This window comes from Aromatoleum evansii (assembly GCF_012910805.1).
In the GTDB taxonomy this organism is placed as follows: Bacteria; Pseudomonadota; Gammaproteobacteria; order Burkholderiales; family Rhodocyclaceae; genus Aromatoleum; species Aromatoleum evansii.
The window spans coordinates 1-111,839 of sequence record NZ_WTVK01000012.1 but is presented as its reverse complement, the minus strand read 5'-3'; the positions used below and the strand labels follow the sequence as shown (position 1 = coordinate 111,839).

The following is a 111,839-nucleotide window of genomic DNA, read 5'->3' as shown; positions in this document are numbered from 1 at the left end:
CAATGCGCGGTAGTTCGACGGTGCAGCCCAGGGCGTCGCACGCCTTCACCAGCGCGGGTCGCAGGGATGGCCATTCCCGCGCGACATCGGTGCGGAACAGATACAGCAACTGTGCCGCGAGCATGCCGCTCAGCAGCCCGACGGCAAGGCCCGTGAGCGCCCGGCGGGCAGGCGGGGGAGCCGGCGCTGCGTAGTCGGCAAAATCGTCAGCGGAATCCGTCGTTGTGTCGGCGGGTGCAGGCGGGGATTCCTCGGCAGCGAAATCCTCTTTGGGGCGTGCTGGCGTCGGGGTTCCCGGTTCGATCCGGTCTGGTGACGCGAAACTGCCCAGCAGGGTGTCCGGAGGCGCTTCCGCGGCGGGATCCGTCTCCTCCCGAAGATCGGTATCGCGCCAGAACGGGTCTCTGTCATGGGGGGCGGGCGCGCGGGAGGCTTCCTCGGTCGGGTGTTCGGGTTCGGGCTGCGGCCTGTCAGGTTCGGTCGGAGCAGGCGTGCGTTCCTCGGGTTCCTGTCGCGGCTCGTTTGCATCGCGCTGCGCCGCACGCTGCGGGACGAGCGCGTCGGGCAGTTCGAAGTCGAGCTGGTCCGAGAGCGTGTCGGTCGCCTTGTCTTCCAGCACGAAGAAGCGATCGGAGCGGTCCGGTGCCGGTTCGGGCGACCTGGGAGAGGCAGGAGGGACGATCTCCTCGATCAGGTTGTCCAGCGCGTCGAACGGCACCAGGCAGCTGCCACAGCGCACCTGCCCGTGGTGTGCGCGCAGCTGCTCGCTCCGCACCCGGAATACCGTGTGGCAGGCCGGGCAGCGGGCGAGCATCAGGCGATGCCGGCCCCGGTGGCGGGCCGGGAGCCTTCCAGTCGCGCCCAGCCCTCGTGTGTCGCGCCGACGCGCAGTGCGATGAAGGGGGCGTAGGCGGCGATGACCTGATCGGTCTGGGTGTCGAGCACGCCCGACAGCGCGATGCGTCCGCCGGGCGCCACGCGTGTGGACAGCAGCGGCGCGAGCACGCACAGCGGGTTGGTCAGGATGTTGGCGACGACGACGTCGAACTGCGCATCGAGCGCGTCGCGCGAGTGTTGCAGGCGCATCGTCGCGTCATTGCGCTCGGCATTGTCGCGCGCGGCTTCGAGTGCCTTGTCGTCGATATCGACGCCCAGCACGTCGGCGGCGCCCAGCTTCGCCGCAGCGATGCCGAGGATGCCCGAGCCGCAGCCGTAATCGAGCACGCTGGCGCCGGGTGCGACCGCATCGCACAGCCATTCGAGGCACAGGCGCGTGGTCGGATGCGAACCGGTGCCGAAGGCCATGCCGGGGTCGAGCTCGATGTTGATCGCGTCCGGATCGGGTGCGGTATGCCAGGACGGCACGATCCACATCCGGTCGGTGATGCGGATCGGGTCGAACTGGCTTTGCGTCAGCTGCACCCAGTTCTGCTCCGCGACTTCTTCCAGGGTGAAGGGCGGTACCGCGTCGAAGCCCGCGTCGGCGGCTGCCTGTGCCAGGGCGACCGTGAGGTCGGCGTCGGCGCTGAACAGCGCGATCACGCGGCTGTGGTCCCACAGGCCCACCGGGTGATGGCCCGGCTCGCCGAACTGCGGCTTTTCCGCGTCGGTGCCGGCGTCGGCGTCCTCGATGCTGATGGACAGCGCGCCAGCCTCCATCAGCGCCTCGGACAGCGCCTCGGCCTTCTTCGCCTCGGCCTGCAGGGTCACGGAAATCCACATGCGCGGCGGCTCCGGCTCGTCAGCTCTTCTTCACTTCGTTGCGGTCGGCCAGCTTGTGCTCCAGGTAGTGGATGCTGGTGCCGCCTTCGATGAAGCGCGCGTCAAGCATCAGTTCCTGGTGCAGCGGCACGTTCGTCTTGATGCCCTCGACGACCATCTCCGACAGCGCGATGCGCATGCGGCGGATCGCCTGCTCGCGCGTGTCGCCGTAGGCGATCAGCTTGCCGATCATCGAGTCGTAGTGCGGCGGGATCGTGTAGCCGTTGTAGACGTGCGAGTCGACGCGGATGCCCGGGCCGCCCGGCGTGTGCCAGTTGGTGATCTTGCCGGGGCAGGGGGTGAACTTGAACGGATCCTCGGCATTGATCCGGCACTCGATGGAATGGCCGCGGAAGACGATGTCCTTCTGGCCGAACCACAGCTTCTCGTTGGCCGCGATGCGGATCTGGGCCTGCACGATGTCGATGCCGGTGATCAGCTCGGTGACGGGGTGTTCGACCTGCACGCGCGTGTTCATCTCGATGAAGTAGAACTCGCCGTTCTCGTACAGGAACTCGAAGGTGCCGGCGCCGCGGTAGCCGATCTTGCGGCAGGCTTCGGCGCAGCGCTCGCCGACCTTGGCGATGGCCTTGCGGTCGATGCCGGGGGCGGGGGCTTCCTCGATGACCTTCTGGTGGCGGCGCTGCATCGAGCAGTCGCGCTCGCCCAGGTACACGGCATTGCCGTGCTCGTCGGCGAGCACCTGGATCTCGACATGGCGCGGGTTCTCGAGGAACTTCTCCATGTACACGACGGGATTGCCGAACGCCGCCTGCGCCTCGGCACGGGTCGTCTGCACGGCATTGAGCAGGGCCGCCTCGGTGTGCACGACACGCATGCCGCGCCCGCCGCCGCCGCCTGCCGCCTTGATGATGACGGGGTAGCCGACGGCGCGTGCGATCTTGACGATCTCCTTCGGTTCTTCCGGCAGTGCGCCGTCGGAGCCGGGCACGCAGGGGACGCCGGCCGCTTTCATCGCGTCCTTGGCGCTGACCTTGTCGCCCATCAGGCGGATCGTTTCCGCGCGCGGGCCGATGAAGGCGAAACCGGATTGCTCCACCCGTTCGGCGAAGTCGGCGTTCTCCGACAGGAAGCCGTAGCCCGGGTGGATCGCCTCGGCGTCGGTGACTTCAGCTGCCGAGATGATGGCCGGGACGTTGAGGTAGCTCTGCGCCGAAGCGGCGGGGCCGATGCACACCGACTCGTCGGCGAGCTTCACGTACTTGGCCTCGGTGTCCGCGACCGAGTGTACGGCGACGGTGCGGATGCCGAGCTCGCGGCAGGCCCGCAGCACCCTCAGGGCTATTTCGCCGCGGTTCGCGATCAGGATTTTTTCGAACATGGCGTGCCGATCAGGCGATGACGAACAGCGGCTGGCCGTATTCGACCGGCTGGCCGTTCTCGACCAGGATCGCCTTGATGGTGCCGGCGAATTCCGACTCGATCTCGTTCATGAGCTTCATCGCCTCGATGATGCACAGGCGGTCGCCGACCGCGACGTTCTGGCCGACGTCCGCGAGCGGCTTCGCGCCCGGCGCGGTCGCGCGGTAGAAGGTGCCGACCATCGGCGACTTGACGACGTTGCCGTCGGGCAGCGCATCGGCGACCGGCGCGACGACCACATTGGTGGTCGGAGCCGCGGCCAGCGCCGCCATCGGTGCCGCCGGCATGTAGGCAGGCGCGGAGGGGGCGGCGATGTGCTTGGCGATGCGTACCTTTTCTTCGCCCTCGGTGACCTCCAGTTCGGAAATGCCCGATTCCTGGACGAGGTCGATCAGTTTCTTCAGCTTGCGCAGATCCATGCTGTTCTCCGGACAATGCGGCGCCCTGGGGCCGCCAGAGGGGTTTTGTGTTTAGTCTTTCCGCAGTTGCGTGAGGGCGAATTCGAGTGCGGCCATGTAGCCGTACGCGCCCAGTCCGCAGATCACGCCGATTGCGCGATCGGAAAAATAGGAGTGATGCCGGAACGGTTCCCGTGTGTGGATGTTCGACAGATGAACTTCCACGTAGGGAATCGCCACCGCGGCCAGTGCGTCGCGCAGGGCGACGCTGGTGTGCGTGTAGCCGGCCGGGTTGATGATGATGTAGTCCACCGCTTCCGCCGCCGCTGCCTGGATGCGGTCGATGAGCTGGCCTTCGTGGTTGCTCTGGAAGGACTCGACGACGACCCCGGCGGCGCGTGCGCGTGCATCCATCGCGGAATGGATGTCGGCCAGCGTGGTGCGGCCGTAGACATCAGGTTCGCGAGTGCCGAGGAGGTTCAGGTTGGGGCCGTGCAGAACCAGAACGCGGGTCTGCGGAGGCGGCGGAGCCTCGGTGGTTTTGCTGCGTTTTGAGCGCGTCATGACGGCAAGTTTGCCGCAGATCGCTGCACTTTGTCCAGTGAAAGCGCATCGCGCGGCTCACTGCGAAGCGAGGAGTGCGCGAATTTTGCCCTCAAGTTCCGCTTCGTTCAAGGTGCCCAGCTTCACGAAATCCAGTTCTCCCCGCCGGTCGAAGATCGCGGTGAATGGAAGCGCCTGGGACGTGTTTCCCAGCGCGCTCGTGATGGCCAGCGTCTGCAGCGGGGCGATCAGGAGTGGGTAGGGGACCTTGTGCTCCTCGGCGAATCTGCGCACGTTGTCGGGTTGGTCGATGCCGATGCCGACGAATTGTACCGGCGCCTCGGCAAAACGCCGGCTGACGGCTGCGAAGTCCGGGATCTCGCGCAGGCAGGGTGGGCACCAGGTCGCCCAGAAATTGACCACCAGCACCTTGTCGCGCCATTGCGACAGCGCCTGGGGCTGGCCGCTGCTGTCGGGCAGGTTCAGCGCGAGGATGGGGGCTCCGGCCTCCCGTGCGACCTGGGGCGTCGCCGGGGTCGAGGGGGATGAGGCGCGCTGGGCGAACTGGCCGGCGAGCCCTGCCGCTGCCGCGACGGCGAGGATCAGGGTGTTGCGGACGACTGGCTTCATGTTGCCGCCGGTTCAGCGCACCGGCTCGGGTTCGCTGCGGTCCTGCGCGAGCAGCGCTTCGACCGCCGGCAGGCGTGCCCGCTCGGCGTGCCGCCGGTTCGAGCGTTCCGAGTCGGCCGGATAGATCGAGAGGCGGATCGGCACCTGTTCCCAGTCGAAGCTGAGGATGGCCTCGGGCGCATGCGGCGCGGGGCGGCGCGGTTCGCGGTGTTCGTAGGCGATGTCCTGGTTGAGGAAGAAGATCTCCACTTCCTTGGCGCTTTCCGGGAAGAGCTCGATATCGACCTCGGTGTAGCGGCCCGCGGTGCCGTCGAGGGCGCCGCCGGTGAGGTAGGGGCGAAACTCGTCCAGCAGGCGCATCACGCCGACCGCCGCGCGACGCATCTCGAGCAGGCGTTCGGCCTGCTCCTCGTCCTGATACAGCGATTGCCAGGCGCGCAGTTCGGCTTCGATCTCGGCGTTGTTGGGCAGCGAATCGGTGTCCGAGGCGCCAAGCTGGCGGGCGGCCTTGCGCTTGGCGAAGCCGAAGTCGGAGATGCCGTCTTCGGCCATCATGCGGGCCGCTGCGGCGGCGATTTCACGCCTCAGGCTTGCGGAGCGGGATGGGGGCGCGCGGAAAGTCATGGTCGCGAGTCCGGCTGAGGGTCCGTGTAGAATGCGCACCATTCTACACGGACCGGTTTCAGCCACATTGCAGCGGTCCGTCAGTCCCGGAGTTTCGATGCACATCCACATCCTTGGAATCTGCGGCACCTTCATGGGCGGCGTGGCGCTGCTTGCGCGCGCCGCGGGGCACACCGTCACCGGCTGCGACGCCAACGTCTATCCGCCGATGAGCACCCAGCTCGAGGCCCAGGGCATCGGCCTGACCGAAGGCTACGATGCGTCGCAGATCGATCTCGCGCCCGACGTGTTCGTCGTCGGTAATGCCATCTCGCGCGGCAATCCGTTGCTGGAGGCCATCCTCGAGCGTGGGCTGCCGTATGTCTCCGGGCCGCAATGGCTGGCCGAGCATGTGCTGCAGGGGCGTTGGGTGCTGGCCGTCGCGGGTACGCACGGCAAGACCACGACGACCTCCATGCTCGCGTGGATGCTGGAGGATGCGGGGTTGAATCCCGGCTTCCTGGTCGGCGGCGTGCCGGGCAACTTCGGCGTGTCGGCGCGCCTCACCGATTCGCCCTTCTTCGTCATCGAGGCGGACGAGTACGACACGGCGTTCTGCGACAAACGCTCGAAGTTCGTGCATTACCGTCCGCGCACGGCGATCCTCAACAACCTCGAGTTCGATCACGCGGACATCTTTGCCGACCTCGCGGCGATCGAGACCCAGTTTCATCATCTTGTGCGCACGATTCCCGCATCCGGACGCATCGTCGCGAATGCCGGCGAAGAGAGCCTGAAGCGGGTGCTCGCGCGCGGCTGCTGGTCGGAGCTGGAATGGTTCGGCGACGCGGCGCAGTGGGCGGTCGAGCCGGGCGTGGAGGAGGCCGAGGCGGTGTTCCGGCTGCGCGGCGAGGAGTTGGGGCGCGTCGCGATGCCGATGTCGGGCAGCCATAATCGCAGCAACGCCCTGGCGGCCATCGCCGCGGCGCGCCATGTCGGCGTGACGCCGGTGCAGGCCATCGCGAGCCTCGCGCGCTTCGAGGGGATCAAGCGCCGCATGGAAGTGCGCGGCCGGGTGGAAGGCATCACCGTCTATGACGATTTCGCCCACCATCCGACGGCGATCGCCCTGACAGTCGAGGGGCTGCGCAAGCGCGAGCCGCAGGGGCGCATCCTCGCGGTACTCGAGCCGCGTTCGAACACGATGAAGCTGGGTGTGATGAAGAGTCGCCTGCCGGAAAGCCTGGGGCTGGCCGATCGCGTCTTCTGTTACGCGAACGGTCTGGGCTGGGATGCGAGCGAAGCGCTCGCGCCGCTGGGCGAGCGGGCCGGCGCCTTCGATTCTCTGGAAGAGCTGGTCGCGGCGGTGGTTGCCGAGGCCCGCCCGGGCGATCACGTACTGGTGATGAGCAATGGCGGTTTCGGCGGCGTGCACGACAAGCTGCTGGCAGCGTTGCACTCCCGCCGGGGCGGGTGATGGACGGCGTTGCTGTGGGAGCGGCTTTAGCCGCGAATCAGGCATTTCCGCCTGGTTTGGCGCCCATTCGCGGCTAAAGCCGCTCCCACAGCGAAGGGCAAACGCCCGTTCCGGAACTCAGTCCTTCTTGCCTTCGAGCTGGCGGGCTTGCTGGTCGGTGATGTACTCGAACACCTTGACGACCTTGCGCACACCGTCGGTGCGCCGGGCTACTTCGGTTGCGGCGTCCGCCTCGCGGCGCGTCACGATGCCGAGCAGGAATACCGTACCCGCCTCGGTGACGACCTTGACGTGGTTGGCGCTGAACTGCGCCGAATCGACGAAGCGTGCCTTGACCTTCGACGTGAGCAGCGAGTCGTTGCCGCGCGAGGTCAGCGACGAGGTGCCGGCGACCTGAATCTCATTGACGATACCCTTGACGTTGGCGATGCCGCTCGCCACCCGCTCTGCCTCGGCGCGATGCGCCTCGGTGGGGGCTTCGCCGGTCAGCAGCACGTTGCGGTTGAAGGACGTCACGTTGATATGCACGGCGTCGCCGAGGCGGTCCTTCAGGGCGCTCGAGGTGCGCCATTCGATGCCTTCGTCCTCGACGTAGGCGCCCGAGGTGCGGCGGTCGGCCACCATGGCGGCCCCTGCACCGACCCCGCCCGCGACTAGCGGGAAGCAGCCCTGCAGCAGCGGCAGCGTCGCCGCGGCGCCCAGGCCGAGAAGCAGGGTGCGCCGGCTGGCTTGGAGGGTCTTGTTGGTCATCAGTCTTCAACTCCGAGTAACAGACAATCGATGCCGTCGCACAGGCAGTGCAGGACGAGCAGATGAACTTCCTGGATGCGTGCCGTGCGGTCGGCGGGTACGCACAGGTGGATGTCGCCGTCGCCGAGCATTTCCCCCATCCTGCCGCCACCCTTGCCGGTCAGCGCGATGACGCGCATCTCGCGTTCGTGGGCGGCCTCGATCGCGGCGATGACGTTGGGGGAGTTGCCGCTGGTCGAGATCGCCAGCAGCACGTCGCCCGGCTGTCCCAGCGCGCGCACCTGCTTGGAGAACACCTGGTTGTAGTCGTAGTCGTTGGCGATCGAGGTGAGTGTCGAGGTGTCGGTCGTCAGTGCCACGGCGGCGAGCGGCGGGCGCTCCATCTCGAAGCGGTTGACCAGCTCGGCGGCGAAATGTTGCGCATCGGCAGCCGAACCGCCGTTGCCGCACGCGAGGATCTTGCCGTTGTTGAGCAGGCTGCCGGTCATGATCTCCACGGCTCCTGCGATCGGGGCCGCCAGCGCCTCCAGCGCGTCGAGCTTGGTGCGGGCGCTGTCTTCGAATTGTCGGGAGATGCGGTGAATCAGATCCATGAGGGGCTCGGGTCGCTTCTGTCGGGGGCAAAAGTCTAGCACGAGGCGGACTCCGGCCCCGCCGTGGCCGCCTATCCACTCGCAGGTGGCAATATTGTTGTGGGAGCCGCTTCAGCCGCGAATCGGCCATGCAGCATTTGATACTGCCATTCGCGGCTGAAGCCGCTCCCACACAAAGCCCTGCCCTGGCCGTGCGCGCAAGTGTGCCGTGCCGGGCGTCGCAGCGGCGGGTTTCCTTACAGACGCTTACCATGCGTCGGCGTCGAACGCGCCGCGCAACCACTCCACCGACGCTTCGTCGAGCGCGCTCATCAGCACCGCGTCGAAGCGGCAGGGGCTTTGTGCGAAGCGCCGACCGGCGCCCGCGAGCCACCAGCGTGCCGCCAGCACGACGCGCCGGCGCTTTGTCGCGGTGATGCTCGCTGCGGCGCCGCCGAAGCCGGGATTGCTGCGCAGGCGCACCTCGACGAATACCACGGTGCCGCGGTCCAGGCACACGAGATCCACTTCGCCGCCGCGGCAACGCACGTTGCGGGCGAGCGGAGTGAGGCCGCGGCGGGCGAGGAATCGCTCGGCCAGTTCCTCGCCGGCCTTGCCGCGTGCTTGCGTGCGAGGCGCCGGCCGCCCGACAATGCCTTCCCTTTTGCTGCGCTCCCCGATGTCCATGTCGACCAGTCCGTCTCCGCTTTCAAGTACGCCGTCATTGTATGTGGTGGCTACGCCGCTCGGGAATCTCCAGGACATCAGCATCCGTGCGCAGGCTGTGCTGAGCGAGGTCGGTGCCATTGCCGCCGAGGACACGCGCCACAGCCAGCGTCTGCTCGATGCGTTGGGGATTCGTTCCCGCCTCTTCCCTCTGCATGAACACAACGAGCAGGCCGCCGTCGGCCAGGTGATCCGGATGCTGGAGGCGGGGCAGCACGTGGCGCTGATCAGCGATGCCGGCACGCCGGCCATCTCGGATCCCGGTGCGCGGGCGGTCGCGCGGGTGCGGGAGGCGGGCTTCCCCGTGGTGCCCGTGCCCGGCCCTTGTGCGGCAGTCGCGGCGCTGTCCGCGTCCGGATTCGTTGACGACGGCTTCCGCTTCGTCGGCTTCCTGCCGGCCAAGCAGGCCGCGCGCCGCGCGCGCATCGAGGAATTGCGCGCGCAGGAGGTGCCGCTGGTGTTCTACGAATCGCCGCACCGCATCGCCGAATCGGTCGAAGACCTCGCGGCGGTGCTGGAGTCCTCGCGCGACATCGTCATCGCGCGCGAAATCACGAAGATCTACGAGCAGATCGCGCGCATGCCGTTGGGCGAGGCGCCGGCGTGGCTGGCCTCCGATCCGAACCGTTGTCGCGGTGAGTTCGTGCTGATCGTGTCCGGGGCTCCCGCGGTGGAGGGGTTGCCGCCGGATGCCGAGCGAACCCTCGCGCTGTTACTGGAGGAACTGCCGGTCAAGAGCGCGGCGCGGCTTGCGGCGGACATCACCGGAGCGCCGCGCAAGTTGCTGTACGCGCGAGCGCTGGAGCTGAAGGGCAGTTGAGCCTGCATATATAATCGGCGCGAGCGATTGGCGCGACCCGAGGCGCCTGCATCCCGACCCTGGAGCCCCATGCACACCTTATCCCTCATCCGCCCCGACGACTGGCACCTGCACGTGCGTGACGGCGCAGCGCTTGCGGCCGTCGTGCCGCACACGGCGCAGCGTTTCGGTCGCGCGCTCATCATGCCCAACCTGCGCCCGCCCGTGACGACGACGGCGCAGGCCCTGGAATACCGCGAGCGCATCCGCGCGGCCGTGCCGGCCGGCATCGATTTCGAGCCGCTGATGAGCCTCTATCTCACCGACAACATGGCGCCGGACGAGATCGACCGCGCCAAGGCGAGCGGCGCGGTGGTGGCGGCGAAACTCTACCCGGCGGGCGCGACGACCAATTCCGATGCGGGAGTCACCGCGATCGAGAAGGTCTGGCCGGTGCTGGAGCGCATGGAGCGCGTCGGGATGGTGCTGTGCGTGCATGGCGAGGTGACGCAGGGCGACGTGGATGTCTTCGATCGCGAGCAGGTGTTCATCGAGCGCGTACTCGCCCCGCTGACGCAGCGCTTCCCCGGGCTGCGCGTCGTGTTCGAGCACATCACCACCGCCGATGCCGCCGATTTCGTGAAGGCGGCGGGCGACACGGTCGGCGCGACGATCACGGCGCACCACCTGCTGCTCAACCGCAACGCGATCTTCGCCGGCGGCATCCGTCCGCATCATTACTGCCTGCCCGTGCTCAAGCGCGAAACCCATCGGCGCGCGCTGGTCGAGGCGGCGACCTCCGGCAGCGCGAAGTTCTTCCTCGGCACCGACTCGGCGCCGCATGCGCGCTCGACGAAGGAGGCCGGCTGCGGCTGTGCGGGCTGCTACACCGCGCATGCGGGAATCGAGCTGTACGCCGAGGTCTTCGAGCAGGCCGGTGCGCTCGACCGCCTCGAGGCGTTCGCGAGCCTCAACGGCCCGGCGTTCTATGGCCTGCCGCCCAACTCCGACCGCATCACGCTGGCAAAGCAGGTGTGGGAGGTTCCGGCCGCGTACGAATATCTGGCTGGCGATCCGCTGGTACCCCTGCGTGCCGGCGAGACCGTCGCCTGGCGTCTGCTCTGATCGGGAGACTGTATGCCGAGAGCCCGGACAAAAGCAATTGCCGCGCTGGCGATGTTGCCCATGCTTGCGGCGTGCGAGAACAGCGCCACCGCCTTCATGATCGAGGGTAGCCAGCATGCCCTGATCCTGGTGCGCGAAAAGCCCTATTTCTGGCAGGGCACCGTCAACCAGGCGGTGATCGCGTCGCGTCTGCCGCACTGCCAGAAGCGCGTTCCGATCCACCCGGACGGAACCGAACTGACACCGATGGAAGTGTTCGAGGCCGGCGAGCGCCTGTGGGCGCTCCATCAGGGCAAGCGCTGGTACCTCGTCGGGACCGACAAGTGCCAGGTGCAGGACTGGGACAACGCCGCCGGCGCGGCGCCGGGGGCGTCGCTCGGCACTTTCCGCTTCAAGGACGGCGTGGCGACCTTCATTCCCGCGGGCGGGTGAGCGCGCGTCGCGTATAATCGGCAGCGGGAAGTTCGCCAGGCAATCGCTGCGCACCTCGTGTGCGTGGAGGAAAGTCCGGGCCCCGCAGAGCAGGATGCCGGCTAACGGCCGGGCGCCGCGAGGCGACGGAAAGTGCAACAGAAAGCAAACCGCCGATGGCCTGTTCGCAGGCACAGGTAAGGGTGAAATGGTGGGGTAAGAGCCCACCGCAGGACTGGTGACAGGACTGGCACGGTAAACCCCATCCGGGGCAAGGCCAAATAGGGGAGCAATGGCGTGGCTCGCGCTGCTCCCGGGTAGGCTGCTAGAGAGTCGTGGCAACACGGCCCCCAGAGGAATGATTGCCCGGCGGCTGCGGCGAAGGTCGCGGTCGTTCGACAAAACCCGGCTTATCGGCGAACTTCCCTTTTTCCGCCGAGCCGTTTTCCCCACTTCGGTGTGCGTTTTCCCACACTTCCCCACTTCGGGCTCGTTCTGCGCCCGAATCTTCATATCTTTCTCATGAAGTTGCGCTATCTGCCTTGATTTTTCAGGGTTTATGGCAGCGCTTTGCTCGTCCATAAGTCATTGTGTAGCAACGGAAAACTCCCTGGGGTCGGCTTGACCCTCCATTTCCTTTACTCTAAAGTGGGGGCTGGTGGTAAAAAGTGGGTCAAGGTGGCATATGCATGCCGCCTCGGCGGGCAAAATCAGGGGGTGGAATGTTCCAGGGAGCCGCTGCGCTCAGTCTCGATGCCAAGGGTCGCGTTGCGATCCCTGCGCGGCATCGTGACGCCCTCGTTCCCGACGGGGCCCCGCTGGTGGTCACCGCTCATCCCCACAAGTGCCTGCTGGTTTATCCGCAAGCTGTCTGGGAGCCGATCCGCGCGCAGGTTGCGGCGATGCCTGGCCTCGACCCCGCCGCTGCGGCCCTCAAGCGTCTGCTGATCGGTTTCGCCCAGGAGGAAGAGCTCGATGGCGCGGGGCGCGTGCTGATCGCCCCCTCGTCGCGTCAGTGGGCCGGACTGGACAAGCAGGTATGGCTGGTCGGACAGGGAACCCACTTCGAGTTGTGGTCGGATGCCGGATGGCAGAAGCAGCAGGAGGCGATGCTTGCGCTCTCCGGTGCCGCGCTGCCGGCAGGATTCGAGAGCCTCGCGCTGTGAACCTGCCCTCCCGGCACGTTACCGTGCTCCTGTCCGAAGCTGTCGATGCGTTGGCGATCCGGCCCGACGGCGTCTATGTGGATGGCACCTTCGGTCGCGGTGGTCACAGCCGGGCAATCCTCGCGGCGCTCGGGCCGCAGGGGCGGCTCATTGCCTTCGATCGTGATCCCTCGGCGATCGCGGCCGGTCGCCAGATCGCTGATCGCCGCCTGGCCCTCGTTCATGCGCCTTTCAGCTCATTTGCCGGCGAGCTCGACGATCTCGGCGTGAGCCGGGTCGATGGCGTGCTACTCGATCTTGGCGTGTCCTCTCCGCAGCTCGACGAGCCGGAGCGGGGCATGAGTTTTCGGTTCGATGCGCCGCTCGACATGCGCATGGACACGAGCCGCGGGCAGACCGTGGCGCAATGGCTGGCAGCGGCGTCTGTCGCGCAAATCACGGAGGTGCTCAGGGATTATGGGGAAGAACGGTTTGCTTATGCGATTGCAAAGGCGATTGCTGCTGCTCGGACAGGGGGGGTTGTTGCAACCACTCGACAGCTTGCCGAGATCGTGGAAAAGGCGGTCCGCACACGCGAGCCGGGGCAGCACCCGGCGACCCGCAGTTTCCAGGCTCTACGGATTTTCATCAATCAGGAGCTCGAAGAGCTTTCGCTGATCCTGCCGGATGCGGTCGAGCGGCTGAAGCCGGGCGGGCGGCTCGCCGTCATCAGCTTTCATTCGCTCGAGGATCGCATCGTCAAGCGCTTCATGCGTGACGAGTCGCGTCCGCCGCAGTTGCCCTCGCGCCTGCCGGTGCGCGCCGCGGACCTGCCGAAGCCGCGTCTGGCGCTGGTCGGCAAGGCCGTGCGTCCGGGCGAGGCGGAGGTCGCGGCGAATCCGCGCGCCCGCAGCGCCGTGATGCGCGTGGCCGAGCGCACGGAGGCGCAGGCATGATCCGCACCGATGCCTTCCTCGTGGCGGTGGCGGTGGCGAGCGCGCTGGGCGTGGTCGCGTCGCAGCACCAGGCCCGCAAGCTGTTCTCGGAGCTCGAGCGCGAGCAGGCGCGCGCTCACGGCCTCGAAGTGGAGTGGGACCAGTTGCAGCTCGAGCAGAGCACTTGGGCCGCGCACGCGCGTGTCGAGAAGATTGCCCGCGAGCGCATCGGGATGCGTGCGCCGGTGCCGGGCCAGGTCTTTTCGATCGAGGGGGTCAAATGAGCAAGCAGCGGACGGTGACCTTCAATCACAACCCACTGCTGCGGCACGGCCTGCCGACCTGGCGCCCGCGCGTGGTGATGTTGGGCCTCATGGCGTGCTCGCTGGCGCTGATCGGGCGCGCGATGTACCTGCAGGGGGTAAATAACGAATTCCTGCAGGCCAAGGGCGAGTCGCGTTACGCGCGGGTGCTCGAGGTGCCGGCGACGCGCGGACGCGTCACGGACCGCCACGGCGACATGCTGGCGGTGAGCACTCCGGTGCGTTCGATCTGGGCGATCCCGACCGACGTGAATCTGACCCCGCCGGACGCGCGCAAGCTCGCGGGCCTGCTGGAAATGGACGTGCAGGAGCTCAATCGCCGTCTCGCAGCCGGTCGCGATTTCGTCTACCTGAAACGTCAGTTGTCGCCCGAGACTGCGCAGCAGATCGCCGACCTGAAGCTCGCCGGCATCCATCAGCAGCAGGAATATCGCCGCTACTACCCTGGCGGCGAGGTGATGGCCCACGTGCTGGGCTTTACCGGTGTCGACGACAAGGGGCAGGAAGGCGTCGAGCTCGCGTTCGACGGCACCCTTGCCGGCAAGCCGGGCGCGCGGCGCGTGATCCGCGACCGCCGCGGGCAGATCATCGAGGACGTCGAAGCCATCCGGGCGCCGCGCGACGGGCAGGATCTCGCGCTCTCGATCGACGCCAAGATCCAGTACCTCGCCTATTCGGCGCTGCGTCAGGCGATGCAGACGCACAAGGCGAAGGCCGGTGCGTCGGTGGTGCTCGATGCACGCACCGGCGAGGTCCTCGCGCTGGTCAATGCGCCCACCTACAACCCGAACAATCGCTCGAACCTCAGCGGGGCCCAGCTGCGCAACCGCGTCCTCACCGACGTGTACGAGCCGGGCTCGATCATGAAGCCCTTCATCGTCGGCCTCGCGCTGGATCGCGGGAAGGTGCAGCCCGGCACGATCATCGATACTTCGGCGGGGCGGATGACGATCGGGCGCGCGACGATCTCCGATTCGCACCGCAACGGCCCGCTGACCGTCGCGCAGGTGATCCAGAAGTCGTCCAACATCGGCACCGTCAAGGTCGCGATGCATTTCTCGCCCGACGAGATGTGGCGGCTTTACGACGATCTGGGCTTCGGCAAGCCGCTCAATCTCGGCTTTCCCGGCGAGGCGGGCGGCCGCTTGCGTCCCGCGAAGACGTGGAAGCCGATCGAGCAGGCCACGATGTCCTACGGCCACGGGGTCTCGGTGACCCTCATCCAGATGGCGCACGCCTATCTCGCGTTCGCGCGCGACGGCGAACTGGTGCCCTTGTCGCTGACCCGCCTGGATGCGCCGCCCGTCGGCGGCAAACGTATCTTCTCGACTGCGACGGCGCGTGAGATGCGCGGCATGCTCGAGCTGGCGTCCGGCCCCGGCGGTACGGCGCCCAAGGCGCAGGTCGCCGGCTACCGCGTGGCAGGCAAGACCGGCACGGCGATCAAGCTGGAAGGCGCGCACTACACGAATAAATATGTTTCGTCCTATGTCGGACTCGCCCCCGTCTCCGATCCGCGGCTTATCGTTGCCGTGATGATCGACGAACCCTCTGCAGGACAGTATTACGGCGGTGCAGTCGCGGCGCCGGTGTTTGCCCAGATTACCGAAGGAGCGCTGCGTGCGCTCGGCGTGGCGCCGGACGCACCCTTGGTGCCGCTGCAACTCGCCCAGAAGCAGGGGGTGGTCGTGCCCGCGCGGGAGAACATGTGAGCCTCGCACTCGCATCCGCGATTCTTGAGCGCCTTCAAGGGGCCGGTGTCGTGCCCGCCGGTATCAGCGCCGATTCGCGCCGCGTCGGCGCCGGCGATGTCTTCGCGGCCTGGCCGGGGCTGGCCTCGGATGGCCGCAAGTTCATCGGTGCCGCCGTCGAGCGCGGCGCTGCCGCGGTGCTGTGGGACGACCGCGGCGGATTCCGCGTGGAAGGCTTGCCGGTCCCGGCGATTCCCGTCGCGGAACTGCGCCGTCTCGGAGGCTATCTCGCCCACCTGATCCATGCCTGTCCGTCCGACAGGCAGTGGGTCGTCGGGGTCACCGGCACCAACGGCAAGACGACCGTCACCCAGTGGCTGGCCGCGGCCCTTGCCCGGTTCGGCGAAAAGTGCGGCGTGATCGGGACCTTGGGGAACGGTTTCCCGGGGCAGCTCGCCGATACGTTGAACACGACGCCCGATGCGCTCGAGGTTCATCGCGTCCTGCGCGACTTCCTGACGGCGGGCGGGAGTGCGGCGACGATGGAGGTGTCGTCGATCGGCCTCGACCAGGAGCGCGTCAATGCGGTGGCCTTCGACGTGGCCGTGTTCACGAACCTGAGCCGCGACCATCTCGACTATCACGGCACGATGGAAGCGTATGGCGCAGCGAAGGCCCGGCTGTTCGACCAGCCCGGCCTGGGCAGCGCGGTGATCAATCTGGACGACGCTTTCGGACTGGGGCAGGCGCGACGTCTGGCGGTTGCCGGGCTGCCGGTGATCGGTTTTACCCAGACTGCGGCGGCGCCGGTGCATGGCGTGCGCCTGCTGAGCGCCCAGGATGTCAGCATGTCGGCATCGGGTCTGCGCTTCACCATGGCCTTTGAGGGCGTGCGACGCGAGCTGGATGTGCGCATGGTGGCGCCGTTCAACGTGTCGAACCTGCTGGCGGTTGCCGGGGCGCTGCTCGCGCGCGGCTTGCCGCTGGACGAGATCGCGCATGCGATCGCGCACCTGACTCCGCCGCAGGGGCGCATGCAGCTCGTGGGCGGCTTCGCCGAGCCGCTCGTCGTCGTCGATTATGCGCACACGCCGGACGCACTGGCGAAAGTGCTCGAGTCCGTGCGCGCGACCGTGGCGACGCGTGGCGGGCGCCTCGTGTGCGTGTTCGGTTGCGGCGGCGACCGCGACCCCGGCAAGCGTCCGCTGATGGGCGAGGTCGCACGGCAGCGCGCAGACCGCGTGATCGTCACCAGCGATAACCCGCGCTCGGAGGATCCGGCGAAGATCATCGACGCCATCATGCAGGGCGCCGGCCCGCAGGCCGAGCGCGTCATCGATCGGGCGCAGGCGATCCGCGTGGCCGTCGGCGAGGCCGGCTCCAATGACGTGGTCGTGCTCGCCGGCAAGGGACATGAACCCTATCAGGAGATCCTGGGCGTGCGCTTGCCGTTCTCGGACGTCGAGCAGGCGCACATCGCCCTGCGCGAGTGGAATCTGACCAAGGGGACGGGCGCATGCTGAGCCTCATGGAAGCAGCAACGATCGCGGGCTTCCGCGCAGTGGGCGACGCCACCTTTTCGTGCGTGGGCACCGATAGCCGCCGCATCCGCTCCGGCCAGCTGTTCGTCGCCCTGCGCGGCGAGAATTTCGACGGGCATGACTTCGTCGAGCAGGCGGTGGCGGGAGGCGCCGCGGCGGCCTTGGTCGATGAGGCATGGCAGCGCGAGCATGAGGACATCGGGTTTCCCCGTCTCGTCGTCGGCGACACCCGTCTTGCGCTAGGCGCGCTGGCGGCGCACTGGCGCGGGCGCTTCGACATCCCGTTGATCGGGGTGACCGGCAGCAACGGCAAGACCACGGTCAAGGAGATGTGCGCCGCGATCATGCGCACCCAGGCGCGACTGGATGGCCACGCGCCGGACTGTGTCCTCGCGACGACCGGCAATCTCAACAACGACATCGGGCTGCCGCTGACCCTGCTCGAGCTGCGCGCACATCATCGTGCGGCGGTGATCGAGATGGGCATGAACCATCCGGGCGAGATCGGCTACTTGACCGCCCTTGCGCGGCCGAGCGTGGCGATCGTCACGAACGCTCAGCGGGCCCATCTGCAGGGCATGGGGTCGCTCGCGGAGATCGCCAGGGAGAAGGGGGCCATCTACGGCGGTTTGGGGGATACGGGCGTCGCCGTCGTGAACGCCGACGACTCCCATTGTGCGCTGTGGCGGGAGCTCAATCGCGGCCGCAGCGTCGTCACCTTCGCCATCGACCATGATGCCGACGTGAAGGCGCAGGCCGACCTTCACGGCCTCGGCGCCCGCCTGACGCTGAATGCCCGCGAGGGCAGGGCGACCTTCGACCTGCCGGTTCCCGGCGAACACAACGTGCGCAATGCGGCGGGTGCCGCAGCGGCGTGCCTTGCCGCCGGTGCGTCGCTGGCGGCAGTCGCCGAGGGCCTGTCCGGGTTCAGTGGTGCGCCGGGGCGCCTGCAGCGGCGCGCCGGCCTGAACGGTGCGCTGATCATCGACGACACCTACAACGCGAATCCCGATTCGGTCCGCGCCGCGATCGACGTGCTGGCCTCGACGGCCGGCCACACGGTGCTGGTGCTGGGCGACATGGGCGAAGTCGGCACGACCAGCGCGCAACTGCATGACGAGGTCGGCGGCTACGCCAAGAGCAAGGGTGTGGACGAGCTCTACGCACTGGGAGAAATGAGCGCAGTCGCGGCGCACAACTTCGGCGACGGAGGGCGGAAGTTCGCTACCGCCGAGGCTTTGCTCGCGGCGCTGGCGCCGCGCCTCGACGCAAGCACGGTGGTGCTGGTGAAGGGGTCCCGCTTCATGCGGATGGAGCGGGTGGCGAACGGACTTGCGGCGGTGCACAATGGCGCCCCCTCACAGGAGTCTCATTAGTCCATGCTGCTCGAACTTGCCCTCTGGCTGGGTCAGGATATCCGCACCTTCAACGTGTTCGGCTACATCACGCTGCGCACGGTCCTTGCTGCGCTCACCGCGCTGATCATCTCCTTCGTCTTCGGCCCTTCGCTGATCCGCTGGCTCGCCGCCAAGAAGATCGGCCAGGCCGTGCGCGACGACGGCCCGAAATCCCATCTCACCAAGGCCGGCACGCCCACCATGGGCGGCGCGCTGATCCTCATCGCTATCGCGGTCACCACCTTGCTGTGGGGTGATCTGCGCAACCAGTACGTGTGGGTGGTGCTGCTCGTCACCCTCGGCTTCGGCGCGGTTGGCTGGGTGGATGACTGGCGCAAGGTCGTGCACCGCGATCCGAAGGGCTTGCCGAGCCGCTGGAAGTACCTGTGGACCTCGCTGATCGCACTGGCTGCGGCACTGTTCCTCGGGCTGACGGCGCACGAACCGGCGCAGACCGAACTGATCGTGCCCTTCTTCAAGGCGGTGTCCTACCCGCTGGGGATCTACGGCTTCATCGCGCTTTCGTACTTCGTCATCAACGGCACCAGCCACGCGGTGAACCTCACCGACGGCCTCGACGGCCTCGCGATCATGCCGACGGTGATGGTGGCCGGCGCACTCGCGATCTTCGCCTACGTCGCCGGTCATGCCGGTTTCTCGAAATATCTCGGCGTGCCCTACATCAATGGCGCGGGCGAACTCGCCGTGTTCCTGGGCGCGCTGTGCGGCGCGGGCCTCGGTTTCCTGTGGTTCAACGCCTACCCGGCGGAAGTCTTCATGGGCGACGTCGGTGCGCTCGCGCTGGGGGCCGCGCTCGGAACCGTCGCCGTGGTCGTGCGCCAGGAAATCGTGCTCTTCATCATGGGCGGCCTCTTCGTCGCCGAGACGATGTCGGTGATGGCGCAGGTGCTGTACTTCAAGTACAGCGGCGGCAAGCGCATCTTCCGCATGGCGCCCCTGCATCACCACTACGAGCTGGGCGGCTGGAAGGAAACCCAGGTCGTGGTGCGCTTCTGGATCATCACGATCATGCTCGTGCTGTTCGGCCTTTCGACCCTGAAACTGAGATGAGCGCCGCATCCGACAAGCTCGTACTGGTACTTGGCCTCGGCGAGTCCGGCCTTGCGATGGCGCAATGGTGCGCACGGCAAGGTGCGCGCGTGCGCGTCGCGGACAGCCGCAGCGAGCCGCCGGGCCTCTCCGTGCTCAGGGCGAGCGTGCCGGCGGCCGAGGTCGTGCTCGGTGGATTTGCGGACAGCCTCCTCGACGACGTCGCCCGGATCGCGCTCAGCCCCGGCATCGATGCGCGTACCCCGGTGCTTGCCGAGGCGCGTCGTCGCGGCATCGAGATCGTCGGCGAGATGACCCTGCTGGCGGAGGCCCTTGCGGGGCCGCAGCGTGCCCGTACCCGCATCCTTGCGATCACCGGCACGAATGGCAAGACCACCACCACCGCCCTCACCGCGGTGCTGTGCCGGGCGGCCGGACTGGACGCGGTCGCCGCGGGGAACATCAGCCCCGCAGCGCTGACGGTGCTCATGGAACGGCTCGATCGCGGCGCCGCACTCCCCGAATGCTGGGTGCTGGAGCTGTCGAGCTTCCAGCTCGAAACCACCTCCGGCCTGAATGCCGAAGGCGCGACGGTGCTGAATGTCACGGACGATCACCTCGACCGCCACGGCGACCTCGACAGCTATGCGGCGGTCAAGGCACGCATCTTCGAGGGGGACGGTGTCCAGGTGCTCAACCGCCAGGACCTACGGGTGATGGCCATGGCGCAGGCGGGGCGGCGTGTCGTCTCCTTCGGGACGGATGCCCCCACGGGCGCCGACGATTACGGCATCGTCGCCGATGCCGACGGAACCACATGGCTCGCATGTGGCGAAACGCGTCTGCTGCGCATCGCCGAACTGCCGATCGCCGGTGCGCACAACGCGGCGAACGCGATGGCGGCGCTGGCGCTTGCCCGCGCGATCGATCTCCCCCGTGCCGCGCTGATCGAGGGGCTGAAAGCCTTCCGCGGCTTGCCGCACCGCGTCGAGCCCGTAGCGCGGCGTACCGACGGCGTGGTGTTCTACGACGACTCCAAGGGCACCAACGTGGGGGCGACCCTGGCGGCGCTGGAAGGCCTGGGCCGCAAGGTCGTCCTGATCGCCGGCGGCGACGGGAAGGGGCAGGACTTTTCGCCCCTGCGCGACGCAGTGGCGCGCCATGCCCGTGCCGTGCTGCTCATCGGCCGCGATGCCGCGCTGATCGACACCGCCCTTGCCTGCTCCGGCGTGCCGACCGAGCGCGCGGCCGACATGGACGTGGCCGTTGCCCGTGCGGCGGCGCTTGCGCAGGCGGGCGACGTGGTGCTGCTCTCGCCGGCCTGTGCAAGCCTCGACATGTTCCGCAACTACGCCCACCGCGCCGAGGTCTTCGTCGCGGCGGTGCTTCGTCAGCCGGGGGTGAGCGCGACATGAAGTTCGTGACGGCCCTGAGCGGCTGGATCGCCTCGCACAACACCGGCGGAGTCGGTTCGGACACGAGCCGCGCGGTCAATCGCCTGATGCGTCCCCAGACGCCCGCCCGCGACCTCGATCCCCTGCTGATTTGGTCGGCGGCGGCGCTGCTGCTGATCGGTCTGGTGATGGTCTATTCCTCGTCCATCGCAATCGCCGAAGGCAGCAAGTTCACCGGCTACCAGCCGTACTACTTCGTGATCCGCCACGCGGTTTTCCTTGCGATCGGCGTGGTCGCCGGTCTGATGGCCTTTCAGGTGACGATGCGGCAGTGGCAGCAGTTTGCGCCGCTGCTGTTCCTCGCCGGCCTGGCGCTGCTGATCGTGGTGCTGATCCCCGGGGTCGGTCGCGAGGTGAACGGTGCGCAGCGCTGGCTGCCGCTCGGTCCGGTCAATCTGCAGCCGTCGGAGCTGATGAAGCTCTTCGCCGCGCTGTATGCCGCGGACTACACCGTGCGCAAGCTCCCCGACATGGGTAGCTTCCGCCGCGGTTTCCTGCCCATGGCGATCACCATCGTGCTCGTCGGTTTCCTGCTGCTGCGCGAGCCCGATTTCGGCGCCTTCGTCGTCGTCGCTGCGATCGCATTCGGGGTGCTGTTCCTTGGCGGCATCAACGTGCGCGCGTTCGTGCTGCTCGCGGTCGTCGCGGTGATCGGCCTCGCCCTACTGGTGTGGCTCTCCCCTTATCGCCGCGACCGCCTGTTCGGCTTCATGGATCCGTGGCAGGACGCCTTCGGCAAGGGTTACCAGCTCTCCCACGCGCTGATCGCATTCGGCCGCGGCGAGTGGTTCGGCGTCGGGCTCGGCGCGAGCGTCGAGAAGCTCTTCTACCTGCCCGAAGCGCATACCGACTTCCTGCTGGCCGTGATCGCCGAGGAACTCGGCTTCGTCGGCGTGCTGACCATCGTCATGCTGTTCGCGCTCCTCGTGCACCGCGCGATGCTGATCGGGCGCGAGGCGATCAAGCTCGAGCGCTATTTCTCGGGCCTCGTCGCGATGGGCATCGGTCTGTGGATCGGCGTGCAGTCATTCATCAACATGGGCGTGAATACGGGGCTCCTGCCCACCAAGGGGCTCACCCTGCCGCTGATGAGCTTCGGCGGCTCGGGCATCGTCGCGAACTGTCTCGCGCTCGCGATCCTGTTGCGGGTCGACTGGGAGAATCGGCAAGTGATGCGGGGGCGTGCATGAAGACCCTCCTCGTGATGGCCGGCGGAACGGGCGGTCACATCTTCCCCGGCATCGCCGTGGCGGAAGTGCTGCGCGCGCGCGGCTGGCGCATCGTGTGGATGGGCAACCCCGACGGAATGGAGGCGCGCATCGTCCCCGAGCGCGGCTACGAGACCGCATGGGTGCGCTTCACCGCGCTGCGCGGCAAGGGCATCGTGCGCAAACTGCTGCTGCCGCTGAATCTGCTGCGCGGGTTCTGGCAGGCGCTGCGCGCGCTGGGGCGCATCCGGCCCGACGTCGTGCTCGGCATGGGCGGCTATGTGACCTTCCCGGGCGGCATGATGGCCGCGCTGACGGGTCGTCCGCTGGTCCTGCACGAGCAGAATTCCGTCGCGGGACTCGCGAATCGGGTGCTTGCCGGCGTCGCCGACCGGGTCCTGTCCGGCTTCCCGAAGGTCCTGAAGAAGGCCGCCTGGATCGGCAACCCGGTACGCGCCGACATTGGCACCGTCGCACCACCGGCCGAGCGCTTTGCCGGACGCAGTGGCGCGCTCCGCGTGCTCGTCGTTGGTGGCAGCCTGGGGGCGTCGGTGCTCAACGAAACGGTGCCGCAGGCACTGGCGCGCATGAAACCGGCCGAGCGTCCGATCGTCACCCACCAGGCCGGAACGAAGCAGATCGAAGCGCTGCGCAGCGCCTACGCCGCAGCGGGGGTCGAGGGCGAGCTGCTGCCCTTCATCGAGGACATGGCGACGAAATACGCGGAGGCCGACCTGGTCATCTGCCGCGCCGGTGCGCTCACCGTCGCGGAGCTGGCGGCCGCGGGCGCGGCGAGCCTGCTGGTGCCCTTCCCGCATGCGGTGGACGACCACCAGACCGGCAACGCGCGATTCCTCGCCGACCAGGGAGCGGCCTACCTGCTCCCGCAAACCGAACTCAACGCCGAGCGTCTGGCGGGCATCCTGGCGAGCCTCGATCGCACGCGCCTGCTCGACATGGCCACGAAGGCGCGCGCGCTCGCCAAGCCGCACGCCGCCGAGGCGGTCGCGAAGGCCTGCGAAGACCTCGCGGCAGGGAGAAAGCAATGAAGCATAAAGTGAAGCACATCCATTTCGTCGGCATCGGCGGCGCCGGCATGAGCGGCATCGCCGAGGTGCTGGTGAACCTCGGCTACACCGTGAGCGGCTCGGACCTCGGCGAGAACGCCGCGACGCGCCGCCTGCGTGCGCTCGGCGCCCAGGTCGTGTCCGGCCACGCCGCCGAGAACGTCGCCAAGGCCGATGCGGTCGTGATCTCGACTGCGGTGCGCAACGACAACCCCGAAGTGACGGCCGCGCGTGCGCGTCACATCCCGGTCGTGCCGCGCGCCCAGATGCTCGCCGAGCTGATGCGCCTCAAGCAGGGCATCGCCATCGCCGGCACCCACGGCAAGACGACGACGACCTCGCTCGTGGCCAGCATCCTCGCCGAAGGCGGGCTGGACCCCACCTTCGTGATCGGCGGCAAGCTCAACGCCGCGGGCGCCAACGCGCGCCTCGGCAAGGGCGATTTCCTGGTCGCCGAGGCGGACGAGTCCGACGCCTCCTTCCTGCTGCTCAACCCGGTGATCTCGGTCGTCACGAACATCGACGCCGACCACATGGACACCTACGGGCACGACTTCGCCCGCCTCAAGCAGGCCTTCGTCGATTTTCTCCAGCACCTGCCGTTCTACGGCGTCGCGGTCCTGTGCGAGGACGACCCGCACGTGCGCTCGATCATGCCGCTGGTGTCGAAGCAGATCGTCCGCTACGGCCTGTCCGAGACGGCGAACATCCGCGCCGAGAACATCCGTGCCGAAGGCGGTCGCATGCTGTTCGATGCCGTGCGCGTGAATGGCACCATCAGCCGCCTGCCGATCGAGCTGAACTTGCCGGGTTTGCACAACGTGCTCAACGCGCTCGCCGCGATTGCCGTCGCCACCGAGGCGCAGGTGCCGGACGAGGCGATCATCAAGGCGCTCGCGGAGTTCAAGGGCGTCGGCCGGCGCTTCCAGCGCTACGGCGAGATCCTGTTGCGCGGCGAGGACGGCAGCGAACGCGGCAGCTTCACGCTGATCGACGACTACGGCCACCACCCGGTCGAGATGGCGGCGACGCTGGCCGCCGCGCGCGGCGCATTCCCCGGCCGCCGCCTGGTCCTCGCCTTCCAGCCGCACCGCTACACGCGCACGCGCGACTGCTTCGAGGACTTCGTCAAGGTGCTGTCGACCGTCGACGCCCTGTTGCTGGCCGAGGTGTACGCCGCCGGCGAGGCGCCGGTCGTCGCGGCGGACGGCCGTTCGCTCGCGCGCGCAATCCGCGTCTCGGGCAAGGTCGAGCCGGTCTTCGTCGAGGACATCGGCGACATGCCGGCGACGATCCTGTCGGCGGCGCGCGACGGCGACGTGGTGATCACCATGGGGGCGGGCTCGATCGGCGCCGTCCCCGGGAAACTGGCTAACAGCGAGGAAGTGGCGTGAGCGGTGAAGTGACGGACAAGGTCGTGGTTGATCCGGCCATGCGTGCGAAATTCGGCAAGGTCGCCGTGCTCCTGGGGGGCACCTCGGCCGAACGGGAAGTCTCGCTGATGTCGGGCGGCGCCGTGCTTGCCGCCCTGCGGGCCGCGGGCGTGGACGCCCATGGCTTCGACCCCGCCGAGCTCGACCTGCACATCCTCAAGGAGCAGGGCTTCGATCGCGCCTTCATCACGCTGCATGGGCGCGGCGGCGAGGACGGCACCGTCCAGGGCATGCTGGAACTGCTGAAGATTCCGTATACCGGCAGCGGAGTGATGGCGTCGGCGCTGGCCATGGACAAGTGGCGCACGAAGATGGTGTGGGCCGCCTGCGGCCTGCCGACCCCGCGCTACGCGATCCTCAACGCAGACACCGACTGGGATGCGGTCGTCGCCGATCTCGGCCTGCCGATCTTCGTCAAACCGGTGCATGAAGGCTCCAGCATGGGGGCAACCAAGGTCACCGAGGCGGGCCAGCTGAAGACCGCATGGGAGCTCGCCGCGCGCTTCGACGATCTCGTCATCGCCGAGGAGTTCATCTCCGGCGCCGAGCTGACCGCCCCCTTCCTGCACGACCGGGCCCTGCCGCTGATCCGCATCGAGGCGCCCGGCGGCAACTACGACTACCAGCACAAGTACTTCACCGACGACACGCGCTACCTGTGCCCCTGCGGGCTGCCCGCTGAACAGGAGCAGGCCCTGCAGGCCCTGATCATGAAGAGCGCGCAGGTGCTCGGCTGCCGCGGCTGGGGGCGCGCCGACCTGATCCTGACCGAGGACGGGCGACCCTACCTGCTGGAAATGAACACCAGTCCGGGCATGACCGGACACTCGCTGGTGCCGATGGCGGCGCGCGTCGCCGGCATGGACTTCACCCAGCTGTGCCTCGCGATCCTGGAGGATGCCCGCCTTGGCTGACTTCCGCCTGCGCTCTCCGCTTGCCGCCCGCGGGCTTTCCGGCACCAGCCGGATGCCCGGGCGGGCGCACGAGCGCGAGGGCGTGTGGCACCGGCCGGCCTTGCTGAATCTGTTCTCGGACGTGCTGATGCTGTTCGCGGCGGTGGCTTTCGGTTACGCCTTCGTCGCGTGGTTCCTGTCGCGCCCGCTCTTTCCGCTGCGCGAAGTGGTCGTGCTGACGCCGCCCGCGCAGGTGACCACGGAGCAGCTCGAATACGTGGCCCGCAGCGCGATCCGCGGCAATTTCTTCTCGGTGGATCTCGAGGGCGTGCGCGAGACCTTCGAGAAGCTGCCCTGGGTGCGCCGTGCCGAAGTGCGGCGCCGCTGGCCCGACGTGCTGGAACTGCGCCTCGAGGAGCATCAGGCGGCCGCCTACTGGACGGCCTCCGAGAGCGGCGACTCGCAACTCGTGAATCGCCACGGCGAAGTGTTCGTCGCGGCGAGCAACGCCGATATGCCGTCCTTCTCCGGACCGCAGGGGTCGGCCGCATACATCCAGGCCAAGCATCGCGAATTCAGCGAGGCGCTCGAACCCCTCGGCCGCCGGCTCGTCGGCCTCGCGCTCTCCGCGCGCGAAGCCTGGCAGCTCAAGCTCGATGACGGCATGGTGATCATGCTCGGGCGCGACCAGGAGAAGGCGCCCATCGGCGAGCGCCTCGCGCGCTTCGTGAGCGGTTGGCCGCAGGCGCAGGAAAAGGTTGGTGTGCAGGTGGCGGTAGCGGATCTCCGCTACCCGAGCGGATTCGCCCTCACCCCGGTGGGGGACTTCAAGGCAGCGAAAGGCAAGAAATGAGCAAGGAATACAAGGACCTGATCGTCGGGCTGGACATCGGTACCGCCAAGGTCACGTGCATGGTCGCGGAGGTGCGTCCCGACGGACGCCTGAACGTCGTCGGCGTCGGCACGCAACCGGCCAGCGGGCTGAAGCGCGGAGTGGTGGTGAATATCGAGGCCACCGTCGATGCGATCTCGCGCGTGATCCAGGAAGTCGAGCTGATGGCCGACTGCAAGATCCGCGACGTTTATACCGGGATCGCCGGCAGCCACATCAAGAGCTTCAACTCCAACGGCATGGTCGCGATCAAGGACAAGGAGGTCACCCCGCTCGATGTCGAGCGCGTGATCGAGGTCGCCCGCGCGATGCCGGTGCCGGCCGAGCAGCAGATCCTGCACACGCTCACCCAGGAATTCATCATCGACGGGCAGGGCGGCGTGCGCGAGCCGATCGGCATGAGCGGCGTCAAGCTCGAGGTCAAGGTGCACATCGTTACCGGCGCCGTGTCCGCGGCCCAGAACGTCATCAAGTGCGTGCGCCGTTGCGGCCTCGAGGTCATGGACCTGATCCTGCAGCCGCTCGCATCGAGCTACGCCGTGCTGACGGAGGACGAGAAGGAACTCGGCGTGTGCCTGGTCGACATCGGTGGCGGCACCACCGACATCGCGGTCTTCACGCACGGCGCGATCCGCCATACCGCGGTGCTGCCGGTCGCGGGCGACCAGATCACCAACGACATCGCGATGGCGCTGCGCACGCCGACCTCCGAAGCGGAGGAGATCAAGATCCGCCACGGCGTCGCCATGCACACGCTGGCCGACCCCGAGGAGATGATCGAAGTGCCCGGCGTCGGTGACCGCCCGCCGCGCCCCCTGTCGCGCCAGCGCCTAGCGGACGTGATCGAACCGCGCGTGTCGGAACTGTTCGAGCTCGTGCAGGCCGAACTGCGTCGTAGCGGCTACGAGGAGCTGCTCTCCTCGGGCATCGTGCTGACCGGCGGCTCGTCCGTGATGCTCGGCATGGTCGAGCTCGGCGAGGAGGTGTTCCACATGCCGGTGCGCGTCGGCGCACCCCAATATTCGGGCGGCCTGGCCGATGTCGTGTGTCACCCGCGCTATGCCACGGCGATGGGCCTGGTCATGGAAGGCCACGCCCAGCGCCGTCGCGGCATGCTCGCGCGCGAGACGCGCAGCGTGAAACAGGTGTTTGGACGCATGAAGGCGTGGTTCGAAAAGAATTTTTGACGTAACGGCGTGGATTTTTCAGCCAAATTGAATGAGTTGTTGATCTGATTCCCTTATTTAGTTGTAAACTTTTGATTTATTACTAGATGTAGGTTTGGCGGCAGCTCGGTGCATATCGGGGTTGTTTTTCTGGAGGCGAGGCAAATGTTTGAAATCGTTGAGAAGGAGCAGACCGGCACGATCATCAAGGTGATCGGTGTCGGCGGCGCCGGCGGCAATGCCGTCGACCACATGATCAGGGAGGGGGTGCAGGGCGTCGAATTCATCGTCGCCAACACCGATGCGCAGGCGCTCAATCGCTGCCTCGCCCCGAACAAGATCCAGCTGGGCAGCTCGGGCCTGGGGGCGGGTTCCAAGCCTGAAGCCGGCCGCGCGGCCGCGCAGGATTCGCGCGACGCGATCGCCGCCGCGCTCGATGGCGCCCACATGTGCTTCATCACCGGCGGCATGGGCGGCGGCACCGGCACCGGCGCGGCGCCGGTCGTGGCCGAGATCGCCAAGGAGATGGGCATCCTGACCGTCGCGGTGGTGACCAAGCCCTTCGACTTCGAGAACCGCCTGCGCGTTGCCGAAAGCGGCGTCGAGGAGCTGACCCGTTACGTCGACTCGCTGATCATCGTCCTCAACGACAAGCTGCTCGAAGTGTACGGCGACGACGCCGGCTTCGAGGACTGCTTCCGCTCGGCCGATAACGTGCTGCGCAGCGCCGTCGGCGGCATCGCCGAGATCATCAATGTGCCCGGCCTCGTGAACGTCGATTTCCAGGACGTGCGCACCGCCATGGGCGAGATGGGCCGCGCGATGATGGGGTCCGCCGAAGCCTCCGGCATGGACCGTGCCCGTATCGCCGCCGAGCAGGCCGCCGTGAGCCCGCTGCTCGAGGGCACCGAACTGTCCGGCGCACGCTGTGTGCTGATCAACATCACCGCCAGCCGCTCGCTGAAGATGTCCGAAGTGCGCGATGCCGTGAAGACCGTCCAGGCCTTCGCTGCACCGGAGGCCTTCGTCAAGTACGGCACCGTGTTCGACGAGTCGATGGAAGACTGCGTCCGCGTGACCGTCGTCGCCACCGGCCTCGGCGTGCCGCGCGCCGCGCGCCAGCCGGTGATGCAGGTTGTGCAGGGCACCGGCACCTACGGCCCGTCGGTCGGCGGCATCGACCTGACCAATCTGGACGTGCCGGCGGTCATCCGCACCAATCGTCGCACGCAGGTCGAGGCGATGAGTGCCAACGGCATGGGGACGTACGACATCCCGGCCTTCCTGCGCAAGCAGGCCGACTGAGCATAAACGGCTCCGCCCATAACGGGCGCGTGCTGCGGACCGTCGCCTCCGGTCTGCGGCACGCGCCCGTTTCCGTTTCCGCGGGCAACGCAGGGGCGTGAGCGCAATCCGCAGCAACGCAGTGTTGCATGTTGCGTTGCAACCAAACTTGCCGCGTGACCGTGGTTGTGCGTGCTAAACTGCTGTCGTGTAACGGGAATTTAACCATGATCAGGCAGCGCACCCTCAAATCGCTCATCAAGGCCACCGGCGTCGGCCTGCACGGCGGACGCAAGGTCCAGCTGGTGCTGCGTCCGGCTGCGCCCGATACGGGCATCGTCTTCCATCGCGTCGATCTCGATCCGGTCGTGGATTTTCCGGCCGATCCGTATTCGGTGTGCGATACGCGCATGTGCTCGGGTCTCGAGCGTGACGGGGCGAAGGTCGGCACCGTCGAACACCTCATGTCGGCCCTTGCCGGCCTTGGCATCGACAACCTGCACGTCGACGTCGATGCCCCCGAAATCCCCATCCTCGACGGCAGTGCGGGTCCCTTCGTGTTCCTGCTGCAGTCCGCGGGTATCGAGGAACAGCAGGCGCCCAAGCGTTTCCTGCGCGTGAAGAAGGTCGTCGAGTACCGCGAGGACGACAAGTGGGTGCGCCTCGAGCCCTACGACGGCTTCCGGCTGGATTTCTCCATCGTGTTCAACCACCCCGCGATCGACAAGACCTCGACGCAGGTGAGCATCGACTTTGCCGAGCATTCCTACGTCCGCGACGTCGCCCGCGCGCGCACCTTCGGCTTCATGCAGGACGTGGAGTTCATGCGCGCGAATGGCCTCGCGCTGGGCGGCAGCCTGGACAACGCGATCGTGATGGACGAATACCGCGTCCTCAATGCCGAGGGCTTGCGCTACGTCGATGAGTTCGTCAAGCACAAGGTCCTGGATGCGATCGGCGACCTCTACCTGTGCGGCCATCCGCTGCTTGCCCGCTATTCCGCGCACAAGGCCGGCCACGCGCTGAACAACCAGGTGCTGCGCGTGCTGCTGGAAGACAGCAGTGCCTGGGAGATCGTGACCTTCGAGCAGGACGCCGCGACGCCGGCAGCGGTCAGCCACCAGTTCGAACTTTCGCTCGCCGCCTGAGTACGCTGCGATGCTGCTGATCCGCCTGTTCGCCATGCTTTCGGTGATCGGCATCGGCGGGTCGCTCGTCGCGTGGCTGCTCACCGGCAATCCCAAGTACCGCCTGTGGGCGTGGAACTGCTTCCGGGCGGGCATCGTCGTGCTGTTCGTGTTCCTCGCGCTGTTCGCGCTCGAACGCGTGTTCGTCCCGATCGTGTAGCCGTCGCCCGTCCGCAGCAGCGGACGCGTGATCGTGCGCCCGGAAATCAGTCGCGGCGGCTTCGCCGCACCAAGCGCTCGAGCGACTCGCGCAGCGGCGAATCGGGCGGCAGCGTGGCCGAAAAGTCCTCGATGCTGCGGCTGCCGCCTTCCGAGATCGTGCGATGCGGCGGCGGGCGCCTTTCCTCGCGTGTCTCCAGCACCTTCACCTTCACCTGCACTGTCTTGATCGGCAGCCCCGCCGCCGCGAACTGCTCGACCAGCGACGGCGCGATCTGCTTCAGGCGCGCGGCCGCGGCACCGCCATTGGCGAGCAGCACCAGCGTGTCGCCCTTCAGGTTGGCGACCGAACAGGCCGCCGAGAGCGCGGGCGGGAGGTGCTGCTGGAGCAGGGCCTGCAGGCGCATCAGGCGCGCCGCATGGTCCTTCAGGCGAGCGAGCGCGTCGCCGGTGCCCAGGAAGCGCTGGATGAGCTGGGTCATGGTGATGCCGTAGTCGGAGTGCTACCCGATGTTAGGTCGCGCGTGCCCGGGCCGCAAGCGCGCTGTTACCGCCTGCTCGGGCGGCCGGTCGCCGCTTCCCCTGCGGGGGCTTGCGGTCGGCATGCTAAACTTCCCCCTTTGCCGAATCGGTCCCACCAGATACCCACATGATTTCCGGCCTGCTCAAGAAAATTTTCGGTAGTCGCAACGACCGCCTCATCCGCCAGTATTCCCAGACGGTACGCACCATCAATGCCCTGGAGCCGACGATCTCGGCCCTGACGGACGAGGCCCTGCGGGCCAAGACGGACGAATTCAGGCAGCGCGTCGCGAACGGCGAAAGCCTGGACAGCCTGCTGCCGGAAGCCTTCGCGGTTGTGCGCGAAGCTGCGAAACGCGTCCATGGCATGCGCCACTTCGACGTCCAGCTGATCGGCGGCATGGTGCTGCACAACGGCAAGATCTCCGAGATGCGCACCGGCGAAGGCAAGACGCTGGTCGCCACCTTGCCAGCCTACCTCAACGCGCTGACCGGCAAGGGCGTGCACGTCGTGACCGTCAACGACTACCTCGCCAGCCGCGACGCGGACTGGATGGGACGCATCTACGGCTTCCTCGGGCTGACCACGGGCTGCAACCTGTCGCGCATGGCGCACGAGGAAAAGCAGGCCGCCTACGGCGCCGACATCACCTACGGTACGAACAACGAGTTCGGCTTCGACTACCTGCGCGACAACATGGTGTACTCCACCAGCGAGCGCGTGCAGCGCGGGCTCAATTTCGCGATCGTCGACGAGGTGGACTCCATCCTCATCGACGAGGCGCGCACGCCGCTGATCATCTCTGGCCAGGCCGAGGACCACACCGAGCTGTATCTCAAGCTCAACCAGGTGGCCCCCGTGCTCATCCAGCAGGAAGGCGAGGGCGAGGAAGTCACCAAGCCCGGCGACTACACGCTGGACCTCAAGGCGCGCCAGGTGCTCCTCACCGAGCAGGGCCATGAGAACGCCGAGCAGATCCTTACCCGCATGGGACTGTTGCCGGAGGGATCGAGCCTGTACGACCCGGGCAACATCCTGCTCGTGCATCACCTCTATGCGGCGTTGCGCGCGCACGCGCTGTATTTCAAAGATCAGCACTACGTCGTGCAGAACAACGAGGTGGTGATCGTCGATGAATTCACCGGCCGCCTGATGGCCGGCCGCCGCTGGTCCGAGGGCCTGCACCAGGCGGTCGAGGCCAAGGAAGGCGTGCGCATCCAGGCCGAGAACCAGACGCTCGCCTCGATCACCTTCCAGAACTACTTCCGCATGTACGGCAAGCTCGCCGGCATGACCGGCACGGCCGACACCGAAGCCTACGAGTTCCACCAGATCTACGGCTTGGAAACGGTGGTGGTGCCGACCAACCGGCCGATGCAGCGTCGCGACGACAACGACAAGGTGTACCGCACCGCGAAGGAAAAGTGGGACGCGGTGATCGCCGACATCCGCGAGTGCGTCGGGCGCGGCCAGCCGGTGCTTGTCGGCACGACCTCGATCGAGATCAACGAATTCCTCTCCGGACTCCTGCAGCGCGAGAAGCTGCCGCATCAGCTGCTCAACGCGAAGCAGCACGAACATGAGGCGGAGATCGTCGCGCAGGCGGGCCGCCCCGGTGTCATCACGATCGCAACGAACATGGCCGGCCGCGGTACCGATATCGTGCTCGGGGGCAGCATCGAGCGCCAGCTTGCGGCGATCCGCGACGACGATGCGCTGCCGCAGGAGCAGAAGGACGCCCGCATCGCCGCGATGCGCGAGGAATGGCAGAAGCTGCACGAGCAGGTGCTCGCGGCCGGCGGCCTGCACATCGTCGGCACCGAGCGGCACGAATCGCGCCGCATCGACAATCAGCTGCGCGGTCGCGCCGGTCGCCAGGGCGACCCGGGCAGCTCGCGCTTCTACCTGTCGCTCGAGGATCCGCTGATGAAGATCTTCGCCGGCGAACGCCTGAACGCGATCATGGTGCGGCTGAAGATGCCCGAGGGCGAGGCGATCGAGCATGCGATGGTGACCCGCTCGCTCGAGTCGGCCCAGCGCAAGGTCGAGCAGCGCAACTTCGACATCCGCAAGCAGCTGCTCGAATACGACGACGTCGCCAACGACCAGCGCAAGGTGATCTACCAGCAGCGCAACGAGCTGCTCGAGAGCGAGGACATCTCCGACACCATCCACGCCATGCGCCAGGGCGTGCTGCATGACGCCTTCCGCATCTACGTGCCGGTCGACAGCGTCGAGGAGCAGTGGGACATTCCCGCGCTGGAGCAGGCCCTCGCGGCGGAATTCCAGCTCCGCCTCCCGGTGGGCGAGTGGCTGAAGGCGGAGTCGAATCTCGACGACGAGACCATCCTCAAGCGCATCCTCGGCGCGGCCGACGAGGCCTACGCAGCGAAGATCGCGCAGGTTGACGCGGGGGCGTGGCACAAGTTCGAGCGCGACGTGATGCTGCAGAGCCTCGACACGCACTGGCGCGAGCACCTGGCAGCGCTCGACCATCTGCGGCAGGGCATCCATCTGCGTGGCTACGCGCAGAAGAACCCGAAGCAGGAATACAAGCGCGAGGCCTTCGAGCTTTTCGAAGGCCTGCTCGAGTCCGTGCGCAGCGAAGTCTCCAAGCTGCTGATGACGGTGCAGGTCCGCACCGAGTCGCAGCTTGAGGAGGCAGAGCGTCCTCCGCCCGAGCTGGACAACGTCCAGTATCACCACGCCGACTACGACGAGGCGCTTGGCGCCGGCGCGCAGGCGCAGGAGGGCGGCACTGCCGTTGCGCAAGCACCGAAGGTCGGGCGCAACGATCCCTGCCCCTGCGGCTCCGGCAAGAAGTACAAGCACTGCCACGGCAAGCTGAGCTGAGGCAGGATGGGCGGCCCGACGACCCTTTTCCGCCGCATCCCTGAACGGCCCCGCGCGGGCCGTTCTTGGCTTTGCGTGGAGCGTTTTCGCGCATGACCGGGCCGGCTGATCCCAAGGGCAGGCGCCCCGGCGAGTCCGTGCTGTTTCCCGAGCTGCAACTCGGCGTTCCGGCCGATGCCGCCGCGCCGGCGGAGCGCGAGCCGCGCGGACTCGGGGAGTGGGTCGCTTTCATCCGCGACCAGGAGATGCCCGCCCTCGGTGCGACGGTGGCCTTGATCCATTCCGTCACCGAGGATGAGAAATCCCCGACCGGCAAGCTTGCCCAGGCCATCCTGCAGGACGCGGCAATGACCGCAAAGGTGCTCAAGCTCGCCAACAGCGTCTTGTACAACCCTTCGCGCCAGGCGGTGAGCACCATCAGCCGCGCCATTGTCGTGCTCGGCTTCAATGCCGTCGCCGAGATCGCGGTTGCGATCCGCGTGATCGATGCCCTGTTGACCGGCGGCATCCGGCAGCGTGTCGTGACCGAGATGGCGCGCGTGTTCCATGCGGCGGTTCAGGCGCGCGCTCTGGCCGCGCTGCGACGTGACGGACGCAGCGAAGAAGTCTTCATCGCCGCGCTGCTGTCCCGGGTTGGCGAGATGGCGTTCTGGTGCTTCGGCGGCAAGCTCGCACAGCGGCTGGACGAGGCTCTCGCCGCCGGGCAGTCCGACGACGAGGCGCAGATGAGCGTGCTCGGCTTTCGCTTGCGCCAGCTCTCGCAGGGGCTGGCGCGCGAGTGGAAGCTCGGTCCGCTGCTTCAGTCCGTGCTCGATGGCAGCACTCGCGCAAGCGTGCCCGAGCAGGCCATCCACTTTGCCCACCGCTTTGCGGCAGAAGTCGAGAACGGGTGGGACAGCCCGGGCCTTGAAAAAATCGTTCGCGGCCTGGCGACCTTTGCCGGACTTTCGTCCGAGGCGATGCGCGAGGAGCTTGCCGCGAATAGTGTCGAGGCGGCACGCATCGCCGGATATTTCGGTGCTGCCGAAGTGGGCGAGCTGATTCCGCGACCGACGCCCGCTGCAGGAGTCGTGGAGCCCGTCGAGCCCGAGGTGGTCGAAATCCTCGCGATGGAGCCCGACCCCCATCTCCAGCTCAGGATCCTGCGCGAGATCTCCGGCCGCATCGCAGCGGGTGCGAACCTCAACGAAATCCTGCAACTCGTTCTCGAAGGGATCTATCGCGGCGTGGGCTTCGACCGCGTGCTGTTCGCGCTGTTGTCGCCGAACCGACTGCAACTCATCGGCAAGACGGCGCTCGGTGGCAGTGCAGAGGGATTGCGGCAGGCGTTCATCTTCTCGCTCGACGGCACCCCCGGCGATCTGTTCAACGAATTCTTCCGCAACCCGCGCGCGATGCGCTTCGGCCCCGGCCAGACGCCGCCCGGGATCCGCCTCGATCGCCTGCAGCAGGTGGCCGATGCCGCCAACGCCTGCATCGCGCCCATCCTCGCGCAGGGTCGCCCGATCGGCCTCTTCTATGCCGACCGCACCCACGCCGCGGAAGGGGTCGATGACGAACGTTTCGAAGCTTTCCAGCTGTTTGCGCAGCAAGTCTCGCTCGCCGTCACGGCAGCCTCGTCGTCCCGCCAGAACGGATGATGCGTGGCCTCGCTGCCGATGAGCTTGCCGACATCCGATTAACCAAGGGCGGTACCCGCCGCCTGTGCCCGATGGAGACCCGTCATGCCCGTTAACCTCTCGACCCCGGTTGCCGCTGAACTGCGCCCGGTCGCAGGCGTCCGCCTCGGGGTTGCCGAAGCCGCGATCCGCAAGCAGAACCGTCGCGACCTGACCCTCATCGAAGTGGCCCCTGGCAGCCGTGTGGCGGGGGTGTTCACGCTCAACCGCTTCTGCGCCGCGCCGGTGCAGGTATGCAAGGATCACCTGCCGGGCGGCGACATGCGTGCGCTCGTCATCAATACCGGCGTCGCGAACGCGGGGACGGGCGAAGAGGGGCTGGCGAACGCGAGAGCCACCTGCGCCGCCGTGGCCGGGCTGCTCGGCATCGCTGCCGAGCAGGTGCTGCCGTTCTCGACCGGCGTGATTCTCGAGCCGCTGCCGGTCGATCGCCTGGTGGCCGGGCTTCCCGCCGCGCAGGCCGATCTGCGTGCCGATGGATGGTTCGACGCCGCGCATGCGATCATGACGACCGACACCATCGCCAAGGCTGTGTCGCGCCAGGTGACGATCGCGGGGCGCACGGTCACGCTGACCGGTATCAGCAAGGGGGCGGGCATGATCAAGCCGAACATGGCGACGATGCTCGGCTTCCTCGCCTGCGACGCGGCGATCTCGCAGTCGCTGCTGGACGCGCTTGCGCGTGAGGCGGCGGACCTGTCGTTCAACAGCATCACCGTCGACGGCGACACCTCGACCAACGACTCCTTCATCATCATCGCGACCGGCAAGGCCGGTAACGCCGAGATCAACGACCCCCTGGGCGAGGACTTCCGCGTGCTGCGCGAAGCGATCGTCGACGTGTCGATCCGGCTCGCCCAGGCGATCGTGCGCGACGGCGAAGGGGCCACCAAGTTCATGACGATCGCCGTCGAAGGCGGCAAGGACCGTGCGGAATGCCGCAAGGTCGCCTATGCGATCGGCCACTCGCCGCTGGTCAAGACCGCCTTCTTCGCCTCCGACCCCAACCTCGGGCGCATCCTCGCCGCGATCGGTTATGCCGGCATCGACGACCTGGACGTGAGCGGACTGCGCGTATGGCTCGCCAGCGCCAGCGAGGAGGTGTTGGTCGCCGAGGACGGCGGTCGGGCGGCGACGTACCGCGAGGAAGCGGGAGCGCGGGTGATGAAGGAAGCGGAGATCACCGTACGCGTCGATCTCGGGCGCGGCCTCGAGCGCGCCACGGTGTGGACCTGCGATTTTTCCTACGACTACGTGAAGATCAACGCCGACTACCGCAGCTGATGTTCGGCCGCAAATCGCGCACTGGCTGCATTGCTATGCTGTACGTATAATCCGGAGAGCGGCTCGACCCGGATCAAGATGGCAGACTATCAGCAGTCAATGCGCGAATCGCGGGGTCAGGAAGACCTCTCGCCCCTGTTCGACATCATGCTCGAAGGGGTGGTCGTGCGCGACGGCGCAGGCCGCATCACCGCGTGCAATCGCACGGCGCAGCAGATCTACGGCCTGTCCGCCGCCGAGCTCGAAGGGCATACCCCCGAGAACCTGCCGGTCGACTTCCTGTACGAGGATGGTTCTCCCTGTCCGCCGGATCAGCATCCGGCTATGGTCACGCTGCGCACCGGCCTGCCGCAGCGTGGCGTCGTAATGGGGATTGCCCATCCGGGACAGGACCCGGTGTGGATCCAGGTCAATAGCCAGCCCATTGCCGACGCGGCGGGGCGGATCGCCTCGGTGATCACCAGCTTTGCCGACATCACGCCGATCAAACGTGCGGAAGACGCGCTGCGGGCGAGCGAGGCGCGCAACCGGACGCTTGCCGAAGCGATCGCTCAGTCAGGCTGCTCGGTCATCATCACCGACGGCGACGGGCGTATCGAATACGTGAATCCCGCCTGCTGCCGGGCCTACGGTTACTCCGAAGCGGAGCTGATCGGCGCGCGCCCGAGCATCTTCAAGTCCGGCGAAACGACCGAGGAGGAATACGCGGGTCTGTGGCGCACGATTCTCGCCGGCGAGACCTGGCGTGGCGAGATGTCCAATCGCAGTCGCGACGGCCGGCTCATCCGCGAGGCGGTTTCCGTGTCGCCGGTGCGCGACGAGAGCGGTGAAGTGCGGCATTTCGTTGCGCTGAAGGAAGACATCACCCAGCTGCGCGAAGACGAGCGCCGGCGGCACGAATTGTTCGAACGCGTTGCGCGCCTCGAGCGCATGGAGCTCGTCGCCACGCTGGCCGGCGGCATCGCACACGACTTCAACAACGTGCTCGCCGCGATCCTCGGCTATTCGCAGCTTGCGGCCACACAGCTCAAGCAGGAAGGCGGCCAGGCACGCGTGGTGAAGTACATCGAGGAGATCCGCGCGGCCGGCCAGCGCGCGCGCGAATTGATCCAGCAGCTGCTCAGCTTCCGCCGCGGCGGCGCGGTGCAGCCGGGTAGCGCCGAGCTCGCCGCGATCGGTCGCGAGGCCGTCGGCCTGCTGCGCGCGACGCTTCCCGACACGCTCGCGGTGGTTGCCGATCTCGATGCCGGCCTGCCGCGCCTGTCCGTCGATCCGGCGCATCTTCATCAGATCATGATGAATCTGCTGATCAATGCGCGCGACGCGATCGCGGGCATCGGCACCATCCGGCTGACGGCCCGCCGCGAGTCCTTCGCCGGCGTGCAGCGTTGCGACTCCTGTGGCCACGAGTTCCGTGGCGATTTTGTCGCGATCACGGTCACCGACGTCGGCGTCGGCATTGCGCCCGAGCACCGCGAAAAACTGTTCGAACCCTTCTTCACGACCAAGGATGTCGGGCAAGGCACCGGCATGGGGCTGGCGGTCGTGCACACCATGACCCACCTCTACGACGGTCATGTCCGCGTGGAATCGGAGCCCGGCAAGGGCACCGCGGTGCAGGTCGTCCTGCCGGTGCGGCTGCTCCAGGAGGGCGCTGCCGCGTAGCGGCGTGCCTCAGTGCAGCACGCGCGGCATCGCAAGCACGAAGGTCGGAATCTCGGCGTCGAAGCGGTGCCCGTCCGCAGCCACCATCTGGTAGCTGCCCTGCATCGTCCCGACCGGGGTTTCCAGAACCGAGCCGCTCGAATAGCTGAACTGCTCTCCGGGGGCTAGCGCCGGCTGTTCGCCGATCACGCCCTGGCCGCGCACTTCCTGCACCTTGCCGGCGCCGTCGGTGATGATCCAGTGGCGGCTCAGGAGTTGTGCGCCGACCGTGCCTACGTTGGTGATCGTGATGTGGTAGGCGAACACGTAGCGGTCTTCTTCCGGCGCGGACTGGCCGGGGACGTATTCCGCCACCGCGGTCACCTTGATACGGTATTTTTCCGATTCGCTCATTGACGGGTCTCTCTGGTGGGCGCCGTCGTCCGGGGCACGTTCGGGACCGTGGAACACGCGAAGGCGGCGCAGGAGGTTAAAATAGCACTTTTGTCCGGAAATACCGCCATGTCCGTTTCGCCCCTGACCGCTCTTTCCCCGCTCGACGGCCGTTACCACGAAAAGGTCGCAGCTCTGCGCGAGCACTTCTCCGAGCATGGTCTGATCCGCAATCGCGTGCGCGTGGAGATCGAATGGCTCAAGGCCCTGGCGGGCGAGCCGGGGCTGGCGGAGATCGCGCCGTTCTCGGCCGCGACGGTGGCGGAACTCGATGGTGTCGTCGCGAAGTTTTCGCCGGCTGACAGCGCCGCGGTGAAGGCCATCGAGGCGACCACCAACCATGACGTGAAGGCGATGGAATACTGGCTCAAGGAGCGTCTGGGCCACAACGCCGAAGTCACCAAGGTGTCCGAGTTCATCCACTTCGCCTGCACCTCGGAAGACATCAACAACACCTCGCACGCGCTGATGCTGCGCGAAGGCCGCGACGCGGTGCTGCTGCCCGTGCTCGACAAGGTGATCGCGCGCTTCCGCGAACTCGCGCACCTGCTCGCCGACCTGCCGATGCTCTCGCGCACGCACGGACAGCCGGCCAGCCCGACCACGCTGGGCAAGGAGATGGCCAACATCGCCGCACGCCTGTTGCGTGCGCGCGCCGCCATCGCCGCGGTGTCGCTGACGGCCAAGTTCAATGGCGCGGTCGGCAACTACAACGCGCACCTGTCGGCCTGGCCGGCCTTCGACTGGGAAGGTTTCAACCGCCGCTTCATCGAATCGCTGGGTCTGGAGTTCAACCACTACACCATTCAGATCGAACCGCACGACGCGATGGCCGAGCTCTTCGATGCCATCGCGCGCACCAACACGATCCTCATCGACGCGTGCCGCGACATCTGGATGTACATCTCCTTCGGCTACTTCAAGCAGAAGCTCAAGGAGGGCGAGGTCGGCTCGTCGACGATGCCGCACAAGGTCAATCCGATCGACTTCGAGAACGCGGAGGGCAACCTCGGAATCGCCAACGGCGTGCTGCGCCACTTCACCGAAAAGCTGCCGGTGTCGCGCATGCAGCGCGACCTCACCGATTCGACCGTGCTGCGCAACATGGGCGTCGGCTTCGGCCACACGGTGCTGGCGCTCGATTCCTGCCTGCGCGGACTGAACAAGCTGGAAGCCGATCCGGCACGCCTCGCGGCCGATCTCGACGGCGCGTGGGAAGTGCTCGCCGAGCCGGTGCAGACGGTGATGCGGCGCTTCGGCATCGAGAACCCGTACGAGCAGCTGAAGGCGATGACCCGCGGCAAGGGCATCACGCGCGAGGCGCTGCAGGATTTCGTTCGTACCCTGGCGATTCCCGAGGCGGACCGCCAGCGCCTGCTCGACATGACCCCCGCGAGCTACGTCGGCAAGGCTGCCGAACTCGCGAAGCGCATCTGAGCGCCGGCCGGCCGCGGCCGGCACGGACTGCGACAACGAACGCCACCTGCGGGTGGCGTTTCCATTGCAATACTGGAAAGGAAACAGGAATGGCGTTTGCCGACAATCTCAAGCAACTGCCCAAGATATCGCACCTCGCAGCCCTCAATCTTCTCGATGCCGAGGGCGCGACCGTTGCCACCATCGAGAACAAGCCGGGGCAGGCAGGCTCCCTGGCGGTGTACAACCACCTTGCCCAGCTCTATGGCTCGATCAACGGCGAAGCGGCGAAGAAGGGGCTGGAACTGTATGCGGAGCACACCGAGGACGCACGCCTGAATCCGGGCAAGCATCCGAACATCGACCGGCTGATCGGGGTCATCGAGCGCGGCGAGGCGCTGCGCGTGAAGCAGGTGTTCGCGGTGTGAGCCGGAAGTTGGAGCTTCGTTCGCCCTGAGCTTGTCGAAGGGCCCTGCCAAGGCTTCGACAGGCTCAGCCCGAACGGTATCGGGTCTTCCGGGTTTATACCTGCGGCGCGCTTCAGGCGCCGCCCAGGCCGAAGAAATCGCGGATGCCCAGCATGCCGATCTGGAAACCGATGGCGACCAGGATCAGGCCCATGAAGCGGGTGAAGATGCGCTCGACGCGCGGCGTGGCCAGACGCTGGCGCACGAGCGCGAGGCGCAGCGTCGCCCACAGCACAGCCGCGGTGGCGACCGACGCGAGCAGCGCGACGACCGGCAGGTAGAGGCGGGACGGGTAGGCGACCGACAACGTGATCGCGGTCGTGATCGCGCCCGGGCCTGCGACCAGCGGCATCGCGAAGGGCACGACGATGCGGTCCTCGGCGTCCTCGGGCGAAGCCTCGTCGCGCTGGATACCGCTCGGGCTGCCGCGCAGCATGTCGAGGCCGACGAGGATGATGACGAGCCCACCTGCGGTGCGGAAGGCGTCGAGCGAGATGCCGAAGAGTTCGAGGATGTAGCGGCCGCCGATGGCAGCCCCGGCGAGGATGGCCAGCACGGCCATCGCCGCCTGGCCGGCCGCGCGGCGTCGTGCAGCGACGGACATGCCGGCGACGATGCCGAGGAACATCGGTGCGGCGATGATCGGGTTCGTGATCGCCAGAAGGCTGACGAAGGCCTGCAGGAACTCGTTCATCGCCGGGCAGGGGAAGAGGTCAGACGACCGCCTCTTCCTTTTCCTTCTTGGGCTTGATGAACTGCTCGCGCGAGACGCCCAGCCACATCACCAGCGGGGCGGCGACCAGCACCGAGGAATAGATGCCGAACAGGATGCCGATGGTCAGCGCCATCGCGAAGTAGTGCAGGGTCTCGCCGCCGAACAGCAGCATCGCCAGCACCATCATCTGCGTGCTGCCGTGGGTGATGACGGTACGCGAGATCGTCGACGTGATGGCGTGGTCGAGCACTTCCGGCGTGGTCATGCCGCGCTTCTTCTTGAAGGTCTCGCGCACGCGGTCGAAGACGACGACCGACTCGTTGACCGAGTAGCCGAGCACCGCTAGCACCGCTGCCAGCACCGGCAGCGAGAATTCCCACTGGAAGAAGGCGAAGAAGCCCAGGATGATCACGACGTCGTGCAGGTTGGCGATGATTGCGGACACCGCGAAGCGCCACTCGAAGCGCATCGCGAGGTACACCACGATACCGAAGATCACCAGCAGCAGCGCCATCGCGCCATCGGACGCGAGCTCCTTGCCGACCTGCGGGCCGACGAATTCGACGCGCCGCAACTCGGGGGCGCCGCCCACGGCCTGCAGCGTCGCCATCGTGCGCTCGGACACCTTGGTGGTGTCGAGATCCTCGCGGTTCGGCAGGCGGATCAGCACGTCGCGCGAACTGCCGAAGTTCTGCACCTGCGCGTCCGGGTAGCCGCTGGTGGCGAGCGCGCTGCGGATCGGCTCCAGTTGCGGCGCTTCGGCGTAGGCAACCTCAACCAGCGTGCCGCCGGTGAATTCCACCGACAGGTGCAGGCCGCGCGTCGCGAGGAAGAACACCGCCAGCACGAACGTGATCAACGAGATGATGTTGAACGTCAGCGCATGGCGCATGAACGGGATGTCTTTCTTGATGCGGAAGAATTCCATGATTCAGCCTTCTATTCAGCCTTGTGCGTGCGCGGCGGTCAGTTGCCCGGCTTCCAGATCTGCCCGATGGATACCGATTCGAGCTTGCGGCGGCGGCCGTAGAGGAGGTTCACCAGCATGCGCGAGATCAGGATCGCGCTGAACATCGAGGTCAGGATGCCCAGGCAATGCACCACCGCGAACCCGCGCACCGGCCCGGAGCCGAACACCAGCAGCGCGATGCCGGCGATGAGCGTCGTGATGTTGGAGTCGAGAATCGTGTCGAAGGCGCGCTCGTAGCCGGCGTGGATGGCCGCCTGCGGCGAGACGCCGTTGCGCAGTTCCTCGCGGATGCGTTCGTTGATCAGCACGTTCGCGTCGATCGCCATGCCCAGGGTCAGCGCCATCGCCGCGATGCCGGGCAGCGTCAACGTCGCCTGCAGCAGCGACAGCAGGGCGACGAGCAGGAGCAGGTTGGCGGCGAGCGCGATCACCGACACCAGGCCGAACAGCATATAATACACGCTCATGAAGATCGCGATCGCGACGAAGCCCCACAGCGTCGAGTGGAAGCCCTTGGCGATGTTCTCGGCACCGAGGCTGGGGCCGACGGTGCGTTCCTCGATGATCTCCATCGGGGCGGCGAGGCTGCCGGCGCGCAGCAGCAGCGCGACGTCGCTCGCTTCCTGGGTCGTCATGCGGCCCGAGATCTGCACGCGCCCGCCGCCGATCTCGGTGCGGATCACCGGCGCGGTCACGACCTCGCCCTTGCCCTTCTCGATCAGCAGGATGGCCATGCGCTTGCCCACGTTCTCGCGCGTGACGTCGCGGAAGATGCGGCTGCCGGCGGCGTCCAGCGTGAGGTGCACGGCGGGCTCGTTGGTCTGGCCGTCGAAACCGGGCTGGGCGTCGGTGAGACGGTCGCCGGTGAGCACGACCTGGTTGCGCACCAGGATGGGCGAGCCGCCGCGTTCGTTGTAGAGCTCGGTGCCGAGCGGGACGCTGCCGGCAAGGGCGCCTTCGAGCGCCCCCGGGGTCTCGTCGACGAGGCGCACTTCGAGGGTTGCGGTGCGGCCGAGGATGTCCTTGGCCTTGGCGACGTCCTGCACGCCGGGCAGCTGCACGACGATGCGGTCGAGGCCCTGCTGCTGGATCACCGGCTCGGCGACGCCCAGCTCGTTGATGCGGTTGTGCAGCGTGGTGATGTTCTGCTTGATCGCGAAGTCGCGGATGTTCTTCTGCGCGTTCTGGCCCAGGGTCGCGACCAGCTTCAGGTCGTCCGATGCGTCGTCGCGATCGGTGAGCTGCAGGTCCGCGGTGCTGGCGGAGATCGCCTTGCGGGCGGCTTCGCGCTGCTCGGCGTCGCGGAAGCGCAGCAGCACGTTGTTGCCTTCGCGTGTGATGCCGGCGTGGCGAACGTTCTTGTCGCGCATCAGCGTGCGCAGGTCGGCGGCGGTCGCGTCGAGGCGCTTGGTGATCGCGCCGGGCATGTCGACCTGGAGCAGGAAGTGCACGCCGCCGCGCAGGTCGAGGCCGAGGTACATCGGCAGCGCATTGATCGAGGTGAGCCAGTTCGGCGAGGCGGACAGGAGGTTCAGCGCGACGACATAGGAGGGGTCGCGCGGATCGGGGTTAAGGCGCTTCTCGATGGCGTCCTTCGCGCGCAGCTGGACGTCCGTGCTGGCGACGCGCACGCGGACGCTGTTGGTGTCGCTGAACAGGCCGGTGTGCTCGATGCCCGCGTCCCGTAGCGCCTGCTCGATCGTGCCGTTGAGGGACGCGTCGAGCTTGAGGGTGGCTTTGCCGCTGGAGACCTGAACTGCGGGCACTTCACCGTAGAAGTTGGGAAGGGTGTAGATCAGGCCGAAGAACAGGACCAGACCGATGAGAATGTTCTTCCAGAGCGGATAGCGGTTCATGACTTGGATGGGCTGGAAAGGGGATGCGGCAGGTCATTGCTGCGCGGGGCGGGCAAGCGGCCGGTACGCCCCGCGCGAGGAACCTCAGAGGGTCTTCAGCGTGCCCTTCGGCAGCACGGTGGCGACGGCCTGGCTCTGCACGAGGATATTGACGTTGTCCGCGACCTCGATGCGCAGGAAGTTGTCGCCGACCTGGGTCACGCGGCCGGCGATGCCGCCCTGGGTGACGACCTCGTCACCCTTCGCGAGCGCGGAAACCATCGCCTTGTGTTCCTTCGCGCGCTTCATCTGCGGGCGGATCATCAGGAACCACAGGACGATGAACATCAGGATCAGCGGCAGCATGCCCATTAGGCCGCCGGTGGGGTCGCCGCCGGCCGCGGCCTGGGCGTATGCGTTGGAAATGAACACGGGTGAGACTCCGGGTGGTTGCTTAAAGCGGTCGATTATAGCAGCAGGGCTTCGCGCGCCTGTGGCAAGCGGAAGCGGGCGCAGCGCGAGCGCACGAACTGCCGGGCGCGGTCTAGTGTGGGAGCGGCTTCAGCCGCGAATGGGCCACGCTGCGTGCGATACCGCCGATTCGCGGCTGAAGCCGCTCCCACGGGGAAGTTGCCACCCGCGGGCAAGCAGGCGGGCGCCCGGTCCGTCACTGCGTGCCGGTGCTGCGCTCGCTGCGGAAGCGTCCGCGGTAGGCGTCGAATTCGCCCGCGGCGATCGCTGCGCGCAGCTCCGCCGTGAGGACCTGGTAGTAGCGCAGGTTGTGGATCGTGTTGAGCATGCTGCCGAGGATCTCGCCGGCACGGTGCAGGTGGTGCAGGTAGGCGCGGCTGAAGTTGCGGCAGGTGTAGCAGTCGCACGAGGGGTCCAGCGGGCGGGTGTCCTGCTTGTGGATGGCGTTCTTGATCTTGATGTCGCCGAAGCGCGTGAACAGCCAGCCGTTTCTCGCGTTGCGCGTGGGCATCACGCAGTCGAACATGTCGATGCCGGCCGCGACGCCCGCGACGATGTCCTCGGGGGTGCCGACGCCCATCAGGTAGCGCGGCTTGTGCTGCGGCAGGCGCGGGGCGGTGTGGGCGAGGATGCGCTCCATGTCTTCCTTGGGCTCGCCGACCGACAGGCCGCCGATCGCGTAGCCGTGGAAGCCGATGTCCTCGAGCGCGGCCAGCGACTCGTCGCGCAGGTCCTCGTACATGCCGCCCTGCACGATGCCGAACAGCGCGTTGGCGTTGCCAAGGCGGTCGAACTCGTCGCGCGAGCGCCGCGCCCAGCGTTGCGACAGGCGCATCGACCTGGCCGCCTCGTCGCGCGTCGCGGGATAGGGCGTGCATTCGTCGAAGATCATCACGATGTCGGAGTTCAGCGTGTGCTGGATCTGCATCGAGATCTCGGGCGTGAGCAGCAGCTTCGCGCCGTCGATCGGCGAGGCGAACTTCACGCCCTCCTCGCTGATCTTGCGCAGTGCGCCCAGGCTGAACACCTGGAAGCCGCCCGAGTCGGTGAGGATGGGCTTGTTCCAGCCCATGAAACCGTGCAGGCCGCCGTGTGCGGCCACGACTTCGAGGCCGGGACGCAGCCATAGGTGGAAGGTGTTGCCGAGGCAGATCTGCGCGCCGATGTCGTCGAGCGCGGCCGGCGTCATCGCCTTGACCGTGCCGTAGGTGCCGACCGGCATGAAGACGGGCGTCTCGACGACGCCGTGGGCGAGGGTGAGGCGGCCGCGGCGGGCGGCGCCATCCTGGGTGATCAGGTCAAATTGCATCGTTGCGGCGGGTGATGAACATGGCATCCCCGTAACTGAAGAATCGGTAGCCTTCGCGCACCGCGTGGGCGTAGGCGCGACGGATGGGCTCCATGCCGGCGAAGGCGGACACGAGCATCAGCAGCGTCGACTTCGGCAGGTGGAAGTTGGTGATCAGGGCGTCGGCGACGCGGAAGCGGTAGCCGGGCAGGATGAAAAGCTCGGTCTCGCCCACGCCGGGGCCGAGATCGCCGTCCTGTGCGGCGCCTTCGAGCGCGCGCAGGCTGGTGGTGCCGACGGCGATGACGCGCTTGCCGGCGGCCTTCGTCCTCGCGATCGCATCGACCGTTTCCTGCGGGATCACGTAGCGTTCCCGGTGCATGTGGTGCTCGCCGAGGTCGTTCACGCGTACCGGCTGGAAGGTGCCGGCGCCGACGTGCAGGGTGACCCAGGCGCCGTTCACGCCCTGGCGCGCAAGATCGGCGAGCATCTGCTGGTCGAAGTGCAATCCGGCGGTCGGTGCCGCGACCGAGCCGGGCTCGCGCGCATAGACGGTCTGGTAGCGCGATTCGTCGTGGTCGTCCGCGGCGCGGTCGATATAGGGGGGCAGGGGCAGCTTGCCGTGCTTTTCCAGCAGTTCGTGGAGGTCTTCGTCCTCGGGGAAGCGCAGATGGAAGAACTCCCCGGCGCGGCCGAGCACCGTGACGTCGAAGGCGTCGGCCAGGCGCAGGCGCGCGCCGGCGCGCGGCGACTTGCTCGAGCGCACCTGGGCGAGCGCCTCGTGCGGGCCGATCGCGCGTTCGATCAGCACTTCGATCTGGCCGCCGGTCTCCTTGACGCCGTAGAGGCGCGCATGGATCACGCGCGTGTCATTGAAGACGAGCAGGTCGCCGGGCTCGACGAGCGATGGCAGGTCGCAGAAGCCGCGGTCGGCGAGGTCATCGCCGGCGAGCACGAGCAGGCGGCTCGCGCAGCGTTCCGCAAGCGGCGCCTGGGCGATCTGTTCGGGGGGGAGCAGGTAGTCGAAGTCGTCGAGAGTAAGTGACATGCGCTTGCCGCTGGCTGGGGCTTTCATGGATAATGCGGCGCTTCCCGTGCCGGGATGGCGGAATCGGTAGACGCAGCGGATTCAAAATCCGCCGCCGCAAGGTGTGTGGGTTCGAGTCCCACTCCCGGCACCAGTCTTTCTTCAGCGGAAAGCGCAGCAAGGTCGCGGATTCTAGCAGAGTTCGCCGGTCGCCAAAGTCCGCCGCGAGCCCCCTCCCCGTAGCTTCCGATCCGCCACCCCGTCCGTGCGGCGCAGTTGCGTCGGGATCTCTTCGAGCGCATTCCCTGCGCGCCACATTGCGGCCGCGCAGCCTCGGCAGCCCGGGCGGATAATTTCAAGTTCGAAAAAAACTGAGCATCGTTCATTTCGGATCTTCTTTTTCGGAAGCTGTGGCGTGTCCATACTTCATTTGCGGGCTGGTATGCCGGCTCATCACGAAGGAGATGGTGCAATGCGAATCGATCTGCAATGTAACGGTGTCGAACCCCCTGCCGGTCTGCGCGAGTACGTCGCACGGCGGATGAAATTCGCAATCGGCCGCTTCCGCGACCAGATCAAGTGGGCGCGGATCAAGGTGGCGGACGTGAATGGGCCGCGGGGCGGCGTGGATAAGCGTTGCGTGGTACAACTACGCCTGCGCAACCTGCCCGACGTGATCTTCGCGATCACCGAAGTCGAGGCACGTTCCGCGATCGACCGCGCGGCCGACCGCGTATCGCAGGTGCTGGCGCGCCGGCTCGAACGCCAGCGTCGCATCGTGCGTGACTTCCTGCCCGACGCGGTGCCGGCCGGCGCCTGATGGATTTCACTCAAAATTCGAACAAAGGAGGTAATCGCTCGATGGAAAACCGTATCGCAACAATGACCCGCTCGGAGGCCTCGGTCCTCTCGACCAATCGGGTCATCCGCAACACCTACATGCTCCTGTCGATGACGCTGGCGTTCTCCGCCGCGACCGCGGGGCTTTCGATGGCGCTCGGCCTGCCGCATCCGGGGCTGATCATCACGCTGGTGGGCTACTTCGGCCTGCTGTTCCTGACGACCAAGTTCCGCGACAGCGGCCTGGGCGTGCTGTTCGTGTTCGCGCTGACCGGCTTCATGGGCTACACGCTGGGGCCGATCGTGTCGAAGTACCTGGCGCTGCCCAACGGTCACCAGATCGTGATGCAGGCGATGGGCGGCACGGCGGCGATCTTCCTCGGCCTGTCGGCCTATGCGGTGACGACGCGCAAGGACTTCTCGTTCATGGGCGGCTTCCTGACCGTCGGCATCCTCGTCGCTTTCCTCGCCGGCCTCGGCGCGGTGTTCTTCGAGATGCCGGGCCTCTCGCTGGCCGTGTCCGCGATGTTCGTGCTGCTGATGTCGGGGCTGATCCTGTACGAGACCAGCAACATCATCCACGGCGGTGAAACGAACTACGTGATGGCGACGGTGACGCTGTATGTGTCGATCTACAACCTCTTCACCAGCCTGCTGCACCTGCTGGGGGTGATGAACGACGACTGATCCCTTGCGCCCAGGCAGGGCTCGGGCAAGGAGAACGGGGCGGCCTGCGGGTCGCCCCGTTTTTTTGTGGGAGCGGCTTCAGCCGCGAATCGGCGGTGTCGCAAGTGGGGCGGCCCCTTCGCGGCTGAAGCCGCTTCCACGGGGATGTCCCGGGCTACGCCGAACGCGTTCTTCGCGAGATTCGCAGCAGCAGCTTGCGCGCTTCGTCGAGCAGCAGGACGCTGGAGGCGACCAGTGCGGAGCGCAGCCAGTCCTCGGTTGCGAGCGCGGTGGTGCCGAAGATCTGTTGCGCCGGCGGCCAGTTGACGACGATGAGCTGGAGTGCGAGGACGCCGCAGAGCGCCAGCCACAGCCTGGCATTGCGCAGGAACTGGCGGTTGAAGGCGCTGCCGTATTCGCTGCGGGCGTTGAAGACGTTGAAGAACTGGTACAGCACGAAGGTCGTGAAGGCCAGCGTGAGCGCGTATTGCTCGCCGTGCGTGTCGAGTGCGGAGTGGAACAGCCACAGCGTGCCGGCCATCATCGTGGCGCCGTACAGGGCGAGCCGGCCGAGGCGGTGTGCCGTCAGGATATGGGCGGCCTGCGGGCGCGGCGGCGCGCGCATGATGCCGGGGCGCGCGGGCTCGACGCCGAGCGTCATCGCCGGGGGGCCGTCCATGATGATGTTGATCCACAGCAGCTGGATCGCCGTGAAGGGCGAGGGCAGGCCGGCGAGTGTGGCCGCGAGGACGGTGAGGATGGCGCCGATGTTGGTTGACAGCTGGAAGCGCACGAACTTGACGATGTTGTCGAAGATGACGCGGCCTTCCTCGACGGCGCGCACGATGGTGGCGAAGTTGTCGTCGGTGAGCACCATCGTCGCCGCTTCGCGCGTGACCGCGGTGCCGGTGATGCCCATCGCGATGCCGATGTCGGCGGCCTTGAGCGCGGGCGCGTCGTTCACGCCGTCGCCGGTCATGGCGACGACGTGGCCGTCGGCCTTGAGCGCCTTGACGATGCGCACCTTGTGGGCCGGCGACACGCGCGCGAAGACCGCGATGGCGTCGATGCGGCGGGCCAGCGCAGCATCGTCCATCGCGTCGAGTTCGGCGCCGCTTACGACCTCGCCCTGCAGGCCCAGTTCGCGTCCGATCGCGGCGGCGGTGGCCTTGTGGTCGCCGGTGATCATCTTGACGCGGATGCCGGCCTGGCGGCAACGCCGGATCGCTGCCGCGGCTTCGGCGCGCGGCGGATCCATCAGGCCGGCGAGCCCGACGAAGGTCCAGTCGCGCGCCCAGACCCACAGGTCGCCGGCCGGGTCGAAGTCGCGAGCGGGGATGTCCCGTCGTGCGACCGCGAGCACGCGCAGCGCCTGACCGGCGAGGCGCTCGTTCTCGGCGGCGATCGTGGCGCGCATTTCGTCGTCGAGCGGGAGGGCGCCGGTGCCTTCCGCTGCGCCCGCGGCCCACGCGGAAGAGCGCGCGAGCAGTACGTCCGGGGCGCCCTTGATGCACATCTCCACGCGATCGCCCCGGTGGTGGAAGGTCGCCATGAACTTGTGCGCCGAGTCGAAGGGGATCTCGGCGATGCGCGGGATGCGTTCGCGCTCGGCCTGCGGATCGACGCCGCCCTTCTGCGCCAATACCCACAGCGCGCCTTCGGTGGGGTCGCCGACGAGGGTCGCCTCGCGCACGCTGGAATCGGAGCACAGCGCCATCGGCATGAGGAGGGGGTGCAGGTCGGCCAGCCCTTCGCCGCAGATGCGGCCGGCGGCGTGATAGCCCTCGCCGTCCACGGTGAAGCGGCAGCCGGCGAACCAGCCGGCGCGGGCGGTCATCTGGTTGAGCGTGAGGGTGCCGGTCTTGTCCGAGCAGATGACGGTGGTCGAGCCCAGGGTTTCGACCGCGGCGAGCTTCTTCAGGATGGCGCCGTTCTGTGCCATGCGCCACATGCCGATGGCGAGGGTGACGGTGACGACCGCGGGTAGTCCTTCGGGGATGGCGGCGACGGCGAGGGCGACGGCGGTCATCGTCGCCTGCACCCAGGGCAGGCCGCGCGCGGCATCGAGCGCGAAGATCACGGCGACGACGATGCCGGCGATCAGCGCGAGGCGCTTGCCGAGGACGTCGAGCTGGCGCTGCAGGGGGGTCTCGCTGTTGGTGGTGCTGGCGATCATGCCGGCAAGCTTGCCCATCTCGGTCGCCATGCCGGTCGTGACGACCAGCATTTCCGCGCGGCCGCGGGTGACGACGGTGTTCATGTAGAGCATGTTCACGCGGTCGCCGAGGGCGAGCTCGGGGGTGTCCAGCGTGTCGGTGATCTTGCCGACGGCCTGGGATTCGCCCGTCAGTGCCGCTTCGTCGACCTCGAGGTTGTGGGCGGCGATCAGGCGTCCGTCGGCGGGAACGCGGTCGCCGGCCTCGAGCAGGACGACGTCCCCGGGCACGAGGCTCGTCGCGTCGACCTCCATCTGCCGGCCGTCGCGGCGCACGCGGGCGCGTGCGGCGAGCATGTCCTTGAGCGCCGAGAGCGTGCGTTCGGCGCGGTGCTCCTGCCAGAAGCCGAGGCTGGCGTTGAGGACGACGACCACGAGGATGACGAGCGCGTCCTTGAGCTCGCCGATCGCCCAGGCCAGTCCCGCGGCGAAGATCAGCACGACGATGAGGAAGCTGCGAAACTGGTCGAGGAACTTGAGCCAGGCGGGCCGTGGCGGTGCCTCGGCGAGGCGGTTCTCGCCCGTGCGCGCGAGGCGCTCGGCGGCATCCGTGCCAGAGAGACCGTGCTCAGGGGCGACTTCGAGGGCGGCCGCGGTGGCGGCCCGGCCGAAGGTGTGCCACCGGGTGTGCCAGGGCGTTTCAGTGTTCATCGCCGGAGTATCCTCGCGCGGAGCGCGGCGGGTGCCGCGCTGCCGTCATTCGGAGGGCGGCGTGTCGGCCTGCGAGGGGGTTTCCTGTTCGGCGGAGATCTCGACGAGGCGCGTCGCGAGCACCTTGTCGATACGCTTGCCGTCGAGGTCGACGACTTCAAGCCGCCAGTCTTCCCAGGTCGTCACGTCGCCGGTGTGGGGGATGCGGCCGAGCAGCCACATGACCATGCCGCTGAGCGTGTGGTAGCGGCCCTTGTCTTCTTCGGGAACGGCCTTGATCTCGAGGCGGTCCTTGAGCTCGGGGATGGGGATCATGCCGTCGAGCAGCCACGAGCCGTCCTCGCGCTGCACCGCCCACGCCTCGTCGAGGCTGGACGGACGGAATTCGCCGGTGACGGCTTCGAGCACGTCCTGCAGCGTGACCACGCCCTGGATCTCGCCGTACTCGTCGATCACGAACACCATGTGGGTGCTGGAGGCGCGGAACTGGTCGAGGAGTTCCATGCCGGTGAGCGACTCGGGTACGTAGATCGCGGGTTCGAGCTGCTTGGTGAGGTCGGGCGTGCCGCCCTTGAGGGTCTGGTTGAAGAGCTGTTTCGACGAGATGATGCCGAGGATGTCGTCGAGGCCGCCGCGACACACGGGGAAGCGCGAGTGCTCGGATTCGGCCATGCGCGCGAGGTTGTCGTCGAGCGGCAGGTTGATGTCCAGCCACACGACGTCGGAGCGCGGGACCATCAGCGAGGCGATCTGGCGCTCGTCGAGGCGGAAGACGTTGCGCACCATCTCGTGTTCGTTCTTCTCGATGACGCCGGCTTCGGAACCTTCCTCCAGCAGGGCGTGGATTTCTTCTTCCGTGACGCCGGGGGCGGCCTCGTCGCGTTTGCCCATCAGCGTGAGCAGCAGCGCGGTGGACCAGCTCAGCAAGCGCACGAAGGGGCGCGATGCGACGGAGAGCGCGTTCATCGGCCGCGCGACGAGGCGCGCGATCCCTTCCGGGTTGATCTGTCCGATGCGTTTCGGGACGAGTTCGCCGACGACGATCGACACGTAGGTGATGACGACGACGACCAGCACGGTCGCGCCGATCTCGCTTGGGCGCTGCGCGAGGCCCAGTTCCTGCAGCCACATCGCGAGCGGCGCGGCGAGGGCGGCTTCGCCGACGATGCCGTTGAGGATGCCGATCGAGGTGATGCCGATCTGGATCGTCGACAGGAAGCGCGTCGGTTCCTCGCCGAGCTTGATCGCGACGACCGCAGCGGCGTCGCCATCTTCGGCGAGGCGTGCCAGACGTGCACGGCGTGCCGTGACGAGGGCAATCTCGGACATGGCGAAGACCCCGTTAAGCAGGATCAGGGCAATGAGTACGATGATTTCCATTTTCGCGGGCTATGCGTGACAGGGGCGCGCGCTGCGTGCCGGCACGGACGCCGGATGTGCGCGGAAGACCGATTGGTGCGCCGGCGCCGCGGCAGGGCGCGCGCGAACGCTGGTCGGGAGGGAGTGCCGGCGGTGCGCAGGGCTGGCGGGCAGCGGGAGTGCCCGGGCGAGTGGGATGGCAGGGGGCGCAGGGCAACATCGACCCGGCGAGGTGCGGGCGCACGCGCCCGGATGGCTCGTCAGGCGGGGCCTGTGGCGCGGATGAGGCGAATTTCGACTACCCATAGCGCGGAGTTCATGCAGACCCCGCTACTCCTTCCTGTGTGCTGGATTTCAGCATGATGCATCACTGATGCAGTCGCTGTCACGCGCCCCTGTTGAAGGTCGCGATGCGACGGCGGCGTACGAAGCGTTACAATGGCGCGTTTTGGTTACTTGGAACGGGTCGGATGAAGACCACCTTTCTGGATTTCGAACAGCCGATTGCCGATCTCGAAGAGAAGATCGAGAAGCTGCGATTCGTGCAGGACGACTCGGCGGTGGATATCTCCGAGGAAATCGCTCGCCTCGAAGCCAAGAGCGAATCGCTGACCAAGGATCTGTACGGCAAGCTGACGCCTTGGCAGATCGCCCAGGTCGCGCGTCACCCGCAGCGCCCCTACACGCTGGACTACGTGCGCCACATCTTCACCGATTTCCAGGAACTGCATGGTGATCGCGCGTTCGCCGACGACAAGGCGATCGTCGGCGGGCTGGCGCGCTTCAACGGCCAGAGCTGCGTCGTGATCGGCCATCAGAAAGGGCGTGACACGAAGGAAAAGATCCTGCGCAACTTCGGCATGCCGCGCCCCGAGGGCTACCGCAAGGCGCTGCGCCTGATGCGCACGGCGGAGAAGTTCGGGCTGCCGGTGTTCACCTTCGTCGATACGCCGGGCGCCTATCCGGGCATCGGCGCGGAGGAGCGTGGCCAGTCCGAGGCGATCGGCCGCAATCTGTATGTGATGGCCGAACTGAAGGTGCCGATCATCGCGACGGTGATCGGCGAAGGCGGTTCGGGCGGCGCGCTGGCGATCGCGGTGGGCGATCAGGTGATGATGCTGCAGTATTCGACCTATTCGGTGATCTCGCCGGAAGGCTGCGCGTCCATCCTGTGGAAGAGCGCCGAGAAGGCCTCCGAGGCCGCCGAGACGATGGGCATCACGGCCGCGCGGCTGAAGTCGCTGGGCCTGATCGACCGTGTGGTCAACGAGCCGGTGGGCGGCGCGCACCGCGACCACCGTGCGATGTCGCAGTCGCTCAAGCGGGCGCTGCAGGATGCGCTGCGCCAGGTCGCGGACCTGTCGCCGGCCGAACTCGTCGAGAAGCGTTTCGAGCGACTGATGAGTTATGGCCGCTACAAGGAACAGAACGCCGCCTGAGGCGGTAGTCGAAGAGGCCGTTGCCGGGGTGCTGGCGGCGGCCGGCGTTGCGCCGGGTGAGACCGTGTGCGTGGCGCTGAGCGGCGGAGTCGATTCGACCGTGCTGCTGCATAGCCTGGCGCGTCTGCGCGGGCGCGGCGGTTTCACGCTTGCGGCGGCGCATGTTCACCATGGCCTCAGTCCCCACGCCGACGCGTGGCTGGAGGCATGTCGCACATTGTGTGACGCCCTGGGCGTCGTCTTCCATCCCTTTCATGTGCAGGTGCGGCGCGACGACCCGGCTGGTCTCGAGGCGGCCGCCCGCGCCGCACGCCATGCGGCGCTTGCGCGTGTGCCGTGCGACTGGCTGGCCTTCGGGCACCATCAGGACGATCAGGCCGAGACGCTGCTGTTCCGCCTGCTGCGGGGGGCCGGCGTGCGCGGGGCGGCCGGGATGAGGGAGATCGAGGCGGGGACGCCGGGGCGGCTGCGGCCGCTGCTGGGCTTGCGGCGCGCGCAGGTCCTCGCCTATGCGCGGGCGCAGGGGCTGGCGTGGATCGAGGACGAGAGCAACGCCGACCAGCGCTTCGCGCGCAACCTGCTGCGGCACCGGGTGATGCCGGTGCTGGAGGGCGCTTTCCCCGCCGCGGTGCCGGTGCTAGCGCGCGCGAGCGCGCAGTTCCGTGAGGCGGACGAGCTGCTCGGGGAACTGGCGCAGCTCGACGAGACGGCCTGTGGCGGGGCGACGCTGGAGCGCCAAAAGCTGTTGCGCCTCTCCGACGAGCGCGTGCGCAACCTGTTGCGTTGGCGCATCCGCGCGATGGGCCTGGAGGCTCCGGCGCGTGCGCGGCTGGTTGAGGCGGTGCGGCAGTTGCGCGTTGTATCGGGGGAGCCGTTGCGGCTGTCGCTGGGGGGTGTCGTCTGCTGCGCCTATCGCGACCGGTTGTGGCTGGAGGCGGGGGATGAAATCCCGGTCCGCCAGGCGACGGTGTGGCAGGGCGAAATGGAGTTGTCGTGGGGGACGGGCAAGGTGGTGCTCGTCGAGGCGGTCGGCGAAGGGCTGAGCCGGGCTGCGCTCGAGCGTGCGCAGGAGGTGATGCTGGGGTCGCGCTGGGCGGGGCTCGCGCTGCGTGAGGGCACCGGCCGGCCGCGCCGCAGCTTCAAGAACCTGTGCCAGGAGGCCGGGATTCCGGCGTGGCTGCGGGGCACCCTGCCGGTGTTGCGGGTGGATGGTGTGGCGGCGTGGGTGGGAGAGATCGGCATCGCGGCGGAGTTCCGCTGCGCGCCGGGCGAGCCCGGCGTCGTGCCCGAGTGGCTGCGCTGAAGGCGCTTCGCGGCGCTTGGTGCGCGATCAGTAGCCTTCGCTGAAGCCGCGCATCTGGCGGCGGGCTTTCTTGGTCGGACGGCCGCGCAGGTCGCTGCCGGGTACCGGGGCAAGCTGGCGTTCTTCCTTTTCAAGCGCGCGGCGGGCGCAGCTTTCGGGCGTTTCCTCGTACAGCTGTTGCGCCTCGACGGCGGGGCGGCGCTGTTCGTTGAGGCCGCGCACGGTTACGGTCCAGTGTGCGCCGCCGGCGACGATGTCGAGGCTGTCGCCGATATGCAGTTCGCGTGCGGGCTTGACCGCCTGGCCGTTGAGCTTGACGTGACCGCCTTCGATGGCCTGGTTGGCGAGCGAGCGGGTCTTGAAGAAGCGCGCGGCCCACAGCCATTTGTCGATGCGCATGCGTCCGGCGTCGTGATGTGTGGGGGCGTTCCCGGTGTGCGACACGGTGCGGCGGCTCCTGCGCGGGATTCAGTGGGGGGTGCGATTGCGCACCAGGTTCACGAGCTGTGCGAGCTCGACGGCCGAGCGCACCTCCATCTTCTCGAAGACCTTGGAGCGGTGTGCTTCGACGGTGCGCATCGAGATGCACAGGTCGTCGGCGATGACCTTGTTGAACTTGCCGGCGAGGATCAGTTCCATCACTTCCTGCTCGCGCGCGGTGAGCGTGGCGAGGCGCGCCTCGACCGTTTCGCGCGTGGTTTCGGCGCGGTGGTTGTTCGCGTCGATCTCCAGCGCACGCATGACGATGTCCACCAGATCGCTGTCGTTGAAGGGTTTTTCGATGAAGTCGAACGCACCTTTCTTCAGCGCGGCCACGGCCATCGGGACGTCGCCGTGGCCGGTGATGAAGATGACCGGGAGCTGGTTGCCGCGCTGACGCAGCATGTCGAAACATTCGAGGCCGCTCATGCCTTCCATGCGGATGTCGAGCACGACGCAGCCGCGCCAGCCGGGTTCCAGTGCCTCGAGGAAGCTCTCGGCGCTCGGCCAGGTGGCGCACGCGACGTCGCGCGTCTTGAACAGCCACTGCAGGGCGTCGCGGATCGCTTCGTCGTCGTCGATGATGTGGGCGCAAGGCTGGGTCATGGGGTTTCCACGGGTAGCGACAGGGTGAAGATGGTACCGCCGTCGGGGTTGGTTTCGAAACCGAGCCGGCCATGGTGCAGTTCGGCAATGGAGCGGCAGATGTTGAGGCCCATGCCCATGCCCTCGGCCTTGGTGGTGAAGAAGGGCTCGAACAGGCGGCGGCCGGTTTCCGCGTCGATGCCGGTGCCGTTGTCGGCGACGCGCACGACGAGGGTATCGCCTTCGCGTCGCGTGCTGACGCGCACCGTGCGGCGTGCGGGCGGGTTGTCGCGCATTGCGTCCATGCCGTTGCGCACGAGATTCACGATGACCTGCTCGATCATCACGGGGTCGGCGGCGACGCTCGGCAGCGCTTCCTCGAGATCGGTTTCGATGCGCATGCCGCGCTTGGTGGAGTCGGCTTCGATGAGGCCGATCGCCTCGCGGATCATCAGGTTGATGTCGAGGCGCTCGCGCTTGGGCTCGGAGCGGCGCACGAAGTCGTGCACGCGGCGGATGATGTCGCCGGCGCGGCGGGCCTGGCGGCCGATGCGGTCGAAGATGTCCTTCAGTTCGCTGCGGTCGATTTCCGGCTGCTCGAGGCGGTTGAGGCAGCCGGTGTTGTAGCTGGCGATCGCGGCGAGCGGCTGGTTGAGTTCGTGCGCGAGCGTCGAGGCCATCTCGCCCATCGTTATCAGGCGCGAGGTGGCCTGGAGGCGTTCTTCCTGTTGGCGCGCGAGCTCTTCGGCGTGTTTCTGCGCGGTGATGTCGAGCATCGAGCCCATCCACCCGGTCTGCCGGCCCGCGGCGTCGATGAGCGGTGCTTCGAAGATCAGCGCGTCGAAGCGTTCGCCGTTCTTGCGTCGCAGGCGCAGTTCGAAGCCTTCCGGCGAGGCGTCGCCGGCGAGGATGCGGTCGTGGATTTCCTGCGTCTGCTGCAGGAACTCGGGATCCCAGTAAGGCATGGGCGGGGTGCGCCCGACGAGTTCTTCGGCGCTGTAGCCGACCATTCTGCAGAAGGCGGGGTTGACATAGGTGATGCGTCCGTCGAGGTCGCGCGCGCGCAGGCCGGTGAGCATGGAGTCTTCCATGGCTCGCCGGAACAGGGATTCGCTGCGCAGCGCCTGCTCGGCCCGGTGGCGGCGCTGCAGTTCGCGGCGCAGCTGCAGCACGCTCCACACGAGGATGCCGCCGAGCAGCAGGATGGAACCGATCAGCAGCACCTGCACCCAGCGCGTCTCGCCCTGGTAGGCGGTGACCTGCAGGGTGAGCCCGCCGCCGGGCGGGTCGAAGGCCATCGAGTAGCTTTGGCGGTCGGACAGCGGGGCGACCTTGGATTTCGCGACGAGCTCGCGTCCGTCGCTGTCGTGCACGCTCACGCGGTAGCGCTCGGCAAACCACCATGGCAGTTCGTGGGTGACGAGGTCGTGGAGCGAATAGACGCCGATCATCGCGCCGACAAAGCCGTTTTCGGCGTAGATCGGGACGTGCACCTCGAATTGCTGGCGGTCGCCGGCTGCGGCGTACACCGGGCCATAGACACGCCGTTCGAGGGCCTTGGCCAGGCGCAGGTTGGCGGCGGACTGCTCGCCAAGTTGCTCGCCGAGCATCTCGCCGTCCCCGATTGGCGGCAGGGCGCCCTGCAGGCGGCCCGTCGCGTCGAGCCACATCACCCGCACGAGGCCGTTCTCGGCGCGCACGAGCTGCCGCAGCGCGGCAGACGCCTGGGGCTGGTGGCGGTCGGCGGCGAGGATTTCCTGGCCGATCTGGGCGAGCTGCGCGGCGTTGCGTTCGAGCTTGAACTGCAGGTTCTGCTCCATCCAAAGCACGTCGTTGATGAGCGTGGCGCGCTGCTCTTCCTCGTCGTAGCTGCGCGTGAACCAGACCAGCGCGGCGATCACGGCGAGGAACAGCAGCACCGTCAGGTAGGGCACGGCGGTGAGCCAGCGCTGCCGGACGGAAAGGGCGGTCGCCTGCGGGGTGCTCATGGGCGGGGGTAGGTGCGGGGTGTTGTGGATGTCCACAATGTAATAGATGCGTGCGGCTTCATAGACTGGTGAAAGTGTCCGGCGCCTCTGGTTGCTGCACGGCACCCGCCCGGACATGGGTCAGGTAAAAAACTATGCAATTTGGAGGAGATAGTGGAATGAAGATCCGCGCCCTTTTCATCGGTCTTGTCGCCATGGGGCTGTCCGCCGCTGCGGTCGCCGCCGATCCCGTCGTAATCAAGTTCAGCCACGTCGTCGCCAACGACACCCCCAAGGGCAAGGCTGCCGACAAGTTCAAGGAGCTTGCCGAGAAGTACACCAAGGGTGCCGTCAAGGTCGAAGTCTACCCGAACAGCACGCTGTACAAGGACAAGGAAGAGATGGAGGCGCTGCAGCTGGGCGCCGTGCAGATGCTCGCTCCGTCGCTGGCGAAGTTCGGCCCGCTGGGCGTGAAGGAATTCGAGGTCTTCGATCTGCCCTACATCTTCGACAACTACGACGACCTGCACAAGGTGACGATGGGGCCGGTCGGCCAGAAGCTCCTCGGCAAGCTCGAGGGGCGTGGCATCAAGGGCCTGGCGTTCTGGGACAACGGCTTCAAGTCGCTGTCGGCAAATACGCCGATCAAGGCGCCGGACGACATCAAGGGCAAGAAGCTGCGCGTGCAATCGTCCAAGGTGCTCGAGGAGCAGATGCGTGCGCTCGGCGCGATCCCGCAGGTGATGGCCTTCTCCGAGGTGTATCAGGCGCTGCAGACCGGCGTCGTGGACGGCACCGAGAACCCGCACTCGAACCTCTACACGCAGAAGATGCATGAGGTGCAGAAGCACATGACCCTGACCGACCACGGTTACCTGGGTTATGCGGTGATCACCAACAAGAAGTTCTGGGACGGCCTGCCGGCCGAGGTGCGTGGCCAGCTCGAGCAGGCGATGAAGGAGTCGACCGAGTTCGCGAACAAGATCGCGCGCGAGGAGAACGACAAGGCCCTCGAGGCGGTGCGCGCATCGGGCAAGACCGCGATCTACAAGCCGACCGACGCCGAGAAGATGGCGTTCAAGAAGGCGCTCGTGCCGGTGCACAAGAAGATGGAATCGCGCATCGGTGCCGAGACGATCCAGTCCATCTACAAGGACACCGGTTTCGACCCGTCCAAGCTGTAACTCGCCGTCGTAACGTCACCATCGATAACTGATACGGCAGGGACCCCGCTGCGCGAGTGCGTGGCGGGGGCTTGTCGTGCGGCGGGAGAATCCCATGCTAAAAGTGCTCGATCACCTCGAGGAATGGCTCATCACCTTCCTCATGGGCGCGGCCACGCTGATCATCTTCGTGTCCGTCGTCCATCGCTACGGCTCCGGTCTCGCCATTCCTGGCGTGCAGGACTGGCTGCTTTCCCTGAACCTGGGCTGGGCCCAGGAGCTCACCATCATCATGTTCGTGTGGATGGCGAAGTTCGGCGCCGCCTATGGCGTGCGTACCGGCATCCACGTCGGCGTCGATGTGCTGATCAACCGCCTGTCGGATGCCAATCGCGCCAAGTTCGTCGTCATCGGCCTCGGTGCGGGGGCGCTGTTTACGGGCATCGTCGGCACGCTGGGTCTCACCTTCGTGCTGGAAAACGGCGCGCATTACCAGTTCCTGACCTGGTTCGGCATGGATGTCGGCGACCTCTATGAGGGGCCGACGACGCCCGACCTCGAATGGCCGACCTGGATCGTGTATTCCGCGATCCCGCTCGGCTCCTACCTGATGTGCTTCCGCTTCCTGCAGGTGATGGTGTCCTTCATCCGCACGGGCGAGCTGCCGCACCACGATCACGGCCACGTCGACGGCATCGACGAGGAGCACCTGCCGGTGGATGCCAATTACCTCGACATGGGTGACAACCTGCATCCGCACGACCTGAAGCACAAACAGATCGGCGAAGACCGCGACGTCACGGGAGGCAAGCAATGAGCGCCGCAATCATCTTCGTCATCCTGCTGGTGCTGATGCTCACCGGCATGCCGATCTCGATCTCGCTGGGTCTGACGGTCCTGACCTTCCTGTTCACGATGACCCAGGTGCCGATCGAGTCGGTCGCGCTGAAGCTCTTCACGGGCATCGAGAAGTTCGAGATCATGGCGATCCCGTTCTTCATCCTCGCCGGCAACTTCCTCACCCACGGCGGGGTGGCGCGGCGGATGATCAACTTCGCCACCGCGATGGTCGGCCACTGGCACGGCGGCCTGGGCCTGGGCGGCGTGCTCGCCTGCGCGCTGTTCGCCGCAGTGTCGGGTTCCAGCCCCGCGACGGTGGTCGCGATCGGCGCGATCCTGCTGCCGGCGATGGTCAAGCAGGGCTTCCCCAACAAGTTCGGCGCAGGCGTCATCACCACCTCGGGCGCGCTCGGGATCCTGATCCCGCCGTCGATCGTGATGGTCATGTACTCGGTGTCGACCAACACCTCGGTCGGCGCGCTGTTCATGGCGGGCGTCGTGCCGGGCCTGATGCTGGCGGCCTTCCTCGGCTTCACGACCTGGTACCGGGCACGCAAGTTCGGCTACCCGCGCCAGCCGAAGGCGAGCTGGACGGAGCGGCTGAAGGCGTTCAAGGAGTCGGCCTGGGGCCTGTTCCTGATCGTGGTCGTGATGGGCGGCATCTACTCGGGCATCTTCACGCCGACCGAGGCGGCTGCGATGAGTGCGGTGTATGCGTTCTTCGTCGCGGTGTTCGTGTACAAGGACCTGGGCCTGAAGGACGTGCCCAAGGTGCTGCTGAACTCCGCCAACATGAGCGCGATGCTGCTCTACATCATCACCAACGCGGTGCTGTTCTCCTTCCTGCTCACGCACGAGAACATCCCGCAGGAGATGGCGGACTTCATGATCGGCACCGGCGTGGGCGTGATCGGCTTCCTGATCATGGCCAACATCCTGATGCTGATCGCGGGCAACTTCATGGAGCCGTCGTCGATCGTGCTGATCCTGGCGCCGATCCTGTTCCCGATCGCGATCAAGCTGGGCATCGACCCGGTGCACTTCGGCATCATCATGGTGGTGAACATGGAAGTCGGCATGTGCCATCCGCCGGTGGGCCTGAACCTCTACGTCGCCTCGGGCATCACCAAGATGGGCATCACGGAACTCACCGTCGCCGTCTGGCCGTGGCTGGTGTCGATGCTGGTCTTCCTCGTGCTCGTGACCTACGTGCCGTGGATCTCGCTGGCCCTGCCCAGGGCGCTCGGCATGATGTAATCGGCCGCGTTGCGCGCAAGAGCCCGCCTATTCCGGCGGGCTTTTTTTCGTTGCTGCAAAGCTGGAGTAGACTGGTTCATCGGCCGTGCGCGGCCCCAACGTTTTGAAGGACGACTTCGCGCCCATGACGATCTACCTGAAGGAAGAAGAGGTCGGCAGCCTGCTGGACATGCCGATGGTGCTGGACGCCGTGGAGCAGGTGATGGCCGCACAGGGGCGCGGCGAGACGGTGGACTTCCCGCGCCAGCGCGTGCGCCTGCCGGCGTCGATCACGCACCTGCTGCAGGGTGGCGTGCCGGATCTGAATCTCACCGGCATCAAGGTGTATACGTCCGCGGGGGGGCGCAACCGTTTCTGGGTCCATCTCTTCGATGCGACGAGCGGCGATCCCGTCGCGGTGCTGGAAGCGGACCGCCTCGGCATGATGCGCACGGGCGCGGCCGGCGGCGTCGCGACGAAGTGGCTGGCACGTGCCGACGCGCGCGTGGCCGGCGTGTTCGGCTCGGGCTGGCAGGCGCAGGGGCAGGTGCTGGCGCTGTGCGCGGTGCGGCCGATCGAGCGCGTCAAGGTGTTCGCGCGCAACCCGGAGCGGCTGGCGGCCTTCTGTGCGCAGATGAGCCGGGAGACCGGGCGCGAGGTCGTGCCGGCGGCCAGCGCCGAGGACACCGTGCGCGGGTCGGACGTGGTCGTGACGATCACCACCTCGCCCAAGCCGCTGTTCGATGCGAACTGGCTCGCGGAGGGGGCGCACATCACCGCGGCGGGCTCGAACAGCCTGGCTCGCCAAGAGCTGTCCGAGGCGGCGGTGCGGCGCGCCGACGTGATCTGCGTCGATTCGCGCGAGGTCGCGGTGCGCGAGGCGGGCGACCTGATGCCGCTGCTGGAGAAGGGGCGCACCCAGCCGGGGCGTTGGGTGGAACTGGGCGAAGTGATCGCCGGCGTACGGCCGGGGCGCATCGCCGCCGGCCAGATCACGCTGTTCGAGTCGCAGGGCATGGCGATCCAGGACATCGCGGTCGCGGCCCGTGTCGTGGCACTCGCACGCGAGCGTGGTCTCGGCTGCGAATTGCCGTACTGAGGGCGTAGCGGCGCGCCATCTGACCATGTCCTCCGAATCGCCGATCCGCCTCGAGTTCTGTGCATGCAGCGATGTGGGGAGGGTGCGCAAGCGCAACGAGGATTCGCTGGCGGTCGACGAAGATCGCGGGTGGGCGGTGCTGGCCGACGGCATGGGCGGCTATCGCGGCGGCGACGTCGCGTCGCGGATGGCCGTGGAGGTGACGCTGCAGTGCCTGGAACGCGAACTCGTCGCGCCGGATGACAACGAGGCGGAGCGCGTCGCGGCGGTGCTCGAGGTCGCCGTGCGCGAAGCGAATGCCGAGATCCGTGCCGCCGCGGCGCGCGATTCCGCACTCTCCGGCATGGGCTCGACGCTGGTCGTCGCCGCATTTCTCGCCGACCGCGTGCTGACGGCGCATGTCGGCGATTCGCGCATGTACCGGTTGCGCGGCGGCGTGCTGGAGCAGCTGACGCGCGACCACACGATGCTGCAGCAACTGGTCGATGCCGGCATCCTCGCGCCCGAGGAAGTCGCGCACTCGCAGTTCCGTGGTCTGCTGACCCGCGGCCTGGGCGTTTCGCCCGTGGTGCTGCCCGAGTCGGGAAGCCATTCTGCCTTTCCCCGTGACGTCTTCCTGTTGTGCTCCGACGGGCTGACCGACATGCTCGACGACGCCGCGATCGCCACGGTGCTGGAGCCTGTCGAATCGGGGGTGATGCGTCTTGAAGAAGCCGCCGACCGTCTGGTGGCGCTGGCCAACGAGCGGGGCGGGCGCGACAATATCTCCGTGATTCTGGTGCGTATGGCGGCATGAGCGCCGCATGGACGAAGGAAAGGAACGATGCCGAAGCTCATCCTCAGCATGGACGGTCTGGTGCTCAAGGAAATCGCCCTCGACAAGGAGAAGGTCTCGATCGGACGGAAGCCCAACAACGACATCCAGATCGACAATCTCGCGATCAGCGGCCAGCACGCGCTGATCACGACCATCCTCGACGACTCCTTCCTCGAGGACCAGAACAGCACGAATGGCACCTACCTGAATGGCCAGCCGGTGAAGAAGTCCGTGCTGCGCAACAATGACGTGATCGAGCTCGGCAAGTACCGGCTCAAGTTCCTCGCCGACGTGAAGCGTCGTCCGCGCGGCGATCGCGTGGAGCCGTCGGATGCGCTGCGCTCCTCTGCAGGAGCATTCGCCGATCAGCGCAGCGACGCGACGCAGATGCTGCCTCCGGAAGTGCTTGCGAGCGTCACGGCCGAACAGGAGGAAGCCGACCTGCGGCTCGGGATCATCAAGGTCCTGACCGGCCCCACCGCTGGCCGCGAGTTGCGGCTGGCGAAGGCGATGGTCACGCTCGGCAAGCCCGGTGTGCAGGTCGCCGTGATCACGCGGCGTCCCCAGGGCTATTTCATTGCCCATGCCGAAGGCGGGACCTTCCCGCAGGTGAATAACCGCCCGATAGAAGCCGGAGCCCATCCGCTCGGCGACGGGGACATCCTCGAGATCGCCGGTGTGCGCATGGCGTTCTCGCTCGCCGACTGATGCTGGTCGTGTGTCTTAGTGCACGACGTTTCCCGAGGGGGGGTGCTAGCGTATTGCAGACGAGAAACGAGCTGCTGAGCCATCGGGTCGGGCGGCGCTGCACGCGCGGGGAATGATGAGGCTGAAGGTGCTGGGCTGCAGTGGAGGCATTGGCGGACCCGAGGCCCGCACGACCGCCTTCCTCGCCGACGATGACATGCTGATCGATTGCGGCACCGGGGTGGGCGACCTGGCGCTGGAGGAACTCGTGGCCATCGATCACATCTTCGTCACGCACTCGCACATGGACCACATCGCGGCGATTCCGCTGATCGTCGATGCGGTCGGCGAAATGCGCGGCGCGCCGATCACCGTGTATGCGATCCCCGAGGTGCTGCGCATCCTGCGCGCCCACGTCTTCAACTGGCTGATCTGGCCCGATTTCACCGCGATCCCCGATCGTCGCCGGCCCTTTCTCAGGATGCAGCCGATCAAGGTCGGCGAGGAAATCCGCCTCGGCGATCGCTCCATCACGCCACTGCCGGCGCTGCACAGCGTTCCGGCTGTGGCCTACTGCCTCGACGGCGGTAAGGGGCAGCTGGTGTATTCGGGGGACACGACCTACTCGCCCGAGCTCGTGACTGCCATCAATGCCTGCCGCGATCTGCGCCACCTGATCATCGAGTCCGCGTTTCCCGACGAGCAGCACGGACTCGCGCTCGCTTCCCGCCACCTCAGCCCCACGATGGTGGCGGCCTTCCTCGACGAAATCGCGGGCAACCCCCAGGTGCATATCAGCCACATCAAGCCGGGCCAGGGCGAACGCGTCATGGCACAGATCGCGGCAGCGGGGGCACGTCTGCACGCGTCCGCCCTGCGCCAGGGGCAAGTCATCGAGTTCTGATTCTCCCGCTGCGCGGCTGCCGCTAGAATGGCCGGCTCAGATTGTTTGTCATCCAAACGTCCCGCACAGCAGGTACCCGCATGACCATGAGCACGACGCAAGCAAAACCCGGAGGGGGGGAGGTCGCAACGCGGCTGGCCTTCTTCAAGGGCCTTCAGGCGATCACGGCACGCATCCATGCGAGCAAGGATATCGACGAGATCGTGTCCGAGCTGTCGTCCGAGCTGTGCTCCCTGTTTGCTGCGGAGCGCCTGTCCTTCTTCGTCGTCAATCAGGGCGGCACGCACTTGGTGGCCCGGGTGAAGACCGGCCGCGGAGCGGCGCCGGGGGCGCGCCTGCCGATCGACGAGAGCAGCATCGCGGGCTATGTTGCAATGACGGGCGAAGCGCTGAACCTGCACGACGTCTACGATGCCGCGGAGCTCGCGGCGATCTCGCCGAAACTGCGCTTCCGCACGATCAGCGACAGTCTCGCAGGCGCGCGGACGCGGCAGATGCTGTGCGCGCCGATCGTCGATCCGAACAGTGGCAAGCTGCATGGCATCATCCAGGTGATGAATCCCAGGGACGGTGCGGATTTCTCGCCCGTGGCCAAGGAAGGGCTGCTGGGGCTGGCGCAAACCCTCGGGGTGGCATTCGCGCAGCGCAGCAATGCGCCCGCGGCCCTGCGTTCGCGTTATGACGCTCTGATTGCCGACGGGCGCATCGCCACAGGCGAGATGGATGATGCGACGCGCATCTCGCGCGAGACCGGCGCCCATGTCGAGGACGTCCTGGTGGAAAAATATGGACTTCCCCTGGCGCAGATCGGCGATGCGGCGGCGCGCTTCTTCAACGTCGCATACGAGCCGTTCCGCTCCGATCGCGTCAAGCAGATGGACCTGCTGCGCAACATCAAGCGCGAATACGTGCAGCAGAACCAGTGGCTGCCGCTGGAGGAGACCAACGAGGGGGTCGTGCTGCTCACCTACGACCCCGAGCAGGTGCGCGTGTCGCGCGTCGCCGAGAACGTGTTCCCGCGGAAGAAGCTCGCCTACCGCGTGACGACGCACTGCGAGTTCGAGCAGACGGTCGACCACTACTTCGAGCCGACGATCGAGAGCGGCTCGGTCGACGACCTGCTGCACGACCTCATGGACGACGAGCAGGACGGCTCGGTTGCGGACGACGTCTCCGCCGCGGCCGACAACGAGCTCGTCAAGCTCGTGAACAAGATCATCATCGACGCGCACCGCCAGGGAGCGTCCGACATCCACATCGAGCCGCGTCCGGGCAAGGAAAAGACGCTGATCCGCTTCCGCAAGGACGGCACGCTGGTGCCCTACATCCAGATCCCGGCGAGCTACCGCAATCCGCTCGTGACGCGCATCAAGATCATGTGCGACCTGGATATTTCCGAGCGTCGCCGGCCGCAGGACGGCAAGATCAAGTTCCGCAAGTTCGCGCCGCTCGACATCGAGTTGCGCGTCGCCACCGTGCCGACCGCGGGCGGAATGGAAGACGTCGTGATGCGCCTGCTCGCCAACAGCGAGCCGCTGCCGCTCGACAAGCTGGGCCTCAGTCCGCACAACCTCGCGCGCCTGAAATCGGTGATCGTGAAGCCCTACGGCCTGTTCTTCGTGTGCGGCCCGACCGGCTCGGGCAAGACGACCACGCTGCACTCCATCCTCGGCCACATCAACACGCCCGAGACGAAGATCTGGACCGCCGAGGATCCGGTCGAAATCACGCAGAAGGGCCTGCGCCAGGTGCAGGTGAACCGCAAGGCGGGGCTGGATTTCGCGACCATGATGCGCTCCTTCCTGCGCGCCGACCCGGACGTGATCATGGTCGGCGAGATGCGCGACAAGGAGACGGTGTCGGTCGGCATCGAGGCCTCGCTCACCGGCCACCTCGTGTTCTCGACCCTGCACACCAACAGCGCGCCCGAATCCATCGTGCGCCTGCTCGACATGGGCATGGACCCGTTCAACTTCGGCGACGCGCTGCTCGGCGTGCTCGCGCAGCGCCTCACCAAGCGCCTGTGCAAGTGCAAGGAGGCCTATCGCCCGGATGACGGCGAAGTGCAGCAGATCCTCGACGAGTACTGCGAGGACATGATCGCGACGCCCGACTTCCAGGCCGACCCGGCGGCCGCGCGCGCGTCGGTGCTGGCCCGGCTGAAGGCTGAGCACGGCGGTGCGGACGGCCAATTCACGCTGTATCGCCCGGTGGGCTGCACGGAGTGCAACGGTGGCTACCGCGGGCGCGTCGGCCTGCACGAGCTGATGGTCGCCTCGAACGAGGTCAAGCGCCTGATCCAGGAGCGCGCGCGCGTCGCCCAGCTCCTCGCGCTGGCGCTGGCCGAAGGCCTGCGCACGCTGCGCCAGGACGGCATCGAGAAGGTGTTCGCGGGCGTCACGGACATGGAGCAGGTGCGGCGCGTGTGCGTGCGCTGAGGGGGCGGCGCGATTTTCACTGTGGGAGCGGCTTCAGCCGCGAATGGGCGCCGATTCGCGGCTGAAGCCGCTCCCACATAGCCCGCTCCACAGGGGACAGGGTTCGCGCGCTAAAATGGCGCTCCGGCCCCCTGGAGAACATAACAATGTACCGCATTGCCCCCAGCCTGCTCTCGGCCGACTTCGCCCGCCTCGGCGAGGAAGTGCGCAACGTCATTGCCGCCGGCGCCGACTGGATCCATTTCGACGTGATGGACAACCATTACGTGCCCAACCTCACGATCGGTCCCCTGGTGTGCGAGGCGATCCGCCCGCATACCGAGGCGCCCATCGACGTGCACCTGATGGTGAAGCCGGTCGACCGCATCATCCCGGACTTCGCCAAGGCCGGCGCGAACGTGATCACCTTCCATCCGGAGGCGTCCGACCACATCCACCGCACCCTCGCGCTGATCCGTGATCATGGCTGCAAGGCGGGGCTGGTGTTCAATCCCGCCACGCCCCTGCACTACCTCGATCACGCGCTCGACGATATCGACATGGTGCTGCTGATGAGCGTGAACCCCGGCTTCGGCGGGCAGAAGTTCATTCCCGGCACGCTCGGGAAACTGCGTGCGACGCGCGAGCGGCTCGATGCCTACGAGGCGGCCACCGGGCGCCATATCCTGCTGCAGATCGATGGTGGCGTGAAGGTCGACAACATCGCCGAGATCGCCGCTGCGGGCGCCGACACCTTCGTCGCCGGCTCGGCGGTGTTCGGCGCCGGGCGCGACGCCGACCCCCACCGCTACGACAGCGTGATCGCCGCGCTACGCGCGGAACTGGCGAAGGTGAAACAGTGAGCCTCGCGCGCTTCCCGGTGCGGGCGGTGCTGTTCGACCTTGACGGAACGCTGCTCGACACGATCCATGACCTCGCCGACGCGGCCAACCTGATGCTCGCCGAGATGGGCCGTGCGGCCCGCCCGCTCGAACAGATACATTCCTTCGTCGGCAAGGGCATCCCCAACCTCGTGCGCCGCTGCATGACCGAGGACTCTCACGCGGGCGAGGACGAGATCGAGCAGGCCGTCATCGTGTTCCGGCGCCACTACGCGATCGTCAATGGCCGCAGCACGCGTATCTACCCCGGCGTTGTCGAGACGCTGGAGGCGATGCGCGCGATGGAGCTGCGGCTTGCCTGCGTCACCAACAAGGCGGAGGCCTTCACGCTGCCGCTGCTCGAGCGCATGGGCCTGACATCCTATTTCAACGCGGTGGTGAGCGGCGACACGCTGCCGGTGAAGAAGCCCGATCCGGCCGTGCTGCACCACGCCTGCGAGCTGCTGGGCGTGCCGTCGCCGCACGCGCTGATGATCGGCGATTCAGCCAACGACGCACTCGCCGCCCGCGGCGCGGGCATGCCGGTGCTGCTCGTGACCTATGGATATAGCGAAGGCATGCCGGTGGACACCATCGAATGCGATGGGCTACTATCGGTCGCTACCGGGGCGCTCGACCGCATCGAAGCGGCGTGAAGGCCCGGCGCATATCCGCAAGACTCCATCATCCGATCGAGACATCGTGACCTACAGGAACCGGGATTCGGTAAAGGAAAGCACCCAGTTTGTCGCCGCGCAACTGCGCTGGCGCGGCTGGCGCTCGTGGCCTGCGGGCCACTGATACGCGACTGCTTCGCGGGCCACGACGCGCCCGCACCCCTTGCCGAATCGAACCGTTTTCCGTGGAGTCTCCATGCTTGAGCAGGAATTCAACGCGCTGGCCGCGCAGGGCTACAACCGCATTCCGGTCACGCTCGAAACCTTCGCCGACCTCGACACGCCGCTGTCGATTTACCTGAAGCTCGCCAACGAACCGTATTCCTACCTGCTCGAATCGGTGCAGGGCGGCGAGCGCTTCGGCCGCTATTCGATGATCGGGCTGGCGGCCTCGACCCGTATCGAGGTCTATGGCCGCTCCGCGCTGCTGCTGACCGGCAACCGCCTCGTCGAGCGGCGCGACTACGGCGATCCGCTGAACTACGTCGCCGAATTCATGGAGCGCATCAAGGTGCCGCCGCGCGACGGCCTGCCGCGCTTCGCGGGCGGCCTGGTGGGCTGCTTCGGCTACGACACCGTGCGCTACATCGAGCCGCGCCTCGCCCACGCGCAGAAGACGGACACGATCGGCACCCCCGACATCCTGCTGCTGCTGTCCGAGGAAATCGCGATCGTCGACAACCTCTCCGGCAAGCTCACGCTGGTCGTGTATGCCGAACCCGAAGTGCCGGGCGCCTTCAAGCGCGCGAAAAAGCGCCTGCGCGAGCTGCTCGCGCGGCTGCGTGCGCCGGTGCAGATCCCCGAGGACAACCATGCCGAGCCGCAGCCGGCGGTGTCGAGCTTCGGCGAGGAAGCCTTCAAGGCCGCGGTGAATCGCGCCAAGCAGTACATCGTCGACGGGGACATCATGCAGGTCGTGCTGTCGCAGCGCATGAGCAAGCCCTACGCGGCCAGCCCGATGGCGCTGTACCGCGCGATCCGCTCGCTGAACCCCTCGCCCTACATGTTCTACTTCAACTTCGAGGACTTCCACGTCGTCGGCGCGTCCCCCGAGATCCTCGTGCGCCTCGACGAGGACGGGCAGGGCAAGCGCGTCACGGTGCGCCCGATCGCCGGCACGCGCCCGCGCGGCGCCACCCCGGCCGAGGACGAAGCGCTGGAAGCCGACCTGCTCGCCGACGAGAAGGAGCGCGCCGAGCACCTGCAACTGCTCGACCTCGGGCGCAACGACGCGGGCCGCGTCGCGGAGACCGGCAGCGTCCGGGTGACCGACCAGTTCACGATCGAGCGCTACTCGCACGTGATGCACATCGTCTCCAACGTCGAGGCGCGCCTGAAGGACGACCTCAACGCGCTGGCGGTGCTGCGCGCGACTTTCCCGGCCGGCACCGTGTCGGGGGCGCCGAAGCTGCGCGCGATGGAGATCATCGACGAGCTGGAGCCGGTCAAGCGCGGCATCTACGCCGGCGCCGTGGGCTACATCGGTTTCCACGGCGACATGGATCTGGCCATCGCGATCCGCACGGCGGTGATCAAGGACGGTCACATCCATGTGCAGGCGGGCGCCGGCATCGTCGCCGACTCCAACCCCGATTCCGAATGGGCGGAGACGCAGAACAAGGCGCGCGCGATGCTGCGCGCCGCGGAAATGGCCGAGTCCGGCCTCGACACCCGGATCGACTGAGGAACGCACCATGCTGCTGATGATCGACAACTACGACAGCTTCACCTACAACCTCGTGCAGTATTTCGGCGAGCTCGGCGCGCAGGTGAAGGTGTATCGCAACGATGAAATCACCCTGGAACAGATCGCGCTGATGAAACCCGACCAGCTGGTGATCTCGCCGGGGCCGTGCACGCCGGCCGAGGCGGGCATCTCGGTGCCGGCGATCCGCGAGTTCGCGGGCAGGATCCCCATCCTCGGCGTGTGCCTCGGCCACCAGAGCATCGGCGCGGCCTTCGGCGGCAGGATCGTGCACGCCAAGCGCCTGATGCACGGCAAGACCTCGCCGGTCCATCATCTGGACATCGGCGTATTCAAGGGGCTGCCCAATCCGGTGACCTGCACGCGCTACCATTCGCTGGCGATCGAGCGCGAGAGCCTGCCCGACTGCCTGGAGGTGACTGCCTGGACCGAGGACGGCGAGATCATGGGCGTGCGCCACAAGACGCTCGCGGTCGAGGGCGTGCAGTTCCACCCCGAGTCGATCCTGACCGAACACGGCCACACGATGCTGCGGAACTTCCTCGACCAGCACCGCGCGAACTGACCAAGGACTTGCCATGACCATTACTGCCCAGGAAGCGCTCCAGCGCACGATCGACCACCGCGAGATCTTCTACGACGAGATGCTGTCGCTGATGCGCCAGATCATGGAGGGCGAGATCTCGCCGGTGATGACCGCCGCGATCCTCACCGGCCTGCGCGTGAAGAAGGAGACGATCGGCGAGATCACCGCCGCGGCGACGGTGATGCGCGAGCTGTCGACCAAGGTCGTCGTCGCCGGCCCGGACCAGAACTTCCTCGACATCGTCGGTACCGGTGGCGACGGGGCGAACACCTTCAACATCTCGACGACGACGATCTTCGTTGCCGCGGCGGCCGGCGCGCGCGTCGCCAAGCACGGCGGGCGCAGCGTGTCGTCGAAGAGCGGTGCCGCGGACGTGCTCGAGGCGCTGGGCGTCAAGCTCGGCGTGACGCCCGAGCAGGTCGCGGCCTCGATCGAGGCGACCGGCATCGGCTTCATGTTCGCGCCGGCCCATCACAGCGCGATGAAGAACGTCGCGCCGGTGCGCCGCGAGATGGGCGTGCGCACGATCTTCAACATCCTGGGCCCGCTGACGAACCCGGCCGGGGCGCCGAACACGCTGATGGGGGTGTTCCACCCGGACCTCGTCGGCATCCAGACGCGCGTGATGCAGCGCCTGGGCGCGAAGCACGTGCTGACCGTCTACGGCATGGACGGCATGGACGAGGTGAGCCTTGGGGCGGCGACGATGGTCGGCGAACTGAAGGACGGCGAGGTCCGCGAGTACCAGATCCATCCCGAGGACTTCGGCATGGCGATGGCGGGCACGCGCAACCTGCAGGTGCAGAGCGCCGAGGAGTCGAAGGCGGTGCTGCTGGGTGTGCTCGACAACAAGTCCGGCCCGGCGCGCGACATCGTGATCCTGAACGCTGGCGTGGCGCTGTACACGGCCAACCTCGTGGACTCGATCGCCGACGGCATCGTGCGGGCGCGCGAGATCATCGCCAGCGGCGCGGCGCGGGCGAAGCTCGAGGAGTTCCTCGCCTTCAACCGCCAGTTCGCATGAGGCAGACACCAGCATGAGCGACATCCTGAACAAGATCCTCGCCGTGAAGGCGGAGGAAGTGGCCGCGGGCAAGGCGCTGCGTCCGCTCGAGCGCGCGCGCGCGGAAGCCGAGGCGGCGCCCGCGGCGCGCGACTTCGTCGGTGCGATGCGCGCGAAGATCGCCGCCGGGAATGCGGCGGTGATCGCCGAGGTGAAGAAGGCGAGCCCGTCCAAGGGCGTGATCCGCGCCGACTTCCGCCCGGCCGAGATCGCCGTGCAGTACGAGCGCGCCGGGGCGGCCTGCCTGTCGGTGCTGACGGACCGGCAGTTCTTCCAGGGCGCCCCCGAGTATTTGCAGGCGGCGCGTGCGGCATGCGCGCTGCCGGCGCTGCGCAAGGACTTCCTCGTCGATGCGTGGCAGGTGTATGAGGCGCGTGCGATGGGCGCGGACGCGATCCTGCTGATCGCGGCGGCGCTGGATCTCGCGCAGATGCAGGAGATGGAGGCGATCGCGACGAGCCTGGGCATGGCCGTGCTGGTCGAGGTGCATGACGCGGCAGAGCTCGACGTCGCATTGCAGCTCGCGACGCCGCTTGTCGGCATCAACAACCGCAACCTGCGCAGCTTCGAGGTCAGCCTGCAGACGACGCTGGACCTGCTGCCGCGCATCCCCGCCGGACGCATCGTCGTCACCGAGTCCGGCATCCTCAAGCCGCAGGACGTGGCGCTGATGCGGTCGAACGCCGTGCACGCCTTCCTCGTCGGCGAAGCCTTCATGCGTGCGCCGGATCCGGGCGAGGAGCTGCGCGCGTTGTTCGCCTGAGCGGGGCGACGCATGACGTCGCCGCCGACCACGGAAGGGTCCTCTCGTCGGCGCGCCAGGCGTGTGGCCGCGTGGCTCGCGCTGCCGGCGCTGGCCGCCCTCGTGTCGGCGTGGCTGGTGCTGAGCGAATCGGGCCTGAGGGCGGCGGCCGCCCTCGTGGGGGTCGCGAGTGGCGGGCAGGTGGTGCTGGAGTCCCCCTCCGGTCGCTTGGCGGGAGCGCTGCGCGTCGGCGTGCTGCGCATCGATACGCCCGACCTGCGCCTGCGGGTCGAGGGCCTTGCGCTGGCCTGGCGTCCGCGGGCCCTGCTTGACGCCGACATCGCCATCGACGAGCTCGCGGCCGAGCGGGTCGATTTCGCCACGCGTCCGCAGGATGAGGCTCCGCAGCGCACGCCACCCGAGTCCCTCGTGCTGCCGCTTTCCCTTGCGGCGCAATCGCTGAGCGTCGGCCGGCTCGTGCTGCGCGATTGGGCGGAGGGCGACCTCGCCGCGGCCGGGGCCGTCTTCGACATTGCTGACCTTGCCGCCCGCGCACGCAGCGACGGCGGTCACCATCGCATCGAATCCCTTGCGGCGACCTTGCCTTTCGGGCGCGCCGAATTGTCGGGCGAGATCGACGGGCGCGCGCCGTTCGCGCTGTCTGCGAACGCGACGCTGAGCGGTGCGAACGGCGGGCACGAATACCGGATCCGGCTTGCCGCGGCGGGCGATCTGCTTGCGCCGCAATTGCGGATCGAGGCCGAAGGGGCGGGGCTGAGCGGCGATGGAGAGGTGCTGGCGACGCCGTTTGAAGCGGTGCCCGTGCGCAGCCTGCGTCTCGCGCTGGGCGATCTCGATCCGGCAATGTTCGCGCCCTCCGCGCCGCGCGCGGCGCTGCGCATCGCGGCCGACCTGTCGGCGCAGGAACTGGCGCAGGGTGCCTGGGGACTGGCGGGGCCGGTCAGGGTGGAGAATCTCGCCCCGGACGCGATCGACCGACAGGGCCTGCCTTTCACGACGCTTGCCGCACGGCTGCAGTGGACGCCCGAGCGCGTGCAGGTTGCAGAACTGATCCTGCGCCTGGCGGGAACCGGGCGGGTCACCGGCGACGTGGATTGGCGGCCGGGGGAGAGTGGGGCCGCTCCGGGGGAAGACGCGAACGAGGCGGCAATGGCACCTCCCGCGGCCGACCCGCTCGGCCGCCTGAGTGCCTCGCTGCAACTGGCGGGCGTCGAGTTGCAGCGCCTGGACGGGCGCCTGCCGCCCTCGGTGCTCGTCGGCGGGCTGCGTGCGGAGGGTGACCGCGGGCGCCAGAGCGCGGAATTCGACCTGAAGGTGAAGGAGACGCGCATGCGTGCCCGGGCGGTGCTGACCTCACTGGGGGAGTCTGGGGTCCGCAGCCTCTCGGCGAGCGGTGAGGTGTCATCCTTCGATCCCCGCCTTTTCATCGCCGACGCCCCGGAGGCGAAGCTGAATCTGGATTTCCGCCTCGCAGCGTCGCTGGGCGATGTGTCCCGCTACGAGACCGCTATCGACTTGCGCTCCGGACAACTGCGCGGCAAGCCCGTGCGCGGGACGCTGCGCGCGGTCGTGGAAGGGGGGCGCCTCGCCGACGGGGACCTGAATACGGATCTCGCCGGCAACCGTGTTCGCGCGCGAGGTGCCTGGGGCGCACCCCGGGACGTGCTGAAGGTGGATGTGGACGCCCCGGCGCTCGCGGCGCTCGATCCGCGGCTCGGCGGCCGGCTGAAGTTTGCGGGAAGCCTCTCCGGGGGCGCGGCCCAGCCGACCGGCAGCCTGAAGTTCGCCGCGGAGGCACTGCGCCTGCCGGGCGACGTCCGCATCGCTTCGGCCGACGGCGAGGGCCTGCTCGCCGCGGGTGCGGACGGCGAGGTCCGGCTTGCAATGGCGCTACGGGGGATGAAGTCGGTTGCCCGTGAAGCGCAGAAGGCGGCGGCCGCGGGGCGGGCCGCCGACGAGCCGGACTGGGTGACGCAGGCGAGCCTGCGGCTTGGCGGGACCCGTCGTGCTCATACCGTCGATGTTGCCGCTTCCGGCCTGGAGGGCGACAGCCTGCGGCTGCGGCTGGAAGGCGGCCTCGAGGGCGACGCGCCGGCTGCGGGCACGGCGGACGCACGCGGCGCATGGCGTGGACGTCTGGCCGCCCTGGACACGGCGGGGCGCTGGCCCGTGCGCCTGCGCGCGTCCGCTCCGCTGGAGCTGGGGCCACAGCGCGTGGCGCTGGGCGCGGCCGCGCTCGATGCCGGCGAACGCGGCCGTATCCGGCTGGACGAAACGAGCTGGTCGCCGCAGCGCATCGTCGCCCGCGGCTCCCTCACCGGGCTGGCCTTCGGCCTGATCTCGCGACCCGACGGACGTCCGCGTCGCGGCCCGGGTCCGCTGGTGCTTGGGGCGGAATGGGATCTGACTCTGGGTGAAGTGGCGCAGGGCTCAGCGCGCGTGTTCCGCGAGGCGGGCGACCTGACCGTGACCGGCGAAATTCCGGCGCGCTTGGGACTGGAGCATCTGGAGGCGCGCCTTGGCGCCCACGACAACCGCCTTGCGCTGGCGCTGGAGGCGCGCGGCAGCGAACTGGGCGAACTGGCCGGCGCCGCGACCGCACAGGCAGAGCGGACCCCGGGTGGCGGGTGGCGGCTTGCGCCCGATGCCGCGCTGCTCGGTTCGGCGCACCTCGCGATGCCGTCGATCGCCTGGGTCGGCCGGCTGATGCAGGAGAACGTCGTCACCGGCGGCAGCCTCGGCGCGAGCCTGGCGCTCGCCGGCACGCCGGCCGCGCCGCGCGCGAGCGGCACGATCACGGGGCGGGAGCTGTCGCTGGCACTGGTCGATCAGGGACTGCATCTGTCGGGGGGAGAAGTGCTCGCGCAATTCGATCGCGACCGGCTGCGGCTCGAGCGCCTCGAATTCGTCTCGCCCAACCGCGTGCGACCGCGCGACTCCCGCCCGCCGGTGGCGCGCCTGACGGCCACGCCGGGGCGTCTCCGCGCGAGCGGCGAGATCGCGCTGGATAGCGGCAAGGGCCATTTCGATTTCGCCGCCGAGCGCCTGCCGATCCTGCAGCGCAGCGACCGCTGGCTGATCCTGACCGGCGTCGGTGCGGCCAACAGCACCTGGACGCACGTGGATCTTGCGGCAAACCTGAGCGCCGACGCCGGTTATGTCGAACTGGCGGAAACCCCGGCGCCGAGCCTCTCCGACGACGTCGTGATCCTGGGGCGCGAGCGGCGCGCCAACGGCGGAGTGCGGGTCGCCGCGGATGTTGCGGTCGCACTGGGGGATCATTTCTACCTGTCGGCACTGGGCGTCGATACGCGCCTGACCGGCGGCTTGCGCCTGCGCCTGCGCGACGGGGTGCCGCCGAGCGCGATCGGCACGATCGCGACGGCCGGGGGCACGTATCGTGGCTACGGACAGTTGCTGGCGATCGAGCGGGGCCTGATCAACTTTCAGGGCGCGCCCGACAATCCCGGCCTCAACGTCGTTGCGCTGCGCAAGGGCTTGCCGGTCGAGGCGGGCATCGAGATCGCCGGCAGCGCGCGGCGTCCCCGCATCCGCCTGGTGTCCGAGCCGAACGTGCCGGATCCCGAGAAACTGTCGTGGATCGTGCTCGGGCGTGCGCCGAGCGCGGGCGGTGGCGGGGACATGGGCCTGCTGCTGCCGGCGGCGCAGGCCCTGCTGGGCGGTCCGGGCGGCGGGATGACCGAGCAGCTGTCGCGCAGCCTGGGATTCGACGAATTTTCGATCGGGCAGGGAGAAGTTGGCGGCGTCACCCGAAGTGCCACCAGCCGCGTTGTGGGAGAAGGTACCATCGTACGTGGTGGCGACAGCGTCGGTGGTCAGGTCCTGACGCTGGGCAAGCGCCTCTCGTCGGATCTGGTCCTGTCCTTCGAGCAGAGCCTGGGCGGCGCCGAAAGCCTCGTCAAGCTGACCTACCAGCTCAGCCGCAGGGTTTCGCTGGTGGCGCGCGGCGGCAGCGACAATGCCGCGGATATCTATTACACGATCTCGTTCGAATGACGGGAATCGCGGCCCGACGATGCTGTCTTAATCGCGGGCGTCAACGGAGACACATGCATGACGAAGAACGAAACACCCGCAGTACGCGAGACCGCCATTCTCGCGGGGGGATGTTTTTGGTGCCTGGAGGCCGTCTTCAAGGAAGTCGATGGTGTGGAGTCGGTGAGCTCGGGCTACATCGGCGGGCGTGTCGAGGCGCCCACCTACCGGCAAGTCTGCGACGGTGGCACCGGCCATGCCGAGGCGGTGCAGATCGTCTTCGACCCGGCGGTGGTGAGCTATCGCGAGCTGCTCGAGATCTTCTTCGTCATCCACGACCCCACCAGCCTGAATCGCCAGGGCAACGACATCGGTACGCAGTACCGCTCGGCAATCTTCGCGGTGAGCGACGAGCAGCTGCACACGGCCCTGGACCTCATCGAATACATGGGGGAGGCGCGCGTGTATCCGAGCGCGATCGTCACCAAGGTCGAGCGCGCCGGTATCTTCTGGCCGGCCGAGGACTACCACCGCGACTACTACGCGAACAACTCCGACCAGCCCTACTGCCAGTACATCGTTGCGCCGAAGGTCGCGAAGTTCCGCGAGAAGTTCGCCAACCGGCGCAGGCGGGGCGGGTAGAATCGGGGTTTTAACCCCGCAGGAGAGTTCCGATGTCCCAAACCACCACCGCCAGCGGCCTCGTCATCGAGGATCTGGAAGTCGGCAGCGGTGCCACCGCCGCCGCGGGCAAGCGCGTGTCGGTGCATTACACCGGCTGGCTGACCGACGGCAAGAAGTTCGATTCGAGCAAGGATCGCAACGACCCGTTCGACTTCCCGCTGGGCGCGGGTCACGTGATCCGCGGCTGGGACGAAGGCGTGCAGGGCATGCAGGAAGGCGGCAAGCGCAAGCTGACGATCCCGCCGCAACTCGGCTATGGTGCGCGCGGCGCCGGCGGCGTGATCCCGCCGAACGCGACCCTGGTGTTCGAAGTCGAGCTGCTTAAGGTTTTCTGACCCGGTCTGACCCGGATCAGCCTTGTGGGAGCGGCTTCAGCCGCGAATGCGCCGTGCCTCGCAGTGGCGCTGCTTCGCGGCTGAAGCCGCTCCCGCATCGGGCTCTGACGGCGCGATTACAAGAAAAAGGGGAGACATGAAACTCGACCCGGTTCAGCGGCGCATTCTCGCGCTGCTGCAGAAGGATTCGACGATCAGCACGCAGAATCTCGCCGAGAAGGTGGGCCTGTCGTCGTCGCCGTGCTGGCGGCGCGTGCGCGAGCTGGAAGAGGCGGGGCTGATCCGCGGCTATGTCGCGCTGCTGGATCGCAGGAAGCTCGGGCTGGAAACCTGTGTGTGGGTGCGCGTGAAGCTGAAGAAGCACAGCGCCGATGTGCTCGACCGTTTCGAGCAGGCGGTGAAGGGCTGCGACGAGGTGGTCGAGTGCTACGAGCTGCTCGGTGAGACCGACTGCCTGCTGAAGCTCTACCTGCCGAACCTGGAGGCGCTGTCCTCCTTCATGCACAACTTCCTGCTGAAGATTCCCGAGGTCGACGTGACGAACTCCAGCGTCGCGCTGCGCGAGATCAAGAACGAGACGGCGCTGCCGCTTTAGGGCGGGCAGCGCCTTCGTCGTGACGCCGGCCCGGTTCAGGCCGCGAGTTCCCCGATCTCCTCGCCCAGGTACGCGCTGCGGACCTTCGGGTCGTCGAGGAGCGCCTTGCCGGTGCCTTCCAGCGTGACGCGTCCGCCTTCCATCACGTAGGCGCGTTCGGACACTTCGAGCGCGAGGTTGGCGTTCTGCTCGACCAGCAACACGCCCATGCCTTCGCGCGTGATCGAGTGGATCACCTCGAAGATCTTCTCGACGACCAGCGGCGCGAGACCCATCGACGGCTCATCCAGCAGCAGCACCTGCGGACGCGACAGCAGCGCGCGGCCGATCGCGACCATCTGCTGCTCGCCGCCCGACAGCGTGCCGGCGACCTGGCTGAGGCGCTCCTTCACGCGCGGCAGCAGCGTGAACACCTTCTCCATATCGGCGGCGATGCCGTCGGTGTCGCGGCGCGTGTAGGCGCCGGTCTGCAGGTTCTCCGCGACGGTGAGGCGGGTGAAGATGCCGCGCCCTTCCGGCACCAGCGCGAGCCCCTTGCGCAGGCGCAGGTGCGAGGGCAGCTTGCCGATGTCCGCGCCGGCGTAGCGGATCTCGCCGCCGCTGTGCGGCACGACGCCGGCGAGCGTGTTGAGCGTCGTGGTCTTGCCGGCGCCGTTCGCGCCGATCAGCGATACGAGTTCGCCCTCGCGCACCTGCAGGTCGATGCCCTTGACGGCCTGAATGCCGCCGTAGGCGACCTTGAGGCCGCGGACTTCGAGGATGGGGGTGGTGTTCTCAGTGCGCACGGTGGCCTCCCAGGTAAGCCTTGATGACGTCGGGGCAACGCTGGACCTCGGCCGGCGTGCCTTCGGCGATCTTCTTGCCGAAGTCGAGGACGGCGACGCGGTCGCACAGTCCCATGATGAGTTTCACGTCGTGCTCGATCAGCAGCACGGTGATGCCATCGCTGCGGATCGTCTCGACCAGGGTGCGAAGGCCCGCGGTCTCGGTCGCGTTCATGCCGGCGGCGGGCTCGTCGAGCGCGAGGAGCTGCGGCTCGGTGGCGAGCGCGCGGGCGATCTCCAGCCGGCGCTGGTCGCCGTAGGAGAGGTTCCTGGCGACGGTGTCGGCGTGGCGCCCGATGCCGACGTAGTCGAGAATCTCCAGCGCGCGTTCCTGCATCAGGCGCTCTTCCTCGCGGGCCGCGCGGCTCTGCGTGAGGATGCCCCACACGCCCGACGACGAGCGGATGTGGTGGCCGGCCATGACGTTTTCCAGCGCCGTCAGTTCGCGGAACAGGCGGATGTTCTGGAAGGTGCGTGCGATGCCGTGGTGCACGACGAGGTGCGGCTTGGCCGACGGCAGCTCGGCGCCGTTCATGACGAACTCGCCGCCGTCGATCGCGTAGGCGCCCGTGAGCACGTTGAAGAAGGTGGTCTTGCCGGCGCCGTTGGGGCCGATGAGGCCGTACACCTCGCCCTTGCGGATCGTCAGCGAGACGTCGGTGAGCGCCTTCAGTCCGCCGAAGCGTTTATTCACGGCGCGCGATTCGAGCAGGGTGATCATGCGTTCCTCCGGTCACGGTGGGCATAGCGGGTACGGGCGGGCAGCAGGCCGGCGGGGCGGACGAGCATCATCACGATCATCGCCAGCGACAGCAGCAGCATGCGCAGGACTTCGGGGTCGAGCAGGGTCTTGCCGAACAGCGCCATCTGCATCGGCACCGCGAAGTGACGCAGCAGTTCGGGCAGCGCGGTGAGCATGATCGCGCCGACGATGACGCCGGCGAGGTTGCCCATGCCGCCGAGCACGATCATCGTCAGCACGACGATGGATTCCATCAGGCTGAAGCTCTCCGGGCTGACGAAGCCCTGGAAGGCCGCGAAGAGCCCGCCCGAGACGCCGCCGAAAGTCGCGCCGAGCGCGAAGGCCAGCAGCTTCATCATGCGCGTGTCGATGCCGATCGCCTTGGCGGCGAGCTCGTCGTCGCGGATCGCCGCCCAGGCTCGCCCGATGCGCGAGATCTGCAGGCGGCGCACGAGGATGATCGCCAGCACGACGCAGGCGAGGAAGGCGTAGTAGTACAGCGTCAGCGACGGGATCTGGACGCCGAAGAGGTCGAGATCTTTCGACAGGTCGAGCCCGACGATCGTCAGCGGGTCGATCGAGTCGATGCCCTGCGGGCCGTTGGTGATGTTGATCGGCTGGTTCAGGTTGTTCATGAAGATGCGGATGATCTCGCCGAAGCCCAGCGTCACGATCGCGAGGTAGTCGCCGCGCAATCGCAAGGTCGGGAAGCCCAGCGCGATGCCCGCGAGCGCCGCGAAGGCCGCACCGAGCGGCAACACGATCCAGAACGGCAGGTGGATGCCGAAGTGCGGGGACGCGAGGAAGGCCCAGGTGTAGGCGCCGACCGCATAGAACGCGATGTAGCCGAGATCCAGCAGGCCGGCGAAGCCGACGACGAGGTTGAGGCCGATCGCGAGCAGCACGTACAGCAGCGCGAAGTCGAGCACGCGCACCCAGCTCTTGCCCATCGACAGGGCGATGAGCGGCGCGGCGAGCGCGAGCAGGATGACGAGGGGGCGCTGCAGGCGTCGGTCGAGCGCGAAGCTCGCCGGCAGCGGAAGGGCGGTGGAGTTCGTGGTCATGGTCTCTTTCCTGTGGGGTCAGGCGCGGTCCGCGACGCGTTCGCCGAGCAGGCCGGACGGGCGGAAGATCAGCACGGCGCCGAGGATCATGAAGGCGAAGATGTCCTGGTAGCTCGAGTTGAGAAAGCCGAAGGTCAGGTGCTCGATGTAGCCGGCGCCGAAGCTCTCGACGAGGCCCAGCACCAGGCCCCCGACCATCGCGCCCGGCAGGTTGCCGATGCCGCCCAGCACCGCGGCGGTGAAGGCCTTCAGCCCCGGCGTGAAGCCCATGCCGTAGTGCGCGATCGCGTAGTTCGACGCGAACAGCACGCCGGCCAGCGCCGCGAGGCCCGAGCCGATGATGAAGGTCGCGGCGATCACGCCGTTGGCGTTGATGCCCATCAGGCCGGCAACGCGGTGGTTCTCGGCGGTCGCGCGCATCGCGCGGCCCAGGCGGCTCTTGTTCACCAGCAGCATCAGCCCGCCCATCAGCGCGAAGGCGACGACGATCGTGAAGATCTGCAGCGGCGACACGACGACGCCGTCCATCGGCTGCATCGGGGTGGTCGACACGAGCTGCGGGAAGACGTGGAACTCGCGGCCCCAGATGATCATCGCCAGCGTCTGCAGCAGGAAGGACACGCCGATCGCGGTGATCAGCGGCGCGAGACGCGGCGCGTTGCGCAGGCGGCGGTAGCCGATGCGCTCGATCAGGTAGCCGACGGCCATGCACATCGGTACCGCCACCGCCACGCCGGCGGCGAGCAGCACCACCGGATGCAGGCCGGGGACCGCGGCGTTGAGGAGGCTGACGGTCTGCAGCGCGACCAGCGCGCCGACCATCAGCAGGTCGCCATGGGCGAAGTTGATCAGGCCCAGGATGCCATAGACCATCGTGTAGCCGAGGGCGACGAGCGCGTAGATGCTGCCCGACACCAGGCCGTTGAGTGTTTGTTGCAGGAAGGTTTCCATCGATTCACCCTTGGTGTTGTGCACACCGCGACGGCGGGCGCCGCCGGATTGCCGGACGAGCGCTGCCGCTGCGTCCGCTGGTGCGCGGACGCAGGGCGAGCGTCGTGATCCGGGGAAGAGGTGCGCCGACCGCGGTACTGCCGGCCGGCGCGAGGAGAACTGTTACTGGATGGTCTGCAGCGGCGCCCACTTGCCGGCGTCGAAGTTATAGACGGTGATCGAACCGCCCTTGATGTCGCCCTTGTCGTCGAACGCGACCGGGCCGGTGACGCCCTGGTAGGCGAGGGCGCGCAGTGCGGGCTGGTACTTCGCCGGTTCGACCGAGTTGGCCGTCTTCATCGCCTCGATCACGGACATCATCGCGTCGTAGGCATACGGGGCATAGACGTGGATGTCGTTGCCGTAACGCTGCTTGAACTGGGTACGGAAGGCCGCGCCGCCGGGCATCTTGTCGAGGGGGATGCCGGCCTGGGTGCAGAAGGTGGTTGCCGACAGCGCGTCGCCCGCCATCTTGATCATCTCGCCGGTGCAGCCGCCGTCACCGGTCAGCAGCTTCGCGGTCATGCCGAGTTGCTTCATCTGGCGCGCGAGCGGTGCCGCCTGCGCGTCCATGCCGCCGTAGAACACGGCGTCGGGGTTCATGGCCTTGATCTTGGTGAGGATCGCCATGAAGTCGGTCGCCTTGTCGTTGGTGAATTCGCGTCCGGCGATCTGGCCGCCGGAAGTCTTCACGGAGTTCGCGAAGGCGTCCGCGAGGCCCTGGCCGTAGGCGGTGCGGTCGTCGATCACCGCGATCTTCTTCGCCTTGAGCTGATCGACGGCGTACTTGCCCAGCGCGTTGCCCTGCTGCAGGTCGTTGGCGATGACGCGGAAGGTCATCTTGTAGCCCTGCTGGGTGAGCTTGGGGCTGGTGGAGGAGGGGGTGATGACCGGGATGCCGGCCTGCTCGTAGATGCGCGAGGCGGGGATCGAGGCGCCGGAGGTGACGTGGCCGACCACGCCCTTCACGCCGGAATCGGTCAGCCGTTGCGCGACGGTGGTCGCGGTGCGCGGGTCGGCCTGGTCGTCCTCGCTGACGAGTTCGAACTTGACCGTGTCGCCGCCGATCTTGATGCCCTTGGCGTTGGCGTCCTCGATCGCGAGGCGCGCGCCGTTCTCGCCGTCCTTGCCGAAAGCCGCGGCCGGGCCGGTCAGGGGGCCGGCGTGGCCGATGCGCACGACGACTTCCTTGGCGTGGACGGCTCCGGCGGCGAGGCTCGCGGCAGCGAGGGCGAAAATCAGTTTGTTGTGCTTCATGGGTGTCTCCTCCTTGTGGGCGGTGCGCGGGTACTGCTGCACAGGCACAGCGGAGACGAAGGGACACCGGCCGCTCGCGCGGCAACCGGTCGATCCACGATGGTTTGTCTCCTGCCTGTATTTTTTTCCGCAGCCGTTCGTGGGGCGGTTGCGAGGTGATGAATGGTACGGAGGGCGGTGGGGAATTGTTTTGCGGCTTTTGCGGGATTCACCTACGCCGGAAGGAAAATTCTTCCTCCTCCAGCATGGTTTTGGCGGCATTCGTACCGAAAGCGTGTGGCGCGGTGCAACAAGCATCCATTCCAGACGGCCATTTCCTTGCGCGACAGTTCCTGCCGGCACGGTGCTCCGGTAGCATCGCGGACCCATCCCGCGGATACTTGTTTCATGGACCAGCCCGCCCGCGCCTGCGGCATCGATTTCGGCACCTCCAATTCAACCGTCGGGTGGGTTCGACCGCGCATGCCGACGCTGGTCGCGCTCGAGGACGGCAAGCCGACGCTGCCTTCGGCGGTGTTCTTCAATGCGGACGAGGAGACGACGGCGTTCGGTCGCGCTGCGCTGACGGAATACCTGGAAGGCTACGAAGGCCGCCTGATGCGCGCGCTGAAGAGCCTGCTCGGCAGCAGCCTGATCGAAGGCCAGACCGAGGTGCTGGGGCGCGCGCTGCGTTTCCGCGACCTGCTCGCGAGCTTCATCGGCGAGTTGAAGGCGCGCGCCGAGGCGCAGGCCGGACGCAGTTTCGACAAGGCGGTGTTCGGCCGCCCGGTGCGCTTCGTCGACGACGACGATGAGGCCGACCGCAAGGCGCAGCAGACGCTCGCCGAGATCGCGGCCCAGGTCGGATTCCGCGACGTGAGTTTCCAGTTCGAGCCGATCGGCGCGGCGCTGCACTACGAGCTGTCGCTCGCGCGCGAGGAGCTGGTGCTGATTGCCGACATCGGCGGCGGCACGGCGGACTTCTCGCTCGTGCGCCTGTCGCCCGAGCGCGCGCGGCGGTCACATGATGAGCACGACCGCCGCGAGGATCTGCTCGGCAATGGCGGCGTACATATCGGCGGCACCGATTTCGACCGAGCGCTGAGCCTGGAATGCGTGATGCCGCTGCTGGGCTACCGCAGCCGCATGAGGAGCGGTGCCGAGATTCCATCGAGCGTCTACTTCCAGCTCGCGACCTGGCACACGATCAACTTCGCCTACACGCGGCAGGCGTGGGCGGACCTGCAGAACGTCTATCGCGACGCCGCCGCACGCGCGGAGCTCGACCGTCTTGCGAAGCTCATCAGCAATCGCGAAGGTCACTGGCTCGCGCTGCAGGTGGAGCAGGCGAAGATCGACCTGTCTGCGGCGCCAGCGGCGGTCATGGACCTCGACCGCCTGGAGGACGGCCTCGGCCACACGATCACCGAGGGCGATTTCGCATCGGCCACGCTCAACCTCGTCGACCGTGTCGCGGCGTGCGTGCGTGCGCTGCTCGACGAGGCAGGCCTGCGGCGCGAGCAGGTCGATACGATCTATTTCACCGGCGGCGGCAGCGCGGTGCCGCAACTGCGCGCGCGCATCGCCGCCGAGCTGCCGCAGGCGCGCAGCGTCGAGGGCGACCTGTACGGCAGCATCGGCGCCGGGCTGGCGGTGGAGGCAGCGCGCCGCTACGGCTGAGCAGGGCGAATTTCGCGCCCGTGCTCGCTGGCGAGGCGGAGATGCTGCGGTGCACTGCCCACAATCCAGCCGATATTTCCGCAAATCGCGCATCGGGGGAAAATTTTTTCTGCGATGCCTGAATTCCCCCGCAACGAGAAAAAACTCGCCGACGCCATCTCCTTACGATGCTCACTCGCGTTCGATGCCGCGGACGCACATAACAGCAACCATACAGGAGACAACGTCGGCAGGCCGGATACGGGCGTCACGAGCGCCACGCGTCCAGCGGCTTGCGACGATTCACGCGCCATGTCGAAGATCCATTCGAACACCCCCTCCCCGCAGGCTCCCGCTTCCGTCGCGCTCGACGACAAGTACACCCTCACCTCCGGTCGCGCCTACATGACCGGCATCCAGGCACTGGTCCGCCTGCCGATCATGCAGCGTCTGCGCGACCAGGCCGCGGGGCTCAACACAGCCGGCTTCGTCACCGGCTACCGCGGCTCGCCGCTCGGTAACGTCGACCAGGAGTTCTGGAAGGCGAAGAAATACCTCGAGCCGCATCACGTCCGCTTCCAGCCGGGTCTGAACGAAGACCTCGCCGCGACCGCCGTGTGGGGCACGCAGCAGGTGAATCTCGACCCGAACGCGCTGTACGACGGCGTGTTCTCGATCTGGTACGGCAAGGGCCCGGGCGTGGATCGCACCGGTGACGTCTTCCGCCACGCCAATGCCGCAGGCACCTCGAAGCACGGCGGCGTGCTCGTGATCGCAGGCGACGACCATGGCGCCAAGTCCTCGACGCTGCCGCACCAGACCGAGCACATCTTCAAGTCGATGATGATGCCGGTGCTCGCGCCCGCGGGCATCCAGGACTACCTCGAATACGGCCTGCACGGCTTCGCGCTGTCGCGCTACTCGGGCTGCTGGGTCGCGTTCAAGGCGCTGACCGACACCGTCGAGACCTCGGCCTCGGTTGATATCGATCCGTTCAAGGTCCAAACGGTCATCCCGGCGGACTTCCCGATCCCCGCCGACGGCCTCAACCTGCGCTGGCCCGATCCGCCGCTGGTGCAGGAAAAGCGTCTCGTGCATCACAAGCTGTACGCCGCGCTCGCCTACTGCCGCGCCAACGGGCTCAACAAGACGATCATCGACAGCCCGAACGCCAAGCTCGGCATCATCACCGCCGGCAAGAGCTACCTCGACGTGCGCCAGGCGCTCGAAGACCTCGGCATCGACGACAAGGTCGCTGCCGAGATCGGCATTCGCCTCTACAAGGTCGGCATGGTGTGGCCGCTCGAAGCCGAAGGCGTGCGCGAGTTCGCCAACGGCCTCGACGAGATCCTCGTGATCGAGGAGAAGCGCCAGTTCCTCGAGTACCAGCTGAAAGAAGAGCTCTACAACTGGAACGAGAACGTCCGTCCGCGCGTCATCGGCAAGTTCGACGAGAAGGGCGAATGGGCGCTGCCGCACAGCGACTGGATGCTGCCCGCCGCCGGCGACCTGACCCCGGCGATGATTGCCCGCGTGATTGCCGCGCGCATCGCGCGCTTCTACACCTCGGACAGGATCAAGGCGCGCCTCGCCTTCTTCGACGCCAAGGAAGCCGCGCTCGCCAAGCCCCGCCTGTCGATCCAGCGCGTCCCGCACTACTGTTCGGGCTGCCCGCACAACACCTCGACCAAGGTCCCGGCAGGTTCGCGCGCGATCGCCGGCATCGGCTGCCACTATATGGCCACCTGGCTGTCGCCCGAAACGACGCAGACCTTCTGCCAGATGGGCGGCGAAGGCGTGCCCTGGGTCGGCCAGGCGCCCTTCACGAAGACCCCGCACGTCTTCGCGAACCTCGGCGACGGCACCTACATGCACTCGGGGATACTGGCGATCCGCGCGGCGGTCGCCGCCAAGGTGAACATCACCTACAAGATCCTCTACAACGACGCCGTCGCGATGACCGGCGGCCAGCCGCACGACGGCACGCTTTCGGTGCCGATCATCGCTCGCCAGCTCCAGGCCGAAGGCATCGGCAACATCATCGTCGTCAATGACGGCCCGCGCGCCTACGGCCCGGCGGACCTGCCGCACGGCGTGCCGATCCGCCACCGCGACGAGCTCGACGCCGTGCAGCGCGAACTGCGCGAAGTGCCGGGCGTCACCGCCATCATCTACGATCAGACCTGCGCCGCCGAGAAGCGCCGCCGCAGGAAGCGCGGCAAGTTCCCGGATCCCGCAATGCGCGTCGTCATCAACGACCTCGTGTGCGAAGGCTGCGGTGACTGCAGCGAGAAGTCGAACTGCATGTCGGTGACGGCAGTGGAGACAGAGTTCGGCCGCAAGCGCACGATCGACCAGTCCGCGTGCAACAAGGATTTTTCGTGCGTGAAGGGCTTCTGCCCGAGCTTCGTGACGATCGAAGGCGGCAAGCTGCGCAAGGGCAAGGCCGCGACCGCGGCGGGGGACGTTTTCGCGTCGCTGCCCGAACCGATGCTGCCGGCGACGAACGCGCCCTGGGGCATCCTCATCACCGGCGTCGGCGGCACCGGCGTCGTGACGATCGGCGCGCTGCTCGGCATGGCCGCGCACCTTGAAGGCAAGGGCGTGTCCATCCTCGACATGGCCGGCCTCGCGCAGAAGGGCGGGGCGGTGTGGTCGCACGTCAAGATCGCCAACCGGCCCGAAGACATCTTCGCTGCGCGCGTCGCCGCCGGCGAAGCCAACGTCGTCATCGGCTGCGATCTGGTGGTGTCCGCAAGCGATGAATCGCTCGCGAAGATGCGCACCAATCACACCCGCGTCGTCATCAACCGCGACCAGACCAATACCAGCGAATTCGTCCGCGGCTTCGCGGCGCAGGCGCGCAGCGGCAACGTCATGAAGCACCCGGACCCGCAGTTCCCGGCCGGATCGATGGAAAACCAGATCGTCGACGCCGTCGGCAGCCAGAACGTCGAGTTCCTTGAGGCCTCGCGTCTCGCGACCGCGATCCTCGGCGACTCGATCGCGACCAACCTCTTCATGCTCGGTTTCGCGTGGCAGCGCGGCCTCGTGCCGCTGACGCGCGATGCGATCATGCGCGCGATCGAACTGAACGGCGCCGCGATCGAGGCCAACAAGTCCGCCTTCCAGTGGGGCCGCCGCGCCGCGGTCGATCCGGATGCGGTCGAGAAGGCCGCCAAGCCGCAACACGGCACGCCGGAGCACCACAAGCTGTCGGCTTCGGTCGATGAAGTGATCGCGCGCCGCAAGGCCTTCCTCGCCGACTACCAGGACGCCGCCTACGCCGAGCGCTACACGAAACTCGTCGAGCGCGTGCGTGCTGCGGAAGCGAAGGTCCAGCCCGGCACGACGCTGCTGACCGAAGCGGTCGCGCGCGGCTACCACAAGCTGCTCGCCTACAAGGACGAGTACGAAGTGGCGCGCCTCTACACCGACAGCGACTTCCTCAAGCGCGTCGAGGAGCAGTTCGAAGGCGACTACAAGCTCGTCTTCCACCTCGCACCGCCGACGCTCGCCGACAAGGACCCGCAGACCGGTGAGCTGCAGAAGAAGAAGTACGGCCCGTGGATGCTCAAGGCGATGCGCCAGCTCGCGAAGATGAAGGGTCTGCGCGGTTCGATGCTCGACCCCTTCGCCCGCACGCACGATCGCAAGCTCGACCGTCAGCTGATTGCCGACTACGAGCGTGTCGTCGAGGAGATCCTCGCCGGCCTCGAGAAGGCGAACTTCGAAACCGCCATCGAACTCGCCAGCCTGCCCGAGCAGATCCGCGGCTTCGGTCATATTCGCGAGCGCTACCTGCGCAACGCCCGGATGCGCGAAGCGGAACTCCTCGCGGCCTTCCGCCGCAAGGAGCGCCCGGCCGAGGTGACGAACGGCAAGGTGCGCAAGACCATCGCCGTTATTCCGGGATAAGCCCCCAGGAGTCTCCGCTTCGCTCCGCCGTTCAGCAGGCGCGGAGCGGTGCTCCGGGAATTCCTGCTTGGAGTCGTCGCTTCGCTCCGCCGTTCAGCAGGCACGGAGCGGTGCTCCGCGAAACCCCTGCTTCACCCCTCCCGCAGCAAACCTTCCGTCACGGCCACGAGCCGTGGTGGAGGGGGCGTTGCACCCTTTCCAGACCAATGAAGGAGACATCATGAGCGTTTTCAATCTGAGCGATTTTGCCGACCACGAACAGGTCGTGTTCTGCAGCGACGAAAAGAGCGGCCTCAAGGCCATCATCGCGGTGCATAACTCCAACCTCGGCCCGGCGCTGGGCGGCTGCCGCATGTGGCCCTATGCCTCTGAGGAGGAAGCGATCCGCGACGTGCTGCGCCTGTCGCGCGGCATGACCTACAAGTCGGCGATGGCCAACCTCAAGCTCGGCGGCGGCAAGTCCGTGATCATCGGCAACCCGCGCACCGACAAGACCCCCGAGCTGCTGAAGGCCTTCGCCCAGGCCGTCGAGCGCGTCAACGGCCGCTACATCGCCGCGGAGGACTCCGGTACCGGCGTCGACGACATGAAGTTCATGTCGCAATTCACGCAGCACGTCGCCGGCATCGTCGACAAGCCCTCCGAGAACGGCACTCGCAGCGGTGACCCCTCGCCCGCGACCGCCTACGGCACCTTCGTCGGCATCAAGGCCGCGGTCAAGGAGCGTCTCGGCCGCGACTCGCTGGAAGGGCTGAAGATCGCCGTGCAGGGCCTCGGCAACGTCGGCTTCGACCTTGCCCGCCAGCTGAAGGCAGCGGGGGCGCAACTGTGGGTCACCGACATTCATCGCGAACCGCTGCTGCGCGCCGCCAAGGAGTTCGAGGCGACCGTCGTCGCGCCGGATGAGATCTTCGGCCTCGACGTCGACGTCTTCGCCCCGTGCGCGATGGGCGCGATCATCAACGACCAGACGCTGCCGCAGCTCAAGGCGAAGATCGTCGCCGGCGCCGCCAACAACCAGCTCGCCGAGCCGCGCCACGGCCTCGCGCTGATGCACAAGGGCATCCTGTACGCCCCCGACTACGTCATCAACGCCGGCGGCATCATCGACGTGTACTACGAGCGTACCGGCAACTTCGACCGCGCGGCGCTCACCGCCCACATCGAGCGCATCTATGACAATCTGATGGAAATCTTCGCGCGCGCACGCAAGGAAGAGCGCCCGACCGGGGAAGTCGCCGACGCGATCGCCGAGGAACGCTTCAAGCGCTGACCGGCTGCTCGCTCGATGCCGGTCCGTCCCTCCGATGGGGGAGGGGCCGGCAACGATGAGCCGGATTAGCCGCGCAGGAGCTTCGACGCGAGGTCTGCGAGGCCGCCGGACAAGGCGTTGTCGTCCGGCAGCCGGCCCTGCGGCGTGAGCTGGTCGATGAGCTGGGGCAGCAGCGCCGCGAGCCCGCCGGCCGCTTCCTGCTGCGGGATGCCGAGCTGATTCGCGATGCCGTCGATCGTGTCGGCGCCGAGCGCGGTCGAGAGCTGATTGCCGTCGATCGCCGCGTTCTGGCCGGTACCGACCCACGACGCCGCCGCCTCGCCGAGCCCGGCCTGCTGGAACTGCTGCAGCAGGCCCGCGAGTCCGCCCGGCTGATTCTGCAGCAGGTTCATCGCGATCTGCAGCAGCGCGCCGCCCGGCGCCTGCCCACCCTGCTGCTGTCCGTCGCCCAGCACGCTTCCCAGCACCTGGCCGGCCAATCCGTCCAACAATCCCATTCCGGTCTCCTTGGCGTTTGCGAGAGAGAGGCCATTGTTTGCCCTTCCGCTCCATTCCGCAAGCATTGCCGGGCGCGCTCCGTGCGCGTGGTTTAACATGCGGGCATCTTCACATTCCCGCCAATATGCGTACGCTCACCCCGCAGCAGGCCCTGCTGCTTTCTCTCTTTGCGGCCATCACAACCATCGGCATGAAGACCGGGGCGTGGTGGCTCACCGGTTCGGTCGGCTACCTCTCGGACGCCCTCGAATCGCTGGTCAATCTCGCCGGCGCGTCCTTCGCGCTGGTGATGGTGTCCCTGGCCCGGGCACCCGCCGATCCGGGGCACCCCTATGGCCACGGCAAGGCCGAGTACTTCTCCGCCGCCTTCGAGGGCGTGATGATCTTCATCGCCGCGCTGGCCATCCTGTTCGCGGCCGGCGAACGCCTGCTCCATCCGCAGCCGCTGGGGGCGCTGGGTATCGGCACCGCGCTGTCGGTCGGGGCCAGCCTGGTGAACTTCGTCGTCGCGCGCATTCTCTTCCAGGTCGGGCGCGCGCACCGCTCGCTCGCGCTGGAGGCCGACGCCCGCCACCTGATGACCGACGTATGGACCACCGCGGGCGTCGTCGTCGGCGTCGCGCTCGCGAGCATGAGCGGCTGGGTGTGGCTGGACCCGGTCATCGCCGCCGCCGTTGCGCTGAACATCCTGCGCGAGGGCTGGGGGCTGATGCAGCGATCGGTGGATGGACTGATGGATCGGTCGCTCGCCGCCGAGGACATCGAACGCATCGAGGCGGTGCTCGCGACGTTCGCGGCACGGGGCTGCAGTTTTGCGAACCTGAAGACCCGGGTTGCCGGCGCGATGCACTTCGCGCATGTCGACGTCCGCCTGCCGGGCGACTGGTCGGTCGCCCGCGCCCATGCGCTTGCCGACGAGGTGGAGCGGGCGGTGGAAGCCCAGGCCGGCGCGCGCCTGACGACGCACGTGGAGCCGGCCGACTAGTTCAGGAAAGCGCTTAGTGGCCGGCGCGATGGCGGGCGCGTTCCTCGGGCGTCCAGATCTCGCCTGAGCCTTCGCGGTGGTCGCGCCGCGTGAAGGCTGACTTGTAGCCGGTGAACATCGCGAGCACGTAGTTCTGGCGATGCCACCACGACGACCACAGCACGCCGGCGAGGTGGAAGCCCGCGAGCGTGAGCAGGGCCTTGGCCATGAACTTGTGTACCACTTCGAGGTTTTCGTCCCACATGGTCGGCACGATGTCCGCGAGCGGGCCTTCGAGCTGCTGCGCGCCATAGAGCATGGTGCCGATCACGGCGTTGAACAGCAGCATCGCCAGCAGCAGGTACACCATGAGCGCGCCCATGGGATTGTGGCTGAGATATTCACGCGCCTTGGCCATGCGCAATGCGGACAGCAGGTACTGCACGGTCTCGTTCAGGCTGTAGGTGAAGGCAGAGAAGCGGGCGTACTTCGTGCCGACGAATCCCCAGATGATGCGGATCACGACGAGCGTGAAGATCGTGTAGCCGGCGTAGGCATGCAGGGGGAACTTGTCGGTGATCAGGTAGCCCGTCGTGAAGGACACCACCAGGGTCCAGTGGAAGATCCGGACGAGGATATCCCAGACCTTGATCCGGGTCGGTGCGGTAATCGTGCTGGCCTGCAGGCTGGCTGCGCGGGGGTCGTTCATGGCGTGTATGCGTCGTCGTCGCCGCAAGCGGCGGCAGGGATGGAGAACCGATTCTGAAACATAATTTTACCAGTCGGGCTTGCGGGTCCGGATGATCCGGGTCAATCCGGACGTTAACAAGTTGGCAATGCACTGTTGCGCAATGTGCACGTGGGCGACCGCTTCCCCATCAACGGTGGGGAATATGCCCCGAATTGATTCCGGCGACCGGGGCAAATTTGCGGTCGCTGTAGGCCTGGCGCCGGGCTCGCGCGTTATCTCGAATAAGGCACGAGTATTGCTCGACATGGTTGCGGGCACGACTCAGGTCCGCGAAGGAGGCAGCCATGAAGTCCCGCGACGACGTCTTTCTCGCACGCCAGCCGATTTTCGACCGGCAGCGCAAGCTGGCCGCCTACGAGCTGCTCTTTCGCGAAGACGACTCGGGCGAAGCCCGCGTCACCGACAATGCCCTGGCGACGGCCCTGGTCATCGCGCGTACCTTCGGCCAACTGGGCCTGAACAGCGTGATCGGCGGCAGTGCGGCCTTCGTCAATGTGGACGCTGAAATGCTGATGAGCGCTCGCATCGAAAGCCTGCCGCGTGACCGCGTGGTGCTGGAGTTGCTGGAAACCGTCACGGTCGATTGTGCCGTCGTGGATCGGTGCTCCGAATTGAAGCACCTCGGCTACCGCCTCGCCCTCGACGACGTTTGCGGCGTGAGCCGCGAGATGGAGCCGCTGCTGGACATCGTGGATGTCGTAAAAATTGACATTCTGCAGCTCGAACCCGCAGCGCTCGAGCTCCTGGTGCACCGCCTGCGGCTGCATCCGGCCAAGCTGCTGGCGGAAAAGGTGGACACGCTGGAGCGTGCACGCCATTGCGTGAACCTCGGGTTCGACCTCTTCCAGGGTTATTTCTTCGCCCGTCCGGCCCTGCTGACGGCCTGAAAGCCGCGCGGGATCAGACTTCGCGCGCGATCTCTGCGATGATCGCCGCGCCGTAGGCCTCGAGCTTGCGGTCGCCGATGCCGGACACGTGCGCAAGCTCCTCGATGGACCCTGGCCGCGCGAGCGCGATTTCGCGCAGCGTGGCGTCGTGAAAGATTACATATGCGGGCACGTTGCGTTCGCGGGCCGTTGCCGCCCGCCAGGCACGCAGCCGGTCGAAGAGCGTGAGCGGCACGCCGTCGAGGATCTCCATGCGGGTGCTGCGCGCGCGTTTGGTGCGCCGTTTCTCGGGCGCGAGCCGCAGCGCGAATTCCGACTCTCCGCGCAACAGCGGCCGTGCGAGATCGGTCAGCGTCAGCGCGTTGTGGCGGTCGTGGTCCACGGCCAGCAGGCCGCGCGCGACGAGCTGGCGGAATAGCGTGCGCCAGGTCTTCTCGTCGAGGTCGGCGCCGATGCCGAAGGTGCTGACCTTGTCGTGCTCCCAATCACGCACCTTGTCGGTGAGTTCCCCGCGCAGCACGTCGATGACGTGGCCGGCGCCGAAGCGCTGGCCGGTGCGGAATACGCCCGACAGCGCCTTGCGCGCGGCATCCGTCGCGTCCCAGGTGCGCGGCGGTTCCAGGCAGTTGTCGCAGTTGCCGCAGTGCTCGCCGCTCTCGCCGAAGTGCGCGAGCAGGTGCTGGCGGCGGCAGCCGGTGGTCTCGACCAGTCCGACGAGCGCGTCGAGCCGGGCGCGGGCGCGGCGCTTGAAGTCCTCGCTGCCCTCGGATTCGTCGATCATGCGCCGTTGCTGCACGATGTCCTGCGCGCCCCAGGCCATCCACGCCTGCGAGGGGAGGCCATCGCGGCCGGCGCGGCCGGTCTCCTGGTAGTAACCCTCGATCGAGCGCGGCAGGTCGAGGTGGGCGACGAAGCGCACGTCGGGCTTGTCGATGCCCATGCCGAAGGCGATGGTCGCGCACATCACCAGCCCGTCCTCGCGCAGGAAGCGGCTCTGGTTCGCCGCGCGCACGTCCTGGGGCATGCCCGCGTGATAGGCGAGGGCGCGGATGCCCTGTTCCTCCAGCCACGCGGCGGTCTCCTCGACCTTGCGCCGCGACAGGCAATAGACGATGCCGGCGTCGCCCGCGTGGTCGTCGCGGATGAAGGCGAGCAGCTGGTTGCGCGGGTTGTCCTTGTCGACCATGCGGTAGCGGATGTTCGGCCGGTCGAAGCTGGAGATGAAGCGGCGTGCGGTGGCGAGCCCCAGGCGCTGGGCGATCTCCTCGCGCGTGTCGGCGTCGGCGGTCGCGGTCAGCGCGATACGCGGCACGCCCGGATAGCGCTCCGGCAGCACCGACAGTTGCAGGTACTCGGGGCGGAAGTCATGGCCCCACTGCGATACGCAGTGCGCCTCGTCGATCGCGAACAGCGCGATGCGGCCGGCCTCGTGCAGGCGATCGAGCGTCGCCAGCATCCGGCCGGTGAGGAGGCGTTCCGGCGCCACGTACAACAGGTCCAGCCGCCCGCCGACGAGGTCGCGTTCCACCGTGACGGATTCGTCGGCTGCCTGGCTGGAGTTCAGGTAGGCTGCCGCCACGCCCGCTTCCTGCAGCGCGCTCACCTGGTCCTGCATCAGTGCGATGAGCGGCGACACCACCACGGCGGTGCCGGCGCGCAACAGGGCCGGCACCTGGTAGCACAGCGATTTGCCGCCCCCGGTGGGCATCAGCACCAGCGCGTCGCCGCCTGCCGTCACATGCTCGACGATGGCCTGCTGTTCGCCGCGGAAGGCGGTGTAGCCGAAGACGTGCTCGAGGATGTGCAGGGGGGAAGAGGGGGCGTGCGCGGTCATTGCCGTCATTCTACCGGTGCCGTCACTGTCGATACAGGGTGGGAGCGCGGGCGGGTGCGAGCCTGGGGTGTGGGAGTGCAATGCATACGGCATTATTGCGCGCCGGAGGCCGATTCGACGCCGTTCGATGACGGTGTTATCGTTCGACTATTACGAAAGTTGCAGGTTGTGCGCGGCCGGGAGATTCCATGCGGAAGACCGACGTTTCAAAGCTATACGAGGCCTACCCTCACCTCGGGCGGATCGATGAATTGTGGGGAACGCGCGATTGTCGCGAGTTCATCAACCGGCTCATGAACGACACGCGCGACGGTCAGCGGCGGGGATTCCCGGGCGACCACGCGCGCACCATCCTGCGTCTGTTGCTGGAGCACGATCGCGAGTTTCCGCAGTTTGAGGAGAGCATCACGTCCGACTGGCGCAACTCCGTGGATGCGTCGCGGCGCGGAATCCAGGGGTGACTTGGCGCAGATGAATCGGCCCGACGACGATCTGCTCGAATTCGCAGCGGAAACGCCGCCCGCAGCGGCCAACACTGCAGCGTGCTGGAAGGTCGCGATCGTCGATGACGACGACGATGTCCACCGCAGCACGGAACTGAGCCTCGCCAACACCGAGATCCTGGGGCGTCCGCTCGCCTTCCTGCACGCCCGTTCGGCCGCCGAGGCACGCGCGCTGTTCGTCGGGGAGCGCGACATCGCGGTGATCCTGCTCGACGTGGTGATGGAAACCCAGGATGCCGGCCTGCTGCTGGTCGACGAGATCCGCCACCGCTTCCGCATGCAGGACGTGCGCATCATCCTGCGCACCGGCCAGCCCGGATACGCCCCGGAGCTCGAGGCGATCCGCGACTACGACATCAACGACTACAGGAACAAGTCGGAGCTCTCCCGCACCCGACTGTATGCGGCGCTTACCGCGGCGATCCGGGCGTATCAGCAGATCCGCATCGTCAACGCGAGCCGGACAGGGCTGGCGCACATCGTGCGCGGCAGCGCGGAGCTGCTGCGCAGCGAGGGGCTGGGCGAATTCGCCGCCGGCGTGATCACGCAGATGGCCGGGCTGCTCGGCCTGCCGCCCGAGGGGTTGGTGTGTGCGCGGCGCGATGCCGGCGCGCCGTGCGAGGTGATCGCGGCGGCCGGACGTTTCGACCATGTGTCGCGCCAGCCGCTCGCGTCCTTGCAGGACGCCGGCATCCGCGCGACCCTCGAGCGTGCGCTCACGCAGCGCACCAATGTCCTCGAGCCGGGGCAAGGCATCGCGCTGTACTTCGGCTCGCGCCCCGGGCGCGACCTGGCCGCGTATGTGGAGACGGGCTACCCTGCGGACGAACTCGATCCGACCCTGCTCGAGGTGTTCTGCGCAAACGTGTCGGTGTGCCTCGACAACATCGAGCTCGTGCAGCGGCTCAATGAATACTCGTACTTCGACCCGCTGGTGCACCTGCCCAACCGCCGGCAGCTGCTCGAACTGCTCGACGCCCACCTGAACGAGCGCGAGGGCCGTCGCGGGGTGCTGGCCGTGGTGGATATCGACCACTTCGGCGAGATCAACGGTGCCTTCGGTTATCACTACGGCGACGCGCTGCTGAAGGGCGTCGCCGCGCGCATCGTCGCCGGCTGCGGCCCGGCTGCGCGGGTCGCGCGGGTCGGCAGCGACAGCTTTGGGGTGTTCTGGAGTGCGCACGACGCCGACGTGAGCTGCCTCGACGGCCTCTTTTCAGAGCCGCTCGAGGTCGAAGGCGACAGCATCATCGTGTCGGTGACGGTTGGCGTCGTCCGCCTCGACGACGTCGGCGGCGACGGCAGCGAAGCGCTGGAGGATGGCTACCTGGCCCTCAAGCGCGCCAAGCAGGCCGAGCGCGGTTCGGTGGCGCGCTACAACCGGGGCGTCAGCGAGGAGATCCGCGGGCGCGTGAATCTGCTGCACAACCTGCGCGGCGCCTTCGGTGCGAACGAGCTCTTCCTCGTGTTCCAGCCGCAGATCGATCTTGCGACCGGGCGCTGCGTCGGGGCCGAGGCCCTGCTGCGCTGGCGCACCGGCGACGGGGCGATGATCCCGCCCGATCGCTTCATTCCGCTGGCCGAACGTTCGGGCCTGATCGTGTCGATCGGCGAGTGGGTGCTGCGGCGCGCCTGCGAGGAGGCCGCACGCATGGCGCGGGCCGGCCACGCTTCGGTGCGCATGGCGGTCAACGTCTCGGTGATCCAGTTCCGCGATCCGCACTTCCTCGGGCGGCTGCGTGCCGCGATCGAGGACAGCGGCGTGTCGCCACGGCAGATCGAGCTGGAGATCACCGAGTCGGTCGCGATGGGGGAGGGCGACCGCATGATCGAGCTGTTCGGGCGCGTCAAGGCGATGGGGCTGGATATCGCCATCGACGATTTCGGCACCGGCTTCTCGTCGCTGAGCCAATTGCAACGCATGAACGTCGATCGCCTGAAGATCGACCGCGCCTTCATCAACGACATCGGCGGCGCCGGCAAGGGGGGCGATATCGCGGGCCTCGTGTGCGGGCTGGGCGACCGGCTGGGCATCGAGCTGATCGCGGAAGGCATCGAGCAGGCCGAGCAGGCCGGGCGTCTGCAGGCCATGGGCTGCCAGCTCGGCCAGGGCTATCACTTCGCGCGGCCCATGCCCGCCGAGGACTGGCGCGCCTGGCTGGCCGCGCACTCGTCGGGGTCGGGCGCGCAAGGCGGATGCTGAGCGCGCCCGACCTGTCGCGCCATGCCCCGTGCGCGATGACGGGCGCGGCTCGCCGCCACTCGTCTGCCGGATCCCGCGTGCGCCCGGCCTGATGCGTCCGGTCCGCCTTTCCCGGCTGCTCTTCCTGCGCTCGCTGCTGGTCGCGACGCTGACCTTTGCGGTCGTCTATGGCTTGATGGAATTCTGGCTGCTGCCGCAGATCGACCGCGACACCGCCCTGCGCCAGCACCAGCTGTCGCATGCGGTGGCGGCCCAGATCGAGGCGCAGGTCACTCGCCCGGAGGCGGCGGTGCGTGCGATTTCGCAGGTGCTCGTGACGGGCGACCCGTGGAGCCCCGGGGCGGTTTCGGTGCTGCTGGATCGGCTTGTCGACAGCAACGACGGCCTCGCCGCCGTGTATGCGGTCGATGAGCGATGCAGGATCTTCGCCGCGGGCATGCCGCCGGAGCGTCGCCGCTCGCGCGGCGAGTTCATCGGGCGCGACGTCTCGGCGCATCCGCTGGTGGTGGCGATGCAGCGCGCGCCGGGAGTGCATTGGTCGGACGTCGTGCTGTCGCCGTCCGCGAGCGATGCACTGGCGATCGTCGCCGTCCGCCATGCGGGGGTGACGCTTTTCGGGGAGCTGGCGCCGGGACCACTGCTGCATGCGGTCGCGGGCGTCATGGATGACGGCGGTCTGCGCACGCTGCTGCTGGACAGCCGCGGCGCCCTGCTCGGCGACACCGCCGGCCTGAAGGCGGGGACGGTGCCCGCACTCGCCGACGTGCCGCATGAAGTGCACCACGATCACGAGGACGGCACCCGCCAGGTGCTGCTGAAGGTGGATGGTGTCGACATGATCGGCAGCAGCGTGCCGGTGTCACCGCTGGGCTGGCAGGTGCTCGTGATCCGGCCGCAGTCGGAGGCGTTCCGCGCCTCGCGCACGGCCGAGGTCATCATGCTCGTCGGGCTGGCGACGGCGTGGATCGTGGGCCTGATCGGGGCCGCGATCCAGGCGGGCTATTTCGGGCGCCTGTTCCGCGACCTGTCGATCTTCGCGCGCGGCGTCGAGCGGGGGCGTTACGACCTGGAGTGGCGTTCCTCGCGCGTGCGCGAGTTCAACCGGCTTGCAGCGGCCTTCCAGCACATGGGGCAGGCGATACGCGAGCGCGAGGGGGCGATCGTGGCCAGCCAGGCGGCGCTGCAGGACCTCAACCAGACGCTCGAGGCGCGCGTCGCGGAACGCACGGAGGCGTTGCACCGGAGCAACGGGGAGCTCTCCGAGGCGCTCGACAGCCTGCGTCGGGCGCAGGAAGAGCTCGTGCGGTCGGAGAAGATGGCCGCGCTCGGGGCGCTCGTCGCGGGGGTCGCGCACGAACTCGGCACGCCGCTGGGCAACAGCCTGATCGCCGCGAACACGGTACGCGACCACACGCGCAGTCTGCGCCGCGAACTCGAATCGGGGTTGCGCCGCTCCACCCTGGAGCGCTATCTCGAGGATACCGAGGCGGCCAATGCGATCATCGAGCGCAACCTCGAGCGCTCCGCCGCGCTCGTCGCCAGCTTCAAGCAGGTGGCGGTGGATCAGTCGAGCGCGCAGCGCCGCGAATTCACGCTCGGCGAGGTCGTCGACGAGATCGTCATGACCTTGCGGCCCTCGCTGAAGCGGCTGCCCTTCCGCCTCGCCACCGACGTGGACGCCTCGCTGCGGCTCGACAGCTATCCGGGGGCGCTCGGCCAGGTGCTCGCCAATCTCATCAACAACGCGGTGCTGCACGGGCTGGAAGGGCGCAGCGAAGGCGAGGTGCGCATCGTCGGGCGCGCAGGCGAGGGCGACTGGATCGAACTCGAAGTGGCGGACGACGGACGCGGCATCCCGGAAGAGCTGCAGGGGCGCATCTTCGAGCCCTTCTTCACCTCCCGCCTCGGCAAGGGCGGCAGCGGCCTGGGCTTGCACATCGTGCACAACCTGCTGTCGAACGTGCTCGGCGGCGCGATCAGCGTGGACAGCCGCCCGGGCGAGGGCACGAGGATGCGGGTGCGCCTGCCGCGTGTCGCACCGGTGACCACCCAGGCGGCCGCGACCGCCGCGCCTCTGGTCGCCTGAACGCCGCGGCGACCCTTACAGGCTGCGGATGCGCCCGAGCAGCGCGGTCGTCGAACGGTCGTGCTCGAACGGGATGGAATGCACGGTGCCGCCCCAGCCCTGCACTTCCGTGGCGCCGACGATCCGCTCCACCGGCCAGTCGCCACCCTTGACGAGGATTTCCGGGCGCGCCTCGAGGATGCGTTGCAGCGGCGTGTCCTCGTCGAACCACGTGACGAGGTCCACGCACGCCAGCGCGGCCATGACGGCAGCGCGGTCCTCGAGCGGATTCACCGGGCGGTCGTCGCCCTTGCCGAGGCGCTTCACCGATGCGTCGGTGTTCAGTGCGACGACCATCGCCGCGCCCAGCGCGCGGGCCTGCGCGAGGTAGGTGACATGCCCGCGGTGCAGGATATCGAAACAACCGTTGGTGAACACGAGCGGACGCGACAGGGATGCGGCGCGGGCGCGCAGCTCGTCGGGGGCACAGATCTTGGCTTCGAAGGCGGGGCGAGGGTAGGACATCGGTTCCGGATGGCGAATGGGCGGCCGCGTGCGACCGGGGAAGACGGGATTCTAGCGCGCGCACCCCGCATCGGCCGCGCGGTGCGTCATGCCGGATGTCCGGCGCGCCACTCGGCGAGGGCGGCGATGCCGTCCTGCAGGTCCGCGATCACGCGGATTCCGGGCAGCTTGCGCTGCTGTTCGCGCATGGCGTGGCCGCCGGCCCACAGTGCGATATGGGCGGGCAGGCGCGCGCGCAGCGTGTTGAGGCCGTCGACCGCCTGGCGCGCGGGGTAGGCCGAGCTGAAGGACAGCGCGACGACGTCGATGCCGCCCTGCGTGGCCGCGCGTTCGATGTCGGCGAGCGGCGTCTGGGTGCCGAGCGAGGTGCATTGCGCGCCCTCGGGCGCGAACAACGCTTCGGCCATCAGCAGGCCGAGCGAATGCAGTTCGTTCGGGAAGGTCGTGAGCAGGATGGACGGCGAGCCGCCGTGAGCGCCGTGGTTCGCGATGGCGCCGCGCAGCACGTTGTGCACCTGCTCGGTGTACAGGTGCTCGCCGGCCACGCTCAGCTCGCCCTTCAGCCAGGCCTGCCCGACCGCATCGGTGAGCGGAACGAGGGTGTCGGTGAGGAAGCGCTGCAGGCCGTTCTTCAGCAGGTTCTGCTGCAGCGCGCGCTGCAGGGCCGCGCCCTCCTGACGGTGCATGAGGCCGAGCAGCGTGCCCCAGTCCGCGGGCGCGGCGGCCGGTGCCGCCTCGCGGGCAGCCTCCAGCATCTGCGCGAGCTCCTCGGTGGTGGCGGCGACGATGCGCGAGGGGCGCAGACCCTGGTCGAGGAGGCGGCGGATCAGGCGCAGCTTGTCCACCTGTTCGGCCGGGTACACGCGCTCGCCGTTGGCGTCGCGCAGCGGGCGCGGAAAACCGTAGCGACGCTCCCAGACGCGCAGCGTGTCCTTCGGCAGTCCGGTATCGCGCTCGACGGCGGCGATGCCGAGTCCTTCCGGTTGGTCGTTAAGTGATCTCATTTGTCGTGGACAAAAGCTTGACGTGATGGACGAATGGTTCTAAGTTAGGGCTGTGTACTTAATTTGTCCAGGACAAAATGAAAACCAAAGCCCTGCAATCATCGTTCGTGCAGCGTTCCCTCCTGCTTGCGGCGACAGTCGTTGCAGGCGCTGCATTGTTTACATATCTGACTGTTCCACGCGCTAGCGCGGCGACCACGGTTGACGGGCCCGCTGCTGTTTCTGTCCAGGACAATTATGCCGTGGATGAGGCGCTTGCACTCAAGCTCTTCGTGCATCGCGGGGATTACACTCCGGCTGCGGCGCAGGGACATTCGTCATGAACATGCGGGACGCTTTCCCGTGGGAGCCGCGGCGGGCGCGGCGCATCGCCGTCGTCGGGGCGGGGATCTCCGGTCTCGCGTGCGCCTGGATGCTGGCGCGCGAGCACCAGGTTACGGTCTTTGAGGCCGGCAAACAGGCCGGGGGGCACACGAACACGGTGGACGTGACGGTGGACGGGGTGACCCATCCGGTCGATACCGGCTTCCTGGTGTTCAACCGCCGCACCTACCCGAATCTGATCGCGCTCTTCGGCCTGCTCGGCGTCGAGGCGGTCGAAACCGAGATGTCCTTTTCGGTGAGCCTTGCCCAGCCGGACCTGGAGTGGTCGGGAACCAGCCTGCGCAGTCTCTTCGCCCAACCGGGCAATGCGGCACGGCCGGGCTTCTGGCGCATGCTGAACGACATCCTGCGCTTCAACCGCGCAGCGACGAGGCTCGCCCGCGGCGGTGGCGGAGGCGATCTCGCGCTGGGCGAATACCTGAGGGCGAACGCTTACAGCCGCGAATTCCGCGACTGGTACCTGCTGCCGATGGCGGCGGCGATCTGGTCCTGCCCGACGCGCACCATGCTCGACTATCCGCTCGATACCTTCGTGCGCTTCTGCGACAACCACGGCCTGCTGCAGATCGCCGACCGCCCGCGCTGGCTCACGGTGCGTGGCGGCGGGCGCGAGTACGTGCGGCGGATGTGCGCGCAGCTCGACGACCTGCGTCTCGACACGCCGGTGCTGGGGGTGTTCCGCGACGCCCGCGCGGTGTGGGTGCATACCCCGCAAGGTATCGATCGCTTCGACGAGGTGGTGTTCGCATGTCACAGCGACCAGGCGCTGGCGATTCTGGGCGCCGACGCGTCGAGCGGCGAGCGCGAGATCCTTTCGGCAGTGCGCTACCAGCCCAATCGCGCGGTGCTGCATACCGATGCCGCCCTGCTGCCGCGCAGGCGTGCCGTGTGGGCGGCGTGGAACTACGCCGCGGCGCCGGGCGGCGAGAGCGCGGAGCGCGCGATGGGGGCGGTTTCGGTGAGCTACCTGATCAACCGCCTGCAGCCGCTCCCCTTCGACACGCCGGTGGTGGTCACGCTAAATCCCCTGCGCGAACCGGATCCGGCGCGGGTGCTGGCGAGCTTCGACTACGCGCATCCGGTGTTCGACACGGCGGCGATCGCGGCGCAGCGCGCGTTGGGCGGCATCCAGGGCGTGCGTCGTACATGGTTTGCGGGCGCATGGACCGGCTACGGGTTTCACGAGGATGGCCTCAAGTCGGCCGTCCCGGTCGTCGAGGCGCTGGGCGGCAGCGTGCCGTGGCGCGGGGGCGCGCGGGTGGCGGAGGCTTGCGGCGCATGAATGCGGCGCACGATCCGCTGATGCCCGCGGCGTGCTTCGGCACGGTATTTCACGAGCGCCACGCGCCGGTGTGCAACCGTTTCGTGTATCCGCTCGCCTTTCTCCGCCTGCCCCTGTCGCGGCTGGGGGAGCTGGCCGTGCCGCTGCTCGGGATCGAGCGCGCGAACGTGTTCTCGTTCTTCAGCCGCGATCACGGTCCGCGCGACGGCACGCCGCTGCTGCCGTGGCTGCGTGCGCTGCTCGAGCGCCACGGGCTCGGCGAGGTCGCCGCCGGGGAGGTCGTGCTGCAGACGATGCCGCGCATGCTGGGCCATCTCTTCAACCCGGTGAGCTTCTGGTTCTGCCACGATCGTGCGGGAGCGCTGCGGGTCGTTCTCGCCGAAGTGAACAACACCTTCGGCGAACACCACAATTACCTCGTCCATCACCCGGACCTCAGGCCGATCCGCCCCGGCGACGAGCTGCGCGCGATGAAGGTGTTCCACGTCTCCCCCTTCTTTCCCGTGGCGGGCGAGTACCGCTTCCGCTTCCATGCCGCGGGCGCGGCGCCGACCGTGGCGATCGACTACTGGGAGGGGGGCGAGCGACGCCTCAGCACGGCCGTGGGCGGCCGTGCCCGCCCCCTCGATGGCCGGGCGATGTGCGCCTGGCTCCTGCGCTATCCCTTCATGACCCTGGGCGTCGTCGTGCGCATCCACCGGCAGGCGCTGCGCCTGTGGTTGAGACGGGTCCGCTTCTTTCACAAACCGCTGCCCCCGCTGGAGGAAACCACGCGATGAATCCGCTCGAAAACACGCTCGCGAAGCCGACGGTGTGGTCGCCCGCGCGCACGCCGCGCGCGACCCGGCTTGCGCTGGAGCTGCTCGAATCGCTGGAGGGCGGGGCGCTCGTTCTCGAACTGCCCGGCGGCGGGACCACGCGACTCGGGCATGGCCCGGTACGCGCGCACTGGCACGTGCAGGATCACGAGACCTTCGCGGCGACGCTGGCGCGCGGCGACATCGGCCTAGGCGAGACCTATTTCGCGGGACTCTGGGACGCCGACGACCTCACCGCGTTGCTGACGCTGCTGGCGCAAAACCGCGAACGGCTGGGGCGCGCGGTGTATGGCCGCCTGCTGCCGCTGGCGGGCTACCGTCTGTGGCACGCGCTGCGCGCGAACACGCGCAGCGGGGCGCGTCGCAACATCGAGGCGCACTACGATCTCGGCAATGACTTCTACGCGCTCTGGCTCGATGCCACGATGAGCTATTCCGCCGCGGTGTTCGCCGATGCCGCGGAGCCCCTCGAGGCGGCCCAGCGGCGCAAGTACCGCCGCATCCTCGAGCGCCTCGGCGCGCAACCGGGCCAGACGATCCTCGAGATCGGCTGCGGCTGGGGCGGGTTCGCGGAGATTGCGGCCAAGGAGTTCGGCTGCCTCGTGTTCGGCATTACGCTCTCGCCCGCGCAGCTCGCCCATGCGCGCGCCCGCGCCGAGCGCGGAGGATTTGCCGACCGCGCCACCTTCGCGTTGTGCGACTACCGCGATGTGCTGGGGGAATACGATCACGTCGTGTCGATCGAGATGATCGAAGCAGTCGGGGAGCGCTTCTGGCCGACCTATTTCGCCACGCTCGCGCGTCGCCTGCGGCGCGGCGGCCGCTGCGTGGTGCAGGCGATCACGATCGACGAGGCCCTGTTTCCGCGCTACCGGCGGGGAACGGATTTCATCCAGCGCTACGTCTTCCCCGGCGGAATGCTGCCGACGCCAGCCATCATGCGCCGCCAGGCCGAAGCGGTCGGGCTCGCGCCGGTCGGCGATTTCGCCTTCGGCCGCGACTACGCGCGCACGCTCGAGCACTGGCGCGTGCGCTTCGACGCGAGGAATGCCGATGTTGCGGCGCAGGGGTTCGACGCGCGCTTCCTGCGCCTGTGGCGCTTCTATCTCGCGTATTGCGAGGCGGGCTTCCTCGCGGGCGATATCGATGTCCATCACTTCGAATTTGCCCATCCCTGAGCGCGCGGGCGTGCGGGCTCTGCTGCTGGCCGGCGGTCTCGCGCTCGCGTGCATGCTGGGGGGCGCCCACGCAAGCGCGGGCGAGCGCGAGCTCCCCGCCCCCGGGCTCGGCGGCTGGGGCGTGGTGGGGCAGGGGACCATGCGCTGGTACGGCCTTCCGCTCTACGATGCCAGTCTGTGGACGCGCGGCGCCGAGCCGTGGCGGGCGGAGCAGCCCTTCGCCCTGGAGATCCGCTACGCGCGCTCCATTCGCAGCGAGCGCCTGGTGGAAGCCAGCCTCGACGAGATGGAGCGTCTCGGGCTCGCGGACGCTGCGCGGCGCGAGCGCTGGCGCCCGCTGCTGGAAAGGGCCTTTCCGTCGGTCGAGGCTGGCGACACCATCGTCGGCCTGGCGCAGCCCGACGGCAGGGTGGTGTTCTACCATCGCGGAGCGCCGACCGCCGAATTGCGTGATGCCGCTTTTGCGACCGCGTTCTTCGCAATCTGGCTGGATCCGCGCACGCGCGAGCCCGGCTTGCGTGCGCGCCTGCTGGGGATCGACGATGAAGGTTGAGCGCGAGCCGGCCCTGGCCTACGGCGTCCTCGGCCTGCCGCTGGCCTTCGCGGCACTGCCGATCTACGTGCACGCGCCCAAGCTCTACGCCGATGGTCTGGGGCTCCCGCTTGCGGCGGTCGGCGCCGTCCTGCTGGCGGTGCGCGTCGTCGATGCGATCACCGATCCGCTCATCGGCTGGGCAAGCGACCGCTTCGTTGCGCGGCGTGCGTGGATCTTTGCAGCCCTGCCGCCACTGGCCGCGGGATTCCTTGCGCTGTTCGGCCCGCCGCAGGACGCAGGCCTCGCATGGCTGGCGGTGTCGCTGCTGCTCGTCACCTTTGGCTATTCCCTCGCCACCATCAACTACGCTGCCTGGGGGGCGGAGCTGGCGCACACGCCGGACGCGCGCACGCGCCTCGTCGCCAGCCGCGAGGGCTTCGCGCTGGCGGGCGTCGTGCTCGCGGCCGCTTTGCCCTCGTTGCTCGGCAAGGACTCCGTCGGCGGCGCCGCGCAGCTCGGCTGGGTATTCCTCGTCGTGCTTGCCCTCGGCGCGGGCCTCACCCTGTATTTTGCGCCGGCGGCGGCGAAGACCGCCGGCTCCGCCGTGACGCTGCGCTCGGCCCTGCGTGACGCGCTTGCCTGCCGGTCCTTCGTGCGACTGCTGGTGGTGTTCGCGGCCAACGGCATCGCCGCCGCGATTCCCGCCGCGACGGTGCTGTTCTTCGTCTCCGACGTGCTGCAGGCCGAGTCCGCCGCCGGCCTGTTCCTGGCCCTGTATTTCCTCGCCGGGGCCGCGAGCATGCCGCTGTGGGTACGGTGCGCCACTGCGCTCGGCAAGCTCCGGGCCTGGCTGATCGGCATGCTGCTGGCGATGGCGGTGTTCGCCTGGGCCGGCACGCTCGGCGCCGGCGACGTGGGCCGCTTCGCGCTGATCTGCGTGCTTTCGGGCGTGGCCCTGGGGGCGGATCTCGCCCTGCCGGCCGCCATGCTCGCGGACCTGCTCGCGCGCGAGCGTTCGGCCGGCCCGCGCGCGGGCGCCTGGTTCGGCTGGTGGAACCTCGTCGCGAAGGCGAACCTCGCGCTGGCGGCGGGCCTCGCCTTGCCGCTGCTGGACCGGCTGGGCTACGCGCCCGGCACCCGGGACGCCGACGCACTGGCGGCGCTCGCGGGCGTGTATGCGCTGCTGCCGGTGGCCCTGAAGGCGCTCGCGGCGACCCTGCTGTGGTGCTGCCGGCGCGATCTTGTTGTGGAGGAGGAGCGGCCATGCGCCGGATGCTGATGACCCTGGCGATGGCCACGGGGATTGCCGGCTGTGCCGGCATCGAAGTGCAGGACTACGCCGCCGAGACGCCGGCGCTCGATCTGCGCAGTTATTTCAATGGCACGCTCGACGCCTACGGCATGTTCCAGGACCGCTCGGGCAAGGTCGTGAAGCGCTTCCATGTGCTGATCGAGGCGAGCTGGCGCGGCGAGGTCGGCACGCTCGACGAGCGCTTCACCTATTCCGACGGCACCACCCAGCGGCGCGTGTGGACGATCACGCGGCACGACGCGCAGCGCTACGCGGGCGTCGCGGCCGATGTGGTCGGCGAGGCGCAGGGCGAGGCGCGCGGCAACGCGCTGCGCTGGCGCTACGTGCTGGCGTTGCCGGTCGGCGAACGGGTATGGCACGTCGATTTCGACGACTGGATGTTCCTGATGGACGAGCGTGTGATGCTGAACCGCTCGGTGATGAGCAAGTTCGGCGTGCGTCTCGGCGAGGTCACGCTGTCGTTCGTGAAACGCGATGCGCATCCTTGAGCCGCTCAATCCGCCGCTGCGGGACTGGCGAGGCGTGCGCGTCTGGCTGGTCGGCGCTTCGACGGGCATCGGCGCGGCGCTCGCGCGCACCCTGGCCGCGCGCGGCGCACGGCTCGCGCTCTCGGCGCGCGATGAGGAGCGGCTCGTGGCGCTTGCCGCGGACTGCCCCGGCAGTCTGCCGCTGCCGATGGACGTCACGCGCGGCGTGGCGGAATTCGCGCGCGTGCGCGACCCCGTTCTCGCCGCCTGGGGCGGCATCGATGTGGTGATCCTCAACGCCGGCACCTACCAGCCGATGCGCGCGTGGGAACTCGAGCCGGATGCGGTGCGGACGACCCTGGCGGTGAACCTCCTCGGGGTCATCGATGGCGCGACCAGCGTCGTGCCGACCCTCCTTGCCCAGGGACGCGGTGCGATCGCGATCGTCGGCAGCGTCGCGGCCTACCACGGACTGCCCCAGGCGGCGGCCTACGGCCCGTCGAAGGCCGCGCTGGTCAATTTCGCCGAGTCCCTGTATCTCGACCTCGCCCCGCGCGGCGTCGCCGTCCACCTCGTCAGCCCCGGCTTCGTCGCCACACGGCTCACGGCGCAGAACCGCTTCGCGATGCCGGCCCTGATCCAGCCCGAGGACGCGGCGGCCGAAATCGTTGCCGGATTCGCGCGCGGCGACTTCGAGACCCACTTCCCGCGCCGTTTCACGCGCATCATGAAGCTGCTGCGCATCCTGCCCTACCGGCTGTCCTTCCCGCTCGTGCGGCGGGCGACGGGCGCATGACGCCTTGCGCCGAACGCCTCGCCGACTTCTATGCGACGCTCACGCCGGAGTCGCTTGCGCGTCTCGCCGACTTCTATGCGCCCAGCGCGCGCTTCGTCGATCCCTTCAACGACGTCACCGGCGTGGATGCGATCGCGCGCATCTTCCGCCACATGTTCGCCGTGGTCGACGCGCCATGCTTCGAGGTGACGAGCTGTCTCGCGCACGACCGCGAGGCCATGCTGGCCTGGACCTTCCGCTTCGGCGCGGCCTTCGCGCGGCGTGAGATCCTCGGTGTCACGCACCTGCGCTTCGATGCCGAAGGGCGGGTCGTCGAGCACATCGACCACTGGGACCCCGCTCGCCAGCTCTACGAGCATATACCCGTCGTCGGGGCCGTCCTGCGCGCCCTGCGTCGCCGCCTATCCGCACATTGAGGGCTACTGCGGGGCGGGCATTTATCACATCGTGCGCTGCAGCATATTGACAAATCTCAAAAGTCGTCTTGCGACCGGCGATCCCGCTATGGCATCATCAATTCGTATTCGCTGAAATACGGCTCGCCGAGCCGCCGCATTCGATGGGGGTAGGGACATGGGTCTTGCCGGTCGTCATGCACTAGCCGTATTCCTGCTGCTCGCGTCGCCGGCCCTCCTGGCCCAAAGCCGCTACAACCTCCAACCCCCTGCCACCGGCATCGCCGCGCAGATCTACGACATGCATACGCTCATGTTGCTGATCTGCCTGTTCATCTTCGTGATCGTCTTCGGCGTGATGTTCTGGGCGGTGGTCCACCACCGCAAGTCGAAGGGCGCGATCGCCGCCCACTTCCACGAGAACACTGCGGTCGAGATCGCCTGGACCGTGATTCCCGTCCTCATCCTCCTCGGCATGGCCTGGCCGGCGACGAAGACCGTGCTGGAGATGAAGGACACGCGCGATCCCGACATCACCATCAAGGCCACCGGCTACCAGTGGAAATGGGGCTACGACTACCTGCAGGGCGAAGGGCAGGGCATCCGCTTCGTCTCCAACCTGTCGACGTCGCGCGAGCAGATCGACGGAAAGACGGCCAAGGGAGAGCACTACCTGGTCGAGGTCGACAACCCCGTCGTCGTGCCGGTCGGCAAGAAGATCCGGGTGCTGACGACCGCGGCGGACGTCATCCACGCCTGGTGGCTGCCCGCCTTCGGCGTCAAGCAGGACGCCATCCCCGGCTTCATCCGCGACGCCTGGTTCCGCGCCGACAAGGAAGGCATCTACCGTGGCAACTGCGCCGAGCTGTGCGGCAAGGACCACGGTTTCATGCCCATCGAGGTGCATGTCGTGTCGCAGGAGGCCTATGGCAAGTGGGTCGCCGAGCAGCAGGCAGCGATGGCCGCGGCGGCCAGCGCCGGTGCGCGCGAATGGACACTTGCCGAACTCGTCGAGCATGGCGCGAAGGTCTACGCCGCGAACTGCGTCGCCTGCCACCAGGCCGACGGCAAGGGCCTGCCGCCCGCCTTCCCGCCGCTGGACGGTTCGAAGGTGGTGCTCGGCGAGGTGGCCGGGCAGATCGCCGTGGTGCTCAATGGCCGGCCGGGTACGCCGATGGCGGCCTTCGGTGCGCTGCTGTCCGAGGCCGACATCGCCGCCGTCATCACCTACACGCGCAACAGCTGGAGCAACAAGACCGGTGAAGCCGTCCAGCCCGCGCAGATCGCGGCGGCCAAGGGCAAGTAGAGGTCAGTCAAGGCAAACGGAAGCAGGCGAAGCAGTCCGAAGGTCCGACTCGTCAAGGAGGTAGCATGGCGGCAGTCATGTCCGATCACGCGCACGGCGACCATCACGGCCCCACCGGCCTGATGCGCTGGATCACGACGACCAACCACAAGGACATCGGCACGATGTACCTGGTCTTCAGCTTCATCATGTTCCTCTCGGGAGGCGTGATGGCGCTGACGATCCGCGCCGAGCTCTTCCAGCCCGGCCTGCAGGTCGTGCAACCCGAATTCTTCAACCAGCTCACGACCATGCACGGCCTCGTGATGGTGTTCGGCGCCATCATGCCGGCCTTCGTCGGCTTCGCGAACTGGCAGATCCCGCTGATGATCGGCGCCTCCGACATGGCGTTCGCGCGCATGAACAACTGGAGCTTCTGGCTGCTGCCGCCGGCCGCGATCCTGCTGATCGGCTCCTTCTTCGTCCCCGGCGGCGCCACCGCGGCGGGCTGGACGCTCTACGCACCGCTCTCGGTGCAGATGGGCATGGGTATGGATCTGGCGATCTTCGCGATCCACATCATGGGCGTGAGTTCCATCATGGGCGCCATCAACATCGTCGTCACCATCCTCAACATGCGCGCGCCCGGCATGACGATGATGAAGATGCCGCTCTTCTGCTGGACCTGGCTCATCACCGCCTACCTGCTCATCGCCGTGATGCCGGTGCTTGCAGGGGCCGTGACCATGGTCCTCACCGACCGCCACTTCGGCACCAGCTTCTTCAGCGCCGCGGGCGGCGGCGACCCGGTCATGTACCAGCACATCTTCTGGTTCTTCGGCCACCCGGAGGTCTACATCATGATCCTCCCGGCCTTCGGCATCATCAGCCAGATCATCCCCACCTTCGCGAGGAAGCCGCTGTTCGGCTACGCCTCGATGGTGTACGCCACCGCCTCGATCGCGATCCTCTCCTTCAGCGTGTGGGCCCACCACATGTTCACCACCGGCATGCCCGCGGCCGGCCAACTCTTCTTCATGTACGCGACAATGCTCATCGCCGTGCCCACCGGCGTGAAGGTGTTCAATTGGGTCGCGACGATGTGGCGCGGCTCGATGAGCTTCGAGACGCCGATGCTGTGGGCGGTCGGCTTCATCTTCGTGTTCACGATGGGCGGCTTCACCGGCCTAATCTGCGCCATCGCGCCGATCGACATCCAGGTGCAGGACACCTATTACGTGGTCGCCCACTTCCACTACGTCCTCGTCGCCGGCAGCCTCTTCGCGCTCTTCGCCGGCGCCTACTACTGGCTGCCGAAGTGGACCGGTCACATGCCCGATGAGCGCATCGGCAAGCTGCACTTCTGGTGCTCGATCGTCTTCTTCAACATCACCTTCTTTCCGATGCATTTCCTCGGGCTCGCCGGCATGCCGCGCCGCATCCCCGACTACGCGCTGCAGTTTGCCGATTTCAACATGCTGGCCTCGATCGGCGCCTTCGGCTTCGGCCTCTCGCAGCTCATCTTCCTCGTCGCCGTCGTCAAATGCGTGCGTGGCGGCGAAAAGGCTGCGGCGCGTGCCTGGGAGGGCGCCGAAGGGCTGGAATGGACTGTCCCGTCGCCCGCGCCGCACCACACTTTCGAAGAAGCGCCGGTGGTGAGATGAATCGCCCGCGGATGATCCCCCGTCCAGCAATCGACACCGCGAGCGGTGTGTCGGGTATTCGCGGCGCGGGCGAGGACTGTCTGAGCCCGCAGGGCGAGTTCCGCAGCCCGCAGAGCGGATACCCGGCGCGCCGCGGATTACAGCCATAGCCGCGTCAGCCCCGACCATGACTGGCTCCGAAGCGATGCCCCGCCCCGACGAC

102 protein-coding genes, 1 tRNA gene and 1 other RNA gene (1 of these 104 running past the window's edge) are annotated in these 111,839 nt (G+C 67.7%); 70 read left to right on the top strand and 34 right to left on the bottom strand.

Annotated features, from left to right (window positions below; translation table 11 throughout):
• The 7 genes in view from GO615_RS08190 to GO615_RS08160 are tightly spaced (at most 57 nt apart) and all read right to left on the bottom strand, a layout consistent with a single transcriptional unit that may run on beyond the window.
• Positions 1–814 carry the 5' portion of a zinc-ribbon and DUF3426 domain-containing protein gene (locus tag GO615_RS08190; RefSeq protein ID WP_169126815.1) on the bottom strand. 305 nt of this gene lie to the left of the window's left edge, so only the first 814 of its 1,119 coding nucleotides appear in the window; the start codon lies at positions 812–814; its stop codon lies off the left edge, out of view.
• Positions 814–1,722 (bottom strand): 50S ribosomal protein L11 methyltransferase, encoded by a 909-nt coding sequence (gene prmA, locus GO615_RS08185; protein WP_169126813.1) that lies wholly within the window; start codon positions 1,720–1,722, stop codon positions 814–816. Before prmA ends, GO615_RS08190 begins: the two co-directional genes overlap by 1 nt.
• A 19-nt stretch (positions 1,723–1,741) precedes the next feature.
• Positions 1,742–3,103, bottom strand: coding sequence for an acetyl-CoA carboxylase biotin carboxylase subunit (gene accC, locus GO615_RS08180; protein ID WP_169126811.1), 1,362 nt, complete (start codon positions 3,101–3,103; stop codon positions 1,742–1,744).
• 10 nt (positions 3,104–3,113) lie between these two features.
• Positions 3,114–3,563 carry an acetyl-CoA carboxylase biotin carboxyl carrier protein gene (gene accB, locus GO615_RS08175; protein ID WP_169126809.1) on the bottom strand — a complete coding sequence of 150 codons (450 nt, stop codon included), beginning with the start codon at positions 3,561–3,563 and terminating at the stop codon, positions 3,114–3,116.
• 51 nt (positions 3,564–3,614) lie between these two features.
• Complete coding sequence (gene aroQ, locus GO615_RS08170) at positions 3,615–4,106, bottom strand: type II 3-dehydroquinate dehydratase (RefSeq protein ID WP_169126807.1); 492 nt, start codon at positions 4,104–4,106, stop codon at positions 3,615–3,617.
• 57 nt (positions 4,107–4,163) lie between these two features.
• Entirely contained in the window at positions 4,164–4,715 is a 552-nt protein-coding gene (locus tag GO615_RS08165) for a TlpA family protein disulfide reductase (RefSeq protein WP_169126805.1), read from the bottom strand.
• Between the two features lie 12 nt (positions 4,716–4,727).
• Complete coding sequence (locus GO615_RS08160) at positions 4,728–5,270, bottom strand: hypothetical protein (protein WP_210148130.1); 543 nt, start codon at positions 5,268–5,270, stop codon at positions 4,728–4,730.
• Between the two features lie 166 nt (positions 5,271–5,436).
• On the opposite strand from GO615_RS08160, the gene mpl reads away from it, so the two are divergent.
• On the top strand, positions 5,437–6,795 hold the full coding sequence (gene mpl, locus GO615_RS08155) for a UDP-N-acetylmuramate:L-alanyl-gamma-D-glutamyl-meso-diaminopimelate ligase (RefSeq protein WP_169126801.1): 1,359 nt from the start codon (positions 5,437–5,439) through the stop codon (positions 6,793–6,795).
• A 117-nt stretch (positions 6,796–6,912) separates the two neighbouring features.
• Here mpl and GO615_RS08150 read toward each other — a convergent pair whose 3' ends face one another.
• The 3 genes from GO615_RS08150 to GO615_RS08140 all read right to left on the bottom strand — a co-directional run bounded on the left by GO615_RS08150 (position 6,913) and on the right by GO615_RS08140 (position 8,804).
• Complete coding sequence (locus GO615_RS08150; protein WP_169126799.1) at positions 6,913–7,545, bottom strand: BON domain-containing protein; 633 nt, start codon at positions 7,543–7,545, stop codon at positions 6,913–6,915.
• Positions 7,545–8,138: a phosphoheptose isomerase gene (locus GO615_RS08145; protein ID WP_169126797.1), complete on the bottom strand. Its 594-nt coding sequence runs from the start codon at positions 8,136–8,138 to the stop codon at positions 7,545–7,547. Before GO615_RS08145 ends, GO615_RS08150 begins: the two co-directional genes overlap by 1 nt.
• 246 nt (positions 8,139–8,384) lie before the next feature.
• Positions 8,385–8,804: a YraN family protein gene (locus tag GO615_RS08140; RefSeq protein WP_169126796.1), complete on the bottom strand. Its 420-nt coding sequence runs from the start codon at positions 8,802–8,804 to the stop codon at positions 8,385–8,387.
• Between the two features lie 37 nt (positions 8,805–8,841).
• Here GO615_RS08140 and rsmI point away from each other — a divergent pair, with 37 nt between their 5' ends.
• The 21 genes from rsmI to GO615_RS08035 all read left to right on the top strand — a co-directional run bounded on the left by rsmI (position 8,842) and on the right by GO615_RS08035 (position 30,004).
• Positions 8,842–9,663: a 16S rRNA (cytidine(1402)-2'-O)-methyltransferase gene (gene rsmI / locus GO615_RS08135; RefSeq protein ID WP_169126840.1), complete on the top strand. Its 822-nt coding sequence runs from the start codon at positions 8,842–8,844 to the stop codon at positions 9,661–9,663.
• 69 nt (positions 9,664–9,732) lie between these two features.
• The gene (gene pyrC / locus GO615_RS08130) at positions 9,733–10,767 is read left to right on the top strand and encodes a dihydroorotase (protein ID WP_169126795.1); all 1,035 of its coding nucleotides are present in this window, start codon (positions 9,733–9,735) and stop codon (positions 10,765–10,767) included.
• A gap of 51 nt (positions 10,768–10,818) precedes the next feature.
• On the top strand, positions 10,819–11,199 hold the full coding sequence (locus GO615_RS08125) for a hypothetical protein (RefSeq protein ID WP_339379982.1): 381 nt from the start codon (positions 10,819–10,821) through the stop codon (positions 11,197–11,199).
• Between the two features lie 27 nt (positions 11,200–11,226).
• An RNA gene (gene rnpB, locus GO615_RS08120) (RNase P RNA component class A) lies at positions 11,227–11,607 on the top strand.
• A 293-nt stretch (positions 11,608–11,900) separates the two neighbouring features.
• Positions 11,901–12,344 (top strand): division/cell wall cluster transcriptional repressor MraZ, encoded by a 444-nt coding sequence (gene mraZ, locus GO615_RS08115; RefSeq protein WP_018988057.1) that lies wholly within the window; start codon positions 11,901–11,903, stop codon positions 12,342–12,344.
• The gene (gene rsmH / locus GO615_RS08110; RefSeq protein ID WP_169126793.1) at positions 12,341–13,279 is read left to right on the top strand and encodes a 16S rRNA (cytosine(1402)-N(4))-methyltransferase RsmH; all 939 of its coding nucleotides are present in this window, start codon (positions 12,341–12,343) and stop codon (positions 13,277–13,279) included. The genes mraZ and rsmH overlap by 4 nt, the downstream gene beginning before the upstream one ends.
• On the top strand, positions 13,276–13,542 hold the full coding sequence (gene ftsL, locus GO615_RS08105; RefSeq protein ID WP_169126792.1) for a cell division protein FtsL: 267 nt from the start codon (positions 13,276–13,278) through the stop codon (positions 13,540–13,542). The genes rsmH and ftsL overlap by 4 nt, the downstream gene beginning before the upstream one ends.
• Entirely contained in the window at positions 13,539–15,293 is a 1,755-nt protein-coding gene (locus GO615_RS08100; protein WP_169126791.1) for a peptidoglycan D,D-transpeptidase FtsI family protein, read from the top strand. Before ftsL ends, GO615_RS08100 begins: the two co-directional genes overlap by 4 nt.
• Complete coding sequence (locus tag GO615_RS08095) at positions 15,290–16,795, top strand: UDP-N-acetylmuramoyl-L-alanyl-D-glutamate--2,6-diaminopimelate ligase (protein WP_169126790.1); 1,506 nt, start codon at positions 15,290–15,292, stop codon at positions 16,793–16,795. The genes GO615_RS08100 and GO615_RS08095 overlap by 4 nt, the downstream gene beginning before the upstream one ends.
• A complete protein-coding gene (locus GO615_RS08090) occupies positions 16,789–18,189 on the top strand; it encodes a UDP-N-acetylmuramoyl-tripeptide--D-alanyl-D-alanine ligase (protein WP_169126789.1) in 1,401 nt (466 codons plus the stop codon). The genes GO615_RS08095 and GO615_RS08090 overlap by 7 nt, the downstream gene beginning before the upstream one ends.
• A gap of 3 nt (positions 18,190–18,192) precedes the next feature.
• Positions 18,193–19,281, top strand: a complete 1,089-nt coding sequence (mraY, locus tag GO615_RS08085) for a phospho-N-acetylmuramoyl-pentapeptide-transferase (protein WP_169126788.1) — start codon at positions 18,193–18,195, stop codon at positions 19,279–19,281.
• On the top strand, positions 19,278–20,675 hold the full coding sequence (gene murD, locus GO615_RS08080) for a UDP-N-acetylmuramoyl-L-alanine--D-glutamate ligase (RefSeq protein ID WP_169126787.1): 1,398 nt from the start codon (positions 19,278–19,280) through the stop codon (positions 20,673–20,675). The genes mraY and murD overlap by 4 nt, the downstream gene beginning before the upstream one ends.
• Positions 20,672–21,904, top strand: coding sequence for a putative lipid II flippase FtsW (gene ftsW / locus GO615_RS08075; RefSeq protein WP_169126785.1), 1,233 nt, complete (start codon positions 20,672–20,674; stop codon positions 21,902–21,904). Before murD ends, ftsW begins: the two co-directional genes overlap by 4 nt.
• Positions 21,901–22,971, top strand: a complete 1,071-nt coding sequence (murG, locus tag GO615_RS08070; RefSeq protein WP_169126783.1) for an undecaprenyldiphospho-muramoylpentapeptide beta-N-acetylglucosaminyltransferase — start codon at positions 21,901–21,903, stop codon at positions 22,969–22,971. The genes ftsW and murG overlap by 4 nt, the downstream gene beginning before the upstream one ends.
• Positions 22,968–24,383, top strand: a complete 1,416-nt coding sequence (gene murC / locus GO615_RS08065; protein ID WP_169126781.1) for a UDP-N-acetylmuramate--L-alanine ligase — start codon at positions 22,968–22,970, stop codon at positions 24,381–24,383. The genes murG and murC overlap by 4 nt, the downstream gene beginning before the upstream one ends.
• Before the next feature lie 38 nt (positions 24,384–24,421).
• Entirely contained in the window at positions 24,422–25,336 is a 915-nt protein-coding gene (locus tag GO615_RS08060; protein ID WP_169126839.1) for a D-alanine--D-alanine ligase, read from the top strand.
• Positions 25,320–26,168, top strand: a complete 849-nt coding sequence (locus GO615_RS08055; RefSeq protein WP_169126779.1) for a cell division protein FtsQ/DivIB — start codon at positions 25,320–25,322, stop codon at positions 26,166–26,168. The genes GO615_RS08060 and GO615_RS08055 overlap by 17 nt, the downstream gene beginning before the upstream one ends.
• Complete coding sequence (ftsA, locus tag GO615_RS08050) at positions 26,165–27,394, top strand: cell division protein FtsA (protein ID WP_169126777.1); 1,230 nt, start codon at positions 26,165–26,167, stop codon at positions 27,392–27,394. The genes GO615_RS08055 and ftsA overlap by 4 nt, the downstream gene beginning before the upstream one ends.
• 144 nt (positions 27,395–27,538) lie before the next feature.
• On the top strand, positions 27,539–28,678 hold the full coding sequence (gene ftsZ, locus GO615_RS08045; RefSeq protein ID WP_169126775.1) for a cell division protein FtsZ: 1,140 nt from the start codon (positions 27,539–27,541) through the stop codon (positions 28,676–28,678).
• A gap of 206 nt (positions 28,679–28,884) precedes the next feature.
• Positions 28,885–29,805, top strand: coding sequence for a UDP-3-O-acyl-N-acetylglucosamine deacetylase (gene lpxC / locus GO615_RS08040; protein WP_169126773.1), 921 nt, complete (start codon positions 28,885–28,887; stop codon positions 29,803–29,805).
• Between the two features lie 10 nt (positions 29,806–29,815).
• Positions 29,816–30,004: a hypothetical protein gene (locus GO615_RS08035; protein ID WP_169126771.1), complete on the top strand. Its 189-nt coding sequence runs from the start codon at positions 29,816–29,818 to the stop codon at positions 30,002–30,004.
• A 46-nt stretch (positions 30,005–30,050) separates the two neighbouring features.
• Here GO615_RS08035 and GO615_RS08030 read toward each other — a convergent pair whose 3' ends face one another.
• Positions 30,051–30,485: a DciA family protein gene (locus tag GO615_RS08030; RefSeq protein ID WP_169126769.1), complete on the bottom strand. Its 435-nt coding sequence runs from the start codon at positions 30,483–30,485 to the stop codon at positions 30,051–30,053.
• Between the two features lie 167 nt (positions 30,486–30,652).
• Between GO615_RS08030 and secA the strand changes: the two genes are divergently transcribed.
• The 4 genes from secA to GO615_RS08010 all read left to right on the top strand — a co-directional run bounded on the left by secA (position 30,653) and on the right by GO615_RS08010 (position 38,007).
• Positions 30,653–33,379 carry a preprotein translocase subunit SecA gene (secA, locus tag GO615_RS08025; RefSeq protein ID WP_169126767.1) on the top strand — a complete coding sequence of 909 codons (2,727 nt, stop codon included), beginning with the start codon at positions 30,653–30,655 and terminating at the stop codon, positions 33,377–33,379.
• A 92-nt stretch (positions 33,380–33,471) separates the two neighbouring features.
• Positions 33,472–35,019 (top strand): HDOD domain-containing protein, encoded by a 1,548-nt coding sequence (locus GO615_RS08020; protein WP_169126759.1) that lies wholly within the window; start codon positions 33,472–33,474, stop codon positions 35,017–35,019.
• A gap of 84 nt (positions 35,020–35,103) precedes the next feature.
• A complete protein-coding gene (argJ, locus tag GO615_RS08015; RefSeq protein ID WP_169126758.1) occupies positions 35,104–36,342 on the top strand; it encodes a bifunctional glutamate N-acetyltransferase/amino-acid acetyltransferase ArgJ in 1,239 nt (412 codons plus the stop codon).
• Positions 36,343–36,420: 78 nt separating this feature from the next.
• Complete coding sequence (locus GO615_RS08010) at positions 36,421–38,007, top strand: PAS domain-containing sensor histidine kinase (protein WP_169126757.1); 1,587 nt, start codon at positions 36,421–36,423, stop codon at positions 38,005–38,007.
• 9 nt (positions 38,008–38,016) lie between these two features.
• Here GO615_RS08010 and apaG read toward each other — a convergent pair whose 3' ends face one another.
• The gene (apaG, locus tag GO615_RS08005; protein WP_169126756.1) at positions 38,017–38,400 is read right to left on the bottom strand and encodes a Co2+/Mg2+ efflux facilitator ApaG/CorD; all 384 of its coding nucleotides are present in this window, start codon (positions 38,398–38,400) and stop codon (positions 38,017–38,019) included.
• A gap of 108 nt (positions 38,401–38,508) precedes the next feature.
• Between apaG and purB the strand changes: the two genes are divergently transcribed.
• Both purB and GO615_RS07995 read left to right on the top strand, forming a co-directional pair.
• Positions 38,509–39,876 carry an adenylosuccinate lyase gene (gene purB / locus GO615_RS08000; protein WP_169126755.1) on the top strand — a complete coding sequence of 456 codons (1,368 nt, stop codon included), beginning with the start codon at positions 38,509–38,511 and terminating at the stop codon, positions 39,874–39,876.
• A gap of 89 nt (positions 39,877–39,965) precedes the next feature.
• A complete protein-coding gene (locus GO615_RS07995; RefSeq protein ID WP_169126754.1) occupies positions 39,966–40,283 on the top strand; it encodes a DUF2322 family protein in 318 nt (105 codons plus the stop codon).
• Positions 40,284–40,395: 112 nt separating this feature from the next.
• On the opposite strand, the gene GO615_RS07990 is transcribed toward GO615_RS07995, so the two are convergent.
• The 6 genes from GO615_RS07990 to queA form a co-directional block, all read right to left on the bottom strand.
• A complete protein-coding gene (locus GO615_RS07990; RefSeq protein ID WP_169126753.1) occupies positions 40,396–41,016 on the bottom strand; it encodes a MarC family protein in 621 nt (206 codons plus the stop codon).
• Positions 41,017–41,035: 19 nt separating this feature from the next.
• Positions 41,036–41,965 carry a protein translocase subunit SecF gene (gene secF, locus GO615_RS07985; RefSeq protein ID WP_169126752.1) on the bottom strand — a complete coding sequence of 310 codons (930 nt, stop codon included), beginning with the start codon at positions 41,963–41,965 and terminating at the stop codon, positions 41,036–41,038.
• 38 nt (positions 41,966–42,003) lie between these two features.
• Positions 42,004–43,863, bottom strand: coding sequence for a protein translocase subunit SecD (secD, locus tag GO615_RS07980; protein ID WP_169126750.1), 1,860 nt, complete (start codon positions 43,861–43,863; stop codon positions 42,004–42,006).
• A gap of 84 nt (positions 43,864–43,947) precedes the next feature.
• Entirely contained in the window at positions 43,948–44,274 is a 327-nt protein-coding gene (gene yajC, locus GO615_RS07975; protein ID WP_169126748.1) for a preprotein translocase subunit YajC, read from the bottom strand.
• Positions 44,275–44,509: 235 nt separating this feature from the next.
• Positions 44,510–45,622 carry a tRNA guanosine(34) transglycosylase Tgt gene (gene tgt, locus GO615_RS07970; protein WP_169126746.1) on the bottom strand — a complete coding sequence of 371 codons (1,113 nt, stop codon included), beginning with the start codon at positions 45,620–45,622 and terminating at the stop codon, positions 44,510–44,512.
• Entirely contained in the window at positions 45,612–46,649 is a 1,038-nt protein-coding gene (queA, locus tag GO615_RS07965) for a tRNA preQ1(34) S-adenosylmethionine ribosyltransferase-isomerase QueA (protein WP_169126744.1), read from the bottom strand. Before queA ends, tgt begins: the two co-directional genes overlap by 11 nt.
• Positions 46,650–46,697: 48 nt before the next feature.
• On the opposite strand from queA, the gene GO615_RS07960 reads away from it, so the two are divergent.
• The 3 genes from GO615_RS07960 (at position 46,698) to GO615_RS07950 (ending at position 48,155) form a co-directional block, all read left to right on the top strand.
• Positions 46,698–46,782, top strand: a tRNA-Leu gene (locus GO615_RS07960).
• A gap of 318 nt (positions 46,783–47,100) precedes the next feature.
• Positions 47,101–47,448: an HPF/RaiA family ribosome-associated protein gene (locus GO615_RS07955; RefSeq protein WP_169126742.1), complete on the top strand. Its 348-nt coding sequence runs from the start codon at positions 47,101–47,103 to the stop codon at positions 47,446–47,448.
• Between the two features lie 41 nt (positions 47,449–47,489).
• Positions 47,490–48,155, top strand: a complete 666-nt coding sequence (locus tag GO615_RS07950; RefSeq protein ID WP_169126740.1) for a Bax inhibitor-1/YccA family protein — start codon at positions 47,490–47,492, stop codon at positions 48,153–48,155.
• A 154-nt stretch (positions 48,156–48,309) separates the two neighbouring features.
• Here the strand turns inward: GO615_RS07950 and GO615_RS07945 are convergent, their stop codons facing one another.
• A complete protein-coding gene (locus GO615_RS07945) occupies positions 48,310–51,000 on the bottom strand; it encodes a cation-translocating P-type ATPase (RefSeq protein ID WP_169126738.1) in 2,691 nt (896 codons plus the stop codon).
• 45 nt (positions 51,001–51,045) lie between these two features.
• Positions 51,046–52,380 (bottom strand): hemolysin family protein, encoded by a 1,335-nt coding sequence (locus GO615_RS07940; protein ID WP_169126736.1) that lies wholly within the window; start codon positions 52,378–52,380, stop codon positions 51,046–51,048.
• A gap of 449 nt (positions 52,381–52,829) precedes the next feature.
• On the opposite strand from GO615_RS07940, the gene GO615_RS07935 reads away from it, so the two are divergent.
• Positions 52,830–53,798: an acetyl-CoA carboxylase carboxyltransferase subunit alpha gene (locus GO615_RS07935; protein ID WP_169126734.1), complete on the top strand. Its 969-nt coding sequence runs from the start codon at positions 52,830–52,832 to the stop codon at positions 53,796–53,798.
• A complete protein-coding gene (tilS, locus tag GO615_RS07930; protein ID WP_169126732.1) occupies positions 53,767–55,101 on the top strand; it encodes a tRNA lysidine(34) synthetase TilS in 1,335 nt (444 codons plus the stop codon). Before GO615_RS07935 ends, tilS begins: the two co-directional genes overlap by 32 nt.
• Positions 55,102–55,128: 27 nt before the next feature.
• On the opposite strand, the gene GO615_RS07925 is transcribed toward tilS, so the two are convergent.
• The 3 genes from GO615_RS07925 to GO615_RS07915 all read right to left on the bottom strand — a co-directional run bounded on the left by GO615_RS07925 (position 55,129) and on the right by GO615_RS07915 (position 58,154).
• Positions 55,129–55,500 (bottom strand): RNA-binding S4 domain-containing protein, encoded by a 372-nt coding sequence (locus GO615_RS07925; protein ID WP_169126722.1) that lies wholly within the window; start codon positions 55,498–55,500, stop codon positions 55,129–55,131.
• A 69-nt stretch (positions 55,501–55,569) separates the two neighbouring features.
• Positions 55,570–56,187 carry a response regulator transcription factor gene (locus GO615_RS07920; RefSeq protein WP_169126720.1) on the bottom strand — a complete coding sequence of 206 codons (618 nt, stop codon included), beginning with the start codon at positions 56,185–56,187 and terminating at the stop codon, positions 55,570–55,572.
• The gene (locus tag GO615_RS07915; protein WP_169126718.1) at positions 56,184–58,154 is read right to left on the bottom strand and encodes a two-component system sensor histidine kinase NtrB; all 1,971 of its coding nucleotides are present in this window, start codon (positions 58,152–58,154) and stop codon (positions 56,184–56,186) included. The genes GO615_RS07920 and GO615_RS07915 overlap by 4 nt, the downstream gene beginning before the upstream one ends.
• Positions 58,155–58,312: 158 nt before the next feature.
• Here GO615_RS07915 and GO615_RS07910 point away from each other — a divergent pair, with 158 nt between their 5' ends.
• The 18 genes from GO615_RS07910 to GO615_RS07825 all read left to right on the top strand — a co-directional run bounded on the left by GO615_RS07910 (position 58,313) and on the right by GO615_RS07825 (position 78,581).
• Positions 58,313–59,317 carry a TRAP transporter substrate-binding protein gene (locus GO615_RS07910; protein WP_169126716.1) on the top strand — a complete coding sequence of 335 codons (1,005 nt, stop codon included), beginning with the start codon at positions 58,313–58,315 and terminating at the stop codon, positions 59,315–59,317.
• Positions 59,318–59,411: 94 nt separating this feature from the next.
• Positions 59,412–60,113 (top strand): TRAP transporter small permease, encoded by a 702-nt coding sequence (locus GO615_RS07905; protein ID WP_169126714.1) that lies wholly within the window; start codon positions 59,412–59,414, stop codon positions 60,111–60,113.
• Positions 60,110–61,393 carry a TRAP transporter large permease gene (locus GO615_RS07900; protein WP_169126712.1) on the top strand — a complete coding sequence of 428 codons (1,284 nt, stop codon included), beginning with the start codon at positions 60,110–60,112 and terminating at the stop codon, positions 61,391–61,393. Before GO615_RS07905 ends, GO615_RS07900 begins: the two co-directional genes overlap by 4 nt.
• Positions 61,394–61,517: 124 nt before the next feature.
• Positions 61,518–62,471: an ornithine cyclodeaminase family protein gene (locus tag GO615_RS07895; protein ID WP_169126710.1), complete on the top strand. Its 954-nt coding sequence runs from the start codon at positions 61,518–61,520 to the stop codon at positions 62,469–62,471.
• 25 nt (positions 62,472–62,496) lie between these two features.
• Positions 62,497–63,267, top strand: coding sequence for a PP2C family protein-serine/threonine phosphatase (locus GO615_RS07890; protein WP_169126708.1), 771 nt, complete (start codon positions 62,497–62,499; stop codon positions 63,265–63,267).
• 27 nt (positions 63,268–63,294) lie between these two features.
• On the top strand, positions 63,295–63,996 hold the full coding sequence (locus tag GO615_RS07885) for an FHA domain-containing protein (protein ID WP_169126706.1): 702 nt from the start codon (positions 63,295–63,297) through the stop codon (positions 63,994–63,996).
• Between the two features lie 115 nt (positions 63,997–64,111).
• On the top strand, positions 64,112–64,879 hold the full coding sequence (locus tag GO615_RS07880) for a 3',5'-cyclic-nucleotide phosphodiesterase (RefSeq protein WP_169126838.1): 768 nt from the start codon (positions 64,112–64,114) through the stop codon (positions 64,877–64,879).
• Positions 64,880–64,959: 80 nt separating this feature from the next.
• Positions 64,960–67,317 carry a GspE/PulE family protein gene (locus GO615_RS07875; protein WP_211166998.1) on the top strand — a complete coding sequence of 786 codons (2,358 nt, stop codon included), beginning with the start codon at positions 64,960–64,962 and terminating at the stop codon, positions 67,315–67,317.
• 146 nt (positions 67,318–67,463) lie between these two features.
• Positions 67,464–68,159 carry a ribulose-phosphate 3-epimerase gene (gene rpe, locus GO615_RS07870; protein WP_169126704.1) on the top strand — a complete coding sequence of 232 codons (696 nt, stop codon included), beginning with the start codon at positions 67,464–67,466 and terminating at the stop codon, positions 68,157–68,159.
• Positions 68,156–68,833: a phosphoglycolate phosphatase gene (locus tag GO615_RS07865; RefSeq protein ID WP_169126702.1), complete on the top strand. Its 678-nt coding sequence runs from the start codon at positions 68,156–68,158 to the stop codon at positions 68,831–68,833. Before rpe ends, GO615_RS07865 begins: the two co-directional genes overlap by 4 nt.
• Before the next feature lie 217 nt (positions 68,834–69,050).
• A complete protein-coding gene (trpE, locus tag GO615_RS07860) occupies positions 69,051–70,538 on the top strand; it encodes an anthranilate synthase component I (RefSeq protein WP_169126700.1) in 1,488 nt (495 codons plus the stop codon).
• 10 nt (positions 70,539–70,548) lie between these two features.
• Positions 70,549–71,124 carry an aminodeoxychorismate/anthranilate synthase component II gene (locus GO615_RS07855; RefSeq protein ID WP_169126698.1) on the top strand — a complete coding sequence of 192 codons (576 nt, stop codon included), beginning with the start codon at positions 70,549–70,551 and terminating at the stop codon, positions 71,122–71,124.
• A gap of 13 nt (positions 71,125–71,137) precedes the next feature.
• Positions 71,138–72,169 (top strand): anthranilate phosphoribosyltransferase, encoded by a 1,032-nt coding sequence (trpD, locus tag GO615_RS07850; RefSeq protein ID WP_169126696.1) that lies wholly within the window; start codon positions 71,138–71,140, stop codon positions 72,167–72,169.
• Positions 72,170–72,182: 13 nt separating this feature from the next.
• Positions 72,183–72,971 (top strand): indole-3-glycerol phosphate synthase TrpC, encoded by a 789-nt coding sequence (gene trpC / locus GO615_RS07845; RefSeq protein WP_169126694.1) that lies wholly within the window; start codon positions 72,183–72,185, stop codon positions 72,969–72,971.
• A 12-nt stretch (positions 72,972–72,983) separates the two neighbouring features.
• Complete coding sequence (locus tag GO615_RS07840; protein ID WP_169126692.1) at positions 72,984–76,988, top strand: translocation/assembly module TamB domain-containing protein; 4,005 nt, start codon at positions 72,984–72,986, stop codon at positions 76,986–76,988.
• A gap of 57 nt (positions 76,989–77,045) precedes the next feature.
• A complete protein-coding gene (gene msrA, locus GO615_RS07835; protein ID WP_169126690.1) occupies positions 77,046–77,609 on the top strand; it encodes a peptide-methionine (S)-S-oxide reductase MsrA in 564 nt (187 codons plus the stop codon).
• Between the two features lie 32 nt (positions 77,610–77,641).
• On the top strand, positions 77,642–77,986 hold the full coding sequence (locus tag GO615_RS07830; protein WP_169126688.1) for an FKBP-type peptidyl-prolyl cis-trans isomerase: 345 nt from the start codon (positions 77,642–77,644) through the stop codon (positions 77,984–77,986).
• Positions 77,987–78,122: 136 nt separating this feature from the next.
• On the top strand, positions 78,123–78,581 hold the full coding sequence (locus GO615_RS07825; protein WP_169126686.1) for an Lrp/AsnC family transcriptional regulator: 459 nt from the start codon (positions 78,123–78,125) through the stop codon (positions 78,579–78,581).
• Positions 78,582–78,616: 35 nt separating this feature from the next.
• Here GO615_RS07825 and GO615_RS07820 read toward each other — a convergent pair whose 3' ends face one another.
• From GO615_RS07820 to GO615_RS07800, 5 genes are all read right to left on the bottom strand, one after another.
• Positions 78,617–79,366 carry an ATP-binding cassette domain-containing protein gene (locus GO615_RS07820; protein ID WP_169126684.1) on the bottom strand — a complete coding sequence of 250 codons (750 nt, stop codon included), beginning with the start codon at positions 79,364–79,366 and terminating at the stop codon, positions 78,617–78,619.
• Positions 79,356–80,126 carry an ABC transporter ATP-binding protein gene (locus GO615_RS07815; protein ID WP_169126682.1) on the bottom strand — a complete coding sequence of 257 codons (771 nt, stop codon included), beginning with the start codon at positions 80,124–80,126 and terminating at the stop codon, positions 79,356–79,358. The genes GO615_RS07820 and GO615_RS07815 overlap by 11 nt, the downstream gene beginning before the upstream one ends.
• The gene (locus GO615_RS07810) at positions 80,123–81,211 is read right to left on the bottom strand and encodes an ABC transporter permease subunit (RefSeq protein ID WP_169126680.1); all 1,089 of its coding nucleotides are present in this window, start codon (positions 81,209–81,211) and stop codon (positions 80,123–80,125) included. The genes GO615_RS07815 and GO615_RS07810 overlap by 4 nt, the downstream gene beginning before the upstream one ends.
• Before the next feature lie 18 nt (positions 81,212–81,229).
• Positions 81,230–82,162, bottom strand: coding sequence for a branched-chain amino acid ABC transporter permease (locus GO615_RS07805; protein ID WP_169126678.1), 933 nt, complete (start codon positions 82,160–82,162; stop codon positions 81,230–81,232).
• 162 nt (positions 82,163–82,324) lie between these two features.
• Entirely contained in the window at positions 82,325–83,458 is a 1,134-nt protein-coding gene (locus GO615_RS07800) for a branched-chain amino acid ABC transporter substrate-binding protein (protein ID WP_211166997.1), read from the bottom strand.
• A 387-nt stretch (positions 83,459–83,845) separates the two neighbouring features.
• Here GO615_RS07800 and GO615_RS07795 point away from each other — a divergent pair, with 387 nt between their 5' ends.
• Entirely contained in the window at positions 83,846–85,117 is a 1,272-nt protein-coding gene (locus tag GO615_RS07795; protein WP_169126676.1) for an Hsp70 family protein, read from the top strand.
• Here the strand turns inward: GO615_RS07795 and GO615_RS07790 are convergent.
• Positions 85,108–85,431 (bottom strand): hypothetical protein, encoded by a 324-nt coding sequence (locus GO615_RS07790; protein ID WP_169126674.1) that lies wholly within the window; start codon positions 85,429–85,431, stop codon positions 85,108–85,110. The two genes, GO615_RS07795 and GO615_RS07790, sit on opposite strands and share 10 nt — an antisense overlap.
• Between GO615_RS07790 and GO615_RS07785 the strand changes: the two genes are divergently transcribed.
• Both GO615_RS07785 and GO615_RS07780 read left to right on the top strand, forming a co-directional pair.
• Positions 85,409–89,014, top strand: a complete 3,606-nt coding sequence (locus GO615_RS07785) for an indolepyruvate ferredoxin oxidoreductase family protein (RefSeq protein ID WP_169126672.1) — start codon at positions 85,409–85,411, stop codon at positions 89,012–89,014. The genes GO615_RS07790 and GO615_RS07785 overlap by 23 nt on opposite strands.
• A gap of 220 nt (positions 89,015–89,234) precedes the next feature.
• On the top strand, positions 89,235–90,287 hold the full coding sequence (locus GO615_RS07780; protein ID WP_169126670.1) for a Glu/Leu/Phe/Val dehydrogenase dimerization domain-containing protein: 1,053 nt from the start codon (positions 89,235–89,237) through the stop codon (positions 90,285–90,287).
• 65 nt (positions 90,288–90,352) lie between these two features.
• Here GO615_RS07780 and GO615_RS07775 read toward each other — a convergent pair whose 3' ends face one another.
• Positions 90,353–90,850 carry a YidB family protein gene (locus GO615_RS07775; protein WP_479686197.1) on the bottom strand — a complete coding sequence of 166 codons (498 nt, stop codon included), beginning with the start codon at positions 90,848–90,850 and terminating at the stop codon, positions 90,353–90,355.
• 59 nt (positions 90,851–90,909) lie between these two features.
• Between GO615_RS07775 and GO615_RS07770 the strand changes: the two genes are divergently transcribed.
• On the top strand, positions 90,910–91,770 hold the full coding sequence (locus GO615_RS07770; protein ID WP_169126666.1) for a cation diffusion facilitator family transporter: 861 nt from the start codon (positions 90,910–90,912) through the stop codon (positions 91,768–91,770).
• Positions 91,771–91,783: 13 nt separating this feature from the next.
• On the opposite strand, the gene GO615_RS07765 is transcribed toward GO615_RS07770, so the two are convergent.
• The gene (locus GO615_RS07765; protein ID WP_169126664.1) at positions 91,784–92,458 is read right to left on the bottom strand and encodes a cytochrome b/b6 domain-containing protein; all 675 of its coding nucleotides are present in this window, start codon (positions 92,456–92,458) and stop codon (positions 91,784–91,786) included.
• A gap of 326 nt (positions 92,459–92,784) precedes the next feature.
• On the opposite strand from GO615_RS07765, the gene GO615_RS07760 reads away from it, so the two are divergent.
• Positions 92,785–93,387, top strand: a complete 603-nt coding sequence (locus tag GO615_RS07760; protein WP_169126662.1) for an EAL and HDOD domain-containing protein — start codon at positions 92,785–92,787, stop codon at positions 93,385–93,387.
• A 13-nt stretch (positions 93,388–93,400) separates the two neighbouring features.
• Here GO615_RS07760 and recQ read toward each other — a convergent pair whose 3' ends face one another.
• On the bottom strand, positions 93,401–95,230 hold the full coding sequence (gene recQ / locus GO615_RS07755) for a DNA helicase RecQ (protein ID WP_169126660.1): 1,830 nt from the start codon (positions 95,228–95,230) through the stop codon (positions 93,401–93,403).
• 179 nt (positions 95,231–95,409) lie between these two features.
• Here recQ and GO615_RS07750 point away from each other — a divergent pair, with 179 nt between their 5' ends.
• The 3 genes from GO615_RS07750 to GO615_RS07740 all read left to right on the top strand — a co-directional run bounded on the left by GO615_RS07750 (position 95,410) and on the right by GO615_RS07740 (position 100,013).
• Entirely contained in the window at positions 95,410–95,682 is a 273-nt protein-coding gene (locus GO615_RS07750) for a hypothetical protein (protein WP_169126658.1), read from the top strand.
• Between the two features lie 10 nt (positions 95,683–95,692).
• Positions 95,693–97,927 carry a putative bifunctional diguanylate cyclase/phosphodiesterase gene (locus tag GO615_RS07745; protein WP_169126656.1) on the top strand — a complete coding sequence of 745 codons (2,235 nt, stop codon included), beginning with the start codon at positions 95,693–95,695 and terminating at the stop codon, positions 97,925–97,927.
• Positions 97,928–98,018: 91 nt separating this feature from the next.
• The gene (locus tag GO615_RS07740; RefSeq protein ID WP_169126654.1) at positions 98,019–100,013 is read left to right on the top strand and encodes a sensor histidine kinase; all 1,995 of its coding nucleotides are present in this window, start codon (positions 98,019–98,021) and stop codon (positions 100,011–100,013) included.
• Positions 100,014–100,028: 15 nt separating this feature from the next.
• On the opposite strand, the gene rfaE2 is transcribed toward GO615_RS07740, so the two are convergent.
• The gene (rfaE2, locus tag GO615_RS07735; protein ID WP_169126652.1) at positions 100,029–100,517 is read right to left on the bottom strand and encodes a D-glycero-beta-D-manno-heptose 1-phosphate adenylyltransferase; all 489 of its coding nucleotides are present in this window, start codon (positions 100,515–100,517) and stop codon (positions 100,029–100,031) included.
• Between the two features lie 86 nt (positions 100,518–100,603).
• Positions 100,604–101,521: a MerR family transcriptional regulator gene (locus GO615_RS07730; RefSeq protein WP_169126650.1), complete on the bottom strand. Its 918-nt coding sequence runs from the start codon at positions 101,519–101,521 to the stop codon at positions 100,604–100,606.
• Between the two features lie 77 nt (positions 101,522–101,598).
• Between GO615_RS07730 and GO615_RS07725 the strand changes: the two genes are divergently transcribed.
• The 11 genes from GO615_RS07725 to ctaD all read left to right on the top strand — a co-directional run bounded on the left by GO615_RS07725 (position 101,599) and on the right by ctaD (position 111,637).
• On the top strand, positions 101,599–101,844 hold the full coding sequence (locus GO615_RS07725; protein WP_169126648.1) for a hypothetical protein: 246 nt from the start codon (positions 101,599–101,601) through the stop codon (positions 101,842–101,844).
• Positions 101,841–103,187, top strand: a complete 1,347-nt coding sequence (locus GO615_RS07720) for an NAD(P)/FAD-dependent oxidoreductase (protein WP_169126646.1) — start codon at positions 101,841–101,843, stop codon at positions 103,185–103,187. The genes GO615_RS07725 and GO615_RS07720 overlap by 4 nt, the downstream gene beginning before the upstream one ends.
• Complete coding sequence (locus tag GO615_RS07715) at positions 103,184–103,966, top strand: DUF1365 domain-containing protein (RefSeq protein ID WP_211166996.1); 783 nt, start codon at positions 103,184–103,186, stop codon at positions 103,964–103,966. The genes GO615_RS07720 and GO615_RS07715 overlap by 4 nt, the downstream gene beginning before the upstream one ends.
• A complete protein-coding gene (locus GO615_RS07710; RefSeq protein WP_169126644.1) occupies positions 103,963–105,183 on the top strand; it encodes an SAM-dependent methyltransferase in 1,221 nt (406 codons plus the stop codon). Before GO615_RS07715 ends, GO615_RS07710 begins: the two co-directional genes overlap by 4 nt.
• Entirely contained in the window at positions 105,152–105,736 is a 585-nt protein-coding gene (locus GO615_RS07705) for a chalcone isomerase family protein (protein WP_169126642.1), read from the top strand. Before GO615_RS07710 ends, GO615_RS07705 begins: the two co-directional genes overlap by 32 nt.
• Positions 105,726–106,997, top strand: coding sequence for an MFS transporter (locus tag GO615_RS07700; RefSeq protein WP_169126640.1), 1,272 nt, complete (start codon positions 105,726–105,728; stop codon positions 106,995–106,997). The genes GO615_RS07705 and GO615_RS07700 overlap by 11 nt, the downstream gene beginning before the upstream one ends.
• Entirely contained in the window at positions 106,997–107,518 is a 522-nt protein-coding gene (locus GO615_RS07695; protein WP_407281113.1) for a DUF3833 domain-containing protein, read from the top strand. Before GO615_RS07700 ends, GO615_RS07695 begins: the two co-directional genes overlap by 1 nt.
• Positions 107,505–108,293: an SDR family NAD(P)-dependent oxidoreductase gene (locus tag GO615_RS07690; RefSeq protein WP_169126636.1), complete on the top strand. Its 789-nt coding sequence runs from the start codon at positions 107,505–107,507 to the stop codon at positions 108,291–108,293. The genes GO615_RS07695 and GO615_RS07690 overlap by 14 nt, the downstream gene beginning before the upstream one ends.
• Positions 108,290–108,709 carry a nuclear transport factor 2 family protein gene (locus tag GO615_RS07685; RefSeq protein WP_169126634.1) on the top strand — a complete coding sequence of 140 codons (420 nt, stop codon included), beginning with the start codon at positions 108,290–108,292 and terminating at the stop codon, positions 108,707–108,709. Before GO615_RS07690 ends, GO615_RS07685 begins: the two co-directional genes overlap by 4 nt.
• A 157-nt stretch (positions 108,710–108,866) precedes the next feature.
• A complete protein-coding gene (coxB, locus tag GO615_RS07680) occupies positions 108,867–109,994 on the top strand; it encodes a cytochrome c oxidase subunit II (protein WP_169126632.1) in 1,128 nt (375 codons plus the stop codon).
• Between the two features lie 65 nt (positions 109,995–110,059).
• The gene (gene ctaD / locus GO615_RS07675; RefSeq protein WP_169126630.1) at positions 110,060–111,637 is read left to right on the top strand and encodes a cytochrome c oxidase subunit I; all 1,578 of its coding nucleotides are present in this window, start codon (positions 110,060–110,062) and stop codon (positions 111,635–111,637) included.
• Positions 111,638–111,839 lie beyond the last annotated feature (202 nt).

Bases quoted from the DNA above. Each gene is read 5' to 3' on its own strand.
- GO615_RS08030 (WP_169126769.1), bottom strand. From the start codon at position 30,485: ATGACCCAGCTCATCCAGCGCTTCCTGGGCACCGGCGACGCGCTCGCT.
- ftsW (WP_169126785.1), top strand. From the start codon at position 20,672: ATGAAGTTCGTGACGGCCCTGAGCGGCTGGATCGCCTCGCACAACACC.
- GO615_RS07855 (WP_169126698.1), top strand. From the start codon at position 70,549: ATGCTGCTGATGATCGACAACTACGACAGCTTCACCTACAACCTCGTG.
- GO615_RS07800 (WP_211166997.1), bottom strand. From the start codon at position 83,458: ATGAAGCACAACAAACTGATTTTCGCCCTCGCTGCCGCGAGCCTCGCC.
- GO615_RS07885 (WP_169126706.1), top strand. From the start codon at position 63,295: ATGCCGAAGCTCATCCTCAGCATGGACGGTCTGGTGCTCAAGGAAATC.
- GO615_RS08140 (WP_169126796.1), bottom strand. From the start codon at position 8,804: ATGGACATCGGGGAGCGCAGCAAAAGGGAAGGCATTGTCGGGCGGCCG.
- GO615_RS07715 (WP_211166996.1), top strand. From the start codon at position 103,184: ATGAATGCGGCGCACGATCCGCTGATGCCCGCGGCGTGCTTCGGCACG.
- GO615_RS07690 (WP_169126636.1), top strand. From the start codon at position 107,505: ATGCGCATCCTTGAGCCGCTCAATCCGCCGCTGCGGGACTGGCGAGGC.
- GO615_RS08160 (WP_210148130.1), bottom strand. From the start codon at position 5,270: ATGATGGCCGAAGACGGCATCTCCGACTTCGGCTTCGCCAAGCGCAAG.
- GO615_RS07720 (WP_169126646.1), top strand. From the start codon at position 101,841: ATGAACATGCGGGACGCTTTCCCGTGGGAGCCGCGGCGGGCGCGGCGC.
- mraZ (WP_018988057.1), top strand. From the start codon at position 11,901: ATGTTCCAGGGAGCCGCTGCGCTCAGTCTCGATGCCAAGGGTCGCGTT.
- GO615_RS07740 (WP_169126654.1), top strand. From the start codon at position 98,019: ATGCGTCCGGTCCGCCTTTCCCGGCTGCTCTTCCTGCGCTCGCTGCTG.
- GO615_RS07890 (WP_169126708.1), top strand. From the start codon at position 62,497: ATGTCCTCCGAATCGCCGATCCGCCTCGAGTTCTGTGCATGCAGCGAT.
- rfaE2 (WP_169126652.1), bottom strand. From the start codon at position 100,517: ATGTCCTACCCTCGCCCCGCCTTCGAAGCCAAGATCTGTGCCCCCGAC.
- tgt (WP_169126746.1), bottom strand. From the start codon at position 45,622: ATGCAATTTGACCTGATCACCCAGGATGGCGCCGCCCGCCGCGGCCGC.
- GO615_RS07685 (WP_169126634.1), top strand. From the start codon at position 108,290: ATGACGCCTTGCGCCGAACGCCTCGCCGACTTCTATGCGACGCTCACG.
- murD (WP_169126787.1), top strand. From the start codon at position 19,278: ATGAGCGCCGCATCCGACAAGCTCGTACTGGTACTTGGCCTCGGCGAG.
- murC (WP_169126781.1), top strand. From the start codon at position 22,968: ATGAAGCATAAAGTGAAGCACATCCATTTCGTCGGCATCGGCGGCGCC.
- GO615_RS07840 (WP_169126692.1), top strand. From the start codon at position 72,984: ATGACGTCGCCGCCGACCACGGAAGGGTCCTCTCGTCGGCGCGCCAGG.
- GO615_RS07700 (WP_169126640.1), top strand. From the start codon at position 105,726: ATGAAGGTTGAGCGCGAGCCGGCCCTGGCCTACGGCGTCCTCGGCCTG.
- trpD (WP_169126696.1), top strand. From the start codon at position 71,138: ATGACCATTACTGCCCAGGAAGCGCTCCAGCGCACGATCGACCACCGC.
- GO615_RS08020 (WP_169126759.1), top strand. From the start codon at position 33,472: ATGACCGGGCCGGCTGATCCCAAGGGCAGGCGCCCCGGCGAGTCCGTG.
- tilS (WP_169126732.1), top strand. From the start codon at position 53,767: ATGGCCGCTACAAGGAACAGAACGCCGCCTGAGGCGGTAGTCGAAGAG.
- GO615_RS08145 (WP_169126797.1), bottom strand. From the start codon at position 8,138: ATGGATCTGATTCACCGCATCTCCCGACAATTCGAAGACAGCGCCCGC.
- purB (WP_169126755.1), top strand. From the start codon at position 38,509: ATGTCCGTTTCGCCCCTGACCGCTCTTTCCCCGCTCGACGGCCGTTAC.
- GO615_RS08055 (WP_169126779.1), top strand. From the start codon at position 25,320: ATGCCCGCCTTGGCTGACTTCCGCCTGCGCTCTCCGCTTGCCGCCCGC.
- trpE (WP_169126700.1), top strand. From the start codon at position 69,051: ATGCTTGAGCAGGAATTCAACGCGCTGGCCGCGCAGGGCTACAACCGC.
- GO615_RS07825 (WP_169126686.1), top strand. From the start codon at position 78,123: ATGAAACTCGACCCGGTTCAGCGGCGCATTCTCGCGCTGCTGCAGAAG.
- GO615_RS07695 (WP_407281113.1), top strand. From the start codon at position 106,997: ATGACCCTGGCGATGGCCACGGGGATTGCCGGCTGTGCCGGCATCGAA.
- pyrC (WP_169126795.1), top strand. From the start codon at position 9,733: ATGCACACCTTATCCCTCATCCGCCCCGACGACTGGCACCTGCACGTG.
- GO615_RS07880 (WP_169126838.1), top strand. From the start codon at position 64,112: ATGAGGCTGAAGGTGCTGGGCTGCAGTGGAGGCATTGGCGGACCCGAG.
- trpC (WP_169126694.1), top strand. From the start codon at position 72,183: ATGAGCGACATCCTGAACAAGATCCTCGCCGTGAAGGCGGAGGAAGTG.
- murG (WP_169126783.1), top strand. From the start codon at position 21,901: ATGAAGACCCTCCTCGTGATGGCCGGCGGAACGGGCGGTCACATCTTC.
- secD (WP_169126750.1), bottom strand. From the start codon at position 43,863: ATGAACCGCTATCCGCTCTGGAAGAACATTCTCATCGGTCTGGTCCTG.
- ctaD (WP_169126630.1), top strand. From the start codon at position 110,060: ATGGCGGCAGTCATGTCCGATCACGCGCACGGCGACCATCACGGCCCC.
- GO615_RS07935 (WP_169126734.1), top strand. From the start codon at position 52,830: ATGAAGACCACCTTTCTGGATTTCGAACAGCCGATTGCCGATCTCGAA.
- GO615_RS07705 (WP_169126642.1), top strand. From the start codon at position 105,152: ATGTCCATCACTTCGAATTTGCCCATCCCTGAGCGCGCGGGCGTGCGG.
- GO615_RS07875 (WP_211166998.1), top strand. From the start codon at position 64,960: ATGACCATGAGCACGACGCAAGCAAAACCCGGAGGGGGGGAGGTCGCA.
- secF (WP_169126752.1), bottom strand. From the start codon at position 41,965: ATGGAATTCTTCCGCATCAAGAAAGACATCCCGTTCATGCGCCATGCG.
- GO615_RS07955 (WP_169126742.1), top strand. From the start codon at position 47,101: ATGCGAATCGATCTGCAATGTAACGGTGTCGAACCCCCTGCCGGTCTG.
- GO615_RS08060 (WP_169126839.1), top strand. From the start codon at position 24,422: ATGCGTGCGAAATTCGGCAAGGTCGCCGTGCTCCTGGGGGGCACCTCG.
- GO615_RS07780 (WP_169126670.1), top strand. From the start codon at position 89,235: ATGAGCGTTTTCAATCTGAGCGATTTTGCCGACCACGAACAGGTCGTG.
- GO615_RS07995 (WP_169126754.1), top strand. From the start codon at position 39,966: ATGGCGTTTGCCGACAATCTCAAGCAACTGCCCAAGATATCGCACCTC.
- prmA (WP_169126813.1), bottom strand. From the start codon at position 1,722: ATGTGGATTTCCGTGACCCTGCAGGCCGAGGCGAAGAAGGCCGAGGCG.
- GO615_RS07725 (WP_169126648.1), top strand. From the start codon at position 101,599: ATGAAAACCAAAGCCCTGCAATCATCGTTCGTGCAGCGTTCCCTCCTG.
- GO615_RS07940 (WP_169126736.1), bottom strand. From the start codon at position 52,380: ATGGAAATCATCGTACTCATTGCCCTGATCCTGCTTAACGGGGTCTTC.
- GO615_RS07895 (WP_169126710.1), top strand. From the start codon at position 61,518: ATGACGATCTACCTGAAGGAAGAAGAGGTCGGCAGCCTGCTGGACATG.
- recQ (WP_169126660.1), bottom strand. From the start codon at position 95,230: ATGACGGCAATGACCGCGCACGCCCCCTCTTCCCCCCTGCACATCCTC.
- GO615_RS07900 (WP_169126712.1), top strand. From the start codon at position 60,110: ATGAGCGCCGCAATCATCTTCGTCATCCTGCTGGTGCTGATGCTCACC.
- mraY (WP_169126788.1), top strand. From the start codon at position 18,193: ATGCTGCTCGAACTTGCCCTCTGGCTGGGTCAGGATATCCGCACCTTC.
- GO615_RS07915 (WP_169126718.1), bottom strand. From the start codon at position 58,154: ATGAGCACCCCGCAGGCGACCGCCCTTTCCGTCCGGCAGCGCTGGCTC.
- GO615_RS07990 (WP_169126753.1), bottom strand. From the start codon at position 41,016: ATGAACGAGTTCCTGCAGGCCTTCGTCAGCCTTCTGGCGATCACGAAC.
- GO615_RS07805 (WP_169126678.1), bottom strand. From the start codon at position 82,162: ATGGAAACCTTCCTGCAACAAACACTCAACGGCCTGGTGTCGGGCAGC.
- GO615_RS07815 (WP_169126682.1), bottom strand. From the start codon at position 80,126: ATGATCACCCTGCTCGAATCGCGCGCCGTGAATAAACGCTTCGGCGGA.
- ftsZ (WP_169126775.1), top strand. From the start codon at position 27,539: ATGTTTGAAATCGTTGAGAAGGAGCAGACCGGCACGATCATCAAGGTG.
- GO615_RS07830 (WP_169126688.1), top strand. From the start codon at position 77,642: ATGTCCCAAACCACCACCGCCAGCGGCCTCGTCATCGAGGATCTGGAA.
- GO615_RS07945 (WP_169126738.1), bottom strand. From the start codon at position 51,000: ATGAACACTGAAACGCCCTGGCACACCCGGTGGCACACCTTCGGCCGG.
- secA (WP_169126767.1), top strand. From the start codon at position 30,653: ATGATTTCCGGCCTGCTCAAGAAAATTTTCGGTAGTCGCAACGACCGC.
- GO615_RS07750 (WP_169126658.1), top strand. From the start codon at position 95,410: ATGCGGAAGACCGACGTTTCAAAGCTATACGAGGCCTACCCTCACCTC.
- GO615_RS08010 (WP_169126757.1), top strand. From the start codon at position 36,421: ATGGCAGACTATCAGCAGTCAATGCGCGAATCGCGGGGTCAGGAAGAC.
- aroQ (WP_169126807.1), bottom strand. From the start codon at position 4,106: ATGACGCGCTCAAAACGCAGCAAAACCACCGAGGCTCCGCCGCCTCCG.
- GO615_RS08125 (WP_339379982.1), top strand. From the start codon at position 10,819: ATGTTGCCCATGCTTGCGGCGTGCGAGAACAGCGCCACCGCCTTCATG.
- GO615_RS07905 (WP_169126714.1), top strand. From the start codon at position 59,412: ATGCTAAAAGTGCTCGATCACCTCGAGGAATGGCTCATCACCTTCCTC.
- ftsL (WP_169126792.1), top strand. From the start codon at position 13,276: ATGATCCGCACCGATGCCTTCCTCGTGGCGGTGGCGGTGGCGAGCGCG.
- ftsA (WP_169126777.1), top strand. From the start codon at position 26,165: ATGAGCAAGGAATACAAGGACCTGATCGTCGGGCTGGACATCGGTACC.
- argJ (WP_169126758.1), top strand. From the start codon at position 35,104: ATGCCCGTTAACCTCTCGACCCCGGTTGCCGCTGAACTGCGCCCGGTC.
- GO615_RS07950 (WP_169126740.1), top strand. From the start codon at position 47,490: ATGGAAAACCGTATCGCAACAATGACCCGCTCGGAGGCCTCGGTCCTC.
- GO615_RS07710 (WP_169126644.1), top strand. From the start codon at position 103,963: ATGAATCCGCTCGAAAACACGCTCGCGAAGCCGACGGTGTGGTCGCCC.
- GO615_RS08090 (WP_169126789.1), top strand. From the start codon at position 16,789: ATGCTGAGCCTCATGGAAGCAGCAACGATCGCGGGCTTCCGCGCAGTG.
- GO615_RS07795 (WP_169126676.1), top strand. From the start codon at position 83,846: ATGGACCAGCCCGCCCGCGCCTGCGGCATCGATTTCGGCACCTCCAAT.
- accB (WP_169126809.1), bottom strand. From the start codon at position 3,563: ATGGATCTGCGCAAGCTGAAGAAACTGATCGACCTCGTCCAGGAATCG.
- msrA (WP_169126690.1), top strand. From the start codon at position 77,046: ATGACGAAGAACGAAACACCCGCAGTACGCGAGACCGCCATTCTCGCG.
- GO615_RS08165 (WP_169126805.1), bottom strand. From the start codon at position 4,715: ATGAAGCCAGTCGTCCGCAACACCCTGATCCTCGCCGTCGCGGCAGCG.
- GO615_RS08100 (WP_169126791.1), top strand. From the start codon at position 13,539: ATGAGCAAGCAGCGGACGGTGACCTTCAATCACAACCCACTGCTGCGG.
- rpe (WP_169126704.1), top strand. From the start codon at position 67,464: ATGTACCGCATTGCCCCCAGCCTGCTCTCGGCCGACTTCGCCCGCCTC.
- GO615_RS07730 (WP_169126650.1), bottom strand. From the start codon at position 101,521: ATGAGATCACTTAACGACCAACCGGAAGGACTCGGCATCGCCGCCGTC.
- mpl (WP_169126801.1), top strand. From the start codon at position 5,437: ATGCACATCCACATCCTTGGAATCTGCGGCACCTTCATGGGCGGCGTG.
- GO615_RS07760 (WP_169126662.1), top strand. From the start codon at position 92,785: ATGAAGTCCCGCGACGACGTCTTTCTCGCACGCCAGCCGATTTTCGAC.
- accC (WP_169126811.1), bottom strand. From the start codon at position 3,103: ATGTTCGAAAAAATCCTGATCGCGAACCGCGGCGAAATAGCCCTGAGG.
- apaG (WP_169126756.1), bottom strand. From the start codon at position 38,400: ATGAGCGAATCGGAAAAATACCGTATCAAGGTGACCGCGGTGGCGGAA.
- GO615_RS08035 (WP_169126771.1), top strand. From the start codon at position 29,816: ATGCTGCTGATCCGCCTGTTCGCCATGCTTTCGGTGATCGGCATCGGC.
- lpxC (WP_169126773.1), top strand. From the start codon at position 28,885: ATGATCAGGCAGCGCACCCTCAAATCGCTCATCAAGGCCACCGGCGTC.
- GO615_RS07920 (WP_169126720.1), bottom strand. From the start codon at position 56,187: ATGACCCAGCCTTGCGCCCACATCATCGACGACGACGAAGCGATCCGC.
- GO615_RS07925 (WP_169126722.1), bottom strand. From the start codon at position 55,500: ATGCGCATCGACAAATGGCTGTGGGCCGCGCGCTTCTTCAAGACCCGC.
- GO615_RS07810 (WP_169126680.1), bottom strand. From the start codon at position 81,211: ATGACCACGAACTCCACCGCCCTTCCGCTGCCGGCGAGCTTCGCGCTC.
- GO615_RS07775 (WP_479686197.1), bottom strand. From the start codon at position 90,850: ATGCTTGCGGAATGGAGCGGAAGGGCAAACAATGGCCTCTCTCTCGCA.
- GO615_RS07745 (WP_169126656.1), top strand. From the start codon at position 95,693: ATGAATCGGCCCGACGACGATCTGCTCGAATTCGCAGCGGAAACGCCG.
- GO615_RS07785 (WP_169126672.1), top strand. From the start codon at position 85,409: ATGTCGAAGATCCATTCGAACACCCCCTCCCCGCAGGCTCCCGCTTCC.
- GO615_RS07770 (WP_169126666.1), top strand. From the start codon at position 90,910: ATGCGTACGCTCACCCCGCAGCAGGCCCTGCTGCTTTCTCTCTTTGCG.
- GO615_RS08150 (WP_169126799.1), bottom strand. From the start codon at position 7,545: ATGACCAACAAGACCCTCCAAGCCAGCCGGCGCACCCTGCTTCTCGGC.
- coxB (WP_169126632.1), top strand. From the start codon at position 108,867: ATGGGTCTTGCCGGTCGTCATGCACTAGCCGTATTCCTGCTGCTCGCG.
- queA (WP_169126744.1), bottom strand. From the start codon at position 46,649: ATGTCACTTACTCTCGACGACTTCGACTACCTGCTCCCCCCCGAACAG.
- GO615_RS07765 (WP_169126664.1), bottom strand. From the start codon at position 92,458: ATGAACGACCCCCGCGCAGCCAGCCTGCAGGCCAGCACGATTACCGCA.
- GO615_RS07910 (WP_169126716.1), top strand. From the start codon at position 58,313: ATGAAGATCCGCGCCCTTTTCATCGGTCTTGTCGCCATGGGGCTGTCC.